General features: G+C 54.4%; 88 protein-coding genes (1 of these 88 running past the window's edge). 47 read left to right on the forward strand and 41 right to left on the reverse strand.

The features are described from left to right. The 8 genes from LUQ43_RS02520 to gyrA form a co-directional block, all read left to right on the forward strand. Positions 1-33: the 3' portion of an energy-coupling factor transporter transmembrane component T gene (locus LUQ43_RS02520; protein ID WP_299963474.1), read on the forward strand. Its footprint begins 795 nt before the window's first position; 33 of the gene's 828 nt are visible here — the last part of the coding sequence; its start codon lies beyond the left edge, outside the window; the stop codon is at positions 31-33. Positions 34-221: 188 nt separating this feature from the next. Beyond that, positions 222-386: a hypothetical protein gene (locus LUQ43_RS02525; RefSeq protein ID WP_299963476.1), complete on the forward strand. Its 165-nt coding sequence runs from the start codon at positions 222-224 to the stop codon at positions 384-386. A 149-nt stretch (positions 387-535) separates the two neighbouring features. Further along, positions 536-1,693, forward strand: a complete 1,158-nt coding sequence (locus LUQ43_RS02530) for a hypothetical protein (protein ID WP_299963477.1) — start codon at positions 536-538, stop codon at positions 1,691-1,693. A 7-nt stretch (positions 1,694-1,700) separates the two neighbouring features. Continuing rightward, on the forward strand, positions 1,701-1,904 hold the full coding sequence (locus tag LUQ43_RS02535; protein ID WP_299963479.1) for a hypothetical protein: 204 nt from the start codon (positions 1,701-1,703) through the stop codon (positions 1,902-1,904). Positions 1,905-1,909: 5 nt separating this feature from the next. Then, a complete protein-coding gene (locus LUQ43_RS02540) occupies positions 1,910-2,221 on the forward strand; it encodes a hypothetical protein (protein WP_299963481.1) in 312 nt (103 codons plus the stop codon). Between the two features lie 41 nt (positions 2,222-2,262). After that, positions 2,263-2,355: a PGF-CTERM sorting domain-containing protein gene (locus LUQ43_RS13380; protein WP_363318474.1), complete on the forward strand. Its 93-nt coding sequence runs from the start codon at positions 2,263-2,265 to the stop codon at positions 2,353-2,355. Between the two features lie 372 nt (positions 2,356-2,727). Next, complete coding sequence (locus LUQ43_RS02545) at positions 2,728-4,812, forward strand: DNA topoisomerase subunit B (RefSeq protein ID WP_299963483.1); 2,085 nt, start codon at positions 2,728-2,730, stop codon at positions 4,810-4,812. Further along, a complete protein-coding gene (gene gyrA, locus LUQ43_RS02550; protein ID WP_299963485.1) occupies positions 4,802-7,297 on the forward strand; it encodes a DNA gyrase subunit A in 2,496 nt (831 codons plus the stop codon). The genes LUQ43_RS02545 and gyrA overlap by 11 nt, the downstream gene beginning before the upstream one ends. A 73-nt stretch (positions 7,298-7,370) precedes the next feature. Here the strand turns inward: gyrA and LUQ43_RS02555 are convergent, their stop codons facing one another. Next, on the reverse strand, positions 7,371-7,994 hold the full coding sequence (locus LUQ43_RS02555) for a 2'-5' RNA ligase family protein (protein WP_299963487.1): 624 nt from the start codon (positions 7,992-7,994) through the stop codon (positions 7,371-7,373). Positions 7,995-8,209: 215 nt separating this feature from the next. On the opposite strand from LUQ43_RS02555, the gene LUQ43_RS02560 reads away from it, so the two are divergent. From LUQ43_RS02560 to LUQ43_RS02580, 5 genes are all read left to right on the forward strand, one after another. Further along, positions 8,210-8,626 carry a secondary thiamine-phosphate synthase enzyme YjbQ gene (locus tag LUQ43_RS02560; RefSeq protein ID WP_299963489.1) on the forward strand — a complete coding sequence of 139 codons (417 nt, stop codon included), beginning with the start codon at positions 8,210-8,212 and terminating at the stop codon, positions 8,624-8,626. A 2-nt stretch (positions 8,627-8,628) separates the two neighbouring features. Next, a complete protein-coding gene (locus tag LUQ43_RS02565) occupies positions 8,629-9,438 on the forward strand; it encodes a 4Fe-4S binding protein (protein ID WP_299963491.1) in 810 nt (269 codons plus the stop codon). Positions 9,439-9,507: 69 nt separating this feature from the next. Next, entirely contained in the window at positions 9,508-10,065 is a 558-nt protein-coding gene (locus LUQ43_RS02570; RefSeq protein WP_299963493.1) for an META domain-containing protein, read from the forward strand. Positions 10,066-10,198: 133 nt separating this feature from the next. Then, a complete protein-coding gene (locus LUQ43_RS02575; protein WP_299963495.1) occupies positions 10,199-12,580 on the forward strand; it encodes a response regulator in 2,382 nt (793 codons plus the stop codon). Beyond that, positions 12,577-13,701 (forward strand): response regulator, encoded by a 1,125-nt coding sequence (locus tag LUQ43_RS02580; RefSeq protein ID WP_299963497.1) that lies wholly within the window; start codon positions 12,577-12,579, stop codon positions 13,699-13,701. Before LUQ43_RS02575 ends, LUQ43_RS02580 begins: the two co-directional genes overlap by 4 nt. A gap of 79 nt (positions 13,702-13,780) precedes the next feature. Here the strand turns inward: LUQ43_RS02580 and LUQ43_RS02585 are convergent, their stop codons facing one another. Continuing rightward, positions 13,781-14,698, reverse strand: coding sequence for a DUF475 domain-containing protein (locus LUQ43_RS02585; protein ID WP_299963499.1), 918 nt, complete (start codon positions 14,696-14,698; stop codon positions 13,781-13,783). Positions 14,699-14,839: 141 nt separating this feature from the next. Between LUQ43_RS02585 and LUQ43_RS02590 the strand changes: the two genes are divergently transcribed. Both LUQ43_RS02590 and LUQ43_RS02595 read left to right on the forward strand, forming a co-directional pair. Then, positions 14,840-15,493 (forward strand): DUF2115 domain-containing protein, encoded by a 654-nt coding sequence (locus tag LUQ43_RS02590; protein WP_299963501.1) that lies wholly within the window; start codon positions 14,840-14,842, stop codon positions 15,491-15,493. 112 nt (positions 15,494-15,605) lie between these two features. Then, positions 15,606-15,947, forward strand: coding sequence for a hypothetical protein (locus LUQ43_RS02595; RefSeq protein ID WP_299963503.1), 342 nt, complete (start codon positions 15,606-15,608; stop codon positions 15,945-15,947). An 84-nt stretch (positions 15,948-16,031) separates the two neighbouring features. Here LUQ43_RS02595 and LUQ43_RS02600 read toward each other — a convergent pair whose 3' ends face one another. After that, the gene (locus tag LUQ43_RS02600) at positions 16,032-16,295 is read right to left on the reverse strand and encodes a UPF0147 family protein (protein ID WP_299963505.1); all 264 of its coding nucleotides are present in this window, start codon (positions 16,293-16,295) and stop codon (positions 16,032-16,034) included. Between the two features lie 78 nt (positions 16,296-16,373). Here LUQ43_RS02600 and LUQ43_RS02605 point away from each other — a divergent pair, with 78 nt between their 5' ends. Both LUQ43_RS02605 and LUQ43_RS02610 read left to right on the forward strand, forming a co-directional pair. Continuing rightward, positions 16,374-16,826 carry an Sjogren's syndrome/scleroderma autoantigen 1 family protein gene (locus tag LUQ43_RS02605; RefSeq protein WP_299963507.1) on the forward strand — a complete coding sequence of 151 codons (453 nt, stop codon included), beginning with the start codon at positions 16,374-16,376 and terminating at the stop codon, positions 16,824-16,826. Positions 16,827-17,005: 179 nt separating this feature from the next. After that, the gene (locus LUQ43_RS02610; protein ID WP_299963509.1) at positions 17,006-18,235 is read left to right on the forward strand and encodes an MFS transporter; all 1,230 of its coding nucleotides are present in this window, start codon (positions 17,006-17,008) and stop codon (positions 18,233-18,235) included. Positions 18,236-18,658: 423 nt separating this feature from the next. Here the strand turns inward: LUQ43_RS02610 and LUQ43_RS02615 are convergent, their stop codons facing one another. The 3 genes from LUQ43_RS02615 to glyS all read right to left on the reverse strand — a co-directional run bounded on the left by LUQ43_RS02615 (position 18,659) and on the right by glyS (position 23,924). Continuing rightward, a complete protein-coding gene (locus LUQ43_RS02615; protein WP_299963511.1) occupies positions 18,659-20,896 on the reverse strand; it encodes a DEAD/DEAH box helicase in 2,238 nt (745 codons plus the stop codon). Positions 20,897-21,125: 229 nt separating this feature from the next. Further along, the gene (locus LUQ43_RS02620) at positions 21,126-21,440 is read right to left on the reverse strand and encodes a hypothetical protein (RefSeq protein ID WP_299963513.1); all 315 of its coding nucleotides are present in this window, start codon (positions 21,438-21,440) and stop codon (positions 21,126-21,128) included. Between the two features lie 762 nt (positions 21,441-22,202). Then, the gene (gene glyS / locus LUQ43_RS02625; RefSeq protein ID WP_299963515.1) at positions 22,203-23,924 is read right to left on the reverse strand and encodes a glycine--tRNA ligase; all 1,722 of its coding nucleotides are present in this window, start codon (positions 23,922-23,924) and stop codon (positions 22,203-22,205) included. A 312-nt stretch (positions 23,925-24,236) separates the two neighbouring features. Here glyS and LUQ43_RS02630 point away from each other — a divergent pair, with 312 nt between their 5' ends. The 4 genes from LUQ43_RS02630 (at position 24,237) to LUQ43_RS02645 (ending at position 26,284) form a co-directional block, all read left to right on the forward strand. Then, positions 24,237-24,845: a response regulator receiver protein gene (locus LUQ43_RS02630; RefSeq protein WP_299963517.1), complete on the forward strand. Its 609-nt coding sequence runs from the start codon at positions 24,237-24,239 to the stop codon at positions 24,843-24,845. 127 nt (positions 24,846-24,972) lie between these two features. Further along, positions 24,973-25,635: a metal-dependent hydrolase gene (locus LUQ43_RS02635; protein WP_299963519.1), complete on the forward strand. Its 663-nt coding sequence runs from the start codon at positions 24,973-24,975 to the stop codon at positions 25,633-25,635. A 102-nt stretch (positions 25,636-25,737) separates the two neighbouring features. Beyond that, positions 25,738-25,863, forward strand: a complete 126-nt coding sequence (locus tag LUQ43_RS02640) for a hypothetical protein (RefSeq protein WP_299963521.1) — start codon at positions 25,738-25,740, stop codon at positions 25,861-25,863. A 73-nt stretch (positions 25,864-25,936) separates the two neighbouring features. Next, positions 25,937-26,284: a hypothetical protein gene (locus LUQ43_RS02645; RefSeq protein ID WP_299963523.1), complete on the forward strand. Its 348-nt coding sequence runs from the start codon at positions 25,937-25,939 to the stop codon at positions 26,282-26,284. 5 nt (positions 26,285-26,289) lie between these two features. Here the strand turns inward: LUQ43_RS02645 and LUQ43_RS02650 are convergent, their stop codons facing one another. Together LUQ43_RS02650 and LUQ43_RS02655 are read right to left on the reverse strand one after the other, a co-directional pair. Continuing rightward, entirely contained in the window at positions 26,290-26,628 is a 339-nt protein-coding gene (locus LUQ43_RS02650; protein WP_299963525.1) for an STAS domain-containing protein, read from the reverse strand. Positions 26,629-26,807: 179 nt separating this feature from the next. Continuing rightward, the gene (locus tag LUQ43_RS02655) at positions 26,808-28,196 is read right to left on the reverse strand and encodes an MFS transporter (RefSeq protein ID WP_299963527.1); all 1,389 of its coding nucleotides are present in this window, start codon (positions 28,194-28,196) and stop codon (positions 26,808-26,810) included. Between the two features lie 244 nt (positions 28,197-28,440). Between LUQ43_RS02655 and LUQ43_RS02660 the strand changes: the two genes are divergently transcribed. From LUQ43_RS02660 to LUQ43_RS02670, 3 genes are all read left to right on the forward strand, one after another. Then, complete coding sequence (locus tag LUQ43_RS02660) at positions 28,441-29,421, forward strand: PEGA domain-containing protein (RefSeq protein ID WP_299963529.1); 981 nt, start codon at positions 28,441-28,443, stop codon at positions 29,419-29,421. A gap of 96 nt (positions 29,422-29,517) precedes the next feature. Next, entirely contained in the window at positions 29,518-29,745 is a 228-nt protein-coding gene (locus LUQ43_RS02665; RefSeq protein WP_299963531.1) for a hypothetical protein, read from the forward strand. A 98-nt stretch (positions 29,746-29,843) separates the two neighbouring features. Then, the gene (locus LUQ43_RS02670) at positions 29,844-30,644 is read left to right on the forward strand and encodes an RsmD family RNA methyltransferase (RefSeq protein WP_299963533.1); all 801 of its coding nucleotides are present in this window, start codon (positions 29,844-29,846) and stop codon (positions 30,642-30,644) included. Between the two features lie 11 nt (positions 30,645-30,655). On the opposite strand, the gene LUQ43_RS02675 is transcribed toward LUQ43_RS02670, so the two are convergent. Then, complete coding sequence (locus LUQ43_RS02675) at positions 30,656-31,723, reverse strand: class I SAM-dependent methyltransferase (protein ID WP_299963535.1); 1,068 nt, start codon at positions 31,721-31,723, stop codon at positions 30,656-30,658. 178 nt (positions 31,724-31,901) lie between these two features. Between LUQ43_RS02675 and LUQ43_RS02680 the strand changes: the two genes are divergently transcribed. Further along, positions 31,902-32,414, forward strand: coding sequence for a GNAT family protein (locus LUQ43_RS02680; protein ID WP_299963537.1), 513 nt, complete (start codon positions 31,902-31,904; stop codon positions 32,412-32,414). A 93-nt stretch (positions 32,415-32,507) separates the two neighbouring features. Here LUQ43_RS02680 and LUQ43_RS02685 read toward each other — a convergent pair whose 3' ends face one another. The 5 genes from LUQ43_RS02685 to LUQ43_RS02705 all read right to left on the reverse strand — a co-directional run bounded on the left by LUQ43_RS02685 (position 32,508) and on the right by LUQ43_RS02705 (position 36,605). Beyond that, positions 32,508-33,719 carry an ABC transporter permease gene (locus LUQ43_RS02685; protein ID WP_299963539.1) on the reverse strand — a complete coding sequence of 404 codons (1,212 nt, stop codon included), beginning with the start codon at positions 33,717-33,719 and terminating at the stop codon, positions 32,508-32,510. Continuing rightward, the gene (locus tag LUQ43_RS02690; protein ID WP_299963540.1) at positions 33,716-34,393 is read right to left on the reverse strand and encodes an ABC transporter ATP-binding protein; all 678 of its coding nucleotides are present in this window, start codon (positions 34,391-34,393) and stop codon (positions 33,716-33,718) included. Before LUQ43_RS02690 ends, LUQ43_RS02685 begins: the two co-directional genes overlap by 4 nt. Before the next feature lie 26 nt (positions 34,394-34,419). Then, positions 34,420-35,721, reverse strand: a complete 1,302-nt coding sequence (locus tag LUQ43_RS02695; protein ID WP_299963543.1) for a hypothetical protein — start codon at positions 35,719-35,721, stop codon at positions 34,420-34,422. 229 nt (positions 35,722-35,950) lie between these two features. Continuing rightward, positions 35,951-36,169: a helix-turn-helix transcriptional regulator gene (locus LUQ43_RS02700; RefSeq protein ID WP_299963545.1), complete on the reverse strand. Its 219-nt coding sequence runs from the start codon at positions 36,167-36,169 to the stop codon at positions 35,951-35,953. Next, positions 36,159-36,605: a DUF2178 domain-containing protein gene (locus tag LUQ43_RS02705; protein WP_299963547.1), complete on the reverse strand. Its 447-nt coding sequence runs from the start codon at positions 36,603-36,605 to the stop codon at positions 36,159-36,161. The genes LUQ43_RS02700 and LUQ43_RS02705 overlap by 11 nt, the downstream gene beginning before the upstream one ends. A 176-nt stretch (positions 36,606-36,781) precedes the next feature. Between LUQ43_RS02705 and LUQ43_RS02710 the strand changes: the two genes are divergently transcribed. Beyond that, entirely contained in the window at positions 36,782-38,707 is a 1,926-nt protein-coding gene (locus LUQ43_RS02710; RefSeq protein ID WP_299963549.1) for an agmatine deiminase family protein, read from the forward strand. Between the two features lie 86 nt (positions 38,708-38,793). On the opposite strand, the gene LUQ43_RS02715 is transcribed toward LUQ43_RS02710, so the two are convergent. Beyond that, positions 38,794-39,759 (reverse strand): cation transporter, encoded by a 966-nt coding sequence (locus tag LUQ43_RS02715; protein ID WP_299963551.1) that lies wholly within the window; start codon positions 39,757-39,759, stop codon positions 38,794-38,796. A 167-nt stretch (positions 39,760-39,926) separates the two neighbouring features. Between LUQ43_RS02715 and LUQ43_RS02720 the strand changes: the two genes are divergently transcribed. Continuing rightward, positions 39,927-40,526, forward strand: coding sequence for a hypothetical protein (locus tag LUQ43_RS02720; RefSeq protein ID WP_299963553.1), 600 nt, complete (start codon positions 39,927-39,929; stop codon positions 40,524-40,526). Positions 40,527-40,588: 62 nt separating this feature from the next. Here LUQ43_RS02720 and LUQ43_RS02725 read toward each other — a convergent pair whose 3' ends face one another. After that, positions 40,589-42,721: a SpoIIE family protein phosphatase gene (locus tag LUQ43_RS02725; RefSeq protein ID WP_299963555.1), complete on the reverse strand. Its 2,133-nt coding sequence runs from the start codon at positions 42,719-42,721 to the stop codon at positions 40,589-40,591. Between the two features lie 186 nt (positions 42,722-42,907). Between LUQ43_RS02725 and LUQ43_RS02730 the strand changes: the two genes are divergently transcribed. Together LUQ43_RS02730 and LUQ43_RS02735 are read left to right on the forward strand one after the other, a co-directional pair. Then, positions 42,908-43,627: a hypothetical protein gene (locus tag LUQ43_RS02730; RefSeq protein ID WP_299963557.1), complete on the forward strand. Its 720-nt coding sequence runs from the start codon at positions 42,908-42,910 to the stop codon at positions 43,625-43,627. 941 nt (positions 43,628-44,568) lie between these two features. Continuing rightward, positions 44,569-45,147, forward strand: coding sequence for a hypothetical protein (locus tag LUQ43_RS02735; RefSeq protein WP_299963559.1), 579 nt, complete (start codon positions 44,569-44,571; stop codon positions 45,145-45,147). Between the two features lie 527 nt (positions 45,148-45,674). Here LUQ43_RS02735 and LUQ43_RS02740 read toward each other — a convergent pair. The 11 genes from LUQ43_RS02740 to LUQ43_RS02790 form a co-directional block, all read right to left on the reverse strand. After that, complete coding sequence (locus LUQ43_RS02740; RefSeq protein ID WP_299963561.1) at positions 45,675-46,745, reverse strand: AI-2E family transporter; 1,071 nt, start codon at positions 46,743-46,745, stop codon at positions 45,675-45,677. Positions 46,746-47,158: 413 nt separating this feature from the next. Beyond that, the gene (locus tag LUQ43_RS02745) at positions 47,159-48,091 is read right to left on the reverse strand and encodes a response regulator (RefSeq protein WP_299963563.1); all 933 of its coding nucleotides are present in this window, start codon (positions 48,089-48,091) and stop codon (positions 47,159-47,161) included. A 104-nt stretch (positions 48,092-48,195) separates the two neighbouring features. Beyond that, positions 48,196-52,836 carry a PAS domain S-box protein gene (locus LUQ43_RS02750; protein WP_299963565.1) on the reverse strand — a complete coding sequence of 1,547 codons (4,641 nt, stop codon included), beginning with the start codon at positions 52,834-52,836 and terminating at the stop codon, positions 48,196-48,198. Positions 52,837-52,889: 53 nt separating this feature from the next. Beyond that, entirely contained in the window at positions 52,890-55,589 is a 2,700-nt protein-coding gene (locus tag LUQ43_RS02755) for a PAS domain S-box protein (RefSeq protein WP_363318475.1), read from the reverse strand. Between the two features lie 57 nt (positions 55,590-55,646). Beyond that, positions 55,647-56,102, reverse strand: a complete 456-nt coding sequence (locus tag LUQ43_RS02760) for a response regulator (protein WP_299963567.1) — start codon at positions 56,100-56,102, stop codon at positions 55,647-55,649. A gap of 17 nt (positions 56,103-56,119) precedes the next feature. Further along, positions 56,120-57,388, reverse strand: coding sequence for an ATP-binding protein (locus LUQ43_RS02765; RefSeq protein WP_299963569.1), 1,269 nt, complete (start codon positions 57,386-57,388; stop codon positions 56,120-56,122). Next, complete coding sequence (locus LUQ43_RS02770; RefSeq protein ID WP_299963571.1) at positions 57,385-57,777, reverse strand: response regulator; 393 nt, start codon at positions 57,775-57,777, stop codon at positions 57,385-57,387. The genes LUQ43_RS02765 and LUQ43_RS02770 overlap by 4 nt, the downstream gene beginning before the upstream one ends. After that, complete coding sequence (locus tag LUQ43_RS02775) at positions 57,774-59,690, reverse strand: hybrid sensor histidine kinase/response regulator (protein ID WP_299963573.1); 1,917 nt, start codon at positions 59,688-59,690, stop codon at positions 57,774-57,776. The genes LUQ43_RS02770 and LUQ43_RS02775 overlap by 4 nt, the downstream gene beginning before the upstream one ends. Positions 59,691-59,772: 82 nt before the next feature. Continuing rightward, positions 59,773-61,317 (reverse strand): PAS domain S-box protein, encoded by a 1,545-nt coding sequence (locus tag LUQ43_RS02780; RefSeq protein ID WP_299963575.1) that lies wholly within the window; start codon positions 61,315-61,317, stop codon positions 59,773-59,775. Positions 61,318-61,883: 566 nt separating this feature from the next. Then, positions 61,884-62,435 carry a hypothetical protein gene (locus LUQ43_RS02785; protein ID WP_299963577.1) on the reverse strand — a complete coding sequence of 184 codons (552 nt, stop codon included), beginning with the start codon at positions 62,433-62,435 and terminating at the stop codon, positions 61,884-61,886. Positions 62,436-62,439: 4 nt separating this feature from the next. Next, on the reverse strand, positions 62,440-63,450 hold the full coding sequence (locus LUQ43_RS02790; RefSeq protein WP_299963579.1) for a PAS domain S-box protein: 1,011 nt from the start codon (positions 63,448-63,450) through the stop codon (positions 62,440-62,442). A gap of 327 nt (positions 63,451-63,777) precedes the next feature. On the opposite strand from LUQ43_RS02790, the gene LUQ43_RS02795 reads away from it, so the two are divergent. Continuing rightward, on the forward strand, positions 63,778-64,152 hold the full coding sequence (locus LUQ43_RS02795; RefSeq protein WP_299963581.1) for a hypothetical protein: 375 nt from the start codon (positions 63,778-63,780) through the stop codon (positions 64,150-64,152). A 508-nt stretch (positions 64,153-64,660) separates the two neighbouring features. Here LUQ43_RS02795 and LUQ43_RS02800 read toward each other — a convergent pair. The 5 genes from LUQ43_RS02800 to LUQ43_RS02820 all read right to left on the reverse strand — a co-directional run bounded on the left by LUQ43_RS02800 (position 64,661) and on the right by LUQ43_RS02820 (position 73,963). Continuing rightward, the gene (locus LUQ43_RS02800) at positions 64,661-66,538 is read right to left on the reverse strand and encodes a PAS domain S-box protein (protein WP_299963583.1); all 1,878 of its coding nucleotides are present in this window, start codon (positions 66,536-66,538) and stop codon (positions 64,661-64,663) included. Between the two features lie 58 nt (positions 66,539-66,596). Further along, positions 66,597-70,163, reverse strand: a complete 3,567-nt coding sequence (locus tag LUQ43_RS02805) for a PAS domain S-box protein (protein ID WP_299963585.1) — start codon at positions 70,161-70,163, stop codon at positions 66,597-66,599. Further along, positions 70,154-70,507 carry a hypothetical protein gene (locus LUQ43_RS02810; protein WP_299963587.1) on the reverse strand — a complete coding sequence of 118 codons (354 nt, stop codon included), beginning with the start codon at positions 70,505-70,507 and terminating at the stop codon, positions 70,154-70,156. Before LUQ43_RS02810 ends, LUQ43_RS02805 begins: the two co-directional genes overlap by 10 nt. Next, positions 70,504-71,604: a histidine kinase dimerization/phosphoacceptor domain -containing protein gene (locus tag LUQ43_RS02815; RefSeq protein ID WP_299963589.1), complete on the reverse strand. Its 1,101-nt coding sequence runs from the start codon at positions 71,602-71,604 to the stop codon at positions 70,504-70,506. Before LUQ43_RS02815 ends, LUQ43_RS02810 begins: the two co-directional genes overlap by 4 nt. Before the next feature lie 202 nt (positions 71,605-71,806). Then, complete coding sequence (locus tag LUQ43_RS02820) at positions 71,807-73,963, reverse strand: PAS domain S-box protein (protein WP_299963591.1); 2,157 nt, start codon at positions 73,961-73,963, stop codon at positions 71,807-71,809. 418 nt (positions 73,964-74,381) lie between these two features. On the opposite strand from LUQ43_RS02820, the gene LUQ43_RS02825 reads away from it, so the two are divergent. Next, complete coding sequence (locus LUQ43_RS02825; RefSeq protein WP_299963593.1) at positions 74,382-74,777, forward strand: YkgJ family cysteine cluster protein; 396 nt, start codon at positions 74,382-74,384, stop codon at positions 74,775-74,777. Between the two features lie 88 nt (positions 74,778-74,865). Continuing rightward, complete coding sequence (locus LUQ43_RS02830; protein WP_299963595.1) at positions 74,866-75,807, forward strand: polyphosphate kinase 2 family protein; 942 nt, start codon at positions 74,866-74,868, stop codon at positions 75,805-75,807. A gap of 39 nt (positions 75,808-75,846) precedes the next feature. On the opposite strand, the gene LUQ43_RS02835 is transcribed toward LUQ43_RS02830, so the two are convergent. Further along, positions 75,847-78,678, reverse strand: a complete 2,832-nt coding sequence (locus LUQ43_RS02835) for a PAS domain S-box protein (protein WP_299963597.1) — start codon at positions 78,676-78,678, stop codon at positions 75,847-75,849. After that, on the reverse strand, positions 78,662-79,825 hold the full coding sequence (gene ercA, locus LUQ43_RS02840; RefSeq protein ID WP_299963599.1) for an alcohol dehydrogenase-like regulatory protein ErcA: 1,164 nt from the start codon (positions 79,823-79,825) through the stop codon (positions 78,662-78,664). The genes LUQ43_RS02835 and ercA overlap by 17 nt, the downstream gene beginning before the upstream one ends. Before the next feature lie 359 nt (positions 79,826-80,184). On the opposite strand from ercA, the gene LUQ43_RS02845 reads away from it, so the two are divergent. Continuing rightward, positions 80,185-81,462, forward strand: coding sequence for a response regulator (locus tag LUQ43_RS02845; protein ID WP_299963600.1), 1,278 nt, complete (start codon positions 80,185-80,187; stop codon positions 81,460-81,462). Between the two features lie 88 nt (positions 81,463-81,550). On the opposite strand, the gene LUQ43_RS02850 is transcribed toward LUQ43_RS02845, so the two are convergent. Next, complete coding sequence (locus LUQ43_RS02850; protein WP_299963602.1) at positions 81,551-82,396, reverse strand: alpha/beta fold hydrolase; 846 nt, start codon at positions 82,394-82,396, stop codon at positions 81,551-81,553. A gap of 153 nt (positions 82,397-82,549) precedes the next feature. On the opposite strand from LUQ43_RS02850, the gene rbcL reads away from it, so the two are divergent. From rbcL to LUQ43_RS02900, 10 genes are all read left to right on the forward strand, one after another. Further along, positions 82,550-83,842 (forward strand): type III ribulose-bisphosphate carboxylase, encoded by a 1,293-nt coding sequence (gene rbcL / locus LUQ43_RS02855; protein WP_299963604.1) that lies wholly within the window; start codon positions 82,550-82,552, stop codon positions 83,840-83,842. A 1,521-nt stretch (positions 83,843-85,363) separates the two neighbouring features. After that, on the forward strand, positions 85,364-85,579 hold the full coding sequence (locus LUQ43_RS02860) for an AbrB/MazE/SpoVT family DNA-binding domain-containing protein (protein WP_299963606.1): 216 nt from the start codon (positions 85,364-85,366) through the stop codon (positions 85,577-85,579). Then, entirely contained in the window at positions 85,572-85,922 is a 351-nt protein-coding gene (locus LUQ43_RS02865; RefSeq protein WP_299963608.1) for a type II toxin-antitoxin system PemK/MazF family toxin, read from the forward strand. The genes LUQ43_RS02860 and LUQ43_RS02865 overlap by 8 nt, the downstream gene beginning before the upstream one ends. Before the next feature lie 160 nt (positions 85,923-86,082). Then, a complete protein-coding gene (locus LUQ43_RS02870) occupies positions 86,083-86,277 on the forward strand; it encodes a hypothetical protein (RefSeq protein ID WP_299963610.1) in 195 nt (64 codons plus the stop codon). Positions 86,278-86,494: 217 nt separating this feature from the next. After that, positions 86,495-87,415 (forward strand): metalloregulator ArsR/SmtB family transcription factor, encoded by a 921-nt coding sequence (locus LUQ43_RS02875; RefSeq protein ID WP_299963612.1) that lies wholly within the window; start codon positions 86,495-86,497, stop codon positions 87,413-87,415. After that, on the forward strand, positions 87,412-87,897 hold the full coding sequence (locus LUQ43_RS02880) for an ArsR family transcriptional regulator (RefSeq protein ID WP_299963614.1): 486 nt from the start codon (positions 87,412-87,414) through the stop codon (positions 87,895-87,897). The genes LUQ43_RS02875 and LUQ43_RS02880 overlap by 4 nt, the downstream gene beginning before the upstream one ends. Beyond that, positions 87,894-88,697, forward strand: a complete 804-nt coding sequence (locus tag LUQ43_RS02885; protein ID WP_299963616.1) for an EFR1 family ferrodoxin — start codon at positions 87,894-87,896, stop codon at positions 88,695-88,697. Before LUQ43_RS02880 ends, LUQ43_RS02885 begins: the two co-directional genes overlap by 4 nt. 60 nt (positions 88,698-88,757) lie before the next feature. Further along, positions 88,758-89,273, forward strand: a complete 516-nt coding sequence (locus LUQ43_RS02890; protein ID WP_299963618.1) for a flavodoxin family protein — start codon at positions 88,758-88,760, stop codon at positions 89,271-89,273. A 12-nt stretch (positions 89,274-89,285) separates the two neighbouring features. After that, positions 89,286-90,047, forward strand: a complete 762-nt coding sequence (locus LUQ43_RS02895) for a 4Fe-4S binding protein (RefSeq protein ID WP_299963620.1) — start codon at positions 89,286-89,288, stop codon at positions 90,045-90,047. Then, the gene (locus tag LUQ43_RS02900; protein WP_299963622.1) at positions 90,047-91,132 is read left to right on the forward strand and encodes a radical SAM protein; all 1,086 of its coding nucleotides are present in this window, start codon (positions 90,047-90,049) and stop codon (positions 91,130-91,132) included. The genes LUQ43_RS02895 and LUQ43_RS02900 overlap by 1 nt, the downstream gene beginning before the upstream one ends. 773 nt (positions 91,133-91,905) lie before the next feature. Here LUQ43_RS02900 and LUQ43_RS02905 read toward each other — a convergent pair. The 3 genes from LUQ43_RS02905 to LUQ43_RS02915 form a co-directional block, all read right to left on the reverse strand. Further along, the gene (locus LUQ43_RS02905) at positions 91,906-93,387 is read right to left on the reverse strand and encodes a hypothetical protein (RefSeq protein WP_299963624.1); all 1,482 of its coding nucleotides are present in this window, start codon (positions 93,385-93,387) and stop codon (positions 91,906-91,908) included. A gap of 83 nt (positions 93,388-93,470) precedes the next feature. Then, on the reverse strand, positions 93,471-93,932 hold the full coding sequence (locus LUQ43_RS02910; protein WP_299963626.1) for a protease inhibitor I42 family protein: 462 nt from the start codon (positions 93,930-93,932) through the stop codon (positions 93,471-93,473). A gap of 150 nt (positions 93,933-94,082) precedes the next feature. Continuing rightward, positions 94,083-94,589 (reverse strand): hypothetical protein, encoded by a 507-nt coding sequence (locus tag LUQ43_RS02915; RefSeq protein WP_299963628.1) that lies wholly within the window; start codon positions 94,587-94,589, stop codon positions 94,083-94,085. Between the two features lie 129 nt (positions 94,590-94,718). Here LUQ43_RS02915 and uvrB point away from each other — a divergent pair, with 129 nt between their 5' ends. Then, positions 94,719-96,656: an excinuclease ABC subunit UvrB gene (uvrB, locus tag LUQ43_RS02920; RefSeq protein WP_299963630.1), complete on the forward strand. Its 1,938-nt coding sequence runs from the start codon at positions 94,719-94,721 to the stop codon at positions 96,654-96,656. Positions 96,657-96,680: 24 nt separating this feature from the next. Here uvrB and LUQ43_RS02925 read toward each other — a convergent pair whose 3' ends face one another. From LUQ43_RS02925 to LUQ43_RS02935, 3 genes are all read right to left on the reverse strand, one after another. Further along, entirely contained in the window at positions 96,681-98,024 is a 1,344-nt protein-coding gene (locus LUQ43_RS02925) for a PAS domain-containing protein (protein WP_299963632.1), read from the reverse strand. Between the two features lie 201 nt (positions 98,025-98,225). Next, positions 98,226-100,664, reverse strand: coding sequence for a DNA-directed DNA polymerase (locus tag LUQ43_RS02930; protein ID WP_299963647.1), 2,439 nt, complete (start codon positions 100,662-100,664; stop codon positions 98,226-98,228). 34 nt (positions 100,665-100,698) lie between these two features. Then, positions 100,699-101,565 carry a lactate dehydrogenase gene (locus LUQ43_RS02935; protein WP_299963634.1) on the reverse strand — a complete coding sequence of 289 codons (867 nt, stop codon included), beginning with the start codon at positions 101,563-101,565 and terminating at the stop codon, positions 100,699-100,701. A 52-nt stretch (positions 101,566-101,617) separates the two neighbouring features. Between LUQ43_RS02935 and LUQ43_RS02940 the strand changes: the two genes are divergently transcribed. The 3 genes from LUQ43_RS02940 to LUQ43_RS02950 all read left to right on the forward strand — a co-directional run bounded on the left by LUQ43_RS02940 (position 101,618) and on the right by LUQ43_RS02950 (position 103,834). Beyond that, positions 101,618-102,505, forward strand: coding sequence for a dihydroorotate dehydrogenase (locus LUQ43_RS02940; protein WP_299963636.1), 888 nt, complete (start codon positions 101,618-101,620; stop codon positions 102,503-102,505). Beyond that, positions 102,498-103,262 (forward strand): dihydroorotate dehydrogenase electron transfer subunit, encoded by a 765-nt coding sequence (locus LUQ43_RS02945; protein ID WP_299963638.1) that lies wholly within the window; start codon positions 102,498-102,500, stop codon positions 103,260-103,262. The genes LUQ43_RS02940 and LUQ43_RS02945 overlap by 8 nt, the downstream gene beginning before the upstream one ends. A 119-nt stretch (positions 103,263-103,381) precedes the next feature. Further along, positions 103,382-103,834: a DUF3800 domain-containing protein gene (locus LUQ43_RS02950; RefSeq protein ID WP_299963640.1), complete on the forward strand. Its 453-nt coding sequence runs from the start codon at positions 103,382-103,384 to the stop codon at positions 103,832-103,834. Positions 103,835-103,947 lie beyond the last annotated feature (113 nt).

The following is a 103,947-nucleotide window of genomic DNA, read 5'->3' on the forward strand; positions in this document are numbered from 1 at the left end:
GCGGTCTGGCTGACTTCGTTCCACATGTTCTGATCCCCGGCCGGAATGTTTTAGGCCTTGTACCCCCATCATCTCTGCATGGAGCACCAGTTCGGATGCGGGTTCGTGACCAGCATCACGCTGATCGCGATGCATTTTGCGCTGCCCCCGCAGCAGGCATGGCACGGTGCCGGAGATCATGTTGCCGGTCTTGTTCTGCGGAGAAGTTCCGGGGAACGGAAGTGGAGGAACTCACCACCCTGCTGCGCAAGAAAGTGATCTGGCACCAGCCGGGAAACATGGATAACGAGGATGCCCGTGAAGTGCTGTCCACGTTACAGCGGCTGGTTGTTGCCATCGATCAGGAACTCGGGATTGCTGACGCGGAGATCGGTGAGTTCCGGTAGGTGTACGATAAAAATAATTTCCTGTCTTACACCTGTTGATTTTAAAAATTTTTCGTATTTTCTTTTGTGTGGTATATAATTAGAATCATTTAATTAGTAAAGTCACAGAACTTTACAATATAATACTATTGCATTTGAGATGAAGAAAAATGATTCCGCGATTAACGCTTGCACTCGTTGCGGTTGCCCTGTTTGCCCTTCTGGCGGTAATGCCGGTATCGGCAGAATCTAACCTGACTCAAGAACAGATCGCCGCCATGGTCGCCGACCGGCCATATATTACGGTCATGGACCGCATTGACCCGAACTACATCCCTCCTGCCGACACGATCGACTCCAATGGTATGTTCGTCATGGTCCATACCCCTGGCGACACGATCGAGCTCCTGGGCGAGAACACCGCGTCCGACATGACCTACCTGTTCATCACCGGGCCCGACCTGCCCGCAAACGGCGCACAGATCAACAACCCGGACCCGGCGCACTCGCCGCTCGAAAACGGCAACCCTGCCACCTTCCAGCAGACAGCGGTCAGGAGTGACCATACATGGTCCTGGAAGTGGGATACCACCAGTCATGTAATTCAAGACGGTACTTACAAGATCTACGTAGTGCCCCGGCCTACGGATTATGACCACCTTGATCCAACAATAGAATACGGCTTCACCGTTGTCGCTTTCAAAAACTCAGCGGGATCAGGAACTGTCACCCCGTCAACTACAACACCACTTGCTACAATCCACGTTACTACAATCCCGTCTGTTGCAGCCAAGCCAGCTACAACCCCCTCTGGAACCGAAGAGACCGTTCTCCCGGGTGTAGTTACTATCGTTGCAACCGGCAACCAGAGTTATCACCCCGGCGATGAAATCCAGTTTTCCGGTACCAACACCGGGTCTTACAAGACCTACCTGTTCATTACGGGTCCGAACCTGAATCCAAAGGGTTCGGATATCAGGAGTACCAACCCCGGCAAGAACGCAGTTGCGGATGGCGTTGAATCAACCTTCAAGGTCATGGACGTCAATGGCGACCATACGTGGTCCTGGACGTGGGGAACCTCGAATAGTGCACTCGATGCCGGGACCTACACCATCTATGCAGCAGCCCGACCCCATGACAAAGACAATCTTGAGAAAACACCCTACGGTACAGTCTCTATCGTCATCAAGAAGCCGCTCGTGTCAGCAACAGCATCCCCTACATCTTCCGTTGCGACCCCGACTCCCACAACGTCGCCCGGCTTCGATGCCCTGATTACGCTGATTGGCCTTGGCGCAATTGCATTCATCGTTATGCGGAGGTGAAGAACAAATGACGAAACGATTGATGCTTGCACTCGTTGCGGTTGCCCTGTTTGTCCTTCTGGCGGTAATGCCGGTATCGGCAGAATCTAACCTGACTCAGGAACAGATCGCCGCCATGGCCGCCGACAGGCCCCATATTACAATCATGGCAACCGACGACACGAACTACTACGTCGGCGAGACGATCGAGTTCTCCGGCGACAATACATAACTGACTTGACCTACCCGTTCATTACCGGACCCGGCCTGCCCGAAGATGGCGCACAGATCAACAACCCGGACCCGGTGCACTCGCTCCTCGAAAACGACAACCCTGCCTCCTACCAGCAGGTAAGTGTCAAGAGTGACCACACCTGGTCCTGGAAGTGGGGGACTGCACACTATACGCTCGATGCAGGCACCTACTCCGTCTACGCAATAAGCCAGCCCTATGACAAGGAAAACCTTGCAGACGCAGCGTACGGTACGGTCTCAATCACCCTTGGGAAGCCCTCGAATCAGCAACTACCACCCCGTCAACTACAATAGCGACAACAATTGCAACAGCCACCCCCAGTCCTTCAGTCCCCATAACGGCCCCGGTCACGTCGCCGGGATATGGTGCACTGATCGCCGTAATCAGTCTCGGTGCAGTTGCATTCATTGCCATACGCAGGCACTAAAACCAGTACCTGAACATCTTTTTTCTGCATGGAAACCGGGCAACTGACAAATTCCGTACAAGTAATACGTCACTATCGCAATAGGGGGATCCCCGGTTACGGGGGCATGCCTTCATGCTCCCGGGAGTGTTGTTTTTAAACAACAGAATTATTATCCAAATACCCGGAACCAGATTTTCCGGGAGGTATTTCCGGTAAATTTTTCAAAATTATATTTTTTAAATAATCATAAAAAAAGGTGGTCTCCCGGATCTGGGCAAATCCCTACTTTTTACGCCTGAAAAAAGAGCACCACGCTTATATGTTCAGCCCCCTAATATAACATGTGAAAATTTCCTTGCAATTGTATTCATTTTTTAACGGAGGTTTTGCTTGACTGATTCATACGATGCATCACACATCACCGTACTTGAAGGACTCACTCCGGTCCGCGAGCGCCCGGCGATGTACATTGGCAGCACCGACACCCGCGGCCTGCACCACCTGGTCTACGAAGTAGTAGATAATTCCATTGACGAGGCGCTGGCCGGATTCTGTTCCCGCATAGCCGTTGTCATCAATAAGGACGGGTCCCTCATGGTCGAGGATAACGGGCGGGGCATCCCGGTCGACCGTATGGAGAAGACCGGCAAGAGTGCCCTTGAGGTGGTTCTCACGGTCCTCCATGCCGGCGGGAAATTCGACAAGGAGTCCTACCAGGTCTCCGGTGGCCTGCATGGGGTGGGAGTTTCCGTTGTCAATGCACTCTCCAACTGGCTCTCTGCCAGGGTATACCGGGATGGCAATATCTATGAGATGCGGTTTGCGCAGGGCAAGATGACCACCGCACTCTCGCAGCGCGAGGAGACCCTTGTAGAACTGATCGCACGATATAAACAGTGGTATGATGCGTCGGCGCAGTTCACTCCCCTTGACAGCCCGGTTGAGGCTCCTGAATCAGGACAGACCGCCCTCTCATCAGCATACCTCATCGATCCCGCCAGAAGTGAAGAAGAGAACCGGCGTGTCTTCCTTTCGCAATACGGTGCAAAGATGACCGGTACCCGGATCCACTTTGTCCCGGATGCCACCATCTTCGAGACCACCGCCTTCGATTACGATATCCTCTCCCACCGCATGCGGGAACTTGCGTTCCTCAATGCGGGTCTTACCATCGTCATCACTGATGAGCGAAACGGAGAGTCGGCCAGTTACTGCTATGCCGGCGGTCTCATCGAGTTCGTCAAGTACCTCAACGATGGTGCCGAATGCCTCCACCCGACACCGATCGATATCACCAAAAAGGACCCCGAGAACAAGCTCGAACTCGAGGTCGCGATGCAGTATACTACCGCGTATGACGAGAAGATCTACAGCTACGTCAACTCGGTCAATACCCGCGAGGGCGGAACGCATCTTGAAGGGTTCCGAAGCGCAATCACCCGGACCATCAATACCGTTGCAAAACGGAACGGCCTCATCAAGGAGAACTCCACGATCGTGCTCCGCGGCGAGGATGTCCGTGAAGGACTCACCTCCGTGGTCTCCGTCAAGATGGCAAACCCCCAGTTCGAGGGGCAGACCAAGATGCGCCTTGGCAACAGCAGTGTTAAGGGAATAGTCGATTCGCTCGTGTATGCGGCACTCAGCGAATATTTTGACGAGAACCCGGTTGTGCTCAAGACCATCATCGAGAAGGCGCTCTCCGCTGCAAAAGCCCGCGAGGCTGCCCGGAACGCACGCGATCTTGCCCGGCGCAAGAGTACCCTTGAGAGTTCCGGCCTGCCCGGCAAACTTGCCGACTGTTCCGAGCGTGACCCGGCCAAATCCGAGATTTACATTGTGGAGGGAGATTCTGCAGGTGGTTCTGCCAAACAGGGCCGGGACAGGAAGTTCCAGGCTATCCTTCCCCTGAGAGGTAAGATTCTCAACGTCGAGAAGGCTGGCGAACACCAGATCTTAAAGAACGCCGAAATCCAGACGCTTCTCTCTGCCATCGGGACCGGAGTCGGGGATAAGTTCGATATCGAGCGGGCACGGTATCATCACATCGTGATCATGACCGATGCCGATGTGGATGGCGCCCATATCCGGACGCTTCTCCTCACGTTCTTCTACCGTTACATGCTCAAACTCATCGAGGCCGGGTACATCTACATCGCCCAGCCACCTCTCTTCCGCATCGCAAAGGGAAAAGAGGAGAAGTACGTGTACAAGGAGGAGGAGATGCAACAGGTCTCCGCTGCCATGGGAGATAAGGGAGTCTCCGTCCAGCGGTACAAGGGTCTTGGTGAAATGAACGCCCAGCAGCTCTGGGACACGACCATGGACCCCGCCCACCGGATCTTCCGGCAGGTGAATATCGAGGATGCTTATGAAGCAAACGAGATCTTCAAGACCCTGATGGGAAGAGATGTGGAGATACGGAAGAATTTCATCATCCGTCATGCCAAGGAGGTGACCAACCTTGACATCTGATAAGAAAACGCCGGCCCCCGAGCCCGTTGTGACCCACCGTACCGAGCCTATCAGTATCGAACACGAGATGAAGACCTCGTTCATCAACTACGCGATGTCGGTCATCATCAGCCGTGCCATCCCAGACGTCCGCGATGGTCTCAAGCCCGTTCACCGCCGCTCGCTCTACGGCATGTGGGACATGGGCAACACGAGTGATAAGCCCACCAGAAAGAGCGCGAGGGTGGTCGGTGACGTGATGGGTAAGTACCACCCGCACGGCGATTCATCCATCTATGATACCATTGTCAAGATGGCCCAGCCGTTCTCGTACCGCCACATGCTGGTGCAGGGGCAGGGTAACTTCGGCTCCATTGACGGTGATTCTGCGGCAGCGAGCAGGTACACCGAAGTGCGGCTCTTCCCGTACGCAGAAGCGCTTCTCGAAGATCTTGACAAGGACACCGTGAAGTTCCAGCCGAACTATGATGAGTCACTGCAGGAGCCCACCGTGCTCCCGGCCAAGATCCCGAACCTGCTCGTCAACGGCACGGACGGTATCGCGGTCGGTATGGCAACGAAGATGCCCCCGCACAACTTAAAAGAGGTCTGCACAGCAGTCTCGGCCTATCTCGACAACCCGGAGGTCCCGGTCGAAGACCTTCTGCGGATCATGCCCGGCCCGGATTTCCCGACCGGTGGTATCCTGATGGGTGTCGAAGGTGTCAAGAACATCTACTCCACCGGCCAGGGCCGCGTGATTGTCCGCGGTGTCGCGGAGATCGAGGAGTCGGAAGGAGGGAACCGGGGCGACCGGATCATCGTTACCGAACTCCCGTACCAGGTAAACAAAGCGCAGTGGATCACCGGAATCGCGGAGATGGTGAAGGACAAGCGGATCGATGGGATCTCCGACATCCGCGACGAGTCCGACAAGGAGGGTATACGTGTCGTCTTCGAACTCCGCAAGGGCACGATGGCGCCGGTCATCCTCAACAATCTCTACAAGAACACGGCACTCGAATCCAGTTTCTGGACATCCAACCTTGCGATTGTCGACGGTCAGCCGAAGATCCTCAACCTGCATGCCCTGCTCGGGCACTTCGTCCAGCACCGGATCGAGGTGATCCGGCGCAGGTCCGAGTTCGACCTGAAGAAAGCACAGGATAAGGTCCACATCTTAAACGGTCTCTTAATCGCCCTTAACCGGATTGACGAGGTCATCAAGGCCATCCGTGCGTCCGATACCGTTGACAATGCCCGGAATGCCCTGATTGCAGGGTTCGGGCTTGATGAGCCCCAGGCCAACGCGATCCTCCAGATGCAGCTGCGCCGTCTCGCAGCGCTCGAACAGCAGAAGATCACGGACGAGAAGACCGGGCTCCAGGCAGAGATCGAACACCTTGAGAAGATCCTTGAGAGCGAGGCAAACATCAAGGACGAGATCCGGCGCGAGACGAATGAGATCGCGAGCAAGTTCGGCGACAAGCGCCGGACCCAGATTGCGCTCGACACAAGCGAGCTCTCCACCGAGGATCTCATCGAGGATAAGCCGGTCCTGGTCTCGATCACCACGGCGAATTACATCAAGCGCATGGACATCGACACCTACCGCAAGCAGCGCCGCGGGGGCCATGGCATCACCGGTATGACCACCAAGGAGGAGGACGTTGTGGACTCGGTTTTCACGGCCAGCATGAAGGATTACCTCCTCTGTTTCACCAATATCGGCCGGATCTACTGGCTCAAGGTGTACCAGATCCCCGAGAGCTCGCGGATTGCCAAGGGAAAACCGCTTGTCAACCTCCTTAACCTCAAGGACGAGATCGTCACGACGGTTCTCCCGATCAGGGAATTCCGGGAAGACCAGTTCCTCCTCTTCGCTACGAAACTCGGCCAGGCGATCAAGGTCCACCTCGACGAATTCAACAATCCCCGTTCCACCGGGACCAACGCGATCAAACTCAAGGAGAACGACCGTCTTGTTGATGTAATCCTGACGAATGGCAACAACGAACTGATCCTGACCACCCGGTTCGGCCAGAGCCTCCGGTTCCACGAGGAGACGGTGAGGACAGTCGGCCGGAACGCTCAAGGTGTCCGGGGTATGAAGCTCAAGGGCGATGACACGATCGTTGCAGTCACGCTCCTGGCAAAAGACCACCTCCTCACCATCTCGGATGTCGGGTTTGGCAAGAGGAGCGAGTTTGACGAGTTCCGCGGGCATGGCCGGGGCACGATGGGTGTCAGAAACATGCTGCTCGAACGCGATGCCGTCGTGATCGAGTCACGGGCGGTCTCCGACACGGACGAGATCATTGCCATGACCGCATCCGGTATCGTCATCCGGACTCCTGTCAGCGAGTTCCGGATCATCGGCCGGGGCACCAAAGGGGTCCGGGTGATGCGGCTCGACGAAAAGGACAAGATCGTGGGTATTGCGATCGTCCCGGAGGAGATGTCCGCGGGAATCGCAAACGGCGAACCGGAAAAACCGGAAGAATAACCCTTTTTTAAATTATACACTGTTTACGTTTACAATAAAAACCCGGGGACTCCCGGAACCGCACGAGATCTCATCATTCCCAGCTCCCGTCATCCCATGACTTGAGAATATCAAAATCCCGCATCTGTGTCGCCTTGCTCATGGCCTGAGCCCGGGTCAGCATCCTCCCTTGGATAAAATCATACTCGCACACAATCCGCGAATTCCGGAGCAGGGTAGCCCGGATCGGGTGGTGCCGGTAGATGACAGGGTCCTGGTTCCGGAAATACCATTTTATCCTCTGGAACGTGAGCCAGTCAAGTTTCATGGCGAGTGTTGCATGGAACCGGAAGTCCTCGGCAGAATCCAGGTCATAGCGCCGTAAGGTGCAATACGGGGCAATTGTCCGGGATACCTGGTACCGGAACTGTTTTAAGGTTTCATCAGGGGTGATGGTGACAAAGACAACTCGCGTATCATTGAAAAACCCGTAATTCCCCACATGGTATTGTGGAATCGTTGTCTGGTTCGTACAAATCCTTGCAAAATCCTCAGCAAGTTTTTCTTCATTCTCTGTTGCGAATGGCCCGGCAAGGGTGATGTGCGGGATCACCAGTTTGCTGCCGAGACTGAATTTTTCCGCCAACCGGTTACTCAATGTGTGAATCTGGCGCTTAACCGATCCCATCAGCCGGATATCAATCAGGTAATGCGTCATCTCTCATACCCATGTACATAATCCAGTCTGACAACCTCAGGATTCCTGTTCAGGTACTATTTCACGAACCGCTACAATAAATTCTCTTTTGCATCCCTGTATCAGATAATCCGGGTTGTTCATGGAAGATTCTATCCCCATTCTCCCGTTCCCCCGCCCCATTCCTTCCCATATCCTTTATCCCTCCGGCGCCCGATATCCCTGACAGGAAGCGTATGTACCGGAAAGAATTGCGGGTGACCACCGCCCGCGAAGGGGATATCATCGATCTGACTGAAGAGGTCAGGAAAGCGGTCAGGGAGAGCGGGATCAGGGACGGTCTTGTCCACCTGTTCGTACAGCACTCGACTGCTGCTCTCACGACCATTGAATTTGAAAAAGGCGTTCTTGCAGACATGCAGCGTGCCCTGTCGGTTCTGGCTCCCGATGATCTCCCGTACGCGCATAATACCCGGTGGGGTGACGGGAACGGGAGATCCCATGTCAAGGCGGCGCTCGTGGGTCCATCCCTCACGGTACCGGTGGGCAACGGAGAACTGCTCTGCGGGACCTGGCAGCAGGTCGTGCTCCTTGAGCTGGACACCAATGCAGGCCGCACGAGAACGGTAACCTGCACGATCACTGGTGAATAACCATGTCCGGTACGAGCCTGAAGCAGGAGATTGTCAGGAAGTGCGCAGAACTCGACATCCCGCTCGTGGGTTGTACTCCGGTGGAGCGGTGGGACCAGCCCCTGTTTGAACCCTGGGTGCCGGAGGAGTTCCGGCCACGTGCGATCTACCCGGAAGCAAAGTCTGCGATTGTCATCGGTATGCCGGTCAGCCTGCCGGTGGTGGATACCGCCCCCTCGATCTGGTACTATGAACTGTACCGCACGGTCAATGCCCTGCTTGACCAGAATGCGTACCGGATTGCGAGCTTCCTCACCGGCCAGGGTTTCCCCTCAGTTGCCGTTCCCCGTGACGGCTATGGCTCGATTGCGATCCTCAGGGAGAAACCAGTGGCCTTCTTCTCCCACCGCCATGCCGCGTATCTCGCCGGCCTTGGTACGTTCGGCATCAACAACACCCTCCTCACCCCGGCCTATGGCCCACGGGTGAGGTTTGCAACGATATTTACCGCAGCAGACCTTCCCCCGGACCCCGTCATCAGCGAACCGCTCTGCATCCGGTGCATGCGGTGCGTGGACTCCTGTCCGGTCCATGCCATTGGCCGGGAGGATTACCCCGCTGGCCTGACCGACAAGAAGGCCTGTGCTACCCGGTCGGAAGCCCTGAGCAAGCGGTTCATCTCCCCGTGTGGTATCTGCATCAAGGTCTGCCCGGTCGGCGATGACCGGGCCGTGTACCTCCGGGAGGATAAGGGGATGTATGATGAAGGGGACGATCGCTTCGCACCCTATACCCATGCAGCGAAACACGTGCGGGCATACGGGAGCCGATGAGAGCCCGGGGCCCTGACAAGGGAAGAGCGGCTCGTGGTGATTAAATACAAACAAGCCACAATTCCGGATATGAAACTGTTCACCTTGGGAATAACTGCTCTTGCTGTTCTTGCGGTCATGGTTGCCGGGTGTACCACCCAGTCCCCTGCATCAACAACACCGGTGGTTACCGCGACCACAGCCGCGCCCGCACCGATAGTGACCTCGACAACCAGCGCCGCACCGGCATTACCCTCAGAACTTGCCGGCGACTGGACGCTGACCACGATGGCAGTCCAGGACGGATCTGCCGTCACGCATCCGACTACCGCAATCACCCTGACGTTCAGCAGTGACGGCAATGTCTATGGCAACGGTGGCTGCAACAATTACAACGGCCCCTACATCCTGACCGGCACAACCACGGCCAAGGGAAGCGGGCTGACCATCGGGCCTCTGACATCTACCAAGATGAGTTGTGCTACTACTTCGCAGCAGGAATCAACCTACCTCGGGATGCTGACACAGACGAGTGCTTATGTCGTGGACGGAACCCAGTTGAGCCTCACGGATAAAAACCAGAACGTGCTGATCTACCAGCGGCCATCTACGATCCCTACGCAGAAAGAGGGCATGCTGCCGGCATAATCTTCTTTTTTACAATCCGGTGGCCATGTCACCCCAGTCAATCCCCGTTCCGGTATCTTCGGTATTTTAGCGCAATAAATAAATTATTTAAGGATATCGGCTGTTTTATTCATATACCTTGGGGGATCGTCTGATGGATAACAATGGCAGGAGAGAGCAAGGATATACTCCCACAACTATAGGCAGTCACCGGTATACTGCCGCAAAGGGAAATGATCGCCCTGCCATTGCTGTCCTGTACGTTGATGACGAACCCGTCCTTCACGAACCTACGAAAATATCTCTTGAGAAACGGGGCCACATTACTGTTGATACAGCCGGAAGCGCAAAGGAGGCGCTGGAAAAACTCAAAAAACGTTCCTATGATATCATTGTCTCCGACTACCAGATGCCGGAAATGGATGGCATCGCCCTTTTAAAGCACCTGCGGGAGAGCGGGAACACCATCCCGTTCATCATCTTTACCGGGAAAGGACGGGAGGATGCGGTGATCGAAGCCTACAATGCCGGTGCCGACTCGTACCTGGCCAAGGGCGGCAACCCGAAAGCCATGCTCCTCGATCTCACCCACAAGATCGAACAAACCGTCACCCGGCACCGGGCCGAGAAGGCGCTCATCGCAAGCGAGGAGAAGTACCGGACCCTTGCGGATTTCCTGCCGGTCATGGTTTTCGAGGCCGATCGCCAGGAAAACGTAAGGTTTGCCAACCGCCTCACTTACCCGACGTTCGGTATTGACCCGTCCGATGTCGAGGCAGGCATCAGCGTGTTTTCATTCGTTGCCCCGGAGGAATGCCTGACTGCAAAGGAGAGCCTGCTGAAACTCTTTGCCGGCGAAGAGCGTGGTCCTCAGGAATACACCCTGATGCGGAAGGACGGGAGCCGTTTTCCGGCAATGATCCGGGCAAGTGCCATCGTTGATGCGAATACCGGCATCTTTTCCGGGTTCCGCGGCGTGATCATCGACCTGACAGAACGAAAACAGAAAGAGGAAGCATTGCGGCAGAGCGAGACCAGTTATCACGGGCTGTTCAACGCGGTCAAGGATGGGATCTGGATTCTTGATGCAAAGGGATTGTTCCTTGACGCAAACCCGGGAGCCGGTGAGATGTTTGGCTATCCCCATGAGTTCTTTTCCGGGGATATCCTTGACCGGATTTCCGCCCCGGGCAAAAACGACCTGGCACATATCAGGGAGATCGTGGACAAGGCGTTCACTGAAGGCCCGCAGCAGTTCGAGTTCTGGGCACAGCGGGAGACCGGGGATATCTTCCTTGCCGATGTGCGGCTGTACAAGGGCACCTATTTCGGCAAGGATGCGGTCATCACTCTCGTGGTCGATATCACGGACCGGAAACGGGCCGAGGACGCTCTCCAGATGGCCTATACCGACATGGAGCAGAAGGTTCAGGACAGGACCCGCGAACTGAGCACGCTCACCGCCAGTCTCCAGACCGAGATCGCGGAACGCAATCGTGTTATGGAGGCACTTACCGCAAGCGAGGAGAAATACCGCTCCCTCGTGGAACAACTGGGAGATATTGTCTTCCATATCGACCAGAACGGCCATCTCACCTATATCAGCCCGCACGTGCTGACAGATATGGGGGTTGACCAGGATAATTTCCAAAAAATCAATGTCTATGACCTGGCGCCACTCCCCTACCTGGAAACGATCAGGAACTATCTTGACCCGATGCTGCCCACCCACGGGCAGGTCTCGGGGTTTGAACTCGAATTACCCATGACTCTACCCGGCAAGGGCACAATCTACGAGATTAACGCCACCCCGACGTACGATAAACACGGGGATTATTCCGGATATTCCGGGATCGCCCGGGACATCACCGAACGCAAGAACCTCCAGAACAAGGTGGACGCCTCCTTAAAAGAGAAAGAGATCCTCTTAAAAGAGATCCATCACCGGGTCAAGAACAACATGCAGGTGATCTCCAGCCTCCTCAACCTCCAGGTCAAGCTGATGAAGGATGAGAAGAGCCGGGATGCGCTTCTGGAGAGCCAGACCCGTGTCATGTCCATTGCCCTTGTCCACGAGAAACTCTACCAGTCCAAGAGTTTTTCCGAGATCGATTATTCCGATTACCTCAAAAAGATCTCGGAGAACCTGCTCCAGTCGTATGGTGTTCCCCGGGGAAAGATCCAGATCGTGATCCATGCGGACAATATTGTCCTGCCCATCAGCAAGGCCATCCCCATCAGCCTGATCATCAACGAGCTCCTCTCAAATTCCCTGAAATATGCGTTTCCGGGAGAGCGGAAAGGGGTGATCACGGTGGAACTGAAAAAGACCCGCCTTGAGTATTCCCTGGTTGTCCGGGATAACGGGGTCGGGCTTCCCGGCGAGATCGACCTTGATAACATCGAGACGCTGGGGCTTCAGCTTGTGAACTCGCTCGTCGGGCAGATCCTTGGCTCGATCGTACTGGATCGGACGGGTGGAACAGAATTCCGGATCGGGTTTTCCACGGAACCCGCCGGGGGGGATCAATTATGAGTGATGCAACTATCCTGATTGTTGAAGACGAGGCCGTTACCAGCATGGATATCCGGAAGAGCCTGATCGAGATGGGCTATTCCGTCTGCGCTATCGCAACCACGGGTGAACTGGCCGTACGCAAGGCCGGGGAACTGCACCCTGACCTTATCCTGATGGATATCATGCTGGCCGGCAAGATGAACGGTATCGAGGCTGCCGAAGAGATAAAAAAACAGTTCCGGATCCCGGTGGTCTATCTTACGGCCTACAGTGACGACAGTTTCCTTGCAAAGGCCAAGCTCACCGAGCCGTTCGGGTATATTCTCAAGCCGTTCCGGGAACTGGAACTGAAGACCACCATCGAGATGGCGCTCTATAAATTCGCCATGGAACACGCGCTGCGCATCAGTGAGGAGACCACCCGCGTGCTGCTCAATGCAACCGAGGATTTCCTGTTCCTGATCGACACAACCGGCAGGTTTCTTGCGGCAAACACCTCGCTGGCAAAACAGGCCAATAAGAGCGTCCACGATTTTATCGGGACGGATATCTCGGATCTGGTGGTGCACGGGGTTCTGTCGCCCCGCATGGCAGCGTGGAACCTGAACCGGACCCAGAGAAAACCGGTCCATTTCCAGGAAGAGTTCAGGAACAACTGGTTCGATACCTCCATCTACCCGGTCACCAATCCCGAGGGGGACGTAGTGCTCTTTGCCGTTTCGATCAGGAACGTGACGGCAAAGAAGAAAAATGAGGAACAGTCGCGGCAGAACGCGGAGTTCTTCCGGTCATTGATTGAGGATACGTCCGACATTATTGCCATCCTGGACAAGGACGGGACGATCCGGCACGAGAGTCCGTCGATCACCAGAACCCTTGGCTTTGGCCCGGAGGCCCTTGCGGGAAAACCGTTCGCGAGCCTGGTCATGGAGAGCGATGTACCGGCACTGGAGAGGATCATTGAAGAGATCCTCGAGAACCCCTGCATGGTAAAACCGATCCGGCTGCATATGAAGAAACCGGATGGAACCTCATCGTGCATGGAAGGGATCATCAGCAACCTGTACGGGAACCCGGTCATTGACGGGATCATCCTCAACGGCTGGATTACCGCAGAATCATCCCCCGGCGTCCGGTGACCCGCTGCAGTGCGGGGAACGGGAATCCTCCTGGGTTCCCTTCTTAAATAAACCGTGCGACCCTTTTTTATGGTCCTTTTCAGGCACTCTTCGGGATTGCCCGTATGGACTTTGCGAAGAAAAATCCGACGATGCCAAAGGTGATGATCGGGGATACCCAGAACGGGATGGCAATGCCGAAACTGTCCATGATCATGATGATCCCGAGGAAGAAGATGGAATACATGGCGCCGTTCTTGAGGTAGAGGTACTTCTTGATGTTCTCGACATTCCTGATGGTCAGTTCCCTGACTACGAACGCTCCCAGGCCGTTTCCGATCAGGATCAGGGGGACTGCCATCGTGAACGCAAATGCCCCGACAACCCCGTCGATGGAGAACGTTGCATCGATCACTTCGAGGTAAAAGATCTTGCTCAAGTCCGTCATGTTGCCATGGAGCATCTTCTTCTCGGCCTGCTCGGCATTCTGCCGGAAGCCGTGGACAATGAAGAAGGCAGTGGACCCGACCACCGCCCCGAATGCAACCATCGTGTTATAGTCAAGGGCAACCCAGACCAGAGCGGCAAGGATGATGGATACAACCGCAAAGAACCAGACACCCTTGGATGAAAAGAACCGCTCACCCTTGAGCCCGAAGTTTTTGTCCTCTAAAAAGAGCCAGTGGAAGAAGAGGAATATGAGGAACGTGCCCCCGCCCATCAGCAGAATGGGTGCGGACTGCTCGATGGCTGCAATCACCAGCGGATCACTGGAGAACGTTGCCGTCAGTGCACCGATGGGGCCAAGGGAGGGAGCCGAGAGCCAGACGATCAGCCATGGGAGAAGACCGCGGACCGCAAAGACCGCAAAGACCAGGCCCCAGAGGAGAAACCAGCGTTTTGCACGCTCGCTCATCGTGGAGAGCACCTCCGCGTTGATGATGGCATTGTCTATGCTGGTGATGGTCTCGAACAGGCACAGGCCGCCTATGATCAGCACGATGGAGAGGATGTCCATGAATCAGGATCATATAGTATGTCCCCGGGCATTAACATTTTCAGTGCTCTTCCAGTCCCTTAAGGGGATACCAGGGCCGTCGTAAAACCCTAAACCTATTTCTGGTGCCCGGGCAAGAGATATACAACGAGGCCGGACCGTATGGGAGGCGAAGAAATAATTGCCGGATATGGAGATGCCGATCCTGCACAGGTCGGCGGAGGGATTCGCCGGATCGCAGAGATGATCCAGTCCGCCCGGACCCGGGGCGAGCTGGGTATCATTCTCTCCCGCGAGGTGCAGGTCTATTCCCTTTTTGATCTCCAGATCATCGGCGGAAGGCTCAATGCCGAGATCGAGAACCTGCCCTCCCCCTACCGGGAAGCCGTTGCCCCCCATTTCCGTAACCAGCTCTTCGGGCAGCATCACCGCCTGCTCTCCCTGTATCACAAAGGGGAATATGACCGTATGACAGATCCCATCCACGATCGGGAACGGTTCGATAAATTCTGCAGTATGCTGCCGGAGGGCAGCCTCGCGTGGGATGATACCAGCGAGCGCAATCCCTATTTCCGGAACCCGAAGAACCGGCTCTTCTATTACCTGATCGCCGCGTTCACCATGTTCGTCCTTGAGGAGCCGGGTCACCCGGTGGGCATGCCGTTCCCCGGCGGGTTCAGGGTGGAGCAGCGGGGCAGTGAGTACTATTGCCTGATCCGGGACAAGGAAAAAGAGATCTTCTATTCCATCTGCAACTTCTGCCCGGCCCGCCAGAGCGAGGAGCCGGGGCAGCCGGCATCGAAAAAACAGAAATGATCGTATATTGCTGCTGCTCTTCACCATCGCTGGAATCGTGGTCGAAAACATGCGAAGCCGAGCTGGTCAATAGCAGAGAAAGCATATCTTGCCCCATTCAAGAGATGTACCTATGACTGAAAAACGCGGGCTCCTTTACACCCTCGCCCTCTTCAAACAGCGCTATGCCCGGGGATCTTCCTGGACCCAGATCGTGCTAAACTTCGGTATCATCACCGCGAACGCGAAACTCTTTGAGGACTTCTTCCTCATCCATTTCGGGTTGAACCTTCCCGAGGTTATCGTCCTCTCGGTGCCCTGCTACATCATCATCTGTTATATCATCGGGCACTTCGATGAGAAGAGCGGGTTCTGGCAGATCGAGAATAACCTGAACTACCGTGTCGCGCCCTACTCCGAAGAGATGCTGACAACGATACGTGAGATCAAGGATACCCTGAAGAAGAACGATTGAGCGATCTCCCCGTACATGCACGCGTCCAGAATCCCCGAACCGGTAATGGAGGAAGATATGCGAAAAAGAGGATACTATTCTTTTTTAGTCCAGCGGGATGGTCTCCAGCTGCGACACGAGCTCCCAGATCCGGGTCCGCGCATGGATGGGCATATTGGGATCATTGGAAATTTCATCGATTTTCGAGATGGCTTCTGCGGCGCGCAGCCCCATTGCCTTGGTGTTGTTTTGGAGCAGCACCCTTGTCTCATCGGCGACCCGCCGGATATTTCTCGGTATTGAACTGTCCTCCTGAATGTGCTGCAGCATCAGGATACAGTTTTCCATTGTTTTTTCTGCATTTGCCATGGTAGTGCCTACCTTGTACCTGTAGTTAATATGCGGAACCGGCATATATAGTTTAAATAACAATCAGACGGTGACCTGATGACTTCACGAAAAGAAGACGAAATTATGGCTGAATGCCTCCTCAAGGGAGGAAAAATGCTCGAAAAGAGCTGCAAGACCTGCGGGTGCCCGCTCTTTGAAGTCAAGGGCAAGACACTCTGTATCGTCTGTGCAGAGAATGAAAATGCAAAGAAAGCGGCGGCGCCCGTTGCGCATGCACATGCCGGCCATGAACACGGCTGCGGGTGCGGGGAAGAGCACGGGACGCATCACCACGAACACGACGATGAGTGTGGATGCGGCGTGGATCACGATGAGGATACCTGCACCTGCGGCGACGAAGAGGGCGGGCTCCTTGCAGAAGAGATCGCAATGACGATCCACGCGCTCTGCGAGCGGATCCACAATGAGAAGGATCCGGAGAATGTCCTTGCCCTTATGCAAGCCGTGAAGGCCGGGACCGAGTCGCTCGAGATTCTGTGCAGGTTATAGGGATATTCCCTGTACCCTTTTGCTTTTTTCCCGTTTCTTTAAAGTTCCCCGTTGTCGGTGATTTCACCCGCAGGATTCCCGGTCCGGGCTACCGCCAGAGCGGGGATGGTTGCGGCAGGGCCCGGATTGCATCCGGTATCGCTGGTTTTTAATCCATGACCCCCGGAACTGACTTGTACATGCCCCTGGATCAGAACGTGACGGATGTGCGATCAAGGCCTGATCGTATCCTGGTGTTCTATCTCTCCCTGATCGGGTTCTTTGCGATCTTCTCGACCACCCTCTCGAAAAATCCCGTGCTCCCCCTCTTTGTCCAGGCACTTGGCGGCGGGGATACGCTTCTTGGTCTCATCGCTGCTGTTTCCCCGCTCGCCGGCATCCTGTTCTCTTTTCCTGTAGGTGTAATATCGGATCGCCTCGGGAGACGGCGCCTGCTGGTCATTGCCGGCCTGGTCTTCCTGACAGCACCCTTGTTGTATCTCCTCATCACCGACCCGCTCTGGCTGATCCCGATCCGGTTTTTCCACGGCACGGCCACTGCAATTCTCGGACCCGTTGTCTCCGCCATCATTGCCGAACGGTTCCCGGCAACAAAGGGCGAGATGCTCGGCAGGTATTCTTCTGCAACTCTCATCGGCCGGACACTCGCCCCTCTTGCGGGAGGTATCATCCTCTCGGTTTTCATGTTCATGCCCGGCCTTTTCCCGTACCGGATGGTATACATTGTCGCGGCTCTTGCTGCGGTTCCCGTAATGTACCTGATCCTCCGGTACCGCGAGGAGAAGCCCGGCTTGCTGGATCTCCCGGGTTTTTCGGTGTTCAAAGAGAGCCTCGTCACATTCGTTGCCAACCGGAGCCTGAGGGCGACCGCGATGGCTGACATGGCGACCTACTTTGCCTTCGGTGCCTTTGAGACCTTCCTGCCGGTCTATCTCTTCTCCCTTCACTTCGAAGCCTGGCAGATCGGCGTCATCTTTGCAGTCCAGGTTTTGATCATCGCCGCAACAAAGCCATTCTTTGGCAGGATCGCGGACCGTGTCGACAAACGTTACCAGATTATTGTCGGTCTCCTCGTTACGGGAGGTTCGGTTGCTGCGGTCCCCGTTGTTACGGGCTTTGTGATGATTCTTGCCGTGAGTGCCGCGTTCGGGCTCGGGATGTCGTTGTCCACCGTGGCGACCAGCGCCTACATTGCCGATGTTGCAAAAAAAGAGGAGATCGGCGCCTCGATGGGAGCCCTCTCGGCCATCATGGATATCGGGCATTCGGCCGGGCCGCTCGTCACCGGTATCATCATTTCGCTTGCCGGTTATTCCTCGGGTTTCTTTGCAGGATTTGTGCTTGCTCTGGCAGCAGCCGGGATCTTTTTGGTGTCAGTGAAGGACCGGAGCGGGAAAATTATCGGTTAAGGTGGGGGGGGTCTGCCGCAGACCCCCCTCTCCAAACGTGGGATGTACGCAGTATTGCACACCAAATTCTGCATCCATTTCAGTATGTTTCCGGTGTGAGTGGGTTGTGGAAGGACTACCCAGAAATGATCAGGGGGATCTGATCCAGCCAAAGGGGGGAGGGGTCTCGCGGATACCCTCCCACCCCCATGCAGGTGGGGGTCTCTTGTGTTTTAAAAAAATATGGAGGGGGGGTATGGTGGAGACCCCCCTCTCCAAAAGTGGGATGTACGCAATATTGCACACCAAATTCCACATCCATTTCAGTATGCTTCCGGTGCGAGAGGGTTGTGGAAGGGCTACCCAGAAATGATCAGGGGAGGTCTCCTGTGTTTTGAAAAAAAGTGGAGGGGGGTATGGTGGAGACCCCCCCTCCATTTTTATTCAGGTGTATTCCTTCCGGCAGATCTCGAATATCTTCTCCGCGGTCTTCTCCCCAATCCCCTTCACCGCAGCAAGTTCCCCCTGCGATGCGTTCACAATCGCCTGCACCGAACCGAAGTGCGAAAGCAGCAGCCGGGCATTCTTCATCCCGATCTCCGGGAAAGCGGAAATGATGTATTCCTGCTCCTCCTTCTGGGAGCGGTAGGACTTGTGCGGGTGGACCTTGCGCTCGCCCCGTTCGCTCTCCTCACGTTTTGCCAGGACGAAGAGCATCTGGGCGGTGTCCTGCTCGTCCTTTGTGTAGATCAGGGAGATTCCCATGTCAACCGTGATCGCGGCAAGCACGCCGCGGATTGCATTCGGGTGGATGTCCCGCTGGGTGAAGAGATCGCCACCTTCGATGATCAGGACCGGTCGCGGCACTGCCTCGGCCATCACCTTGAGCTGCCCGAGGAGGTCGCGTTCGATGAGCGTGTCCACAAAGTCCCGTGCGGTCTTACGCTCGATGAGGATCCGGTCGCCGATAGCATAATCCCCATGGGGGAGGCGTTCGAGCCGGATCATCATGTCCATACCAGAGAGGACCTCGACCACTTTCGACGAGGTCTCGCGGTCGTCGATCACGATCTTCGGCCCCGGCACGGCGAACTCCCCGATACTGGCCTGTTCAGAAGGAAGCGGTTTTGGCACGGATGCAAGCGAATTGCCAATCGTCCGCATGCTCTTGTGCATCATCTTCTCCTTTGTCACGCTGACATGGCTGAAGACCTCATCGGAGGTTCCCCTGGTTACGAGTACGACAACTCTTCCCGCACCCGAGCGTCCCGTCCGGCCCTTGCGCTGGATGGAGCGGATCTCGGAGGGGACCGCTTCGTAAAAGATCACGAGATCGGTTGAGGGGACATCCAGTCCTTCTTCTCCGACAGAGGTTGCGACGAGCACTTTGAACTCCCCTTCGCGGAACCGGGTCAGGGCCGCGATCTGCTTCTTCTGGGAGAGCCCTTTCTCCGCATCCTTCGTCGCCTGCCCGACGAAACGCTCGCTCACGATCCCGTGTTTCGCAAGGAAATCCACGAGGAGCTGCACGGTGTCCCGGTACGTGGCGAAGAGGATGATCCGGCTGTCCGGTGATGCTTCGAGCTGTTCGCGAACAAGGCCGAGAACTACCCCGGGTTTCGGGTGGAGCTCGTGCGTCCACTCAACGGATCGGGCGAAGAGTTCGCGGAACGATGCATCCTGTGCAAGGCGCTGGCTTGCCTTGCTGCCCCCCGGACCCGTGCCTTCGGCAACGAGCTTCGCAAGATATCCTTTGAGCACCTCGCTCCCCTGCGATTCGGCAAGGGTGACCGCGTGCTTCAGTTTCATGCACTCCGCGTATACGGATGCCGCGGAGTATCCCGCAGGATCGCGGTTTGCGATCCGCTGCTGGATCTGGGCATTGATCGCGTTGAGCTCCTTCATGCTGAGTTTCTCGCGTTTCGGCACGGTGAAGTGGAGCGAAGCGAGCAGGGCCAGGCGGTCCTCGATGAGGCTGTTGATGGTCTGGATCGCAGCCTTGAGATCCGGCGGGAGATCGATCGGGATGTAATCGAGATCGCGTTCGAAGACGTACGGCCTGACATCCGGGTCGTTCTCGGTGCGGGTCTCGACATGTTCTATCCCGAGGTTTGCGCAGACCTCCTGCACCTTCTCCTGCACTCCCCCGGGGGATGCGGTCATGGCGAGAAGGAGTGGTTTGTCGGCAGTTGCAAGGTAGCGCTGGGCGAGGAAGACATAGGCATAATTCCCCACGGCCCGGTGGCACTCGTCCACGATGAGCAGGGAGACATCCGCGAGGGTGTAGCGCCCGGCAATGAGATCGTTCTTGATCACCTGGGGGGTGGCGAGGATAACGGAAGCCCGGTTCCAGTCGGCAGTCCGCTCATCCGGAGGGGCCTCGCCGGTGAACATGACAAACGGCGAGGCCTCTGAACCTTCGGGGCTCTTGGCAAGCAGGTAGCGCTCGAAATAGCGTAGGTGCTGCTCCACGAGCGGTTTTGTCGGGGCGAGCATGAGCACCCGGCCTCCTTCGTTGTAGAGCCGGGACGCGGCTACAAGCAGGGCAACGGCGGTCTTGCCAAGCCCGGTCGGGAGAATAACCATCGTGTTCCCGTCGAGCGCCTTCATCGCGACCGAGAGCTGGTACTCCCGCTTCTCAATCGAGTCCGGTTTCACCATGGGGTGGCTGATGAAGGTCATGTAACTGGTGAGAGATTTGGTGTGCTTGGGTAATATAGGAAATTGTGAGCGGGAAAAGAATTCAAGACTTTACGGTTGTCACACTCTGGAATAATGAGGGCTCCCCGCCTCAGGGCCTCTCCGAGGCACAGCGGGGCAATTACCTCTTGGATTAAGGGATAGTTGATGGCGTCACTTTGTCAACGTCTACCAAAGTCCGCGACAAAAAATATTTGAACCCCTTTTTTTGTTACAGAGATTTTGGAAGATGTGATGATAGAAACGCTACCCACTGCTCTATACATTCTTTTGCCAAATCGATCACTTTCATCTGATTTCCATTCTCTAAAGTTATTAATAGTCCCAGTCCGACTTTCTCTCCCGATACTGTCACATATTCACGCATTCTGAAATCTTCACCACTTCTCGGGTTTCGTTTATCATCGATTCCAAAATGCTTCGTACCGTTAGCGATATCGGCGCAAATTGAGAGTGAAGGTGTTTGATTAATAAATGCCTCAATCTCCCGTCTGGGAATATCTGTTTCCTTAATGATGTAGTCCATTAGGTGATAACAGAAGATGAAAAAAACAAGAAATTCATCGACGCTCATTTCAAGAGAAATTGGTCCTTTTTGTTCACCGGAATCCAATTCACATATTCGGTTATACCATCGTTCAACTCGTTCTGTATGAATGTGTAAACCTTCATTCTTCGGAAGATGTCCCATTAACGGCATTTGAATCACTTAGTTCGATTGATTTTTTACGGAATATCGCGGATATCTTCTCGTGCTATCTCTTTGCCATCGGTATTCCTCGTGAGAACGATCACTGCTCTAGAACCCCTCGTCAGAGATGTTGGTAGCGAGTCGAAGACAACCGGATGACCTTTTTTTAGCGTTAAAATTCCTTCTGGAAAAGGTAAAATGTAGTTATCCACTTGACCCGGAAACATTAGTGTCATTGTTACTTCTGAAGCACTAATCGTCTCTCCCTCGTTTGATATTGAAAGAATTAGTTGGCTGAAACCGTGACCGTTAGCTGTCATTGGGTGCCGTATTCTCTCTAATACCACATCGATCTTGAATTCATCTGAACATTGAGGCATATAAGTAGCGCATTTTCATTGTCGTATCATAGCCTTGTCGGATACGTGGTGTGAAAGTATTGTTGATCCGTGAATTGAATGGTGTTTGATCCGCCGCGGGGGCGCCCCTTCGGGGGCGGCGGCGTCCATCGCTAATGGGGGTATGGGGGCATCAGCCCCCATTATCATTCAGAGCATTAGCCTCTGAAAAATCGTATGGGAAAAAAGTATTGAGATATCACTCAAGCGATGCGAACGTAATGCTCCCTTCAACGAGAGCACCGAGCGTCTCCGGCAGCTTATCGATAGCAATCCGCACCTGCTTCATGCTGTCCCGGTCCCGGAGCGTGACGGTATTGTTCTCCTTCGTATCGTAATCCACGGTCACGGCAAAGGGAGTACCGATCTCGTCCTGCCTGCGGTAGCGCCGGCCTATCGCCCCGCTGTCATCGTACTCGGCGAGGATACCCCGCTTGTGGAGCGTGCGGGTGATGGTGTCAGCAATGGTGTCGAGCCCGTCGCGGGTCATCAGCGGAAAGACCGCAACCTGCACCGGTGCAACCTTCGGGGAGAACCGCATCACGGTACGGGCTTCGCCATCTGCGGTGTCCTCGTCATACGCCTGTTCGAGAACCGCGTAGCACATCCGGTCAATACCATACGAGGGTTCAATCACATGCGGGACAATATCCTCGCCCCGCACATCGATGACCTCGTCCCGGACTTCGAACAGGTTTGCCGGAATGTGGATCTTCTCGCCATCGACCACGACATCGGCACCATCGGCGGTAGGTGTCGAGACTGCAAGGGCATCGAAGATCGCTTTTGCCTTGTTCCGGTACTGTTTCCCGAGCACCCCCATGTTGGGGATGATCCGCCGGCGCTGGACCTTCTTCGGCTCTGCGTACTGGATGAAGACCGTCATCGGGGTTCCGCTCGCTTTTGCATGGGCATTGAGATCGTAGTTCGTGCGGTCCGCAAGACCAACGGTTTCGACCCAGCCGAACCGCTCGGAGTGGATCTCGGCATCCCAGCAGTCCGTTGCGTAATGCGCACGCTCATCGGGGAGGTGCTGCCGGAACCGGAGCCGGTCGGGCTTGATCCCGATCGTGACGAGCATCTCGTGGGTCAGGGCCACGTAATACGCGAGGTATTCGTTTGCGATAACCCCCTTGTCAACGGCCTCCCGCATCGAGAGGGTGACCGCTTCTTCGCACTTCTGCTGCTGACCCCAGGTGAGGAGCGGCATCCGGTAATCGGCATACCGGTGGAACCGGGGGTGCTTGTTCTTCTCGTCCGGGTGGACGAAGATCTCTGCTTCCGCCTGCGTGAACTCGCGGAGCCGGATCATGCCCTGGCGGGGAGAGATCTCATTCCGGTAGGACTTGCCGATCTGGACGGCGCCGAACGGGAGCTTGTCGCGGTAGAACCGGAGGAGCCGGGTAAAGTCAACGAACATACCCTGTGCGGTCTCGGGGCGGAGGTAGCCGACCCGTTGCGAGTCCGGGCCAATCGAGGTCTTGAACATCAGGTTGAACCCGAAGACCTCGACATTCCCGAGCACTTCTTCGCAGGCAAGGCACTTGCAGGTAGCAAGGGCAGCTGCGAGTTCCTGGTTCTTCATGGTTGAGGCGTTCTTGACCCCGCCGCCTTCGGCCACATGGTCTGCCCGCAGGAATTCCTTGCAATGCGGGCACTGGCACATCTTGTCAGCGAACCCGGCAACATGGCCGGATGCGATAAAGACGGCTTCCTGCGCGATCGTCGGGCACTCGATCTCATAGTATCCTTCGCGGATAACATAAAAATCCCGCCAGATATCCTCGATCCGCCGCTTCATCATCGCGCCGAGCGGCCCGTAGTCGATAAAACCCGCAACGGCACCGTAACATTCGGACGTTGGCCAGATGAAACCCCGGCGTTTGGCAAGTTCCATCACGTTTTCAAATACATCGCTCATGGTGATCACGCATTCGTTCCCATACTGTTGCACTACTGGCGACAAAAAGACTCTGATGCGTGTGTGACAGGGAAGATGGAAAATATGCGCTCCCGGATCCATTTTCATCATGTTGTGCACGGGCAGCATTGATCGGAAGTGCACCCGTGTGTATACAAAGCGGCGTTTTTTCCGGTGAATGAGTACAAAAGATACTATCTGCCCGGAACAATTTAACACCAATTTATACGTCTTTTGGTCAAACGACGTGTAAAGGAAGCATTAAATAGTTGGTGAAGTATTGTATATCCTAATCCCAATACGGGGTATGCAATGACCGAAGACAAACGCAAGGCACACCTTCTGAAGCTCTTCAGTACCATGTCGGGCAAGACCAAGATCGTCGAGCCCATGAAGAATATCCATGGCACGTTAAGAGACAGTGATGCAATAGAACGCGAGGTCGCTCTCGTCATGAGAGAGATCACGGAACAGGGGATCTTCAAGACCTCTTTACGGCCCATCCAGCTTGCCAAGCTTGTCACGTCATTCTATATGAGCAAGAATGACACCGAGATTGCCCGCGAGCTCGGGGATGAGAAACTGAGTAAGACCGTTGCCCGCGCCCGGGTCCGGCTCAAGCTCTTCCGTGAACTGGACTTCAAGATGCCCTTTGACAAGGCACAGATGGAAGCACTGGTCGAATCCGGCAAGACCATGAAAGAGGTATCCGAGGAACTTGGCGTAAGTCCCTCGACCCTCCGCGAATACCGGCACGTCATCGAGGAGCAGGAAGATCCTACCATCGATCCCTACATCGACCGGATCCGCGATGTTATGGAAGACCGTGACCTCACCGAGCAGATGACCCGCAGTGCCACTGCTGACAGCCTCGGGGACTCTATCGATATCACTGAAGCCGAACTGATCGATGTGACCTAAAAGGGCTATTCCCCGGCAAGGCCAAATATTTTTTAGTGGTGGTGCTCTCGCGTTCCTGCCTCGTTTTTTGTAGTTTTTCATACGGGCAGAGGATAATATTCATTCGGGAGTAATCCGATCTGCATATATGCAACTCACCTGGCTCGGCCATTCCTGCGTACTTCTGTCAGGCTCGAAAAAAGTCCTGATCGATCCCTTCATCGAAGGAGGGAGTGTCGCTGCTACGAATCCCGATCTTGTTGCCATCACCCATGGGCACAGCGACCATATGGGAGAGGCCGTGGCACTGGGGAAGAAGACCATTGCCATCACCGAGATCGCACGGTATCTCAAGGCAAACGGTGTCCCGGCGGAGAGCATGAATATCGGCGGCACCCAGGTTGTCGACGGGGTCTCGTTCACCATGACACCGGCCATGCATTCCACGTCCATTGAAGAGGCGGGGATGGGTTTTTCGGGAGGTGCCCCGGCGGGTTTTGTTATTGGCCTTGACGGGATCAGGGTATACCATGCCGGCGATACCGGGCTCTTCTCCGACATGAAACTGATAGGCGATCTCTACCACCCGGATGTCGCGCTCCTCCCGATCGGGGGACGGTACACGATGGGTGTCACCGAGGCGATGATGGCGGCAAATTTCATCGGGGCAAAGACGGTCATCCCGATCCATTACAATACGTGGGACCGGATCGCTGCCGATACGGATGCCCTGAAAAAAGGAATTGAACGGACAACGGATCTCCGTGTGAGGGTTCTTTTGCCCGGCAAGAGTCTGGACATTACCCCGTAACTGGTCTCCTTCCCGATCTATCCCAACGGGAGTCGGGGGCAGTCAGCAGAATTATCATAATACCGGTGCCTGCATTGTGGCACTCACGGATTCGGAAAAGCCATGTCAAACTGCCCGAAATGCGGATCAAAAAATACGGAATGGACTGACTGCAAGACCGTCAATAACAAGACGATTGTGGTCTGTGTCTGTTCTGACTGCGGTCACACGTGGGAACAGCCGCTCTGATTGTTACGTCATTCAACCGGCATTTTTAGAAACCTTTTCATGTCCTGTATCCCCACCAGTATCGTGATAACGTATGGCTATGATACTGGAATCGCTTTCAATCCCCCTGGTTAACCTGGTATTGTGCATAATAATTGTCATTTTAGGTATCCTCTGTTTCAGGAAGAGCGGCGAGATGCTGCCCGCTTTCATCGGGGCGGCATTCGGGCTGTTCGGGATCTCCCATGCGGCAACGCTTGCAGGGCTGGCTGCTTCCCTTGAACTCCCCCTGATCATTATCCGAACCCTCGCTTACGTCCTGGTGATTGTCGCACTCTGGCAGCATCTGAAGAACAGCCTGATCCAGAAAGAGACCCGGCAGGGATGGGTGGATTACTTCAAGAGTGAGACCGGGCAGGCAGACGGGGAAAAGAGGACCTGACCCGCTCACGTCATTTTCTGTAGTGCATCTTCCCGGGATTTACAAATGGTAAAGATACTCGTGAACCCGGCCATGTCGAAAACCTTGTAAACCGGTGGCCCGACCTCCACAAGCACGACTCGGCCCCCGGATTTCATCATGTCCCGGGTAACCTGAAGCAGTACCTTTAAGCCTGCGCTGGCGATATACCCGGTCCGGGAGAAATCAAAGATAACCTTATTCTGTCCCGTGTTTTTGAGGATCTGTCGGAGTTCCGATTCCACGTCCGGTGCAGTGTTGGTATCAAAGCGTTCCGGAACCGTGACAACACAGGTGTCACTGATGGTTGTTGTTTCCAGGGTCATGGAAATTCCTGTGAGAGAATTGGATCCTGGGATAATTAAAACACATAGGCCTGGTTCGCGAACACGGAAACCTGGAATGATTGAGGATTGCACGTGCTTTGGGGTATCTGCCGTGTGTTGATCGTGGCCGGTATTGTCAGGCACTGTCTTTCACCCCGGCTTGCCACATTACCGGTGCATCACGCGCAGCGGTCTCCGGGGCCTTCGATGACAGTATACCGGACCAGGGAGAAGAAGATCCCCGCAATGCAGAGCACGGCAGAGATGCCAAAACAGATCCGCATGCTGTCCAGGAACTCCGGGTAGAGCAGGGGAGTGATCTGCGCATCTCCGATGAAGATCGCAAGGACCATCATGGCAATACCCATCGAGAGCATCTGGCCTACGATCCGCATGGTCCCCAGCGTTCCTGATGCAACCCCGTATCTTTTCTTATCAACCGATCCCATGATGGCATTGGTGTTTGGCGATGAGAAGAGGCCAAGACCTATGCCGAGGATGATGAGGATGAGGATGAGCTCGGGAATGGTTGTCGCGGTATCGACCAGCAGGAGACAGACAAGCCCGAGGGCGGTCAGCCCCATCCCTGCCGAGGCGATCTTGCCCGGGTCTATCCGGTCGGAGAGCCGGCCTGCAACCGGGGAGAATAATGCCTGGGCAACGGGCTGGACCACGAGGAGCATCCCGGCCTGCTGCGGGGAAAAGTCCTTGATGTACTGGAGGTACAGGCTCAGAAAGAACGTAACCGCAAAGGTTGCGCAGTAATTGATCAGGGCAGCAAGGTTCGAGAAGGCGAAGACCCGGTTGGCGGTGAACAGGCTGACGTCCAGCAGCGGGTACCGGATACGGAGCTCGCGCAGGATGAACCATGCGAGGATCGCGCTGCCGGCGATAAGAAGTATGATCCCGGTGATATCGGGCAGCAGGGAAAAACCGTACATAACGCAGACCAGGGCAAGGCCATACTGGATGGCCCCCTGCGTATCGAACGGCTCTCCCCGGGAATCCGCCCATTCGTCCTTCAGGAAGAGCAGGATCAGTGCAACGGCAAACAGGCCTACCGGGATATTGACGAGAAAGATGCTCCTCCAGCCGAAATACTCCGTCAGGATCCCGCCAAAGAAGGGCCCCGTTGAGAGACCCAGGTACACGGCGGTGGTGTAAATCCCCAGGACCTTGCCCCGTTCGCATGGCGGCGTTACCGATGAAAGGATGGCGACTGCGGTCCCGAAGATCATCGCCCCCCCGAATCCCTGGAGTACCCGCACCAGGATGATCATCAGGGATGAAACCGAGAAGATCATCAGGATGGAGGCAAGCGAGAAGATGAAAAGGCCGGTGGTGAAGATTTTTTTTCTGCCGTAAATATCGGCGAGCCGTCCGAACGGGAGGAGAAACACTCCTGACGCGAGCAGGTACGCGGTGGCAATCCAGCTCATCTCGATGGCATCCATCGCATATTCCCCGCCAATGCTCGGGAGGGCAATATTGACTGCTGAAAGGTCGAATGGTGTCAGGAATCCGGCAAGGAGTGCGATGAAGAGTGCGATATCCCGTGTCCTGATCATGGTTGTTATCTCTCCGTTGGTGCCAGAGGGTATTAAGAAATGCTGGACCCGTTCAGGCCCCCTCTACCGGAAAAAACCTGTATATCCTTTGGCCCTGCTGCGAGGGGGTGATTTTCCGATAACATCCCTGAATCCTTTCTGGAACTGATGAGTCTGATATTCCGGGGAAATGCCAGCCGTATTGGTTTTATTGTACGGGTATTGTAAAGATTAATGCGACAGGAAGTAAAATACAAGTAATATTATGGCTCACATCCGCAGATTTCCCGCAGGACTCCTGGTTCTGGCTGCCTGCCTGTTCCTTGCCGGAACTTCCGCAGCAGGAGTGGGTATCCAGGCATATTCCGGGGATACCGTCCCGCTCTCGGGATATTCCCCGACAAGCAATACCGTGTATCTCTTCCTCACCGGCCCCAACCTCCCGGTGAACGGTGTTGCCCTCAACGACATCACCAAGCGTGCTGATCAGGGAGGTTTTACCACGGTCTCGGTGACTGGCGAGGATGACAGCTGGAGTTACAAATGGCACACGAACAGTCTCAACGGGCACCTCGATGACGGGACGTACACGATCTGGGTTGTGAACAGCCCGAGTGACCGGTCAAACCTGCAGAATGCCGAGTATGCCACCATCTCGGTCACGCTGGGATCGCCAACCATTTCCGTGAATTCCGGGGTTACCATAACCCCGGTAACGCCGGCTTCTTTTGCCATCAGTTCTGAGCCGAATGAGTCTTCTGTCTCCATCAACGGCCAGTACCGGGGGAAAACCCCGCTCGTTGTAGATAACCTGAAACCGGGAACGTATGAGGTGGCGGTCTCGAAATTCGGATATACGCCCTATTCGGACTCGATCAATCTTGGATCCGGTGAACAAGGAGTGGTCCGTGCCACGCTCCCCGCAGAGCGCGGGACGATCATCGTCAACTCAACCCCGGCCGGCGCACGGGTATCGCTCGATGGTGCCGATGCCGGTATATCCCCGGTCACCCTCCCGAACGTGCTGCCGGGCAACCATACGGTCGCCCTTGCTCTTGACGGGTATGTCCCCTTCGAGCAGCAGGTTGCGGTTACTGCCGGCACGACCAGCCCGCTGGAGATCCAATTCACCCCTGTCTCGATCATCCCCACCCTGCCGGTGAAGGCCCCGGGCCTTCTGGCAGGAACACTTGTCGGGCTTATGATGGCTGCAGTCCTGCTCTCTATCAGGCCCCGGTCCCGATAACCCGGTCTCATCATCAGCACCCGGTTATACCCTCCTGCGTGGACCGGGTGCGACAGGGATTTATATCCGAGAACAGGCAACCGGTTAGGAGAGAGTATGAACACGTTCGATCTCCTTATGATCCTCGCGCTGGGTATCCTTGCCGGAACGATTGCCGGCCTCACCATCGGATATGCAGCAAAACGCCAGAAGCCTCAATGGTCGCAGATGACCCCCAGGGAGAAGACAACCAATATCGCCCTTGTTCTCTTCTTTTCAGCGGTCTGTTGTGCAGCTCTTGCAGGGTACGAGCTTTTCTGGACTGCCGGCGTCATTACCCCATGAATAGCCCGAAGGACTGATGATCCTGTCCCCCGGGTAACGTCCTAATCCCGGGCCAGTGTTTTTTTTATAGGGTATCCTGCCGTATATTTCTCCGGACCATGCGCCTCAAAGATCTTCTGAAAGGATCCGTTCCGGATGATGCCCTCAGCCGTTTCTCCGGCCACTTCGATGTGATCGGGGATATTGCCATCGTCACGATTCCTCCTGAACTTACGGCTTACAAGAAGATCATCGCCGAAACGATCCTGGCCGGCAGGAAGAATATCTACACGGTGCTCAACAAGGTGCAGAAGGTCAGATCGGATGCCCGGACCGCCAGTTACGAGGTCCTGGTAGGCGACACCACGATCACCCGGTACCGGGAGTTCGGATTCCAGTACCGCTTTGACGTCACGAAGGTGTTCTTCAACAGCCATCTTGCCTACGAGCGGATGCGGGTGACCGAACAGGTCGAGCCGGGCGAACGGGTCCTTGTCCCCTTCTGCGGGATCGGACCCTTTGCCATCCCGGCCGCCGCAAGGGGCGCCCGGGTTGTTGCGATTGAACAGAACCCCGAGGCATATGCATGGTTAAGGGAGAACATCGCGCTGAACCATGTCCGGGATGCGATCACTCCCATCAACGGGGATGCACGCGATACATCACACCTTGCGCAGCAGCGCTTTGACCGGATCATCATCCCCACTCCCTATGGCATGGACGGGATTCTCGATACCCTCGCACCCTATGCCGGCAGGGACGGGATGATCCATTTTTACACGTTCAGGGCAGCCAATGAGATCCCTGCGCTGGTGGATGAGTTCACAACGAGAGGATTTGAGATAACCTTCCAGAATACCTGCGGCAACGTGGCGCCGGGCATCAAACGCTGGGCATTCGATCTGGTCAAAAAAGGGTGATTATCGATCGCTCATTGGTTTCTTGCATAGTGCATGGTGAAGAGCGTCACGTATTCGTCGGCATAACAGGATGAATCCGAGCGGAGGGAGAACTCCGGTGCAAGACTGGACTCGAACAGATCGTGCCACTGGGTCCGGAGCATGTGGTATTCCGTGCGTTCTCCTCTCGGCTGGGTCAGGAGCGAGGCAACTTCGGTCATGAGAAAGGAGTCGATGCAGTCCGTGACGATCTCGACCGGTGCATCGTGGGCATAGACAAAGTCCATGATCCTGCCATAGGACTGGTATACGGAGAGCGCAAGTTCCGGTGAATGGATATCCGGCGTATCGTTGTTCGCATCCATCTCGAAGAGGAGGAAGTGGTCGATCCACGGTTTGAGCCGTGCGAGGTGGACGCGTTTGTCCTCGACCGGCATGTGGTGGTAGGCCAGCGAACTCATCGCAATATCGTAATGGTGGCTGATGGATGCGGAGCAGTCCTGGATCCGTGCATTCTCCGCGGTTATGGTGATTCCCGGGTGGGCCCCGGAGATTGTCTTTTTCGCCAGTTCGATCATGGCCGGGGAGGAATCAACGAGAAGGACCTCGTCGATACTGTCTGCCTTGCCCGTTTCGATAACCTGGGAGAGGACTTTCGCGGTCAGGGATCCGTCGCCGCACCCGATGTCCATGAACCGGAGGGGGTGGTCGAACGATGGCAGGGAGTGGGCAAACTGGCGGACCAGGTGGCTGCGGGCCTCTTTCATTATCGGGACCCCGGCGAAGTGGATGTACGGGCGGGGGTCTTCGAACGCCACCGCCGGTTTTACCAGTGTCCCGTTGTGCCGCTGGAGGAAACTCATGAGGAATGCCGCCGAGAAGAGCCCGTCTTCCTCGCACATTGTCGCGGCCTCCAGCCACTCTGTAGCACGCCGGTTCTGTCCCTCTGCCGCGAGCCGGACTCCGATGAAATACTCGAATGCCGGGATCAGGTTCGGGCGTATCCTGTCCTCGTACTGTGCCGGCGTGGCGTTACTATGAGTGATTTTGTGGGCATATTCTGCCCATGCAGTTTTTTCATCGTCTGACAGGAACAGCATGGTTGCTCTCTTTTTGGTATCGTTTCTTTTTCATGATGTTTATGCGTGATGATTAAAAAAGGGGAATTACCTGAATTGACTCGGGGGTCTGCTGGTACCGCTGAGGAACGCGATTCCATCCGTCGCGAACATTAATCCTCCGGCGGGAGAGACATCTCTGTACGAGTTGTTCAGGATTATGCAGATCATCACCCCGACATCTGTTCTCCGCGACTGGACAGAACATGACGCCCCTGCGCTTGTACGTCATGCAGACAATCCCCGGATTGCGGCAACCATGCGGGATGGCTTCCCCTCCCCCTATACTATCAGCGATGCACACCGGTTCATCGCCATGGCAACAGCACCCGGCCGGCAGCTCTTCCTTGCCATTGAAGTGGATGGCGAGGCCTGCGGGGGTATCGGCATCAACCCGCTGGAGGATGTTCACCGGGGTTCTGCCGAGATCGGGTACTGGCTCTCTGGATCATTCTGGGGCCGGGGAATAATCACCGATGCGGTACGGGCGCTTGTGCCGGTTGCGTTCCGGCAGTATGATATTGTCCGGCTCCAGGCGTGTATCTTCTCAAACAATCCTGCATCCATACGGGTTCTTGAGAAATGCGGATTTGTCCGCGAAGCTGTCCACAGGAATGCCATCACGAAGAACGGCGTGATTATGGACGAAATTGTGTATGCAGTATTGCGATAAAAAAGGGGGGTTATGCCGGATGGTTGTCATTCCGGCGATCCGGTTGATAACCGGCCCTGCCCCGGGAGAGTCGGGCCGAGGATATGTGTTCTTCTAATCACTCCGCAGTGCCTCGATGGGGTCGAGATTTGCTGCCCTCCATGCGGGGTAAACACCCGAGACAATGCAGATGACAATCCCGATAGCCATCGATACCGGGACATAGATCAGGCTCGCGAAGGTAAAGAAATACTTCGTTGTCCCAACCATGGCAAGTACGACGAGCCAGCCTAAAATAACGCTCATGATCGCCCCGATGATGGCGCCGACCAGGCCGAGGATCACCGCTTCATAGATGAACATCCGGAGCACCTCGCTCTTCCGCGTACCGATGCTGCGCAGGATGCCGATCTCACGGATCCGCTCGGTAACTGACATCATCATCACGTTGAAGATCGAAGTTGCAGCCACAAGCAGGGATATGCCGGCAATTGCCATGACAAACGTCGTAAGGGTGCTGACCGTTGACGTGATGCTCTCCATCATACGGCTGCTGTCCTGCACCTGGACCTCGTCCTCCTTGCGGTTCAGCTGGTCCTCAATGGCCTCGGTTGCCGTGTCTGCATCATCAATGTCGTAGAGGATAACGTTGACCTGATCGTACTCGCCTTCCCCGCCATAGAGGCCGGTATATGCCTTCTCTGTCATGATGATCGCATTATCGCTGTTGAGATCCATGGACATACCCTTCTCCTCAAGGATGCCAACGACCCGGACCTTCTGGATGATTGCCTCTTCATCGTCCTCGTCACCGATGGTGATACGGCTCCCAATTGTGAGGTCATTGTTCTCGGCAAAGGTCGGGCCGACAACAACCGCATTTGATGTCTGGGGGAGTGTTCCGTTAGCAACAGTCAGGATAGTTGCCATGTCTTCATCCCGCATGCCGTAGATAGTTGCTCTGCGCTCCTCGTCCCCGATCTTGATGGTATCGGACTCCTGGTAGAGCGGGTAGACATTCCCATACTTCCCGGCAGCCCGTTCAATATCATCAAACTGATCCTTGTCGATATAATCGTCATCACTGGAGCTTCCGCCGCCCCCCATCATTCCCCCCCCGCCGCCCCCGCTGTCTGGTTTCACGACTAGTACGTTGGCCATTGCGGAGAGTTCCTCGGTAACCGACATGGTCATGTTTGCCCCCATCATCCCCATGGACGAGATGGCGACAACACCAATGACGATGCCGATGGCTGCGAGCAGCGAACGGAGAAAATTAAGCCGGATACTCCTCACCGAGATCTGGAGGATGATATCTTTCTTCATGATTCCACCTTCCCGTCCTTGATCCGTATCGTCCGTTCCGCCTGTGCACCGATGGACGGGTCGTGGGTGACGATGATGACCGTCCTGCCCTGATCGTGAAGGGCAGTGAGCATCGCCATGATCTGTGCGCCGGTCTTCGTGTCCAGGTTGCCGGTAGGTTCGTCGCAGAGGAGAATATCGGGGTCGTTGATGAGGGCACGCGCTATGGCGACCCGCTGCTGCTGTCCCCCGGAGAGTTCGGCAGGCTTGTGTTTGGCCATGCGTTTATTGATCCCCACATCGGCGAGCAGCTTGCTGACCCGGCCGGTGGTATCGTTGCACCGGTGCTTGAGGATATAGGGATACTCCACGTTTTCATACGCGGAGAGGAGCGGGATTAAATTGAACTTCTGGAAGATATAGCCGATGGTATTGAGCCGGAGGTCGGTGAGTGAATCATCAGACATCTTCCTGATGTTCCTGCCGGTAATGCGCAGGATCCCCGAAGTAGGGACATCCAGCCCCCCGATCTGGTTGAGGAGGGTAGACTTGCCGGAGCCTGAGGGCCCCATGATGGCGACAAACTCGCCTCGCTCGATCCTGATCGAGAGGTGGTCGAGCGCCAGCACATCCCCTGAAGGGAGCGGATAGATCTTGCTCACATCGGCCATTTCAATGACCGGTACTGTCGTCATGGTTCTGCCATCGGAAGACCGGTTCATTACTCCTGCTGTTCGCTGTCGTCATCCTCGTCAGGCAGGGGGTCCTTGCGGAACTTGTTTGTCAGGCGTCTGAAGAGGCCCTTTCTCCATGCATACAGGAGGATGATAATTACCACGAGAATGATAACGATCTCAGTCACCGGGATCTGGCTGAAGCCGGATCCGAACGACCCGAACATTCCCCGTCGCTGGCTGCCGGCTGCACCCGCTGATGCACCGTTCCCCCCTGATGAGCCGGGTAAGGCCAGACTGTTATCCGCAGCGATGCTGGTTGTTTCGGTGAACGTGTTTCCATTCTCATCCTTATACTCAACAATAAGGGGGACTGCGCCATTACCCGTTGTGGTGTAGGTCACTTCGAAACTGGAGAAATCGTCCGGTTCAAGGTTGCCAATTGCGTACACGGGGTTCGGATCGACAGGTGTTGCCGGGCTCCCCACCGTGACAAGGACCGACTTGGCATCGACAAGCCCGTTATTGGTCACATCCCCTTTCAGGGTCCGTGTCATCCCGGAACTGGAACTCTCGATGTTGTTGACAACAATCTCTGCTTTGGTCTTATCTGTCCCGATATCCAGAGGAAGGACAAGGCTGGTACTGTGCTTGTTATCCCCGTTCTCGTACGTGATATTGAACACAGCATCGGTCTTTTGGTACGGAGTTATCTGGAATGGTACTTCGACAGAACCGCCGGCAGGAATGGTGCCGACATATTTTTCCTCCGGGGAGATGTCAATGTTGGATCCCGATGCCCTGACCCGTACCCTGGAGATCTCTCCATCTCGTGGATTGACAATACTTACATTGACGGTATCTTTTTTGGAGAGGGCGAAGGTATCCGGCTCCTTTGAGATGCTGGCCTGCACGTCGTCGGAATCAACCTTCAGAGTCAGTGTCGAATGGATGCTGTTTCCATAAACCTGGGGGGAGATCGTGAACAAGGGGAAATAGGTGCCATCAGGAGGGTCGACGGTGACAACAAACGAAAAGTCCGTCGTTGCTCCGGGTCCGATTGTTGTCCGCGTATTGAATACATTCGTGTTAACAACATGGACATTGGGATCGATCAGATCCGGTGTCGCGACAACCACGGACGCATTTGCCCCGTTGGTGACGTGAACCGTAATGGTTCCGGTCTCGTACGGATAGAACACTTCGGGAGTTATTTCATACCCTGATACATAAACGAGGGCGGCGGCATCCTGTGCGTTTGTTGCAGTAACGGTATTTCCCGCTGCATATACAGAAGTAATTCCTATGAGCACCAGGAAGATGCCCAGCATGACTGATAATCGCTTCATAAATACTCCATGAATGAGGTATAAGATTCCTGAATCCGTGGTATCGGATGACTGCGGTTCAGGACTATCTTTTACGTGCTCACAAATTGTAAAATATGTTTAACATTTTGTTATATTATATCTTTGCCAGACCCGTTCCGAGGGGAAACCATGGATAAGATGGAATACAGAGCACCCTCGCATGTATGCATGAACGCGCAAACAGGTATGATAAAAGAGGTGAAGGGTATTATCTGTCGTCAACCGTTTTTGTCTCGCTGTCGTAGGTGAACACCTCTTCGATATTCACCTTGAAGAACTGTGATATCCGGAAGGCAAGATCCAGGGACGGGACGTACTTGCCCTTCTCGATGGCAAGGATCGTCTGTCGCGTGACCCCGATGGCCTGCGCCAGATCCTCCTGTGTCATGTCGTACATTGCACGGAATACCTTGATCTTATTCTTCATCGGTCTCCCAATCCCCATATTTTCGGGCATAGTATATCCTGAATCCAACGTACAGGAAGATCATAAGACAGAGGAGCCCGAGCTGGAAGTACCCCATCATCTTCGGGGTGAACCCTTCCGGGGCGTGCGAGAGATCCACATCCTTTGGGAATTGTGGCACATAGAGGATCTTCATGACTGCCCCGACTGAGAATGCACACACCACAACCAGGAAAACCTGAAATGTCCGCAGGACTGCCTGCTCGGTGATCTTTGCGCTCCGTTCATCGTCAATGAGGTCGGTCACGCGTCTTCGGGCAAGATATGCAACCGCAATGCCAATGATAAAGGTGATCTCGACGAAAAAAGGCCGGTGGATCTCAACAGAATACCAGAAGATCGCCAGAAGGATAACGGCGATACAGCCGCACAAGAGATAAAAGGTATTTTTTTTCATGCCGCCTCTTGTTATTGCAATTATCCATTGACGGTAATAAAGGTGACTGCACCTGCAATACAGGGATGTGTACCCGTTTTTCCCGCAATCGGACGCGACCGGTGGTTGCATCCCGACAGGATGGTGAACAGATATCCTGATATCTGATCAGGAAAAATCCATACAGCACGAGGTGTATGGATCTGGGAGACGTAGCGGTAGGGCTTATCCAGATGGCGATGGGTCCCGATCCAGACGAGAATATCAAAAAGGCATGCCGTAATGCAGAGGCCGCTGCCCGCGATGGTGCGCAGATCATCTGCCTTCCTGAACTCTATTATACCCGGTATTTTCCGCAGCATCCGGGAACGGATGCATCGCCGCTTGCCGAGAGTATCCCGGGACGGTCGACCGGTATCTTCTCTGCCTTTGCCCGTGAACACCAGGTTGTCATCATCGTTCCGGTCTTTGAACGGGCAGCCGACGGGAAGTATTACAACGCGGCGGTGGTCATTGACGCGGATGGAAGCATATCAGAGCCGTACCGGAAAGTCCATATCCCGCAGGATCCGGGTTTCTTTGAGAAGGGCTATTTCTATCCGGGAAATGGTTACAGGGTCTTTTCCACACGCTACGGGCGCATCGCGGTCCTGATCTGCTTTGACCAGTGGTTCCCAGAGGCCGCACGGTGCGTAGCCCTTGACGGCGCAGAGATCCTCTTCTACCCTACGGCCATCGGACACCCGGGACCAGTCGAACCGGAAGAAGGCAACTGGCAGGATGCATGGGAACTGATCCAGCGGAGCCATGCCATTGCAAACAGTGTCCATGTCGCAGCGGTGAACCGGGCGGGAACCGAGGGAACTACCCGTTTCTTCGGGGGATCGTTTGTTGCGGATGCGTTCGGCAAGGTGCTGGCACGGGCCGGTGATGGCGAGGAGACCCTGATTGTCAAGGTTGACCTGTCCATGAACGCTGACGTGCAGGACTTCTGGGGATTCTTCCGGAACCGTCGCCCGGAAACCTATTCCCGTATTGGCGTTCCGTTCCCGGGCAACAATGGGATCTTTCCGGATCTCCGCCAGGGTGACACCCCCCGCAACCGGGGATTCCACATGCCGGCGGAATGGGAGCCGCACGAGGCCGTCTGGATCTCATGGCCCAATAATGCCCGGACCTTCCCGGATATTCCCGGGGTTGAGCAGGCATATTACGCGTTCATAGAGCACATTCACACCTCCGAACACGTGGAGGTCTTTGTCCCCAGTGCGGTCATCCACCGCAAGGTGCGATCAAAACTGCGGGAGATGGGCGTTGATCTCGAACGGGTGACGCTTCACACCAATGAGTATTCCGATGTCTGGATCAGGGACTATGGCCCGACGTTCGTAGTCAGTCGTGCCCTCAAGAAGATTGCCATGGTGCGCTGGAATTTCAATGCATGGGGCAACAAGTATGAAGACCAGCTCCGTGATGGGAAGATCCCCGCAATGATGAACCGCCGGCTCAATATGCCGATGTTCGAGCCGGGGATTGTCCTGGAAGGCGGATCGATCGATACCAATGGCAGGGGAACGGTGCTGACGACCCGGGCCTGCCTCCTCAATCCCAACCGCAACCCCGACCTGTCCGCTGACGAGATTGAGGAACGGCTTCGTGAATATCTCGGGATTGAAAAGGTCATATGGCTGAATGACGGGGTGGTAGGTGATGATACCGACGGGCATGTCGATGACATTGCCCGTTTTGTCGGCCCCTCGACGGTTGTATGTGGCTACGAGAGCGATATTACGGATGCCAATTACTCCGCCCTTCATGACAATTACGAGATCCTCCGCCAGTCAGCCGATCAGGAGGGGAAGCCCCTTACGGTGGTGAAGCTGCCGATGCCCGGGAAAGTCGTGGATAATGACGGGGAACGCTACCCGGCCAGTTACACGAACTTCTATATCGGCAATACTATTGTCATCGTCCCGGTCTTTTCCGATCCCAACGATAGTGTTGCCCTGGAGATCCTGGAGGGGCTCTTCCCCGGTCGTACGGTTGTCGGCATCAATGCCCGGGCACTGGTCGAGGGATATGGCACCTTCCACTGCGCCACCCAGCAGCAGCCTCGCCTGTAATCTGTGTCGTGCCTGCCGAGAAAATTCTTGTTTTATTGAGATCACTGCTGTGCTGACATTGCGACACAGCCCCTGAAAAGAGGATCTCAATTCCCTTTTGCGGGTGATGCAGGGGTGTGGGGAGTTTCCCCCCTTACAGGATGATCTGTCGGGACAATACTGACAGAACTTTTGGGAATTGTCTGCTCAAGGGATGCCTTGATCCGGTTGATGCTCTCCTGGACTTCAGACATCTTCCGGTTCCCCTCGAATTCGAGGAAGATCTCGATGTACACGTTGGCGCCGGACCTGCGTGAACGCACACCGTAGAGGGCAGTATAATCATCAAAGAACTCAGCAAGATGGCAGACGATCACCATCTGGAGTTCCTCGTCGAGTGTTTTATCGAGAAGATCCGGGAGGGATGTGGTGATGACCCGGTATCCCGACGTGAGCAGGAAACCGGCGATGACAAAGGATGCGAGCGGATCGATATACAGGGACCAGGCATAGTGGGAGAAGGCAAGCGTTGCTATCAGGGAAAGAAGGACCGAGAGATCGGAGAATGCCTTGGTCCGGAAGAGCCGCCACTGGGAGTCGATGATCGGTGATGGCGATTTCTGGAACAACCGGTAATTCTTCCTCCACAGCCAGCTGTTCATGCAGACCCCGATCGTCATGAGCACGACACCGAGGTATGCCCCCTCCAGAACCAGTTCCTCCGGAGTGACGAGCTTGTTGATCGCAACAAAAAAGACCAGTGCCAGGGAGATGAACATCACGCCACCTGTGACGATGGACGTGATGGTCTCGAATTTTCCCAGACCGTAATCATAGGCCCCGCACCCTCCTTTTGCCATTTTGCGCAGCGTGAGGTATGCAAAGAAGGTTGCCAGAATCTCGTTGGCACATTTCAGTGCATCTGCGAAAAGAACAATGGACCCTGAGAGCATTGCCGCAGCGATATCGGGAATCCAGAGAACAAAATCGACGATCAGGCTGGTGAGGACCGTCTGCTGCTTTGTGGCAATGGATACTCCGCAACTATCGTCTGCCGGACCTGCATGAGACATTGAGTGGTATATTCTCGGCATTTTCAGATAAAAACCGCTGTTTTGTATCTGCCGTATCAGTCCTGCCAGGGTGCGGTGAAATGCATTTATGGAAAAACCACCAAAATGTATTACTTCAGCCGGTTTTCCCGTATCCGGCTACCCCGACGACACATAAGGGATCTATTATGGATTGCTCATCTGCTGACAATTTACCGCACCTCCTTGAGGTGTTTGAACAGTCGATCGAGATTACTGCCCGGCATATGAACAATGCTGATACCTCCGGCACCTGGTGCGCCAGCGCTCCGTATTACGAGAAGTGTCGTGTCCAGAAATCCCTTGCCTCATCCCGCGGAACGGATTCCGATCAGGAATACTTCCTGCGGGAATATGACCGGATTGTCGGGAATCTCGGGTCATTTACCAGCCATGCCGGGAGGGAGTACCGCGATCGCCTGTTCTCGGAGCTCAGGCAGTGTGTGCATGCATACCATGCATCAGTCTGTCTCGGGCACTTCGGCCACACCGGGCCGGGTTCCTCCGGAGATCCCCTGTGGCGCGATCTCATCGGGGAATTATGCGGGGTACTGCAGGATCAGTACGATCTCACCGACATCAATGCGCTTATCGCCCTGGTGGATGAGAACAATCCCGACGTTCTCGTTTCCGCACCGGAAGATCTTCCGGAACCCACGCCGGAATGGAGAACCTGTCACTGCCACGCTCACCCTGGCGGGAACGGTCACCCGACACGAAGAAAAAGCGGATCCATTGGTCCGGAATAGTCCCGTACCATGAACCAGGAATAACGAAATTTTTCAGCTACCTACACAACGATCCGTGTCGATCAGCGAACCCTGATCACGATGAACGTGATGTCGTCGGACTGCGGTGCGGTGCCGCAGAACTGTCGTATATCCTCAAGGAGCAGGTCCCTGATCTCCTGTATGGGGCGGGACTGGTTCCTGTACATCGAGGCAATCAGCCGCTCTTCTCCGAAATATTCATCGTGCTCGTTGAACGCTTCGGTCACGCCGTCCGTATACATAATGATGAGATCACCCTGTTCAACCGTGATGGTGGTGACAGGAATGTTGACATCCTCGACAACGCCAAGGGCAATACCCTTCTTCCCCTCAAGCAGAGTTGTTTCTGGCGGGTTGCCCCGGATCAGCAGGGGGGGATTGTGGCCGGCGTTCACGTACGTGAGCAGCATCTTTTCCGGGTCAAGGACTGCATAGAATGTCGTGATGAACATGCTTGACCTGCCATCCTCGTAGATCTGCCGGTTGGCCTGTCGGATGGCAGCCTGCGGACTCTCCTGCCCGCCGCCGCTCGCATGGAGCAGGGTCCGGCAGAGTGCCATGTACAGCGCAGCACTTACCCCTTTGCCGGACACGTCGGCGATAACAAAACCCCACTTCCCTCCGGTTACCGGTATGAAATCATAGAGATCGCCTCCGATCTCCATGGCCGGGAGGGTGATGGCACTGATCTCGAACCCGGGGATGACCGGCATGGATTCCGGCAGGAATGTCACCTGGATCTCCTTGGCGATCTCCATCTCCTTGGTATACCGCTCCTTCTCGGCCGTCGTGCGTTTGAGGTCATCGATATTCTTTTGCAGGTCTGCGGCCATATGGTTGAAGGAGTTTCCCAGATCCTCGAATTCATCGCCGGTATGGAGGGAAACCCGGTGCGAGAGATCCCCCTCGCCGAGTGCAAGGGTCGCGCTCTTGAGGGTGTCCACCGGACGGGTGATGATCCGTGACAGGTACGTGGCAAGGGCAATGACTGTCAGGATAAGGATGCAGAAGAGTGCCGAGAAGATGATAAGGATACGGTCAGTCCGCTGGTTGATGCTGGTCTCGGCATCCCTGGTTGATACCAGGATCTTTTTCTGGGTCTTTTCAACCGGTGCCGTGATCTCGTCCACGGGCATAGATACGGCAAAACTCCAGTTCAGAGATTTGACCGGGGCATATGCGACAAACGATTCCCTGTTGCCAAACGTTATCCTCTCAACCCCGGTCTTGCCGGCGGTCATGTTGTATCCCAGGGCCTGAAGGGCAGGATCCGTGCTTTCAAAGACATTTTCATTGGGGAATGGCTGATCCCATGAAATGTTCCCTGCTGATAATCCCGGGCGACTGATGATATTCCCTTTACTATCGAGAAGAACCGCATATCCTTTGCCGCTTAACGATCTGTTCAGGAACGCGGAATTGATCTCATCGACAGTCACATCGGTTGCGATAACCCATGTGCCCGAGGGAGTTGTCACGGCTTTCGATGAAGTCACGACAAGACCGTTGTCCGTGACATCCACATAGGGATCGGACCAGTACACCCCATCGGTTTTCTTGGCTCCGGTAAACCAGGCTCGTTCGCGAGGATCAAAACTGGTATTTGTCAGGGGTTGCCAGGGATAGGTGCGCAGAATACCGGAGTCCGTGGCAATGTACAGGGAACTCAGGTTACCGTCAGCGTCAAAGGTACCTTTGAGGAGATCGTCCATGCCGGCAGGTCTCCTGAACTCTTCAGAATCCGGGGAGATCGTGATCCCGGGAGCCAGGTAATACAGGGTAGCCGCAAACGGATCGCCAGGGGGATTGTTGCTGTCATAAGCATGTATGATCGGGCGGACGGGTGGATTTGCCTGCAGGGTGGATGCCTGTACTGCAAGAATCTCAAGTTCAGTGTCCGTATCTTCGAACAGGACATTGGTGATCTCAGCCTGGTCCGATGCAATCCGGAGGAGGTTATCCTGAGCGGATTCCACGAGAGCTGCCGTGGACTCATCAAGGGCTTCCGTCCCCAGAACAAGGCTGCTGGTCTCTGCTGATCGCGAAATATCGCCAATCGTCCAGAATGCGACATACCCGGTGATAATCAGGGAGACAAGGGCAAGGGCAAGGAACAGGATGAGAATCTTAGCCCTGACATTGAGATTGGGCAGCGGGGAAAACCGAAGGCTCATGGGAAATCACGGATGGGATAAGTACCTGCAACCGGGTGGGGTATCGACAGGTGTCGGACTGGAGCAGGGTCAGGTACCTTCCATTTCATCCCCGGACTTATTAAACCATCAGCAAGGGATTACCGTCTCCCCGGGATGGAATCCGGATCGTTACGTTTATTGGTTTCCTGATCGATGAAACAGGTAATGACCGTTCCCCGGGCTTTTTCAAAACTATGTCTCCTCGTGCTGGCAGCAGTGATCATTATTCCGTGCGTATCGGCATGGACGTTCGGAAGCTGGACGGATAGTACCCGCCAGTCTGCCCTTACGCCCGGGACGGCTGTTGATATCAATTACGTTCTCAGTTTCAGCTCGTATGATACCGGCAAAACATTCGATTCGGACAACTCCCTGGTGATGTACACGGATCTATCAAATCCTCTCTGGACGGTGACCATGAGTGAGACGGCTGACGAGGACGCCCCGCGCACTTCAACGCTGGCATCAAAGAGCAGTGCACAGGTCCGGCTGGATGGCTGGGATCTCAGTTTCTCGCGTAAACAGTTCACCGTCAATGTCCGGTTGACCGGGGAAGCACCTGCCCTGAACCAGTCCCGTGAAATCACACTTCTCCGCTTGCAGGAGATGGATCCGAATGCCAAGACCGTATCCGGGACACTGACCAAGAAAGTGGCACAGGTAACGGTCCCGACCCCCGAACCTACTGCCGCACCCGCTGTTGAGGAGACCGTAGAAACCATGGAAGAAGTTCCTGTTGAAATCACCCTTGAGCCGCTGACAACGGTTACAACATCAGCCCCGATAAAAAAGCAGACCTATTCCCCGGGCCCCGACCCTGTGTTGATCTGCGGGCTCCTGGCAGGGCTTCTCCTGTTGTCGGGATGGATGCGGCGCAGGAATTAACTTTTTTTGCCGGGTTCTGGCACGGGTATCAGGATCCTGCATCACCGGCGATCCCGATCGGATCCGGGCTGTTCGTTTGGCGAGCTGATGGGTTCCGTTATAATACAGGCCTGGTATCCGGGACCGGTCCGATAAATGCACTAGTGTCCGGACCTGCAGGAGATTCCGGCAGGATGATAAAAAAAGTGATACCGACGACAAGGGGCTCATAGACATTGCAGGAATTATTTTTGCCTGCATGACTACAGCCGGGATACCGGCAGCGGGATTTCTCTTCCGGTTTCTTTCACCTGCTTTTCCTTGTATGAGGGAGAATTAATAATTACTCTGGAAAAACAAGTTTGTAAAGTAATTCTCTCACTATTTTAAATTAAACCTGTAAAAATCAGTCGAATAAGAAAAAGATATGTTTATATATTTGATTAGAGGAATAGAATATATCCAGAGAAAGGAGCGTGAGGTTGCATAATTGGAGGAGCAGGTTCGGTTGAATAATCTGTTGTGATGTCTGTCATCAGATGGCTGACAATCCCCCGGAGATTGATGTACTCCCCGTTAATGGTTGCAGAGATTCAGTAAACGATCATCCGCATAACCACGAGAACACTATGAAAAGAAATCCCTTCGTTACATTCGGACTCATCATTGCCTGTGTCATCAGCATGTCAATGCCGGCGGAATCGGCAGTGAAGTATGCAGAGATCCGGGAAAATACCCCCTCGGCAGCAGAGGGAGAGGCCCCATATTCCAGAGAACCATCATCGTCAGGACCGGGCAACCACTAATCCTGTCACAGGTGACAGGATACGCCTGGTACTGTTCTTCTTTTACTCACGGCTCTGTATCCCTGGTAATATCGCCCATCTGACACCATCATCCATCTGACCCTCATTGTATCAGAATTCGCCGGGTTTATTATCGCCGGAAGCGATGGTTATGTTATGACATTCAGATACGCCCTGATTGCGATCTGTATAGCGGCACTGGTCACGGCAGGGTGTACTGCCCCGGCCTCCGTTACTCCGGTATCCCGGACGATTCCGACAGAATCTGCTGTGGTTACCACCGTACCGGCGGCAGACGGAACCACCTCCGGATGTGCACCCGATGTCTGCACCTTTGTCCCGTCCCTGATTTCAAATGACCGTAACACGTCCCTGCGGCTCGAAGCATCGCCACAGCGCTACTCTCCGCTGATGTCCTCAACACCCGGAATCCTGCTCGTTCCTCATGCCACTGGCTTCAATGTATCATTGGCAGCGATTACGTGGAATACCAGTTACGGAAAGTTCCTGTCATGGAATCCTCCGGATTATACCGTGAACCAGCGTGAGTCTACGGTTACCGGATACAGTGGGACGCTCTACTGGACCTTCATCGATAAACCCGCATCCCCTGTGGAACCGGTTGTCATTACTGCCAGGGCAGAAGATCCGGCAACGGGTGCCCTGCTGGGATCATCAATAGTCACCCTCGCATGGGATGGCGATTATGCCGTGACCGTGCAGGATATCCGGTAACTCTTCTTTCAAATCAAAGCGATGGGGGGTATGCCGGATACCCCCCACCCCCCAATCAACAGGAAACACGGGTATTTACTACGGCACTCTCTCCTATCTCCGACCGCATATTCGCTCAATGGCCGGCCATTTTCAGCTTTTCGGCATCATCCGTCCCAGCATGATGGGGGTCTGATCTGACCAAAAACAAAATGGGAGGGGGGGTCATCCCCATCTAAAAAAAATCTGGTTGGGGGGGTTCCGGCATACCCCCCTCCTCAAAAATGGGATGTACGCAGTATTGCACACGTGATCCATCACGATTTTACCTGGACTCTCTGACGAGAGGTCCTGTATAGCAGCCCACTCAAATCTGATCGGGGGAGGTCTGATCCGGCCGGAGGGGGGGAGGGGTATGCCGGATACCTCCCCCCCATGGGGGTGGGGGGGTCTGATCGATTTGAAAATAAAATGGAGGGGGGGTATGCGGGATACCCCCCTCGATCTGGCATAATAATCGTACCTGAAAAACCTGACCTGAAAAAAAATCAGGGGATGGGTTTAGTATCGCTTTTATGCTCTTTTCCTGTTTCGAACAGGTGACTGACCCCCATCATCGCATTGATCCAGCGGAGCTCTTCGCAGGATTCGAAGATGAGCAGGAGGAACAGTGTTAACGGGATCGCAAAGAACATACCCACAATGCCCAGCAGCCAGCCCCAGATAATCACCGAGAGGATCACGATGAGAGCCGGCATCTCGAATTTTTTTGCGGCAAGGAACGAGTACACCGGGTTTTCTACAATGATATTGAGTACACAGACCGCAGCAATGACCGCGAGAGCCCCGGGTATCCCGAACTGGAGCCACGCAAAGAAGATCGCAGGTATTGCGGCGAGGATGAGCCCGAAGTACGGGATATACCCGAGAAGGAATGTCAGGACTCCCCACAGGATCGCCCCATGGACTCCCATGATCCCGAGAAAACCCCCAAACAGGAACCCGTGGATGGCGTTGGTCTCGGTTCTCACCACAATGAAATCAATGACATAGCCGGTCATGCGGCCGAACTTCTCCACGGCATTTGTATCTTTACCATATGAGCGCTCAATCCGGCTGATAATCTTCGGAGTCTCCAGCAGCAGGAAGAACGTTGTAACGGCCACGAAGAAGAGATACATGATCCCTTCGGCAAAACTCCGAACGCCGGAGACCGCGAAGTTCATGAGATCGCCGATATCGATCGAAGGGAAACTGGTTGCGCTGCTGGAAAGTCCCAGCGAGAAGAGGATTCCGGATATATCCGCCAGGCGGGTATTGAGCTCTTTCTGGTATAACGGGATGTCCATGGCAAGTGAGTGAAACGACATCACAGCCAGGAAAACGATTACCAGGATCACCAGACATGCCGTAATGGTAACAACGATCACTGCGAGAAAATCTGATAGCCCTTTGGACTTCAGCCAGTTTACCGCGGGAAGGGTGAGCATGGTGAGGATGATTGCCATCAGGATGAGACTGATGATATAGGTCGTTTCCTTCACCGCGAGGACGATGATAAAGACGAGCGCGATGATCAGCAGGGCGCGCTCGATCCGGTACGGTTCGGAGGTATTCATGGTTACTCTTCTATTAGCGGATAACCATACATACCTTATCATAACTGAATTCTTAAGGATACCCGGCTCCGTGAGAACAATCACACCTTCGCGTATATCCGGACACTGGTCACCGGGGATATTCCGAATGAATCCACGAGGTTAAAAAAGAATATTGTGTCTCCTCCCATGGAGGGATCAGAGGCATGATGAGTGCGGGTGTGCATCCCGCAGTGGACATTTACAGGTGTTCTTGCTGATTGTGTTCCTGGTGTTCTCACATCGTTACTGCAATACCCGTGCGACTTCGCACTGGTATATGTTATCTAAGTTTAACATTTTGTTTTATATGCTTTCTGCTCGAAGCAGAACCTCACTTCACGGCCCTGTGGCCGGAGGAGAGGATTACCCCCGGTTACCGGCATATTGGGAAACTATCCGTATCCCAGGGCGGCACCAAGCAGGTTTGCCGTGATGCGCAGTGCTTCGATCTCGTCAGGAGATCGTGTCCGTTCTGTCAGATCAAAGAACCCGATGAAGCCAAAGAGGTTGTCATGGATAAAGATAGGAAGAATGACCCCGGACTTCACACCAAGCAGGTCCAGAAGGGGACGTTCCTCGTTGGGAATGGTTGACATGAGAGCCGAGATATCTTCTCCTTTTACCAGCAGGTTTTCCCACCGGGACAGTCCCATCGCAGCCCAGGTAAACCGGCTGAGTTCCGGTTTATAACGTGCGGTGTGGTATTCCGGACAGCCCCATTCATAGACCATACTGACGGTATTCGATCCCGTGGTCCCCGGCTGGATCCGGAATATCCCGATGGCCCCGGCATCAAGCGCAAGCCCGACCGGCTCAAGGATGTCCCGGATGTCATTGGCATTGAAATCCCGGATTTGTTCCGGGGACTCTTTCCGGGACACCCGGAGCAGCCATTCCACTGCGGAACTCACGGCAAAGAGGATTGCATCCCGTTTTTTGATCTCACGCTCGATATGGTGCTTATACAACGCCATCTCGATCACGGAATGGAGTTCACGCTCGTCGTAGGGCTTGACCACGTACCCGTATGGCTCGGTCACCTTGGCCCGTTCGAGGAGGGTCTTGTCGGCATAGGCCGTGAGATAAATGACCGGTATATCATAGAGGGCGTGGACCTTCCCCGCGACATCGACCCCGTCCATCTGCCCGGCAAGATGAATATCCATGAGCACGAGATCCGGTTGCGCAGTTTTGATTTTTTCGAGGGCAATTTCTCCGGATTTTGCAGTGCCTGCAGCGGTATACCCCAGGCTGATCAGGGTCTCCCTGATATCGTTTGCAACGATTGCTTCATCTTCAACGATAAATATTGCAGGTCCGGTCATGGGGCATCCTCTCCAGTAGGTTTTCGGTGGAGTGGGATGATAAACATTGTTCCTGCCACGTCTTCGTGATTTTTCAAAAATTCCCCATTTGTCATGTCCAGACCTTATTCCGCCTTCAACGGGATAGTAATCTGGAATTCAGTACCGGATCCCGTTTTACGTTCAATAGTCCCACCCAGTTGATCGACAAGGCTGGTGATAAGGCGCAGTCCGAGCGATTCCGTGTTCTTCCAGTCAAAATCCGGGGGCAGTCCTGTACCGTTATCCCTGACACTGAGGGTAAACGTGTCTCCGTCAGAACGACCTGTGATACGGAGGGTGCCGCTCATGTTGTCGGGGAAAGCATGTTTGAGCGAGTTGGAAATCAGCTCGTTCATGATGAGTCCCAGCGGGATGGCGATATTGATGTCCAGCGGGATTTTCCCGATATCCGTCTCCAGCGATACTCTCCGGTGATCGATCCCGTAAAAGGAGAAGAGCTGGGTGGCGAGGAATCGCGTATACTCGGCGAGATCGATTGAGGAGATATCCTCGGACTGGTAGAGTTTTTCGTGGACCAGCGACATTGCCCGGACCCGGTTCCTGGTCTCTGCCATGGCCTGTTTCATCTTGGGATCGTCCATGGTGCGCATCTGGAGATTGGTCAGGCTGATGATGATCTGGAGATTGTTCTTCACCCGGTGGTGGATCTCCCGCAGGAGGAGCACTTTCTCATCCAGCGATGCCTGGATCGCAGCCTCATCCTGCTTCTGGCGGGTGATATCGTGAGCGGAGACGATGATCCGGTCCGGTGTCGTGCCGGTTCCCTTAATCATCGTGGCATGTACGGATAACGGCGTGGTGTGGCCGTCGGTTCTCCGGATCCGGATAACCTTCTCGGTCCATCCGGTCTCCAGATGTTGGGAGAACGCAGTATAGAGCGTACCGTCATCGACAAGATACCTGAAATACGGCGTCCCTATGAGCTGATCCTTTGGTATTCCGGTCAGCGTTTCACCGGCAGTATTGATGTCAAGGATCTTCCCTTCAAAGTCAAGGATCACCATGAGGTCGGGATTTGCTTCTATTACGGATCGCGTGTAGTCGAGTGCTGCCTGCACGTCTTTCTCTGCCCGCTGGCGCTGGACAACCTCTTCCTGCAGGGCCCGGGTCCGTTCAAGGATGATACTCTCAAGGTTTTCATTGAGCCGGGCAAGTTCCGCTTCGGTCTCCTTAATCCGGGTGATGTCCCGCATGGATTCAATGGCACCGGTAATGGATCCTTTAGCGTCATAAAGTGGCGATGCTACCAGGGACAGCACAGCACTTTTTCCTGACGGCAGGGTCACCTGCGTCTCGGCCATCACCGATGATCCCTCGTGGCGGATATTGCGATAATTCATCCGGGCTGCATCCTGATCCGGATCCTGGACGAGATTGATGAGCGTGGGGCGCCGATTCCCATATTGCCACAGACTGTACTCGAAATCACCCTTTCCCAGCATATCCTCTGCCGGAATCCCACTGATCTGTTCGAGCGCCCGGTTCCATGCCAATACGTTTCCCCGGTGATCGATGACCCACGTGGGGTCTGGCAGGAAACTGATGATATCCGAGAAGAGCTGCCGGGACTCCCGGAGAGATTCTTCCATCCGTTTGCGCTCAGTAATATCCCGGGCCACTCCGAGAACCGCGTAGATATGGCCTGCTGCATCCTTGAGCGGCACGAGGGTTGTATCAATCCACTCTTCCCGTTCGCCGAAATGGATTCTTGCTTCCTGGCGGAGAGAATCTCCCGTATCGAACACGTTTTCAAAGGCAGCATTCTGATCCCCGATTATTTCCGGCGGGAAGAATTCTCCTCTCTGCTTTCCGATAACCTGATCGTACGGAAGGCCCAGTAATTTCAGCGCCGTTGTATTGGCGTACAATATAGTTCCGTTCCTGTCGTTGATGAAGATCTGATCGGGTGATGCTTCGGCAAGCGTGCGATACCGCTCTTCGCTTTGGGTAAGTGCCTCCTTTGCCCGTTTCCGTTCCGTGATGTCCCTGGCGCTTGCCATGGCAACCCGTGTCCCTGCAAGGGAAAAAATGACCGTGCTGACCTCAACCGGAATTATACTGCCATCTTTCCTGCGGTGCTCCGTTTCGAACGTGGCGTGTCCTTTTCCTGCCATCTCTTCTGCAATTGCCGGCATTTTTGCCCTGCCCGCATCCGAAACAATGTCCTGCGGGGCACGCTGGAGGAGTTCATCGCGGGTATACCCCAGCCGATTGCACATTACATCGTTGACCTCGATGAATTTCCCGGGCAATCCCTGTTCTCCAAGGGCATGGAGGTACAGCGCATCGTTGATGTTGTTGAAGAACTGTCTGAACCGCTCCTCACTCTCCTGTAACGCTGCCTCCGCCTGCCTGCGGACCACAATCTGCCACCAGCCCTGCATCAGGAGCTGCAGCTGGCGGACATCCCCTTCGTTATAATCCGCTCCTTTGTTGCCCACGCCGGCAATGGCAACGATATGATCGCCTTCAAAGACCGGTATGTTCATATGCCGGACTAGGGAAACATGACCCTCCGGAGTGCCCCGCTTGAACGGGCTTTCAGCTGCATAATCGTTGGTGACGATCGGTTTTCGCTGACGGACGGCTTCCCCCCACAGTCCGGTCTTTTCCAAGGGATACTCGATAGGTTGATTGATGATCCGGCAGGACTCGTAGGTAGTTTTTGACCAGTACTGCATGGTCATGACAGATTCATCATCATTCATGGTGGCTAAGTACCCGATGGTACTTCCGGTTAGTCGTATCGCATCCTCAACCACGGTGGATATTATCTCCTTTTCTGCCCGCTGGCCCCTCTGGGAGAGCGAGAGCAGGGACTCCATGCGTTGTTTCTCAAGAGTAAGGTCTTCCTCCGCCCGCTTACGCTCGGTGACGTCGGTGAGCAGGTTAAGGGTTGCCGGCCTCCCCTGCCAGAGGATCTGTGCAGCCGAAATGAATACCCATTTCATCCTGCCCCCGGCACCGATGACCCGGAAATCATAGGTCTCGGGGATATCCACACCTGCCATCCGCTTCCGGTAGCGGGTTGTCACAAGATCCCGGTCATCAGGCCAGATAAAATCAACAAACGGTTTTCCTGTCAGTTCATCAGCCGGCACTCCCAGCAGTCTGGACATACTCGGATTGGCAAAGGCAAAGTTCCCGTCCTGCGCAATGATAACCGCTTCATTTGCTTTTTCGATTAAGGTGCGGTACTTTTCCTCGCTCTCCCGCAGGGCAGCATCAGCCATTTTCCGATCATGGATATCGTAGCAGGAGCCGATATAGCCGGAAAATGTTCCATCCTTTGTAAAGAGAGGTTTCCCAAAGTCGAGCAGCCAGTGATAAGTGCCGTCATGGTACCGGAGGCGGTACTCCATCTCGAACGGGGTTCGTGCATTGAAATGATCGAGATAGATCTTCAGAGAACGATCGAGATCATCCGGGTGAACTCCCTCTGCCCACCCGTCCCCAAGCTCCTGGCCGATGGTGCGCCCGGTAAATGCGAGCCAGTTTTTATTGAAGTAATCGCATTTCCCGCTTACATCCGCCCGCCAGACCGGGTTCGGAAAATCATTGAGGATCAGGAGATAAAAATCCCGGGCGTCCCTTACTGTATCCTCAGTATGTTTGTGTTCGGTAATATCATCAAAGACCGCAACGAAATACCCCTTCTCCGGGGAGAATGCCGATATCTTCATCCATGTGTTGAGCGGCTTGAAGTATATCTCGAACGTCTCGGGAATTCCCGTTGCTGCTACCCGCCCGTACGTATCAAAGAGTTCGGGATTCAGTGTACGGATGTCCGGTATCACTTCAAGAACGCGTTTCCCCTCGACATCGTTCAACCCGGTCAACCGTTCAAATGAGCGGTTCACGGTGAGATACATCCAGTCCACCGGCCTGCCATGGTCGTCATAGATCATACGGCAATAAGCCAGTCCCTCAAGCAGATTCTCAAAGAGCGTACGGTATTTTGCCTCACTCTCTTTTAACGCCGTTTCTGCATCCGTGCGTTCCGTGATATCGACACCGATTGCGATATACCGGGGCGACTCTCCAGGGTTCCCGGGCAGATCCCGGGTGTTCCACAGGATAGTCTTATGAGTTCCGTCGTTACGGGTAATGGTAGTCCTGAGGTTCACCAGGTAATTGCGCTGCGCAATGATCTCTGCAATCTTTCCGGTGATCTCTTTTCGGTATTTCTCCTCCGGGTAGAGGAGTTTCCAGATCGTGTTTTTCCCCATTACCGTATCAGCGGGATAACCGCTGATCGTTTCTGCCGCATGGTTCCATTCGCGGATCCTGCCATCCTTATCAAGCACCATCAGCCAGACATTGGCATTCTGGACAATGCCCTGCTGGATGTCTGCAACAGACTTCAGGTTGTCCCCTGTTGTAACAATGTTTTGTGCAAGATATGCGACAAGAACCGCGATGGCGATGAAGACGATAACCTGGATGAGCGCACCTTCTCTGGTGACAGGATTGGCCGGATCATGCATAATGACAAGAGCAAGATACGCCAGGCCCAGCAGGATACAGGGAAGCATACCCTTTTTCCGGTAATGGTATGCGATGAGAACAATGGGGATATAATACAGGTACATGAAAACCGTTGTAATGCCCTGAGAAAGACACCCTGCGGTCAGGGCTATGACGATAACGGCAGATGAAACAATAGCAGCATTCCACCAGGCCTCGGTCACCGGTATCTTCATCGTCATTCCCCTGTCACCGATCCATCGGGATCATCTCCGGGAGGGCCACCGGCTCATTGTTTCTCATGCAACACCAGGATAAACGTTGTCCCGGCCGTCCGGTCGAGTTCGATCGTCCCGTCCATCTGGTCGGTGAGGGTATTGACCAGCTGGAGCCCCAGTGAATGGGTGTTTTTCCAGTCCAGACTATCAGGAATCCCGATTCCATCGTCATGGAAATTGACGGTCAGGATGTGCTCCTCCTTTTTGATGCTGATAGAGACTTCCCCTTCCCGCCCACCGGGGAATGCATACTTGAGTGAATTCGAGATCAGTTCGTTGATGATCAGGCCGAGCGGGATAGCGGTATTGATGTCCACATCCACATCGTGCATATCCAGCCTGAACCGGATGCCCCGGCCCTTTGCACCGTAAAACTGGAAGAGGCCGGTCCCGAGGAACGTGATATATTCGTTGAGATCGATATGGGCGAGATCTTCTGACCGGTACAGTTTTTCGTGGACAAGGGCCATTGCCCTGACCCGGTTCTGGCTCTCCCGGAGCGCGGCGAGCGTGGGTTCATCCCTGATATACCGGGACTGGAGATTGAGGAGACTTGCAATGATCTGGAGGTTGTTTTTCACCCGGTGGTGGATCTCCTTGAGGAGCAGGGTCTTCTCATCAAGCGATGAACGGAGTTTGTCTTCAACCGTGAGCCTCTGGGCGTTCTCTTCCTCGAGCGCTTGGTTTGCCTTTGAAAGCGCTTCGGTCCGGTCAGCGATCCGTTGTTCGAGAACGGCGTTCAGCGATCGGATCTCCGATTCCATCAGACGGCGGTTGGTAATATCGAGGTTTACTCCCGTCAGCCGGACGGGAACTCCCTGGCTATCGAACTCAACGATCTTTCCCCGGCCAAGTACCCACATCCAGCCCCCCTCTTTTGTCCTCATCCTGAACTCGATCTCGCAGAGTGGACGTTTTCTCTTGATCTGTTCATCAAGATCCGCAAGGATATGACTCCGTTCATCCGGGTGCATGAGCGCAGCCCACCTTTCAAAAGTGGCAGGAAATTCACCGGGAGTGTACCCGAGCATGGTATAAAACCGGTCGCTGAACACCGCTTTTCCCGTAGGAAGATACCATTCCCAGAAGGCTGCACCGGCACCTTCAAGAGCCAGCCGGAGCCGTTCCTCGCTCTCCTGCAGGGCAGCCTCAGCCTCTTTCCTCTGCTGGATTGGGCGGGTTGTCACCACGATCCCGTTGATCCCGGGCTCATCGAGCAGGTTGGCCGCCAGGGCATCGACCCAGATGTAATCGCCATCAGCCTTCCGGATCCGGAATTCCGTTGGTATCCCTGGATTGGTCTTGTCAAAGACCTCCCTCAAATCATGGTTCACATGTTCGAGATCATCAGGATGGATATCATCCATGGGATTCCGGCCAATCAGATAGCCCGCCGGATAGCCGAGTATCCTCTCTGCTGACGGGGACTCATAGACAATCCGGCCATCCTTATCGAGGATCCGTATGATATCCGATGAGTTCTGGATGAGGGCCCGGAACCGTATCTCGCTCTCGCGGAGTGCTTCATCAGCCCGTTTGCGGTCGGTAATATCAGTCAGCACATTCAGGGATGCAGGAGCACCATCAAATTCAATTCCGCACCCCCGGATCATGACCGTAAGTCGCCCACCGGATTTTGTCAGGATCTCAATCTCGTACGGTGCGACCGGTTCGCCAAGCGAACGTTTCCTGATGGCAGATGATACCGGGTCCTGGTATTCCGTCGCAATGAACCTGCTTATAGGCTGGTTAAGAATCTCGTGCAGGGTATATCCGGTGATGTTCTGGGCAACCTGGTTCACGTAAAGGATAATGCCGCCACGATGAACGAGGATGAGATCGGGAACGCTCTCCAGCAGCGTACGGAATTTTATTTCATTCTCCTGAAGCGCCAACTCGGCATTTTTCCTGTCGGTGATATCCCGGATCACTTCGATGGCACCGGAAAGGTTCCCGGCAGCATCAACGAGGGGTGATGCCGTCCCCCAGAGGTGGGCACCCCGGCCCCCGTTCAGCATCGGACTGAATACCTCGGCTATAATTTTCTGGCCATCCCTGTTCACGTACACATAGTCTTCCCTGACATCCTGATCGTCTTTAAAGATGAGATCGACAAGGATCGGCCTCTGTATCCCGTAAAACGGGAGGCTGTACTCATGATCACCTTTTCCCAGCATATCGGCAGCGGCGACACCGGTCAGCCCTTCCATCGCGTTGTTCCACGCGATCACCGTCCCGTTCTTATCAATGGCAAGTACCGGGTCCGGCAGGAATGCAAGAATGTCGGCAAGACGTTTTTGGGAGTCCCGCACCGCTGTTTCAGCCCGCATCCTCTCCTGGAGATTCTCCCAGAAACGGAGTGCCTTGCGGGAGATATTCGGCAGATCCTCAAACACGGTCGCAGACTTGACAATGTAATCAACGGCCCCGGACTTCATGATCTCAACAGCGAGGCGTTCATCACCGTACCCGGTCATGACAATCAGGGGAATCGTCACTGCATCGTTCACGCGGGAAAGGATGTCGATACCTTTGCCATCCGGAAGATTCCAGTCGGAGATGATAAGGTCCGGAGGATCGTGCCCGGTGATCTCCCGTGCCTGCGCTATCGATCCCGCGATCGAGATCCGGAACTTTTCCCGATCGTCCCTGAATGCCCGGAGAATGAGATCCCGGTGATCCTGATCATCCTCAATGATCAGGATATGAATGGGTGTTGCCCGTGTTCCGGATGGTTCTGGAGATGCCGTACCCGCATGCCCCCAAAACTAATCCTTTATCGGTTTTGCATTCCAGCCCAGCCAGTAGAACCCGAGATCCTTCATCAACCGGGTGAATGTCTTGAAATCCAGAGGTTTTACAACGTAACTGTTTGCATGATAATCATAAGACTGGGCAATGTCGCTTTCAGCATCGGAACTGGTGAGGATGACTACCGGGATCCGGAGGAGATCCGGGGCAGTCTTGATGGTTTTTAAGACTTCAAGCCCGTCAACACGGGGGAGCCGGAGATCCAGGAGCACGAGGTTCGGAGGGGGATTTTTCCCTGTATCCGCATATGCTCCCCGGTTGAAAAGATAGTCAAGGGCCTTCTCACCATCAGATACATGGTGGATCGTGTTCGCCACCTGCTGGTCCCGCATACCACGGATGACCAGTTCGGCATGATCTTCATTGTCCTCAACGAGCAGGATATGGAGAGGCTCCCCGGTCAGTTCAGCCATAGAAGTCTCTCTTATATTTAACGGGTATTATTGTTATCGGTTCCCGTGACCCCGACAACCGGCAGGGTGAACCGGAACGTGGTGCCGTTCCCGATCCCATCGGATTCCGCCCAGATCTTCCCGCCATGCACTTCAATGATACGCCGGACAATGGCCAGGCCGACCCCGGTGCCTGGCGTGCTGGCATCCAGTTTCTCAAAGAGGTTGAAGATCCGCTCGAGATACTGCGGTTCGATCCCCATGCCATTGTCCTGCACGAAGAAGACCGGGTCTCCCCCCTGCATATTCACCCCGATCCGGATGACCGGATCGGGCTGGTCGCCCCGGAACCTGATAGCATTCTCCATCAGGTTGAGGAGGACTTCCCTCATGCGGGTATGATCAACGTTCACGACCGGAAGATCCGGTGCAATCTCCACACGAATGCTTTGATCGTCAAGAGGCCTGGCAAGATAATCCATTACCTCGTGAGCAATAATCCCAAACCCGATGCGTTCCGGTTTGCCCACATTCTGTCCGGCACGGGAGAGTTTCAGCAGGTCGGACAGGAGTTCATCGAGTCTGTCCACTGCGGTGGATATGCGATGCGCATGGTTAAGGAGTCCGGCAGTGTCACTGCTCCCTTGAGAGATCTCATCCTCGATCATACCGGAAAAACCCTGGATGGTAACAAGCGGGCTCCGGAGTTCATGGGACACCGTGTAGGTGAACCGGGCAAGTTCAGCGTTCTTCTGTTCAAGTTCCCGGATCACGGTCTCCCGCTGTTTCTCTGCGGTTTTCCGCTCGGCAATTTCCGCTTCGAGTTGCAGTACTTTTTTCTCGAGTTTGCGGAACAATACCTCGTTATACTGGCGCAGTACTTCCATCTCGTCCCCGAGCGGATGTATCGGGAAGATCGGTTTGTCACGTGCACGGGATGATGCCTCAAGAACGTTACGCACCTCTTTAATAAGGATCTCCGGCTTCTGCGGTTTGATGATGAACCGCTCTGCCCCGAGACTGTAGGCAAACTGCTCATCTTTGACATCGATGTAGGTTGCGGTATAAAAGATGAACGGGATCTGTTTCAGATGCTCATCTGCTTTCCACTGACGGCAGAGTTCAAACCCGTCCATTACCGGCATCAAGATGTCGGTGATGAGAAGGTCCGGAGGTGTTTTTCCCGCAACTGCGAGGGCGTCAGCCCCGTTGACTGCAGATATCACGTCATACCCGTTTCCTTTCAGGATCGATTCCAGGAGGTAGAGGTTGGGCGGGTGATCATCCACGATGAGGATCCGGGTCATCCATCAGCACCCCGTGGACTATCCGCAGGAATGAACTGACTGATCTCTTCCGTAAACGTTTTAGGGTTGATGGGCTTCTCGATATACCCGTTGCACCCGGCGGCAAGTGCCTTCTCCCGGTCACCGGCCATCGCGTAGGAAGTGAGGGCGACAATGGGTATTGATCGCACCTTTGCGATCTTCCTCAACTCCTGTGCGGTCGTGTACCCGTCCATGACCGGGAGCTGGATATCGAGAAGGATAAGGTCGGGCATCTCCCGCGCTGCCAGATCAATTCCTTCCCTGCCGTCATGCGCCCGGACCGTTGAATATCCTTTTGCACTCATGATATAATTGACCAGGTAGAAGTTCTGGTCATTGTCCTCGATATAAAGCACTTTTATTGTCATGATGTCTTCTTCTCCTCCGTTAAGGTGAACCAGAACGTGCTGCCCCGGCCCGGCTCGCTCTCCACGCCAACAGTCCCGCCCATAAGGGTGACGAGCTTCTTGGAGATGGAGAGACCAAGGCCGGTACCTTCATACTGCCGGGTCAAGCCGGACTGTATCTGCGTGAACGGCCGGAACAGGTTGTCCAGATCTTCCTTTCGCAACCCGATACCGGTGTCCGTGACGCTGATCCGGATTTCACCCCCGGAAACAACGCATGCGATCCTGATCTTCCCTTCATTGGTGAATTTGATGGCATTGCTCAGAAGATTGAGGAGGACCTGCTCCACTCTGCGGCTGTCCGCCCGGACCGACCCGACATCCGGTGCGATCTCCAGTTCCAGCGCGAGATGTTTTGCCTCGGCCATCGGTCGGACTGATCGCGAAACCTTCTCGATCACCGGTCGGAGTTCAAACGTTTCGCTGGCGATCTTCAGTTGCCCGGCCTCGATCTTGGAGATGTCCAGGACATCGTTGATGAGGGCAAGAAGGTGTTCGGAACTGTCGGATACCATGCCCAGCTGCTTCTTCTGTTCCTCGTTTAATGGCCCGGCCATCTCCTGAAGCAGGATGCCCGAGAACCCGATGATCGAGTTGAGTGGCGTGCGAAGCTCATGCGACATGGTAGCAAGGAATGCGGATTTGAGCCGGTCTGCCGATTCGGCAGCTTCTTTTGCCTGGGCGAGTTCACGGGTGCGCTCGGCGACGATCTCCTCCAGGTGGTCCCGGTAGGCTTCCAGTTCGACCATGGCCTGTTTCCGGCCCTGCTCTTCCGTGTGGATCTTTTCAACCATCGCCTTGAACGAACAGGCAAGGCTCCCGATCTCCCCGGCGCCCCGGGTCTCTATCGCCTGGTCCAGATCGCCGGTCTCGGCAATCTTCCGGCTCACGTCCGTCAGGTTTGAGAGCGGGCGGATGACGGTGTAGTTGAGGGCGATCAGGGTAATTATGCTGAGCAGTACGAGGGCCAGGATGACGAAGAGAAGGATCCGCAGGATAGAGTTGTTGATCTCCTTTTCGATGGTACTGAACGGGACAAAGGTTCCGATCTTCCACCCCAGCTCAGGCGAGGTATAATACATCAGGTAGGTCCCGTTGAGGACCAGTACACCCTCTTTCGTGGTGAGAAACGCAGGCGCCTGGTCCCCGAGGATAATGCTGATATCTTTGAAGTGAAGGGAAGAATTACGGCATGCAAGAATCGTGCCCTTCTGGTCGACAAGGATCATCTCCCCGCCATCCACGCTGCCAACCGAGGTGATATAACCGGTCAGATTGACAAGGGTAATATCCGCACCAACTACCCCGATCATGGTGCCGTTCCGGTCAAGGACTGGGGTTACAATCCCGATGTTCACATCGTCTGTAGTGACTGCCTGGTAGGGATCGGTAACGGAGACCTGTCCGGGGTGTTCCTTTGCCAGGATATACCAGGGGCGGTCGCGGGGGTCATACTGCGTTGGGCGAGCCCGGGGATATGACCTGACAGATGCCCCGTTCTCCCGGCCCATATAGACCGAGCTGACATAGGGATGCGTGGTCTGATAATCCCGGAAGGTATCGATGATCTCCTGTTCCTGGGGCGTGTAAGCATACCGGAAAGTCTCCTGGGATGCGTTCAGGAAACTGGTAAACCGGGAATCGTCCCGTGTCTGGACATTATCGTTCAGTGACAGGGCAAGGACATCGTATTTTGCTTCCCCGATAAAATTGGAGAGGGCAAAATCAATATGTCTGAGCTGGGTGATGGAATCTCCGGAAATGGATTCAAGGTTCTGTTTCTGGAGGGTTGAAGGGAGAACTCCGCCAATCAGCACCAGTACCAGTACCGCAATGCACGAGTACAGGATCATGACCCGGGACTGGAGTTTCATAAGTATTGCTGAATTCTTTTAAACCGATATAAGTGTATCTGCCCTCTGGCCGCGGGAATTATCCGGAAGGATCGCTCTTCTTTTAAAAACGGTATGTCCCTGACGGTATCGTAATCTCAAACCGTGCACCGTTGCCAGGAGTACCCGTCTCTTGAATGGTCATGCCGGATAAGGTGAGAAATTCCCGGACAAAGAACAATCCGAATTTACCCTCACCCGCTACGTACCGGTCAAAAATACGGGATTTCTGGTCGAAGGGAATGCCGATACCATCATCCTCACAGAATACTACGATTCCATCCGGTGTTTCCCGGCAGCCAAAGAAAATGCGGGTGATCTTCCCGCCATGGTTTATGGCATTGTGAATGAGATTGTAAAAAACCCGTTCAATAAGGGGATCGGTATAGATCTCCAGTCCGTTTAAATCACTTACCAGGGATACATCATGCTTCTGGCTTATGCGGGACAACTGCATCCGGATTACCGGTTCCAGGGGGATCCAGCAGGACTGATCCACTCCCATCTGCTGGTATTCCTTCGTGTTTTTAATCAGGTCATGGATCGACTTCAGAAGCAAGCGTTCTTTTTCAATAACCTGCAGCTGGTCTGGTTCATGTACATAGTTTTTAGTCAGTTCGACATATCCCCGGAGTCCGGTCACTTTATTCTGGATATCCTGGTAGGTCACATCATTCATAAGGGTGAGTTTGCGGTTCGTGAGCTGGATCTTCTCTTCAGCCCGTTTACGTTCCGTAATGTCCCGTACGATTGCCCACATTCCTGATGGCTGTCCGGTCTCATCCCGGATCAGGGATACCCGTAACTCTATGGGGAAGACCGTTCCGTCTTTTTTCCGGTGCTCTTTCTCGTACACGGAAGAATAGCCCTGTGGCAGGATTTGCGTTTCAATGATGGACTGGTCAGATGCATGCCATTTTTCCGGGGTCAGATCCCTGTAGGTCAACCGGGCCAGTTCCTCATCGGAATATCCGAGCATCTCCCTGAATGAATGATTATATTCCTGGATCTGCCCGGCCATATTGACCCGTATGAACGCATCCATCATGCTCTCGTACAGTTTCCGGTACCGGGTCTCGGACCGGAGCAGATCCTCTTCGGTCTGACGGTGCCCGGTAATTTCAGCCTCCAGCTGCAATACTTTCTTTTCCAGCTTCCGGAACAATACTTCGTTATATTCCTGCAGGATCTCACGGTCATTTCCGAAAGGCCGGGCCGGATGTGTTACAGCCCTTTGGCTCACTTCCTCAAGCACCTCGCTAATCTCGTTGATAAAAACATCGGGTTTCTGGGGTTTGACCATGAACCGGTCTGCCCCGAGGCTCATGGCGAACCGCTCGTCTTTCGGATCGGTGTAGGTTGCGGTATAAAAGATAAAGGGGATCTGCTTCAGCTGCTTATCCGCTTTCCACTGCCGGCAGAGTGCAAAACCGTCCATGACCGGCATCAGGATGTCGGTTATGATCAGGTCCGGCGGATTTTTTCGTGCCGCATCCAGTGCTTCAACACCATTATGAGCGGAGACCACTTCGAAATGGCGGCCCTTGAGGATCGATTCCAGCAGGTACAGGTTCTGCGGGTTGTCATCGGCAATGAGGATGCGGGTCATGTATAGCCGGTCCCTGAGATCAATCGGTGATCCGTACTTATTCCATGAACATGTTAACGTTTCTGATAGTATGGCGATCTCACCAGCGATGTTCGATTCACATACCCGGGTCCAGAGTCCGGCACGTCCAAAGGATCGATCGTTATCAGCATCGCCATGAGCGGCCGGCAGCGTGAACCGTATGGGGGTTTCCTTCCCCGCCCCTCCGATACCGGTCCCGGACCGAGACGATAGGCATCTACCCGCAGGTTTCCGCGTTGCTGCGGATACTTGGATGGGGCTCGTCACTGATGAACTTGACTGCGGTCTCGATCAGGTTGATCATGACCTCGCGGATCCGGACACGGTCAACGTTTACTACCGGAAGATCCGGTATTTCTCCCGATGGCGGTACTGTCTTCCCTTATCACGGACGGGGTATATACATTGCCGAAAATAAACAGGAGTTTTTTAAAAAGAATACAACAAAGTGGTGAAGATCGTTGGCTCATTGCTATAATCTGCATTCCGTACAGAAAATACGGATCGATTGTAACTGACCGGGCTGTATCCGGCACCGTCACAGCCTACCCGGTATCGATCACCGTATCCACGAACGTGGTCAGCTGGTTCATCAGCATCGGGTCGAGCCCCTTCTCCGTGGCAAGAAATATGCCGGAGATATCCATGAGCCGGAGCTTGTTCGTCACAAAGTGGATGAACTTTGAGATGTTCGGAGACGAGAGGTAGATGAGCAGGGTACTGATGGAATCAAAGAGGATACAGACCTTCTCTTCGGACCGCTCCTTTAAGATTTCCGTCACCGCAATGCCCAGGTCCGTAAGATTGGCAGGATTATTGATGAACCTGACAATCCCGGGAATCTCCTTCGCGGAACCGATCGAATTGCGTGTCACGGCATCGATGAACGAGACTTTTGACAGGTTGACACCCTGCTCGCCGTACAACTTCGTGAGGATACTGTAGGGGAAGTTGGTGGTGATGACGACCGTATGATACCCGAGATCAGATACCTCCTTGATCAGGTCGATGTTGCGCTGCCGGATATTCCCCGGGGTTGCAAGGATGAGGAAGATCCGTTTCCGGGCAAGCTCATCAGGGTTGACGATCAATGGCACCTGATCACCCCTCGAGGAATTTCCGGTACGCCTCGGGAATCTCACTATTCTTTTCGAGAATTGCTTTCTGGAACTCCTGGACATTGGTTGCGATCTGTGCGGCATTGCGAACCTGGGCATCGAGAAGCATGGCGATCTCATCCAGGGATAACTTCCGGTCGTGGATCAGATGGGTAATATCCAGGAGGTTGTCCCGGATGATCCCCACCGGTTGCTTGATCCGCATCGCCATCTCCGTCATGTAGGCGAGCAGTGCCTCCTCGGCCTTCTTCTGTTCCGTGATGTCGCGGCCGATGGCGATCGCGAACTGCTGACTGTCCTCCCCGATCTGCCGGGTGTTCCACGATATGACGCGGGATTCCCCGGTTTTTGTCCGGATCCGTGTCTCAAAGTTCGCGAAATAACTCTTTGTCGAGATGATCCCGGTAATCTGGCGAGTCAGGGTTCTGCGGTATTCAGGGTCGGGATACAGATTTTTCCAGATATCGCGGCTGCCGATAACCTCAGCACGGGAATAACCGGTAATCTCCTCTGCGGCTTTGTTCCACACGGCAATCGTTCCTCCGGATTCCATCACCGTGATCAGGACATTGGCATTCTCAATGACACTGTCGCGGAATGCATCGAGTTCCCGGAGTCTTGTGATGTCCTGCCCTGCTGTAACGATTATGGGTCCGGACTTATGGGTCGACTCCTTGGTGTTCCAGAGGATGATACGGGAAGCTCCCGAACGGGTCGTGATGATCGTCTCAAAATTCTCGAAATATTTTTTTCCGGTAAGGATGGTGGCAATCTGCTGCGTCACCGTGTCACGGTACTCTTTTTTGGGATAGAGTTTCTTCCAGATCGTTGTCTTCCCGATCACCTCTTCTTTGGAATACCCGGTGATATTCTCTGCTGCCTGGTTCCAGACAAGGATCTTCCCGGACTTTTCCATCACCGTGATCATCACCAGCGCATTCTCTAGGATGCCTGCCTCGATGCATCCCGGTTCCTCCCTGTTCGTCGTGGTCATCGTCTTCCCCTGTCATCCATGGTGGCATCACCGGATAGTGGGGATATATCCCGGGAGATTATATAATCATGTGAGCGGGGGAAACGCGGACTCCTGCCGGGAGAGCCGGATCACTCTCCCGTTTTTTATCGTTCAGGGATCCTATGCGCATAACCTGAAGGTTACAGGATTGATCTGCCGGTATCAACAGAATATATTATAAAACACGATCGATTTTTATTCACACATGATTCCCGATTGTTGTCTGCACATGACCTTTCCGTTCCCTGGCCCGTTTCCTGCTTTGGATAAGTCCGGGCCGGTATCCGATCCGTGGAGGTTTGCAACGTGAGCCATGGACCCCTTCCCTACCAGGCAATCGATGAAGCGATAGCCATCGGCCAGTTCCGCGGCAGGGTCCAGGTGAATGGGACATTACACGAACGTTTGTTTGATATCACCATTGCCACATCAGTCCCGGTTGCATTAGTAAGCGTAAAGACGGCCCCGCGGATCCTTGCCCCGGTCCGGGAGATTGCCGCGGATTTCCATGAAGATATTCTCCGGTTCCGGACCATGATCCGGGACACCGCAGTCTCGTGCGAGCTCTGGCTCCGCTCCCGGCACGGGACATGGCGGTTCTTCCGCATTGTATCTGACCAGCTCATCGAGCTGGACCGGAACGGAACTCCGCTTGCCGGGAAGAGCGCGTCGGGCTGCTGAAGATTGAAGGAAGAGAATATTTTTTTATTTTTCCGGAGATTTTTTGCCGAATGTTTTCTCCGGGAATTGAAGTATGATCTCCGGAAAAATACCGGATTGATCCGGTCAGCAGTAGTGTGCAGGGAAATTATCAGTTCTCGGGTCCGGCACGATCCGTATCTCCCGCGGATTCCATGAGTTCATCCCGATCCCACTTCCCCGTCGGAGACTCCCTTTGTTTTGGGGATAAGGAAATCCGGGCCCTTTACGGGCTCCGATTGGCATCATTTCCCGTACCAGAGACAGGGTTCCTTAAAAAAGAGGTAGGGTTATGAGCGGATCTGCCCTTTTTTACTCCTGAAGAGAGAGACATAGTATGGCAGAGATACAGCGGCCGATCGGCTCTGAAAACGAGGTACAGACCGGACCGGCAGGGTCCGGATCGGGGATTTTTGAGGAATAGTGGTGGGTAGCAGGGAGATCCTTTGGATCTCATCAGAAGGATCCCCGGTACCGGTGGTTTTACTGTTCAGGTCTGTCCTGCATGACGCCACGCACCAATCGGCACGGTAATTTCGAACCGTGCACCTCTCCCCGGCTCACCGTTCTCGGTGATCGTGATTTCGGTGATCGCAAGGATCTCCCGCGAGAGGAAGAGACCGAGACCGGTGTGCTTGCCGAAACCTTTCTGGAAGAGTCTCGTCTTGTCCGCGTCAGAGATCCCCACACCATTGTCGCAGAAGGTAAGGACAAGTCCGTTCTCTGACTCCCGGGAAGAAAAATCCATCCTCGTCACCCGTTCACCATGACGCAGGGAATTTTCCATGAGATTGTAGAAGACTTTCTCGATGAGGGGATCGGCAAAGAGTTCGACATCAGAAACATTGACGTTGATATCTGTCCCCGGGGGATTCAGCTGCCGGATCGCGGAACTGATTATACCGGATACGATCTGCCATTTCGGTGCCTGTGCCCCGATATCCTGGTAGTTCCGGGCAAACTCGATCTGCCATTGGATCGCTTTGGCAGCTTGTTCTTCCTTCTCGATGTAGGTCAGGATTACCGGATCTGTCACACCTTCTTTTGAGAGTTCAAGGTAGGTCTGTAATCCCATGAGCTGGTTGAGGATATCGTGGCGGGTAATACTGTTGAGCATGGTGAGTTTCCTGTTCACCTGGAGCAGCGCTTCTTCGGCCGATTTTCGTGCGGTGATATCCCGGATATTGCACTGGATGATCTTCTTATTCTCCACCGTGTAGATGTTACTGACGAACTCAACGGCAATATTCCGTCCATCAGAGGTTTCGAGCGGCAGATTTTCGTACCGTATATGTTCCTGCCGTTGTAGTTCTTTGAAGTTGTCCTTGTTGGCAACAATGTCCCTGAAAACACCGATTTCCCATATTTTCTTTCCCAAAAACTGTTCGTGCGAGAACCCGAGCATATCGATTAAAAATGGATTTACCTCGACAATCTGCCCGGTGTCGGCATCAAGGATGAGAATTCCATCATGCGTCGTCTCAAAAAGCCGCCGGTACCGGGTTTCGGAGGCTTCCAATGCATCCCGGATCCGCCTGCGTTCGCTGATGTCCCGCATGACATAAAAGACATAGTTGTGGCCGTCGAGTTCGAGAAGGCCGGCCTGGAAATCCAGAGGAAACTCTGACCCGTCTTTTCTCATGTGGTTGATCTCACCACCAATCCATTTGCCGCGAAGAATATCCTCAAAGCGGGCTGGTGTGACAGGGAGATCTTCTGCAACATCAAGATCCGTGATCTTCAGATTCAGCAGTTCTTCCGGAAGATAGCCATGCATTGCAGCGCCGGTATTGTTCACCTCGATAATTCTCCCCCGGTCCTCCCCTTCGGCTTCAAAGATAAAAATTCCTTCTCCGGATCGTTCGAAGAGAAGACGGTAGCGTGTTTCACTTTTTTGTAAGGCCGCATTCATCTGTGTGAGATCTTCTGTCCGCTCTATCACCCGCTGCTCAAGGTTCTCGTACTCCCGCAGGAGGTTCCTGTCCCACTCGGATTTATAGAGCGCAATCTCGATCCTGGTCCGGATCTCCCGCTCATCATAGGGCTTGATGATGTAACCATATGGTTTTGTCAGTTTAGCCCGGTTTACCAGTCCGGGATCTGCATACGCAGTAACATAAATGACCGGAACAGAATGGCGGACGAGGATCTGCTCTGCAGCTTCGATCCCGGAAAGCCTGCCGGCCAGATGGATATCCATCAGGATCAGGTCGGGGGTCTCCTCATCCGCCATCTCAATTGCCCGTTCACCGGATGATGCAATTCCGGTGACCCGGTACCCGAGCGAGATGAGGGTGGTTTTCAGATTCATTGCTGAGATTGCCTCATCTTCAACAATCAGGATTGACTTCCTTTTCTGCACACTCATCATACCATTTTCCCCTTTTTTTAATTGAGAAACCGGGTGAGGATCCTGATCGTTCCGGTCATCTTTCGTTCACTCCGGATTTATCCCGCTCTGCATCCCGCGGAACCCTGATCGTAAATGTCGTCCCGTTTCTGCTGCTCGTATAGTCCGCTGTACCGCCGACCTGCCCTAAAAGGAGGTTGACGAGAGTGAACCCGATTGTGTCGGATTCAGCCGGTTTGATCCCTTCGTCAAGCCCCTGACCGTTATCGCTTACCGTCAGGATAATCCATCCGTTTCCGTCTTCTGTACCCGTGATGGTCACCGTCCCGTCCCGTCTTTCCGGGAACGCATGCCGTAATGCGTTATTCACCAGTTCGTTGGTGATGAGGGCAAGTGGTAGGGCAAGGTCGACACCCAGTTCCGGGAGATCCATGTGAATGTCGATCTGGAGGGGGTGTTCCCCCGATTCATAGGCAGATTGAAGTGAACTGACAATGGATCTGATCACATTCTGGAAGTTCACCAGGCTCATGTTATCTGAAAGGTAGAGCGTGCCGAACGTGGATGCAATTGCATCAAGCCGGGACCGGATAACAAGGATCAGGTCCCTGACCCGTTTGTCGTTTTCACGCCGGGCTTCCATCTTCATCATGCTTACTGCCATCTGCATGATGTTTCCCACCCGGTGATGGATTTCGCGCAGGAGGATCTCTTTCTCCCGAAGCAGGAGGTGGAGCTGTTCATCAGCCTGTTTTAATGCGGTGATGTCGCGGATGGATTCAATTGCGCCTGTAAGATTCCTGTCTGCATCATAGAGCGGGGTGGCCGCAAACCAGAGGTGTGCTCCCCTGCCCTTATTGAGGTGCGGGATAAAGATCTCGGAGAACCGGGTGTTGCCATCCTTTTTCATGACCGGGTATTTCGCAGCAACTGCCGGGTCATCGTGAAGGACGAGATCAATGGTGATCGGACGTCGTTCGTGGTATAACGGGAGAGCATATTCATAATTCCCTTTGCCGATCATCTGTTCTGCAGGAACCCCCGTCATCTCCTCCATTGCGTGGTTCCATGCAAGGACCACCCCGGTTTTGTCAATGACGAGGGTTGCATCCGGCAGGAAACTGATGATGTCCTTCATTGTGCGCTCGGATACCTTCAGTGCATCCTCCGCCCGTTTGCGTTCAGAGATGTCGCGGAAAATTCCTTCAACTCCCAGGGGGTTACCCGATGCATCAAAATAATAATGACTGTCTGTGGATACGGATACTACAGAGCCATCTTTACGTTTGAGACCTACCTCATAATCTTCCACAAACCCGTTTTTTTCCATCATGTCGAGCAATTGTGTCCGTTCACCGGGGTTTGCGTAGATTTGTTCCGCAATGTTCAATCCCAGCAATTCATCAGCAGAGATAACACCCAGCAACTTTGCTCCGGAGGGGCTCATCATGATGAGGTTCCCGTCCCGGTCCGAACGATAGAAGACATCCTGGATATTATCCAGGATGGTGCGGTATTTCACCTCGCTTTCACGAAGATCTTTCTCTGCCTGCTTGCGTTCGGTGATATCCATTAAAGAGGCAACCACCTGTTTCGTGCCCGGAATTTTTTCAACGGTCAGGAATATAGTGCGGATCTCTCCGGTTTTTGTAATGAACCCGAACTCGTAATGCTTCAGAGCGGCGTCCTTATTCATCTGCATCAGGAGATCCTGGGCAAGCATCCGCTCCAGATCCTCCTTGACAATAAATTCCGTCCAGTTCTTTTTTCCCTCGATCTCCTCTTTTGAATATCCTGACAGTCGCGTAAATTCGGCATTGGCAACGGATATTCTGGTATCTTCCTCGATGAGGTTGATCGCGGTCCCGGTGTTTTCCAGTATGGTCCGGTACCTGTTCTCCGATGCCCTGACAGCCTCCTCCACCCGTTTACGCTCGGTGATGTCCCGGACATGGGCAAGTACCAGACCCTGACCATGGAGGTTGAAGGTGTGTGCACTGATCTCGACATGGATCCTTTCACCATCTTTGGTAACATGAACCCCTTCAAATGTCGCATGCCCTTTTTCCATCAGGTTCTTCATATTGATGTGTATTTTCTCCCAGGTCTCCGGGGCATCAATTTCCCTTAACAACAACCGGAGGAATTCCTCACGGGTATACTTCATCCTGCGGCATGCCGTTTCGTTCACTTCGACAATTTTTTCTGGTAGTCCGTTGGGGGATATTGCTATGAGGAGGATTGAATCATTTGCGTTCTCAAACACAACCCGGAATTTCTCTTCGCTCTCTTTGAGTGCCTCCTCTGCCTGCCTTCGTTCGGTGATGTCGGTGTGCAGGCCAACGAGTCCGATGACACGGCCGTCCTGGTTCCTGATGGTGTAGGCTCTCAGGAAGATGTCCAGGATTGTCTGGTCTTTCCCAAACATCTTCACTTCGCCCTGCCAGATCCCTCCGCCTATGATCGTGTCGAACACTTCTTTTCCGATCGCTTTGTCTGCGTACACACTATCAGGCGGATTATCCCCTATATCGCCAAACAGGCGATTGAAAGATTCATTCTGATAATAATGTCTCCCTTCGGGGGTTGACATGCCGATAGCGTCAGAGGAATGCTCAACCAGGTCCTTGAATAAATGCAGTGATTCCTCCGCCATCTTGCGTCCGGTGATGTCCTGGATAGCACCGACCAAAAACCGCTGACCGGATGCATCCGTATACAAGGTAGAAGTGGAGATGATGGTGCATTTCTGCCCGTCAGGTTTGGTAATCGTTACTTCGTCTTCCCGGGTTGTCTGATTTCGGAAGACCCTTCCGGTCATATTCCCGTGGAACGCCGAATCGTCATCAGGGAAAAAATCGCGGGGGGTCCTTTCCAGAATCTCTTCCCGCGAACGTCCGATAAAAGAGCACATGCTGTCGTTCACAATGTTGAAACGGTTGTCGCGGTCAAGGACATAGACCGGGTAGGAGAGGGTATTGATGATGGCAAAAAGGTTCCTTTTGGATTCAACTTCGCGTTCGAGTACCTGTATCTTCTTTATGGCCTTCCTTTCGTCAAGGGTATGGTGGATAACGGTAGCAAAAATGAACATACCGATGACGTTAAAGACCACCATGGGGATCGCAACCGTTGTGACGACCGTGAAAAACTCTGACGGTTTTGTTACGAGAATGAGGGTGTAACAGGAGATAAGCGTCTCAGAAAGACCGATCAGGAGCACCGCAACCCACGTAGGGACGAACTGCCTTTTGTTGGCAAGATATATAATGCCGCCAAGAACGCCCGATAGGAGGGGGGCGGATAACCCGGTCCACATATAAGGTCCCCCCTGAAAAAACCTGAACAATCCCCCGATGATCCCGGCGCCAATCCCGATGTACGGTCCACAAACCATGCCCGCGGCCATGGGGCCGAGATCCCGGACATTCACGACAGCGCCATATATCGAGAGCCCGCTGATTGTCCCGAAGATCGACAATATGCCGAAAAAAACCACAAGGAGTATCTGTGTGGTCCATGCCGGGTGGTGTTCGATAACCTCATTGAAAAAACGGCTTCTCATGAAGATGGATGCAAAGACGATGATCACGCAGATGATCTCAAAGAGTGTGACCGAATACTGGATGATCGTCAGTTCCATGTCCCCTCTGGCTTCCGGATTATTATTCCGGCATGGGGAAAGACAGCCCCGGCATTCTTCTCATCCCAGTAACCGACGGTCCCCTCAACCATGCTCTCTCTAAATGTTTTCTCTATTGTATGATGTCCGGTCAGGCAATGATATTCCCGGTTGGTATAGGGCACTCTGCCATCCGTATCGATACTATTATCGCCGGTCCCGGTTGTCCCGGCCAGCATCCTGCCCGGCCCCCACTCCCCGGAACCCCGTGCATAGAACTGGAAGAGAACACCGGGAATCGTATCCGCTATCGTTCTCAGCTGCTGTCCGTTCATTGGTACATCATCTAGGGGTTTTACGGTCATGGATCTGCCTTCTCCGTTGGCTTCTGTTCCACCGGTTTGGGGAACCTGAACGTGAACTTCGTGCCTCCCGTCCTGTCGATCGCCACCGTGCCATTGAGCTGATTGGTCAGTGTGCTTACCAGCTGGAGCCCGAGCGTTGTCTGGTTCTCAAGCGTGATTTCTGGCGCCATTCCTATACCATTGTCTGCCACTACAAATGTCAGGGCAGCGGGATCTTCGGCAGCAGTGATGGAAAGTTTCCCGTCTTTCTTCTCCCCGAATGCATATTTTAAACTGTTCGTGATCAGTTCATTGCTGATGAGCCCGAGGGGAATGGCGGTGTTGGTGTCCACATAAATATCATGGATGTCGAGATCGAACCGGACACCCCGGTTTCCCTCTTCATACGAACTGAAAATCACTGTTCCCAGAGAATGGATATAATTTCCCAGGTCGATATGGGCCGAATCTTTGCCCTTATAGAGGTGTTCATGGACGAGCGCCATGGATCGCACCCGGTTCTGACTGTCTTTTAAGGCTTCAATCGTTTTGGTATCAGTTGTCTTCCGGATCTGCATGTTGAGGAGGCTTGTGATGATCTGGAGGTTGTTCTTGACCCGGTGATGGACTTCCTTGAGCAGGGTCTCTTTTTCTGCAAGAGTGGCTTTGATCTGCTCGGCCATCTTCTTACGCTCGGTGATGTCCCGGATATTGCACTGGATGACCTTCTTGTTGTCCACCAGATAGACATTACTCACGAACTCAACGGCGATGTTCCGTCTATCGGCGGTTTCAAGCGGCAGATCTTCGTACCGGATATATTCTTTCCGTTGCAGTTCTCCGAAGTTGTCTTTGTTGGCAACGATATCCTTGAAAATCCCGATCTCCCATATTTTCTTTCCCAGGAACTGTTCGTGCGAGAACCCGAGCAGGTCGATTAAAAAGGGATTTGCATCGACGATCTGCCCGGTCCCGGCATCAAGGATGAGAATGCCGTCCTGTGCCGTCTCGAAGAGCCGGCGGTACCGGGTCTCAGATGCCAGTAATAAATCCTGGGCTTTTTTCCAGTTTTTAAAGTCCCGGTCAAGAGTATCCGGTGACGTGGTTGTTGTGTCCATACTTCATCCTTCTGGCAATCTCCCGGTACCGTTTGCAGAGTTCAAGCGAGGCTGATTCATCATCAACACAAAGAACTGAGATCCAACGAACCAACTTCAGGGAATCTTGGTTTTATGATGAGTGTATGTTGCTGGCAATAAATATGTCGCCTATAATAAAAATGTGCAGAGAACCGGGATGTGCGATATACTCTCTGTTTTTTTAGGAAGAGGTATCGGTGAAGCGGTACATCCCATTCGGTACCACGATCTCGAACCGTGCCCCTTTCCCCGGTTCACCGTTCTCGGCGATGGTGATCCCGGTGATCGCGAGGATCTCGCGGGACAGGAAGAGTCCGAGGCCGGTGTGATGACCAAAACCTTTCGAGAAGAGGCGTCCCTTATCGTCTGTGGCAATGCCGGCCCCGTCATCCTCGACGACAATCAGCAATCCCTTCCCGGAATCCTGCGAGAAGATCCGGATCATGGTCATACTCTCCCCGCCATACCGGAGGGCATTATCGATCAGGTTGTAGAACACCTTCTCAAAGAGGGGGTCGGCATACACCTCGAGATCCGGTAAATGGATCCCGGTTTGCACATCCCGCATGGGCAGGGAGGCAGTTGCCCGGGTCACACAGGCCGCAACCGGCTGCCAGACCGGCGCCGTGACGCCAAGATCCTGGTACTCCTTGGTGAAGGCAATCTGGTGTTCGATCGCGTTTGCAGCCCGCTCGATCTTGAGGAGATACCCGGAGGTCTGTTCGGCATCTCCCGGGGACTCTTTTAAGAGTTCAAGGAATGCCTGTATGGAGAAGAGCTGGTTGTTGATGTCATGGCGGGTGATACTTGAGAGCAGGTTCAGCTTCTTGTTGACCTGTTTCAGTGCCTCTTCCGACCGCCGGCGTTCGGTTACGTCCTGGACGATCGAGTGAAGAAGTTTCTGTCCCCCTGACGTTATCGGCGCACTGAATACCTCGACATCCCGGACCTCCCCGCTCTTTTTCCGGTGCCGGAAGTTAAATACCAGCCCCTGGTCTTCTGCAGCCCGGGACATATTCTGCCTGATGGTGACCGGATCCGCGGTATTGATCTCCGAGATCAGCAGCCGGGAGAATTCCTCATGCGAATATCCATAGTAGCGGCTGGCTGCGGAGTTTGCATCCACGATCCTGCCGGTTGCCGGATTGACAATGAGCATGACCGCATTGTTGAGTTCGAACATGTCACGGTACCGCTTCTCGCTCTCAAAAAGCGCCACCTCTCCCCGTTTGCGATGGGTGATGTCATGGGTGATGGTCGATGCCCCGGTGATCTGGCCCTCTTCATTCTTTATCGGGGAGATTGTCAGGGATACATCAATAATCCGGCCATCTTTTGCCCTCCGTTTCGTCTCCAGGTAGTTGATGTGATCCCCGGCCCGGATCTTCTCCAGTACCCCGGGGGTTTCGTCACGTTCTCCCTCGGGAATAAGGAGGGAGATCGGTTTACCGATCATTTCTCCGGCAGTGTACCCGTAGAGTTTCTCCGCACCGGAATTCCATGAGGTGATGATCCCGTCAAGGGTCTTTCCGATGATCGCATCATTGGAGAACTCCACGATGGCTGCAAGCCGGAGGTGTTCTTCGGCCGCCCGTTTTTGCCCGGTGATATCCTCAAAGACCGCAACGAAATAATCTTTCTCCGGGGAAAAGACCGAGACCTTCAGCAACATCTTCAGCGGTAAAAAATCGATCTCGAAGGTTTCCGGCCTGCCGGTCGTTGCCACATGCCCGTACGTGTCAAAGAGGTTTGGTGTGAGTGTGCCGATATCGGGGATGACCTCCAGCACCCGCTTCCCCTTGATCCCGGAGAGGCCGGTGAGCCGTTCGAACGCGGCATTCACATCCAGGTACACCCAGTCCGCGGGCCTGCCATCCTTATCGTAGATCATCCGGCAGTAGGCAAACCCCTCCAGCATATTCTCAAAGAGCGTGCGGTATTTCCTCTCGCTCTCCTGAAGGGCAACTTTGTCTGCCGACAGGTGCTCTGAAAGGTATGCGACCACGGCTGCGACCCCGGCAAAGACAAAGAACCTGAGCCATGCCCCGATGACGACATCCGCCTCGCCACCTGAAAAAAGGTACACCAGCCAGACATAGGCAAGGGAAAGGAGCATTGCGAAAAGGAACCCGTTGTAGCGGTAGTGGTACGCGATGAGGACGATCGGGAAGTAAAACAGGTGCATGAAGATGATCGTGATGCCGTGTGACAGGCAGTAGACCGAACATATGAGAACTGCTGCAGTACTGGCGATAATGAGTGTCATCCACATGCGTTCAGAGAACGTCACGTGAGACAGGCTGCCGTATCTGTCCGGACCGGAACGGTTGTCATACATGCGGGTCATTCTCCCTCATATGATCAGATTCAGCCATGTCACTCCTTGATTTGTGTGAATCCCTCATGTGGGTTCCCGTTACGGGGACGAATCACTCAGGTTCCTTTCCAGGAGTATGTGGATACTGACATACAACACACGATCGTTTCCCGGCATCTTTTTGTTGGGTTTCAAGGGTATAATATTATTTTGCGATAGGGAAAAACCGGAACCGGGTTATGACGTACGGCCGGAATTTTCTGCGGATACCAGCGAGCCCTGCGGAATTTTTCAGGTCACGGGTGACGGGCAGATCCCGGTTTCTCCGGTATCCCGGTTATGAGCCCCCTCGCTGTTCTATACTCCAGGTTCCCGGTTCCATTCTTCCAAAACCCAATACCTAAAAATATCCGCAGTCGTATACGTATCCGGATTGTCAATGCCGGAAGAACAGGACTGTTTGCAGTGCGGGAAGTGCTGCGAGAAATGGGGGTGGGACCAGAAAGGGATACCGGAGGATCTCGTCCCATGGATCAACGGTCATCGTACGGATATCCTTCAGCACGTTTCGATAACCTTCCGGGATGGCCGACGCACGACCGGCAAAAACCTCGCTGCTGCCGATCTCCCCCGGGTCACCCGAATATATTACTGGGTCGATCCGCGAGGGAAAAAACTCACGTACTGCCCGTTCTTCTTCCGGGCAGATGACGGCAAGGTATACTGCCGGATCCACCGGGTCAAGCCGGCCGTCTGCATCGGGTTTACCCCGTGGAACGAGGGGATCCGCGACTATGCCCTGGATTGCCCGGCGTGCCGGAACAGTATGCCCTGATCCAGGACCGATCTCCGCATCATGTCTTCAGGACGGGAAAGCAAAGGTTTGATTCCGTTCAGCGTACAACACACTCCCTGAGCAGTGCATGACAACCACAATGAACCAGCTTCTGGATTCTGTCAGGGTCCCCCCGGGAAAGAAGATCGATCTCCGGAACGATTACGATCCCGGCTCGGTCGGCCAGTTCATGTCAAAGCAGGATGCCCAGGACGCCCTGTCAGCCGGCATCCAGCTCCTCGCACAGCAGCAGGACAAACTCTACGCCCAGAACACGTATGCTTTGCTCGTGATCCTGCAGGCCATGGATGCCGCTGGCAAGGACAGCACCATCAAGCACGTCATGTCGGGGGTGAACCCGCAGGGCGTACAGGTGACCAGTTTCAAGGTGCCGAGCATCGAGGAACTCGATCACGACTATCTCTGGCGGTGCAGCGCTGTCCTTCCCAAGCGCGGCAATATCGGGATCTTCAACCGCTCCTATTACGAGGAAGTCCTCGTACCCCGCGTGCACCCGGAATACCTGGAGCGCCAGCAGCTGCCCCCTGTCCTGAATGACCGGGACATCTGGGACCGGCGGTTCCGGGAGATCAACAACTTCGAGCGCTACCTTTTTGACAATGGCATCGTTGTCCTGAAATTGTTCCTGAACATCTCAAAAGAGGAACAGAAGCGCCGGTTCATCGGCCGGGTGGACGAGCCGGACAAGAACTGGAAGTTCTCGGCAGCCGACATCCGCGAGCGGGCCTGCTGGGACCAGTACATGGATGCATACGAGGAGATGTTCAACCATACCAGCACCCCGTATGCCCCGTGGTATATCATCCCTGCTGATCACAAGTGGTTCACCCGGCTGGCAGTCATCTCCGCCATCTACGAAACCCTCGACCGTCTCCATCTTGCGTACCCGAAGGTCACAAAAGAGCAGAAAGAGGCATTGCTCGTGGCAAAAGCTGAGATGGAGAAGGAGAACGGGGATGCGGCAGGCGAAAAAAAGAAAGCCGGAAAGAGACGCGGGAAAAATACCTGATTTTTTCCCCGTGTCCGGCAGTGCCGGTATCAAGCCCGACTATTTCTCTTCGACAAACCGGTAAGCGCCTTTTGGCACAACCATCTCGAACCGGGCACCTTTCCCGGGTTCGCCGGTCTCGCGTATCGTAATATCGGTAATGGACAGGATCTCCCGTGCCAGGAAGAGGCCAAGGCCGGTATTCTTCCCGTACCCCCGTTCGAAGATCTTCAGTTTCTCATCAGACGGGATGCCGATCCCGTTATCCTCCAGGGAAAGGATGAGTCCTTCGCCGGTTACTTCATACTCCATCGCGATTGCCGATACATGCTGGCCGTGGAGGAAGACATTCTCGACCATGTTGAAGAAAACTTTTTCCAGGAGCGGGTCGGCATAGATCTCCAGGCCGCCGACCTGAATGTTCCGCGCTACTTTCAGCGAGTCCAGGTGAGAGATGGCATAGAGGAACACCTGGTTGACTCCCTGCCAGCGTGAGGGGTTGATCCCCATGTCCTGGTAGTTCCTGGCAAAGTTCAGCGAACTGACGATCTTATGGATGAGGAATGCCTCTTTCTCGGCGTACGTACGGGATTTTTCATCCATAATCGTGTTGTTTGCCAGCTGCAGGTATGCAGAGAGGGCAAAGATGGTGCTCTGGATATCCTGGAATATTACCGTGTTCAGGAGCCCCAGTTTTTTCCGGGCCTGCTCCAGTGCCTTCTCTGCCATCCTGCGTTCGGTGATATCACGGGCAATGGCAAGGATGCGGGGTTCCATCTCCCCGCGTTCATTGACCGCTTCAATCCTGCGGAGCCGGATATTAACCGGGAACTCCCCGCCATTCTTCCTCCGGCACTCCCAGTCGAATTCAGCCTGTCCCGTCTCCAGTGCAGATTTCAGGTAAGCGCTCGCCATCTCAAGCGTATATCCCGTGCCACTCGTGACCGTGGGGTTCACGACAATCGCCTCTTCCCGGGTCAGGCCAAACGCGGTGAGGACATTCTCGTTCACATCGATGATGTGACCATCCGCCGCGTGGACAAAGATGAGATCCGGCGATCCCCTGTATACCGCTTCAAGGTGGTTTTTGGCGCTCCGGAGTTCTTCATCGGCCCGTTTCCGTTCGGTAATGTCCTCAAAGATAACACAGATCCGATCCGGTGTCTCCTGCGGGCGGTACGCGTTGCAGTGGTAGAATCCTTTCGTGGGGTCGTGGTACATCTCGAAGGTTCGTGGTACCCCGGTCAGGGCAACCTCCCGGAATACGTCCAGCCAGCTCTTCTCCGTTGTCGGCCAGACTTCGAAGACATCCCTGCCCTGCACGTCCTCCAGGTTCACTCCCGCTATATGTGCATAGCTGTCATTGAAGTACCCGAACCGGAAACTGACATAATTCCCCTGTTCGTCAAACACCGATTCCCAGATGATGAACGCGTTGATCATGCTTTTTAGGATCAGCTGGAGTTCGGTCGAGACCTTCCGGAGCGATTCCTCCCGGTTGCTGAGTTCCGCGTAATTATCCTGTAGTTCCCGGTTCTTCTTCTCCAGTTCGCGCTCCACAGCAACCCGCTCGGATATATCGACAAGTGAGGCAATGCTCTGCGTTGTGCCGGGGAACATCGCAACATAGTTGAGGCAGTGTTTTTTTGTCCCGAACCGGTCAATGAACCGGAACTCGTACTCCTGAGGGGCAGGTTTCTGACTCTCCCGTCGGTCATCATGGTATTTCTTCATGCGTTCAAGATCTTCCGGTACAACAAACTCGGTCCAGCGGTGTTTTCCTTCGAGTTCCCCGACTGAAAATCCTGACAGCCGGGCAAAACCCTCGTTTGCCCGGATGATGGTCGTATCTTTCCCGAGAATGACGGATCCTGACCCGGTGGTATCGAACACCGTCCGGTAAAATATCTCGGATTCCCTCAGTGCCTGTTCTGTCTTCCGCCGCTCCGAGATGTCACGGCACAGGGTGAGTATCCGTACGGCACTCCCGTACTGCACGACCGTGGCATTGATCTCAACGGGGGTTATGGCGCCCAGGGAGTTTATGTAATCGATCTCAAAATTCCGGAGGACCCCCTCGCGGATGCATTGCTCCAGAGCCAGGGCATTCTTCTCCCGCTCGTATTCCGCAGTCCATTCCAGGACGCTCCTTCCGATGATCTCCGCAGGTTCGGTATGTCCCGAGATCTGGACATATTTCTGGTTGGCATCCACGACCCTGCCGTTTGTGTCCCCAATGACAAAACCGGTGTCCGTGGTCTCAACCAGGGTCCGGTACCGCTCTTCGCTCTCGTGCAGGGCAGTCTCTGCGGTCTTTTGTGCGGTGATGTCCCGGAAGGAGATCTGGACTGCAGGTGCCCCGTTCCATGTTGCCGGCGATGCAACAATATCCACATCGAAAGCAGTCCCGTCCTCGTGAAGGAAGATCTCGTGGCGGGGAAGCTGGATTGAGGTGAGTGCATGGGAAGATCGTTCCGTCACGATCTGCCGGAAATCCGGGTGAGTCACCTGAAGAATGGATCTCCCCAGCAGGCTGCCGGGATCGGCACAACCGATCAGCTTTGCAGCGGTCCGGTTCGCAAAGACAATCACCTTGTCCTGGTGGATCATAACTCCGTCGAACGTATTCTCGACAAGGTTCCGGTACTTCTCCTCGCTCTCCCTCAGCTCCTGTTCCTGGCGGCTGAGGGTATCGTAATTCTCCCTCAGTTCCTCTTCACTGGAAGCCAGTTGTTCGTAGGCAGCGTGGAGTTCGTCGTTCTTCTTCTCCAGTTCGGCAACCATCTCCCGCAGTTCGGGATAGTAACTCTTGCGGAGCGAGGACTCTCCAAGACCGATGATCTTGTTCCGCTGCTCCTGCCAGTCCGGCATGTCATCAGAGTGCTTCTTCATAGATCCGTTCGATGTCTTTCTGGCTTGGCTGTCGCGGGTTGGTTGCCATACAGGGATCGCGCAGGGCATTCTGTGCAAGGGTCGGGATATCCTCCCGGGTTACTCCCAGGTTCCCGAGCGAATCCGTTATGCCCAGGGTTTCCCGCAGGGTCCTGATGCCGTCAATGATCTTTTCCTTTTTCTCCGTATGGCCAAGAGCGGAGAGGTCAGTTCCCAGGGCCTGCCCGATTGCCTCGTACCGGCCCGGGCATGCCGGGAAATTAAAGGCCATGACATGTTCGAGCAGCAGGGCGTTGCATTCCCCGTGCGGAAGATCCGAGAACCCGCCAAGGCTGTGCGCCATGGCATGGACGGCTCCGAGGCTGGCATTGGAGAAGGCAAGACCGGCACAGAGGCTGCCGAGCATGGTCTGGTACCGGAGCTCAATGTTTTTGGGTGTCCGGTATGCCGAAAGAAGACTCGACTGTATCAGCCGGATGGATTCGATGGCGTGGATATCCGTTACCGGGGAACTGGCATTGGAGACATATGCTTCCACGCTGTGCGTGAGGGCATCCATGCCGGTATGGGCGGTCAGTTCCGGTGTGAGGGTGGTGAGGGGCAGGGGATCGATCAGGGCAATGTCCGGCACGATCTTCTTACTGATGATGGTGATTTTCACGTTCCGATCCGTGTTGTTGATGATGGCGAACTGCGAGACCTCGGCGCCCGTTCCCGCGGTGGTCGGGATACAGATAAGGGGAGGGGAGGGGACGGTAATCCTGTCTACGCCTTCGTAATCAGAGATATGTTTCCCGTTTGAGGAGACGATCCCGATCCCCTTGGCGCAGTCAATTGCACTGCCCCCGCCAATGGCAACGATCGCATCGCAGGCCGCCTCTGCGTAGATGTTTGCCCCCTCCATGACTTCTGTATCCCGCGGGTTTGGCGTGACCGAAGAAAAGATCGTGGATGCTATCCCCGCGTCGCCAAGGCTGCCGGTTACGTCACTGAACCAGCTGTTCCGGGCGATATTGGGGTCGGTTACTACAAGGACATGCTGTGAGCTGAAATTTTTCGCATACCTGCCGGCAAGGAGGCGTGCATCGGCGCCGATGATAAATTCCGGTGCAACGAATTTCCGCAGCTCAAGATTGTCCCTGTTCATACACTATTCCCGCACTACAAGTAAGTCTATAGACGGTATGATCATATTTTAAGATTTGGAATGATCCCCTAACGGCGGTGAAGCGTTTCTCTGTCGTGAAACGATACTAACATGGGGCACCCGCGAATGGTCCGGTAACCGGAAACGGAGGATCGCCCCGGAAAACAGGTTTGTCCATGCAGGTTTTCCCGGGCTTTGATTCCTTCACCAGGATCCCCGGTCATAATACCCTTAATCACCTTTTGCACAATAATACTGTAGGAGCAATATTATCGGGAAATACATCATACACAGAGTATTCCACCCGGGGCACTCCACAATTTCGGGTCGAGTCCGGATAATCAGGTGTGTGTGGGTACGTGACAGCAACAATTCTTATCGTTGATGACAGTACGTTCATTGTCGAAGGGCTTACTGCTCTCTTCAGGAAGAGCTACCGCGTTCTCCCGTGCTCCGGCGGCGATGAGTGTATTTCTCTCCTCAGGACCGAGAAACCCGATGTCATCGTCCTCGACATCCTGATGGAGCCCATGGACGGCTGGGAGACCCTTGCACGGATCAAGGAGAATCCTGCAACACAGTATATCCCCGTCATCATGTTCTCAGCGAAAAAGATCAGTCCCGAAGAGGCCGAGGCCCACCGGGACTGGATCGATGATTTTCTCATAAAACCTGTCAATCCCCGCGAACTGCTCGCTGCTATTGAGAAGATCCTCAGACACGAGCTGCAGAATAAATCCGTTCTTTACCACTGGTCAAAGGCCGGGGTCCCCCGTGAGAAGATCGATGAATACCTGATGTTGTCATCGAATCTTGAGGTTGATGTGAGCCTGCTGGCGCTTATGAAAAAGCAGGTGGATCACTTCGTTGTTCCGCCAGCACGGTATGAGGACCTGACCTCATCTGTTGCACTACTCGGCGGCCGGGTGGATGCCGGGCGTGCTGCGATCGATGCATTCTTCCGCGAGACCGGGCTCGTCCTTCCTCCGGAGACGATGGTTCCCGAAACCGGTGAACCTGCACCTGGAGACCCTGCCTTGCATGATGTACCGGATTCTGTTGCGGTACCCGCAGGGACGCCTGAAGTGATAAAGTCGGTTTCCCCCCTCCCGGTAACACCCCCCGCATCTCAAAGCACGGGAACTGCGGATGATATTCCAACGCCCCTTCCGAACCAACCGTGTGCCGGTTCCGATGCTCCGGATCGGAAAGCGGAAGAACCGGTGGATCAACCAGACGTGCGTACGGGTGACCTGCCAAGAGCCGTTGATGCACCGGCATGCTCTGGCGGTATACCTGACGCCAGTACGATTGTCCCCCCGGCCATGGTTCAGGAATCACTTGAGCTGCCGCCCGATGAACATGGCAGTATGGGTTGTATCTCTATTCCCTCCTATGCAGGTCCCATGACCCTGCAAAACTCTTCCGGGCTCGATCACCTCTTTGAACCGGAGTCCGTCCCGGAAACACCCGTTGCGGTAAATCCGGTTCATCGCTCTCATCAACCGGCAGCTCATTCCGGATCCCTGGATCCTGTCTGTGAAAATGCACCTGTGCAGGCAGCCCCCCGTACCGGAGGTTTTTTCTCACGGATTATTACCGTTATTATGTCCCTTTTCGGCCGGGTAAGCAAATAATCCGGCGCCGTCTGCCCGGGACCTGACCGGTATGACGGGTGGAACATCCCGGGATTTTTTTCCCCTGTCATTGCCGAAGGGGTATTGTTCAGGACTGATGGGAACCGGGTGATGATTCCCGGGCCGGCTGGGTGAGGTAGCGGAGGACGCGATCCATGATCACGGGGTTCCGGGGCAGGTTGATGTGGCAGTACTGTCCCGGCAACGGGAACCCTTCCCCCTGTTCTTCAGCCCTGATGCGGTCAAGGGTGATTCCGGGAAGGGCTGATTCCCCGTGCGGCACGAGCCCGTCGCCATCGAATGTTGTCCGGTACTTCCCGTCCGTTGTCTGCTCCCAGGTCCGGCCCCCGAAACGGGGGAAGAAATCCGGGATCTCGCCGGGATTTCCGGTGACAATGATGCGATAGGTGATATCCGGCCGGATACCTGCGGTGCGGAGATCGTGCATGACCTGGCTCTTTGGCCGCACGTCCTGCACGATCCGGTCGTTTGCGGGATCAAATCCCTGCGGGACAAAGACGCCGGTCAACCGGTTGATGATCTCTTCGCCACGGACCGGATCGCAGAAGAGATCCGCCATCGCCGACCCGTTGTTGGGCGGGCCAAGCCCGATGAGCTGCCGCACTTTTTCCCGGCGGGATTCCTTGTCCATGACCTCAAGATAGTAGCGTGCAACGCAGGTGCCGATCGAATGGCAGACAATGTCAACGGTGCCGGAATATCCTTCCCGGTCCCGCATGGTAGCGATATACTCCCCGAATGCTTCGGCAATGGCAGGGATTGACTCCGCGGCCATGCCGGTATGATCGAATTTCCAGACCGGTATCGATGCGTTCTCCAGCAGGGGAGTGAGTTTGTTCCAGATACCGGGATGGCTGTGCCACCCGTGCACGAGAACTGCCGGGATCCTGTCGTTGGTAGTGTTTTCTGTCATGATCCGTACGTGACTGACGGCCGCGCATCGTCACGGCATACCCGGTGTTCTCCGTGCGTTCTGCTGTACAGGGCACGGGAATGATGCCGTTCGCGGGTACCTATTGTACACCTTTTTTACCCAAGATAACATTTACTCATTACAGGAACAGCTATGGCAATTGACTGGTACAAAGAATTTGTCGACCTGAAGTACGAGCCGGCAAAGGACGAACTCATCTGTCTTTATTATTTCGAACCCGCCGCCGGCGTCAGCGGGAAGGAAGCCGCAGGACGGATCGCGTCCGAGAGTTCTACGGGTACCTGGACAACCCTGCACACGATGCCCCCGCGGATGAAGGCACTCCAGGCAACCGCGTTCGATATCGAAGGCAACGTGGTGAAGATCGCGTATCCGCTCGATCTCTGGGAGGAAGGCAATGCCGTCCAGCTGATGAGCGGGATCGCCGGTAATATTTTCGGTATGAAAGCCGTGAAGAACCTGCGGCTGATCGATGCAACCCTGCCTCAGGCATACCTGAAACACTTCAAAGGCCCGCACTTTGGCAACGAGGGGATCCGGAAGATGATGAATGTCCGGGGCCGGCCGCTGACCGGTGCCGTGCCCAAGCCCAAGATAGGGTTCTCGGCAAAGGAGCATGCGGAGGTCGGGTACGAGACCTGGATGGGCGGCTTTGATTTCGTCAAGGACGACGAGAACCTGACCTCTGTCTCGTTCAACCGGTTCGAGGACCGGGTGAAGTACATGACTAAGTTCCGCGACAAGGCGGAGCAGGAGACCGGCGAGAAGAAGTCCGCGTTCCTGAACATCACGGCCGATGTCGAGACCATGAAGAAGCGGGCCGACATCCTGGCGGCAAACAACTGGACCTACGCAATGATCGATGTGGTTGTCGCGGGAACTGCAAGCGTCATGACCATGCGGGACTACTGTTCGGATCTCGGCCTCGCTATCCACGCTCACCGGGCCATGCACGCGGCGTTCGACCGGAACAAGAAGCACGGCGTGAGCATGCAGTTCCTCGCCAAACTGATGCGTCTTGTCGGCGTCTCGCAGATCCATACCGGTACTGCGGTCGGGAAGCTGACCGGTTCCCGGCGGGAATCCATTGCGCTGGCGAACCTGCTGCGCGAAAAGACGACTGCACCGCTCGAGGGCATGCTGCTGGAGCAGGACTGGGGGAAGATCAAGACCGCCTTCCCGGTTTCGTCCGGTGGCCTGCACCCCGGCCTTGTGCCGGACGTGATGGACATCTATGGCACCGAGATGATCCTGCTCGTATCGGGGGGTATCCACGGCCACCCGAAGGGCACCCGCGCCGGCGCTCAGGCAACCATGCAGGCCCTCGAGGCATGGCAGGAAGGCGTCACGCTTGAAGAGAAGGCGAAGACGGCGGTGGCGCTGAAGGAAGCGCTCGGGAAGTGGGGGCACTATAAGCCGGTGTGAGGGTTACAGGGCGTTACTTTCTTTTCTCTTTTTTCAGCCACACTTTTTGAGCGGAACCGGCTCGTAAATCCATCATGATTCACTCCTCCCTTTCGGCAGGGAGTTGGTGCGACGCATCATCGGGTTGTGCTGGGGCAGGTTCCTGTACGGTTGTGCCGGTCCCCCGCCGTGTCTCGGAGTGGCCCTGATGCGGGCGTTGCCTGTTTATGGGGGTATGGGTGCATTTGCCCCCATCGTGTTTTATGCGATAAAAAGATTCAATCGATTGTGTATATCGTGCACATGAGAACCAAATCAGATCCGTTTACCATTTCACGACCAGACCCTGCATAAAAAATTTTGAACAGGGTCTGGTTGATCCGCTCAGTCAGATCATACAGGGTCCGTGGGGGTGCCCGGAAAATTTCAAGCAAGGTCCGGCAAAAAAATTTCATGCAGGGTCTGCTGAAAATTTTTCAATCAAGGTCTGCTCAAAGAATTTTGAGCAGGGTCTGGTTGTTTTTAAAAAAATTCTTCGGCGGAGACAATTATTTCATTTTTTGTTCAGGCAGATCTGTTTATCTTTTTGTAGCCAGGGTCTGCTAAAAATTTTTCATGCAAAGTCCGGTTGAAAAATTTCATGCAGGGTCCGGTTGATCGGCTCGCGGGTTTTGAGCAGGGTTTGGATGTTGCCTGAAAATTTTCACGCAGGGTCCGCTAAAAAAATTTTTGTGTGAGTCCTGAGTGCCGCCAGGAAAATTTCATGCAAGGCCCGTTAACATTTGAGGGAACTGGCGCCGGACCGTCCATCCCAACGCCCTGTCATTCACCGGATATCCACTCCGGGATCGGTATCATCCCCTCATGCCAGACCCTGACCTGAAACCCCGAAAAACCCGTAAAATGCCCGGTTTTCCAATCCGGGCCTGTATCCAAAAAGCCCGAAATGGGTCCGGATGCCATCAGGGCACAATTTGGGTCTTGAATCAAAGATAAAGGTAATTTTGGCGTTTTTAAGATCTGGGCGAGTTTTCGCATAAATTTTTTCGCTGGGTAAAAGGGTGGGGGGTCGGAAAAAAAGTCCAGCCAAACGCTGCTATGAGGCTCCGGGGGGCATTATATGCACCTCAGATTTTACCCGGTTTGGCAATCGGGGGATGTATTATAGGTATTTTCACGTCGGAGAACAGGTTTTACGACGGTGCCACCGGATACGTGAATAATGGAGGGTACTGGGGAGAAGCGGAAGGATTCATCCGGGTGTCATACACGTTTTTCTGGATTTTTTGCAGGTCGATTCGATCGGACCCGGTTATCGCACATTTTTTTGCGGTCTTTTTTAAATTTTTTTACATTCCCGAAAAATATTCCTCAGTCGCGGAAGATCAGGTCCGTGCCCCGGCACCTGCGGAGACGGCCGTGCAGCAGATCTCTTGATGTTCCTGCTGCGGGTTCTTCTCTTCCCGCCATACTTTTCCATCCGGCCTGTGCTCTCCCGCAATGCTGATTATCTAAGAATCTTATATTCTAAGTTGAGAGCATATGTCCGACACGACCCTGATCAAGGTATCTTCAAAAGGGTTGATCACCCTCCCGAAAAAGATCCGCACACGCCTAGATATTCATGACGGCGATTACTTGACCATTTCATCGGATAACGACCAGATCATCTTCCGGAAGGCAAAGATCGAGATCGATTATGAAAATCAGGATGATGCATGGAAGGAGTATGCGAAGAGAAGGTTAGCGCATGAATGAACCGGCACAGGGATCGGTTGTCCTTGTGGATTTCACCTATTCGAACCAGGTGCAGTCCAAGGTACGCCCGGCACTTGTCATGAGCAATTCCCGGTATAATACGAGCTCCCGGGATGTGATCGTCATGAAGATCACGTCACGGAAACCAAAGATCATGGCGGTGGGCCTGACAAACGATGACCTTCTGGCAGGATCACTGGATCATCCGAGTTTTATACAGGTGGATGGGATCTATGCCCTTGAGAAAACATTGATCTGCAACACCATCGGTGTCGTACGGCCGGAAAAGATGATCGAGATCCGGACTCTGGTTTCAGATCTGTTTGCCCCTGATTCCGGGTAAAATCGTATGACCGGGACGAAACGCCGGAGAGGGCCTCGTCCGGCGCTGGTGGATCCGCAGGCAGAATGGTGCTGTTCCAAGTGTATGATTGATCTCCCTTTTTCCAGAAGGCGATTGGTAGTAACAGAACGTTCATAATCTCCCCGTTCCATCGCATTGTATGTACGACATCAAAGCCAGCAAGAAGATGGGTGACGGCATTCTTCTCTCCTATGATGAGAATGGAAAGACACTGTTCGAATCATTCAGCTTCCAGGAACTCATTGACATGAAGATCAATGTGCTCGACCTGATCGACCGGCCCATGAAATACAAAATTGACCGGAACGCACACCTGATCGTCTCACAAAAATAACCGGCACGCCCCGGAGTACAATCCTGTCGGTGCGATAACGGTACTTCAGGCACTCGAAGTTCGATCCTTCACATCCAGTCAATGATTTACCGGTCGATATCATGATGCCCGCACGATCGTCTTAAATTTTTTTCCTGTTCTTCCCTGCTGGAAATCCTTTGGAAGGTATTCAGCGAAATTCATATAAGTGTATAAGCAAACACTTATACGGATTATTATGGGGCCCTGCCACAAGTGCGAAGAGTGCAACCATCTCTGCGAGATCGTCCCCTCAATGGCCGGGACGTTCAAGGCTCTCGGTGATCTCACCCGGCTCCAGATCATTTACATCCTCTCAACCGACACGAGCGGGACGCTCGGTGTCTCCGAACTTGCGGCCCGGCTGAAAATTTCCCAGCCTGCGGTCTCCCAGCACTTAAAGACGCTGAAGACTGACGGGCTCGTTGAGTCGCGCCGGGACGGGTTCTATGTCTATTACACGATCAACCGCGAGCGGATGGTGGAGTTCCGGGAACATTTCGAGCTGATGTACGCAAGCGTCATGAAGCAGTGCAGCCGCGAGATGATCCGGAAGGCAAACACCGGCCACAGCGTACGGGCATGCGTCATCTACTACTCGTATTCCGGGATCACGCGGGGCATTGCCGAAGGGATCCGGAACGCGAGCGGGTGCGACATCATCGAGATCCGGACAAAGACCCCGTACTCCTCGTTTACTGTGTACACGACCGGCGTCCTCCGCTCACGCAAAGGAGACTGCGATCCCATCGTTCCGGATGAGATCGATGTCTCGCAGTATGACATCCTGATCATCGGCACCCCGGTCTGGGCATGGAAGCCCTCGCCTGCCATCAACGCGGCGGTCCAGGCGCTCCAAGGTTGCGAAGGCAAGATGGCCGTGATCTTCACGACCTGTTCCAACCATCCCGGGGAGGCCCTGCCGATCCTGAGTAAAGCGCTGGAGGAACGCGGGGTCACGGTCATGGCAGAGATCAGCCTGGATGCGGAGGATACGAAGAACCCGGATGCGGGCGGGGAAATTCTCCGGCAGATCATTGCGGCAAACCCGTTGCGGATAGCGGACGACGGGATTGCCGGGGAAGAGACAATGGGTGAGATCAAGGAGGGAAAACAATGAAAACGAGTATTGTAGTTGCTTCGTATTCCGGGACAACCCGGGGAATCGCGGAACAGATCCAGAAGACCTGCGGAGGAGAGATCATCGATGTGAAGTCACGCGATCTCCTGTCCCGGTTTGTTACCTTCATGGCCCGGCATTCTCCCGGCATGAACGTAACGGATGGTGGCACCGTGCCGGAAAGGATCGATGTGACCGGTTCGAGCCTCGTGGTCATCGGGACCCCGGTCTGGGGCGGAAAACCCGTCCCGGCCATCCGGAAAGCCATAGCCGGACTCCACGGGTGCGAGGGAAAACCGGTCGTGATCTTTGCTACCTGCGGGGAAAAACCGGGCAGCACCCTTGAGGTACTGGTAAAAGACCTGGCGGCAAAGGGGATGACGGTTGCCGGGCAGTTCTCCCTGAACAAGAAGGCGATCGACGATGGCACTCAGGTGACAGCGCTCATCGCGAAAATTCAGGAGACGGGGAACAGTCCATGAAGACGATCGTCTACTACTTTACCGGCACCGGCAACTCGCTTGCCGCAGCAAAAAAGATCGCCGCAGCTCTCGGCGACTGTGATCTGGTACCGATTGCATTGCTCGAGAAGAACTGTGGGGACATCGTTCCGCCGGCCGACCGGGTGGGCATCGTGTGCCCGGTCTATTTTACCGGCCTGCCGCTCATCGTGGCATCATTTGTGGGGCGCCTGGATCCTGCAGCAGCAAAGTATGTGTTCGCAGTTGTCACCCACGGCGGGGGCGGAGAGTCCGCCGCACTCCGGCAGCTTGACCGTATCCTCCGGAAGCGGCAGGGACGGGGAATCGATGCAGGATTTGGTGTAGCCATGCCCGGCAATTATATCCTGATGTATGACTCGCCCGCAGGAAAAGATCAAGAAGAGATCCTGACAAAGGCAGACAACGAGATCGCAAGGATAACCGGGCCGGTATCCCGGTGTGAGAAATGCGATCTGCCCACCTCGTTTGTCCCGCGCTTACTGCATACCCTGATCTACCCATGGTTCACGTCCCACGTCCATACGGATGACCGGAAATTTACCGTCACCGGCAAATGTACGTCCTGCGGGACCTGCGTTGCCCTATGCCCGGCAAAAAATATCGAACTGGTGCAGGGAAAACCGGTCTGGAGACACCACTGCGAACTTTGCTGTGGCTGTATCCATCTCTGCCCGGTACAGGCCATCCAGGCAGGATCGAATACGGAGAAACGGTTACGGTACCGGAACCCGGACATAACGATCGCCGACATGAAAGCCCAGCGGGGAGATGAATCCTAGGGTATGAAAAATCCGGAACAGGGAAACGCCGGACAGAATGAAAAGGAGGCCGGGACCCGGATGCCTGTGAAATCTCTCGTGATCGTGTTCTCCTACCATCACAGGAATACGGAAAAGATCGCTAACGCGATCGCACAGGTTCTTGATGCACCGGTGAAAACCCCTCGACAGGTGAGTCCCGAAGGACTTGCGGAGTATGACCTGGTTGGTTTTGGCTCCGGGATATATGGAGCAAAAAATCACGGGTCTCTTCTTGACCTGGCCGGTAACCTGCCGTTCGCGGATGACAGGAATGCCTTCATCTTCTCGACCTATGGTGCCCCGGCCGGCTTGTATACGGGGGAACGACTCAGGGAATTTGTCAAAGACAACCATGCGGCCCTCCGGGAAAAACTACAGTCCCGGGGGTACCATGTTGTCGATGAATTTGCCTGTGCAGGTCTCAACACGAACAGTTTCCTCAGGTTCTTCGGCGGACTGAACAAGGGCAGGCCCGATGAAAAAGACCTCCGGCATGCGGAAGAGTTTGCTGAGAATCTGAAACGGCACGATAATAGTGAGAATGAAATTATTTAAAAGGGAATTACCATGACAGAACCAGAAAAAAGCAAAACCGTATCGTCCAGGCAGAACCTCCGGAAATGGCTTCTCGTCATCTCCTTTGTCCTGCTCCCGGTAACGCTCATGCTCATCTCGCCCCTCGTCATCATGATGGGGGCAGCCCAGGGCATTGCCACCGGCAGTATGCTCCTCTTCATCGCGAACTTCATCCTCTCGCTCGTTGTCGCCCGGCTCTGGTGCGGCTGGCTCTGTCCGATGGGGGCATGGCAGGAGATTTGTTCGCCGGTCTTTAAGCACACCGTGCAGGAAGGGTGGCGCAACTACGTCAAGTACGGCGTCACCGTGCTCTGGCTTGCCGTGCTCGCGTATTTCTTCTTCTCCGCCGGGGGAATCCGGGCCGTGGACCCCTTCTTCGGCATGGAGAATGGCCTCTCGATTACGTCCAGTGCAACCCTCATGGTGGTCGTGGTCATCTTTGCGATCATGTTCATCGTAGCCTACCTCATGGGCCGGCGCGGATTCTGCCATGTCTTCTGCCCGGTTGCCGCTCTCATGATCACCGGCCGGAAGATCCGGAACCTTGCCGGCTGGCCGGCGCTGCAGCTCAGGCCCGATGCCTCCTGCTGCATTGACTGCAAAAAATGTTCGAGGGAATGCCCGATGGGTCTTGACGTGAACGGCATGGTCCGTAAGGGAGATATGGAGAACGCCGACTGCATCCTCTGCGCGAGCTGCGCCGATGCCTGCCCGAAGGGCGCAATAACGTATGGATGGATGAAAAAAGAGTGATGGAATCAAGAGGCACGGAATACCGGAATATCTTCGACCGCGTTATCGCAGAGACCCTTTCGCAGGCAGTCCGGATCATCGCGGCCAACCCGGCGCTCGTCATTCCCGCAACCGTCATCCTCCACCACCAGCGGAAAGCCGCAGCGGTCCGGAAGAAACATGAGCAGGATGGTCTCCTAGTCCCGCCCGTGATGATCGTGAGCATCACCTCGCGCTGCAATCTTGCCTGTGCCGGCTGCTACATGGCCGGGCGAAAAGAGATGCATGTGGCCGAGATGACACCGGAGACGCTGACGTCGATAGTCGACCAGGCTGCCGGTTTCGGGGTCTCGGTCATTGTGATCGCTGGTGGGGAACCGCTTGTCCGGAAGGATGAGATCCTCCGTATCGCGCACGCCCATCCCGCGATCCTCTTCCCGGTCTTCACCAACGGACTCCTGATTGATGCGGAGATTGCCGGAGCGATTGCGCATTGCCGGAACATCGTCCCCATCATCAGCTTCGAGGGATTCCGGCAGGACACCGATACGCGGCGGGGGAGCGGGGTCTATGATCGGCTGCTCGCAACCTGCGCCCTTCTGGAAACCCGGGACATATTCTTCGGCTGCTCGCTGACAACAACGCAGGCGAATTTTGCCCATGTCACGGACGAGGCGTTCATCCGCCGGATGCTCGAGGCCGGTGCCCGGGTCTTCACCTTCGTCGAGTACGTGCCCATGGAGCCGGAAACGGAGAATCTTGTCCTGACTCACGAGCAGAAGAAGATGCTCCAGGCAGTCATGTCAGCGTTCAATGAAAAATTCCCGGCCCTCTTCATCGGGTTTCCCGGCGATGAGGATGCGTATGGGGGGTGCCTTGCGGCGGGCCGGGGTTTCGTGCACATCAGCCCGTCCGGGGATCTCGAACCCTGCCCCGCGGCCCCGGTCTCGGATGCGAACCTTGCGGCCGTGCCGCTCAGGGAAGCGCTCCGCTCCCGGGTGCTCTCGCGGATCCGGGACGAGCACGGCCTGCTTACGGAGTCACACGGGGGCTGTGCACTCAGGGCGAACCGGGAGTGGGTACGGGAACTGTTGCGATTGCATTAATTTTATCTCTATTGGATACGGTTGTTTGACCTGGACCAAACAGAAGCCATTTCCGCCCCGGATTGCCCCTCTAAAAGACCCGACCGGCAGTATTTCGCGGAAAAACGACAGTATTGTTTTGGGATTCGCTCAAAATCCCCTCTGATTGGCGTAAATCCGGGTAAACTGCGCCCGGACAATGACAGTATTTAGCAGTGTTCCAGTGGCCAATCGCCCCCAAACCCGGGCATCCCCCGTTTTGCACGTGCACATATGAAAATCACCCAGTAAAAAGACGCACGTATTCGCATTCTGTTGGCAAATCGGGGGGTGCCATCGGGTGCCGGAAGTGGCGATTGGCTGCCGGAACTGATCCGGATCACTAGTTTCACGTCGGAGAATCAGGCATATGAAGTTTGTCAGACATCTGGCGAAGGGGGGTCTCCGAAGGAGAGTGAGATGCATGGGGAGCAGTACTTATGGGGAGAGTGTCCGGGTCGGTGGGTATCCGGGGAGAAACAGCAGAGATGGGGGTTTTCTCTGGAGATGGTGAAAATCTCCCCCTCCCTTTGCAATAGCGGTGAGGTGGCCCTCATGTGCGATCCTGACTAATGCTTGGGGCCGGAAAAGTTTGGCGGAATGTGCGGGATTTTTTTTGGGACGGACTTCTGAAGAAAAAAATTTATACACGATGTCGGAGAAATTTCCGGAAATTTTTTTTGAAGAAACTCAAAGGATAAGTAGCTACACTCTGTCTCTTTGTGTTCACGTCAGAAGAAGCGCAATATATGCTTTCATTCACCTATTGATGACTTGGAAATTTTTCCAATGAACATTTTTTCTAGAATAGTTCTCATTTTAGACAATTCCCCATCAGTGATTGAAATGTCCCTTATTCCGTGAATAATGTCTGTTCGTTTACGTCTCATTTTTTGCAATGCACTTATTTCATCAGTTGAAAAAGAAATTTCCAGATTTTGAATTAATTGAGAAAATCTTTCCATTAATGGACTATCATTGAGCATATTGATTTTAGATACGATTGCACTCTTTTGCCTCTCACTAAATTCATCAGATAGAACAATTTTTTTTAATTTTTCTCTCTCATCGTCCGTGAATATACTATCATCGAGCATATTGATTTTAGATACGATTGTACTCTTTTGCTTCTCATTAAATTCATCAAACCGAATAATTTTTTTCAATTTTTCTTTTTCATCGTCCGTGAAAAGTGTTTCAGCAGATTCGCCAGAAATTAAAAAATCAAATGCAATCCATAGATCAAGAAATTTGTCTTTCCTATCTCCTTCTTGCATTGCTTTCCTGAGCCAATGTAAAACTTGAAGTAAATTTTCTTCTTCTTGAGTCGGTTCTTTTTTCACTATCAGATCATTACATAATAAAATCAAATCATCGAAAAATTTTATGGGTTTTTCATCCAGAGACAATCTCTTTTCACTTATTGATTCCACATCATAGAAAAGAGCGGCGTGAGAACTAATTTCACGACAATAAATTGTTGTAGGAATCTTAACTTTCGACAATAAATGGTAATAGTTAAATGGAAAATTTTGATAATGTGAATTAATTGTCATTGAAGGAAATGAAAGATCGGTCCGTAAGGCAATAATATCAATCGCTTGTGAAATTTTTTCATATCCTTTTGAAATAGCCTCAAAAAAATTTATAGCCTTTATCTTTATTTTAGCCCTGACAGAACAATCAATCCAAAAAAGATTTTTCTTTCCAGTATTGCTATCCTTGATTATCGAATCATCCAAATCGTCAAATTTTTGATAAAACTTTACATTTCCTATTCTAAAACAATCTTTAGTCTCAAAATTTAGAATTGGAATAATTATAAAAAAATTTCTCTCAGCATCAATTTGACATCGCGAATTTGGATTGAGAATAAAACCCGAAGATTGAGCGATAACATCCATTCTTTCAACGGGTTTCATATCAAGAAATTCAGCCGAAAAGGTTTCATTTTCCAATCTTAATGTCTCATCTTCAAAATTTATTATTCCAATTTTGTCATTAAATTGATAATTTTTGACAATTCCAATATAACGCGTTTTCTCATTAAAATAAATTTCAATATGATCTTTAAAATCAACATTCCGGAATTCCGGATTAATATTTAAGTCAATTCGTACGGTACCTTCTGTTTTAGAAAAAATTGCTTCGTGAGTTTTGAATTCTATGCCCTCTGAAAATGACCTCCCACTAATTTTTATAAAAGGATATTGTTTGGCAGGTTGATTTGAGGGCATACTATCAATTTAGTTATTATCATCGGTACATCTCTAATGTTTCCTCTACCGAATCTTGGATATGTTGAAAAATAAAAAATATCTCACTCAACAACAACCGTCATCGAGAACCCGGTCTCGTTGCCGGTGACCGGCTCCCATGATCGGCCATACACCGCATTGATCTTCTGTACTCCCGTTGCAATGGCCGTGATATCCCAGGTCCGCGTCCCTCCGGCGCCCATCAGTTTCCCGGTCTTGTCCGACGACTCGTAGGTGTCGTTGGTCACGAGAAGCCCGGGCGTTGTGGTAAGATTCCACTGGTAGCCTGTGGTGGGATTCTCCTGCAGCGTAACGATGATATAATTGCCCTGCTTCACGTACACGGTGCCGTTGTCCTGTGCCTCGGTCACGACAATGTGGCTTACCTGGACCGCTGTCCCGGTGGGTGTGGGCGGCGTGGTCTTGCTTACGGAATTCCCTGTCCCGGTACAGCCGGCGAATACGACTGCTGCGGCAAGCAGGAAGACGATACAGATCGTGATGACTGGAGGTGTGTTGAGCATGATGCAACTCCCGAATCTTTTCTCTGTCCGTAGATTTGTTGCCGGGATATTTATGGTTATATTTGACCGCGAAAAAACCGGGAGTTACCGGTGGAGCCGGGAATGTGACATGGGTGCAGGAGGTACGTTCAGGCCCCATTGCAAGGACAATCATTCATCAGGGTGCGGTGCAGGCCGGAGCTGGAGCAGGACAATTTCGCCGTCTTTACGGGTGGAGACGAGCATACTGATCTTCTCTTCGGTTCCTTTGTCCCTGCGGCAGAGGGTTGCCGGGCGGTTGGTAATCGGCTGCCCGGTTACAAATGTCTCGTTGACCGATGCCCTGAAGACACAATCGGAACAGAAATGTGTTGTACCGCAACCGCCATCGATGAAGGCATTGATGCAGTCCAGCACCTCTCCCCCGAGTTTTCCCCTCACCATCTTGAGGGGTTTTTGCGCAAGCGACAGGGCAAGATGGTTTGCCGCAATGACGTTGACATCGTCATCCACCAGGAGGACCGGCGCATCAAACAGGTCGAGGAATTTTTTGGCATTGAATCCGTGATCGGTCATGATCTGCGTAAAACAGGATTTGCAGACCCCATGGTTCACCAGGTCATCCGGTGAAGTGCCGGGAATAATAACCGTAGTGCAGAACGAGCAGACCGTCTTCATAATAAAAACAAATTAGCATGCGTGGTGGTTGAATATAACAATTCGTCTGCCATGCGATCGTGCGGGTGATTCACCTTCATGCCGCATCCCCATTCCTTATTATATCCGGATGAAAAACACCTCAGCACCGTGTCAGAATTCCAGCTCGTCTCCACCTTCGAACCTGCCGGCTCGCAGCCGGACGCGATCAAACAACTGATCGAAGGCCTCGAAAGGAACGAGCAGTACCAGACCCTCCTTGGCGTCACCGGTTCCGGCAAGACGTTCACGATGGCAAACGTGATCGCAGCCGGGGACCGGCCAACGCTCGTGCTCGCCCACAACAAGACGCTCGCCGCCCAGCTCTACTCTGAGTTCTGCGACTTCTTCCCCAAGAACCGGGTCGAGTACTTCGTCTCCTATTACGATTACTACCAGCCCGAGTCCTACATCCCGTCAAAGGACCAGTACATCGAGAAGGACTCCGCGATCAACCCCAAGATCGAGATGCTCCGGCTCTCCGCCACCGCATCGCTCTCGTTCCGGAAAGACGTGATCGTGGTCGCCTCGGTCTCCTGCATCTACGGCCTCGGCAACCCGGAGAACTTCCGGAACATGGGGTTCGAGCTCGCGGTCGGCCAGAAGATCGGGCGGAACGAGATCATGAGCCGGCTCCTGGACATCCTCTTCCAGCGAAACGATCTCGAACTGATGCCGGGCCGGTTCCGGGTCAAGGGCGACACCATCGACTTCATCCCCGGGTATTTCAACAACATCATCCGGGTCGAGTTGTTCGGCGACGAGATCGACCGCATCAGCGAAGTGGACAAGAACACCGGTGCAAAGAAAGAGGCGCTGAAATATTTCTACGTGTACCCGGCCCGGCACTTCGTCACGCCCGAGAGTTCGCGCAAGGCAGCGATCGCGTCTATTCTCAAAGAGCTCGACGAAGTCCTCCCCTCACTTGGCCTGATCGAAGCCCACCGGCTCGAACAGCGGACCCGGTACGACATCGAGATGATCGAGGAGACCGGCTCCTGCAAGGGCATCGAGAACTATTCCCGGCACTTCGACGGTCGGAGTGCCGGCGAGAAACCCTACTGCCTGCTCGACTATTTTCCCGATGATTTCCTGATGATCATTGATGAGAGCCACCAGATGATCCCGCAGCTCCACGGCATGTACAACGGCGATCGGTCCCGCAAGAAGTCGCTCATCGACTACGGCTTCCGGCTGCCGAGCGCGTACGACAACCGGCCCCTGAAGTTCCACGAGTTCGAGCAGTACATGGCAAACGTGATCTTCGTCTCCGCAACGCCCGGCGATTACGAGCGGAAGATCTCGGCCCAGCTGGTCGAGCAGATTATCCGCCCGACCGGCCTTGTGGATCCCCATGTCGAGGTCCGGCCCATCGCGGGCCAGACCGATGACGTGATCATCGAAGTGCAGAAGACGATCGCCCGGGGCGACCGCGTGCTCATCACGACCCTGACCAAGAAACTCGCCGAGGAGCTCTCCGAATATTTATCCGACCAGGGCATCCGGACGCGGTACCTCCACTCCGAGATCCAGACACTGGAGCGGAGCGAGATCATCCGCGAACTCCGGCTCGGCAAGTTCGATGTCCTGGTCGGCATCAACCTCCTCAGAGAAGGCCTCGACATTCCTGAGGTCGGGTTCATCGGCATCCTCGATGCAGACAAGGAAGGTTTCCTCCGCGATGCAAAGAGCCTGATCCAGATCATCGGGCGGGCCGCACGGAACGTGAACTCGACGGTCGTACTCTATGCCGATGCCATGACCGACTCCATGAAGCACGCGATTGCCGAGACGAAACGCCGGCGCGATCTCCAGCTGGCGTACAATAAAAAACACCATATCACCCCCATGACGATCATCAAGCCGGTCAAGGAGAAGGAAGTCGAGGTCACGGACACAAAGCACGTGCCGAAGAACGAGATCCCCAATGTCGTGATCGAGCTGGAGACGCAGATGCACGACGCGGCAGAGAATCTTGACTTCGAGCGTGCAATTGCCCTGCGCGACCAGATCAGAAAATTCAACGAGCGGCTGGCAGAGAAGTCCTGACACCTCCCCCGCCCGGCTCATCCTTCAGCGGCGTGACGGGTCAATACCCTTTTTTGGATCAGGTTTCCCGCTGGTCCCGACATTGTAGTATTTCCGGATGAAGTTCCGGACATTCTCGGACTCGATCCAGCCCTTGTCCAGCCGGGTGACGATCAGGTCGATCTCTTTTGCCTGCATGAGGATCCTGTCGCTGACATCACCGTCGTACAGGCTTGCGAGCCCGACAATGACCGCGAGGGGATTCCTGATGTTGTCGCCAAGGATCGCGAACTGCTCGATGTTCTTCTCGATCTGCTGGAGTGCCTGGCGCTTGTCGGCTTCCATCTGCTTACGGTCGGTGATATCGATGAAGAATGCCATGATGCAGATCGGCTCGCCCTTGTCGTTTTGGACCTGGTTTATCCAGAGGAGGGCATAAAAAGGTGTCCGGTCGTATTTCAGCATCCCGATCTCGCCAAACCAGCTGCCCCGGGTCATGACTGCGCTCCTGATCTTCTCAAAGTGCTGGTTGCTCATGAGCGTTTGGTTCATGCCTTTGCCAATAAGATCCGTGTCATCCCTGCACCCCATGAGGGCGATGAATGCCTTGTTCACGTACGTGGTATTGAAATCGAGGTCAAGGATCCCGATTGCGTTGATGGATGTGCTGATTGCATGATCCTTGATGCGGAGGGCGATCTCCGTATTTTTCCGGTCGGTGATATCGATGATGGTGGCAACGAACCGGCTGTCCGCGAGCATCCCGGCGGAGATCAGGATCCACCGGTACCCGCCGTTTTTGGACCGGAACCGTGCCTCGAAATTTTCAACACTGCGGTTCTGCTTCAACTGGCAGAAGAAGAGATCTTTTTTATCGGGATCGGCAAACAGGGCGCTGAACGGGATATTGAGGATCTCGTCTTCTGAATACCCCAGCATGGCGGAGGCGTGCTGGTTCACTTCAACGATCTTCTGTGTTGCTGGATCGACCACGCCGACACCGGCCTGGGAATGATTGAAGAGGCCCCGGTATTTCGTCTCGTTTGTCCGCATATGGGTAGCGATGCTCGATACCACGATCGAGACGCCGATGAGGACGAAACAGGCAATGGTCGCTGTAATCATGACCTGGACAACGGCACCCATGAAAGAGACCATGCCCAGGTAGGCACCCGAGATGAGAACGGAGAGCAGGGGACCGCGATCCGGGTACCAGTAGGCAGCGATGACGACCGGAAGATAGAAGAGATCGGGAGCAATCGTGTTGTAGGTATTCTGGAGGGAAAGGATGTTGATCAGGAGCGCCAGGAGGGTTGTGATGAGGATCATACCCAGCCAGAAGCTGGCGTTGCCTGTCTGCCGTTTAAGGAACAAAGGTATACTGATCATTAACGTACTGCCCGGATAGTGTATGCCGTCTGCCCGTAAAGAACCGGATCATACCGTATATCATGCTTTTAATGGAATGATCTGCTATTAACATTTTTTATTTGAGCCTGACGGCAGAAACGGGAATGATGGTGTACGGTCATCCCGGCTGCAATCAGCGGCAGGGAACCCGGTCTCTGCTCCCTCCGTGAAGCCGCGGGACTAGCCGAGCCCCCACTGGGCGAGCGTTGTCCGCGACGGGTCGACATCGTCCCAGTTCCAGCCGAGCGCTTCGATGATCCGGGAGATCGGCTGCTTGATGGTCTTGTCGAGCATCAGCTCCCGGTCAACCACGAACTCCGGTGGCACCTGGTCGGCATACTCAAAACAGAGCACATCCGTCTTGGGATATTTCGACGTCACCTGCTTGATGTAGACCCGCTTGGGTTTGCTGCCCTTCCCGAACTCCGTGTGCAGGTACTCGTTGGCGTATTTCGCCCCTCTCACCTGTGCGTCATCCGTATCATATGCATCAAGCGCCTTGCCGATCCCGCCGGGGATGCCGATCTCGTCCAGCGTATACTTCCCGGCCCGGTATTTCGTGATCACGCCCGACAGGAATGCCTTGATCTCCGGGTATTCCTTGCCGTCAAGGATCTGTTCCATCACGGTCTTCTGCACGATCTTCGTGATCTGCGGCGTGTCGCTGCGCTTGATCTCGAAGCCCACGATGTCGGTCTCGTGCACGTCCTTCCCCTCTTTCCAGACGAGCGATCCCGCATACCGCTTCTTCTTGCCGGCCTGGAAGAACCGGGCATAGATCTTCTCGAACTTAATGGAGAAGAAATTGACATCGGCGCCCAGTTCGTTCTTTGCAAAGGTGGCATAACTCCCGTTGAGCGCCTTCTCGATCGTCCGGGCAATCGTGATGGTAGCCTCGCGATCGATGACCCCGGGGAGATGCACCATGCAGGAATCCGTGTCCCCGTAGATGACCTTGTAGCCCATCCTCTCGATCTCGCGCCGGGTGTGTTCGATGATCGCCCGGCCCACGGAGGTGACGGCCGACCCGATCTCCCGGTCGAAGAGGCGGAACCGGGTGTAGCCCGAGACACCGTAGTACGTGTTCATGATCACTTTCATCACGTTCTGCTGCATGTCGTACATCAGGTACTGCGGGGAGCCGAACTCGAAGGTGTTGCGCAGGCGTTTCTTATCGTCCCGCTCCTTGAGAAGATCGGATATGATGCTCCGTGTCAGCCCGTCCGGCTCTTTCCGGAACCGGATCCCGTTGGGAGCCCGGAGTTCCCCGTCCGGGTCCTTGGTCTCCATCGAGGCGTTGATGGTCATCATCGCCATCGGGTAGAGCGACTTTAAGTCGAGCACCACCACGTTCTCCCGCACGCCCCTGCTCGGCTCGAAGACCGTTGCGCCTTCGAACTCTTCGGCATTGGCGAATCCCTTGGAGGGCAGCACGTACTTCCCGAACGCTTTCTTGAGCACGTAGACATCGATCACGCTCGATGAGTTCAGGGTCTTGTCGAGCGGGCAGCCAACGTACCGGGCGATCTCGCGGTAGAACCCGATGATATTGTCCTTCCTGTTGATTCCGACGCAGAGCTCCACGTCCTTGAAGTTGTACTCTACGAAAAGTGCCGGCTGCTTCTTCCAGAGATCGGAGACGGTCCCGGTGTACCTCACTTTCTGCTCGCCCAGTTCCTCCATGGCGATCGCGTCGAGCCGGTACGATTCCTTCAGGCTTAAGTGCATCTTCTTGTACGCGGTGAGGAGATCGAAGAGCGCCCGGCCCCGGAGGGCATTTCTCTCGGTCTGGCCGGGGATCCGGGCAAGGGTGTCGGAACGGAGGCCGAGCCGCTCCATCCTGCCGGTGATGTACGGCATATCGAAGTCAACGAAGTTCCAGCCCGAGAGCACGTCCGGGTCGCGGGCGATAATGTAGGCCGCAAATGCCCTGAGCATCTCGGTCTCGTCCGCGTACGGGCAGATCGTGTGGTTCTCTTTCCGGAAGCAGCCGTTCTTCAGACCTCCTTCGCTCACCTTGCCGGCAATTTCAGCCGGCAGCCCGTCGGACAACAGGAACGTGGTATAGTCCTCGTCAAAGGAATCATAGCAGCAGATGCAGGTGATCTTGTCCCGCTGGGGATCGGGGAACCCCCGCTCGTCCTCGCACTCGATATCGATGATGCAGGTGCGGGCCGGTGCATCGACTTCAACGGCTGCGATCTCGCGGTAGTCCACGTTTTCCGAAGGGGCAGAGACTCCCCCGGTGAGGCCGGTATCGATCATGAACCGGGTAGCAAACGGGATGTCCGCCTCGAAGTGGCGGTAGCGCTCACGGACATCGCGCACATCGCCCGGCCGCTGGGTGTAGAGCCGGCGGAGGGGCTCGTTGCGGATCGAGCGGTAACTGGTCCCGGTCTCGAGCGTTGCCTGTGGGGGGAGCGCAACCGTCTCTGCCTGGTCGGCAGGGACATAAAAATACGGTTTGAACCCGGTAACATCCAGCCGGATCGCCTTTCCCTGCGTATCCCGCCCGAAGATGTGGATGACCGGGCCGTCAGGGGAGTTGCTGTACTCTACCTGGTTGATCGCGATACGTACGCCGGAGGCGAATGAATCAAGGGTGCAGGGTGCATTCATGCAGGTCTCGGTCCGGGCGGACTGCGAGGCCATGTTACCGCACCGCCTTTTTGCAGAGGCCGGAAACGAAAGCTCCCGCCGCGTTCATCTTCTCCGCTTCCCAGGGATCCAGGTTCCATTCTGTTATCTCCAGGATCCCCTCTCGCCCGATCCGGACCGGTACACCAAGCGAGCAGCCGGTAAGGCCGTACTCGCCGTCAAGCACCGATGAGCAGACGGCCGGTTCCCGCGTGTTCGAAAGGACCATACGGGCGAGCCGTGCAAGGTGGAGCGCCGGCCCGAAGACCGTGCCGCCCTTGCCTTTGATGACTTCCATGCTGGCGCCCCGGAGTTCGCTGAGGATCTCTTCCCGGAGGGGCGTTGCGATCGGTGCATCCAGCCGGGAAAAGAGCGGTACCTGGTGCTCCCCGTGCTCGCCAAGAACGGACGGGAACCCCCCGATCTCTCTCTCGCGGAGGGCGAGGCCGAATCGTGCGCTGTCGAGCTGGCCGCCAAACCCGATGCATCGTTCCCTGGGAAGACCGGTTGTTTTGCAGAGGTAATAGTTGTTGACGTCCATCGGGTTCGTGACCGTGATCAGGACGCCGGAAAAATGCTTCAGCAGCCCGGCGCTGTCGCGGGTCGCCGGCATGTTGGCATCGAGCAGGTCGGCGCGGGTCTTCACCGAGGGGTTCCGTGGCAGCCCGGCAGAGAAGACGCAGAGATCCGCATTCCGGATCTCCCTCACGTCGGTCCTGATCGTGATATCAAGACCGGTGTGCTTAAGGTCGAGCACCTGCGCCCGGAGGAGTGCGGGGACATTGTCATAGAGAATAAGTTCGTCGGCGATCCCAAGCGATGCAGCAAGGTACGCAACCTCGCCGCCGATCCTCCCGACTCCGACAACTGCAAGGCACGCCATCTGGTACCAATATGGGTTATGCTAATAATAAATAACGACCATTTCCTGATGGATGGTTACGATCAGACCGGACCCGGTGCATGTGGGCGGAGTTGCGCTGGAGAATCATCTCCTGCTCGCAGCCGGGGTTCTCGGCACAACCGGCGCATCGCTCTTGCGGATGCTGAATCTCGGCGCAGGGGGAGTTGTCACCAAGTCTATCGGCCCGCACCCGAAAGAAGGTCACAGCGGGCCCTGCCTTGTCGTCCTCGAGGACGGGCTCCTGAACGCGATGGGACTTCCCAACCCGTCAAAAGAGTTCGTGGATGAGATCGCAACGCTGGCGAAAAAACCGGTGATTGTCAGCATCTTTGGCGGGAACCCGGAGGAGTTTGCTGAAGTGGCCGGCTGGTTTGCCGGCAGGGTTGCGGGAATTGAACTCAATCTCTCCTGCCCGCATGCCGAAGGCTACGGCTCGGCGATCGGCACCGACCCGGCGCTGGTCGAGGCCTGCACCCGGGCCGTGAGTAAAAGCGGTATCCCCACCTGGGTGAAGCTGACCCCGAACGTGACGGACATCACCGCGATCGGGAAGGCCGCAGAGAAGGGCGGGGCGAGCGCGATTGTCGCGATCAATACGGTGAAGGCGATGCGGATCTCCACCGGCATCCGCCGCCCCATGCTCGGCAACCGGTACGGCGGCCTCTCGGGAAGCGCTGTCTTTCCCATCGCGGTCCGGTGCGTGTACGAGCTCTACGATGCCGTGAAGATCCCGATCATCGGGTGCGGCGGTGTCTCGACTGCCGACAACGTGGTCGAGATGATGATGTCGGGAGCGCAGGCCGTGGAGATCGGCAGCGCGGTTTTCGACGATGTGAAGGTCTTTGGGACTATCCGTGACAGCCTGTACGCAAAGGACGGGATTCCCGCAAAGGACATCGTGGGGTGCGCCCATGGCTGAAGGAACGCCGATCACGGCTACGATCACCCGGATCAAAAACGAGACCCCGAATATCCAGACGTTCTTCTTTGAGCCTCCCGTGGTATTCTCCCCCGGCCAGTTTGTCATGGTCTGGGTGCCCGGGGTAGACGAGATCCCGATGGCCTTGTCATCGTTAAACAGCATCACCGTCCAGAAGGTGGGCGATGCAACCTCCGCGCTCTTCTCGCTGAAGATCGGGGACAGGATCGGGATCCGGGGGCCGCTTGGCAATGGTTTCTCCAAAGCCGAGAAGATCCTCGCGATCGCCGGCGGCGTGGGTGCTGCCCCGCTCCTCCCGCTCGTCAGGGCCGACTGTGTCATGACCATGCTCCTTGGGGCGCGGACCGAGGCCGAACTGCTCTTCATCGACCAGCTCGATGAATGCACCGATGTCCTGATCGCTACCGATGACGGGACCTGCGGCCATCACGGCTTTGTGCCGGCGCTGATGGACGACCTCAACCTCGGGGCATACGACCGGATCGTTGTCTGCGGGCCGGAAGTGATGATGCGGGCCGTGCTTGCCAAGGTGGTGGAGAAGGGCCTTGAGCCAAAGACCGAGTTCTCGCTCCACCGGTATATGAAATGCGGGGTGGGGGTCTGCGGATCGTGCTGCATCGACCCGTCCGGTCTCCGCGTCTGCCGTGACGGCCCGGTCTTTTCCGGGGATGTCCTGTTGAAGAGCGAGTTCGGCCATTACATGCGGGACGCGAGCGGCAGGAAGAAGAAGATCTGATTTTTTCTGGGAATTGAGAGAATTTACTACGTTCATCTCAGTATAGGTAACTATCTGTCCCATCTCGAATCATTTATCAACTATTTATAAATAATAAAAGATTATACTAACTGGATTTCATGGCATCACTACAGCATCGCCATACGGTATCTGATAAACATCCAATTCCATCGCCGTTAGGTGTGAACATATACATTGACGAATCGGGAGATCTGGGATACCCGAACGGATCGAAATTTTTTGTGTTCGGTGCAGTGATTGTGAAAAACCATAATGACGAAAAATGCTGTAAAAAACACGTAATGAGGGCAAAACGAAAGATCTGGGGATCGTATAAATTCGATGAACTTAAAAGTTCGAATCTTCACGACGAATGTCGGGAGATTGTTATCAAAGAAATCTTAAAAGGGGATTATGATTTTGCTTATTCATTATTACGAAAAGATGAGGTGAAACCCGATCTCAGAAATACATCCGGATTGTACAACTGGCTGGCAGCATTGCTTGTTGAAGAAATTATCATTAAATATGGTTTTAAAAGTGATGTTAATGTAATAATTGATGCTCTGTAGAAAACCTAAACTAAAACAGATTGTATCGACGACCGCAAGATCTAAAGTACAGCGTCTCCTTACTTTGATGTGTCGTCATGTAAGGAGACAATTAAGAGATCGGCAAGCCGGAA

Origin of the sequence: Methanoregula sp. (assembly GCF_028679125.1) — an archaeon.
GTDB lineage: Archaea > Halobacteriota > Methanomicrobia > Methanomicrobiales > Methanospirillaceae > Methanoregula.

Excerpts from the sequence above, each read along its gene's own strand:
- LUQ43_RS02530 (WP_299963477.1), top strand. The coding sequence starts at position 536 with ATGATTCCGCGATTAACGCTTGCACTCGTTGCGGTTGCCCTGTTTGCC.
- LUQ43_RS02535 (WP_299963479.1), top strand. The coding sequence starts at position 1,701 with ATGACGAAACGATTGATGCTTGCACTCGTTGCGGTTGCCCTGTTTGTC.
- LUQ43_RS02555 (WP_299963487.1), bottom strand. The coding sequence starts at position 7,994 with ATGACGCATTACCTGATTGATATCCGGCTGATGGGATCGGTTAAGCGC.
- LUQ43_RS02560 (WP_299963489.1), top strand. The coding sequence starts at position 8,210 with ATGTACCGGAAAGAATTGCGGGTGACCACCGCCCGCGAAGGGGATATC.
- LUQ43_RS02565 (WP_299963491.1), top strand. The coding sequence starts at position 8,629 with ATGTCCGGTACGAGCCTGAAGCAGGAGATTGTCAGGAAGTGCGCAGAA.
- LUQ43_RS02570 (WP_299963493.1), top strand. The coding sequence starts at position 9,508 with ATGAAACTGTTCACCTTGGGAATAACTGCTCTTGCTGTTCTTGCGGTC.
- LUQ43_RS02575 (WP_299963495.1), top strand. The coding sequence starts at position 10,199 with ATGGATAACAATGGCAGGAGAGAGCAAGGATATACTCCCACAACTATA.
- LUQ43_RS02580 (WP_299963497.1), top strand. The coding sequence starts at position 12,577 with ATGAGTGATGCAACTATCCTGATTGTTGAAGACGAGGCCGTTACCAGC.
- LUQ43_RS02585 (WP_299963499.1), bottom strand. The coding sequence starts at position 14,698 with ATGGACATCCTCTCCATCGTGCTGATCATAGGCGGCCTGTGCCTGTTC.
- LUQ43_RS02590 (WP_299963501.1), top strand. The coding sequence starts at position 14,840 with ATGGGAGGCGAAGAAATAATTGCCGGATATGGAGATGCCGATCCTGCA.
- LUQ43_RS02595 (WP_299963503.1), top strand. The coding sequence starts at position 15,606 with ATGACTGAAAAACGCGGGCTCCTTTACACCCTCGCCCTCTTCAAACAG.
- LUQ43_RS02600 (WP_299963505.1), bottom strand. The coding sequence starts at position 16,295 with ATGGCAAATGCAGAAAAAACAATGGAAAACTGTATCCTGATGCTGCAG.
- LUQ43_RS02605 (WP_299963507.1), top strand. The coding sequence starts at position 16,374 with ATGACTTCACGAAAAGAAGACGAAATTATGGCTGAATGCCTCCTCAAG.
- LUQ43_RS02610 (WP_299963509.1), top strand. The coding sequence starts at position 17,006 with ATGCCCCTGGATCAGAACGTGACGGATGTGCGATCAAGGCCTGATCGT.
- LUQ43_RS02615 (WP_299963511.1), bottom strand. The coding sequence starts at position 20,896 with ATGACCTTCATCAGCCACCCCATGGTGAAACCGGACTCGATTGAGAAG.
- LUQ43_RS02620 (WP_299963513.1), bottom strand. The coding sequence starts at position 21,440 with ATGGACTACATCATTAAGGAAACAGATATTCCCAGACGGGAGATTGAG.
- glyS (WP_299963515.1), bottom strand. The coding sequence starts at position 23,924 with ATGAGCGATGTATTTGAAAACGTGATGGAACTTGCCAAACGCCGGGGT.
- LUQ43_RS02630 (WP_299963517.1), top strand. The coding sequence starts at position 24,237 with ATGACCGAAGACAAACGCAAGGCACACCTTCTGAAGCTCTTCAGTACC.
- LUQ43_RS02635 (WP_299963519.1), top strand. The coding sequence starts at position 24,973 with ATGCAACTCACCTGGCTCGGCCATTCCTGCGTACTTCTGTCAGGCTCG.
- LUQ43_RS02640 (WP_299963521.1), top strand. The coding sequence starts at position 25,738 with ATGTCAAACTGCCCGAAATGCGGATCAAAAAATACGGAATGGACTGAC.
- LUQ43_RS02645 (WP_299963523.1), top strand. The coding sequence starts at position 25,937 with ATGGCTATGATACTGGAATCGCTTTCAATCCCCCTGGTTAACCTGGTA.
- LUQ43_RS02650 (WP_299963525.1), bottom strand. The coding sequence starts at position 26,628 with ATGACCCTGGAAACAACAACCATCAGTGACACCTGTGTTGTCACGGTT.
- LUQ43_RS02655 (WP_299963527.1), bottom strand. The coding sequence starts at position 28,196 with ATGATCAGGACACGGGATATCGCACTCTTCATCGCACTCCTTGCCGGA.
- LUQ43_RS02660 (WP_299963529.1), top strand. The coding sequence starts at position 28,441 with ATGGCTCACATCCGCAGATTTCCCGCAGGACTCCTGGTTCTGGCTGCC.
- LUQ43_RS02665 (WP_299963531.1), top strand. The coding sequence starts at position 29,518 with ATGAACACGTTCGATCTCCTTATGATCCTCGCGCTGGGTATCCTTGCC.
- LUQ43_RS02670 (WP_299963533.1), top strand. The coding sequence starts at position 29,844 with ATGCGCCTCAAAGATCTTCTGAAAGGATCCGTTCCGGATGATGCCCTC.
- LUQ43_RS02675 (WP_299963535.1), bottom strand. The coding sequence starts at position 31,723 with ATGCTGTTCCTGTCAGACGATGAAAAAACTGCATGGGCAGAATATGCC.
- LUQ43_RS02680 (WP_299963537.1), top strand. The coding sequence starts at position 31,902 with ATGCAGATCATCACCCCGACATCTGTTCTCCGCGACTGGACAGAACAT.
- LUQ43_RS02685 (WP_299963539.1), bottom strand. The coding sequence starts at position 33,719 with ATGAAGAAAGATATCATCCTCCAGATCTCGGTGAGGAGTATCCGGCTT.
- LUQ43_RS02690 (WP_299963540.1), bottom strand. The coding sequence starts at position 34,393 with ATGACGACAGTACCGGTCATTGAAATGGCCGATGTGAGCAAGATCTAT.
- LUQ43_RS02695 (WP_299963543.1), bottom strand. The coding sequence starts at position 35,721 with ATGAAGCGATTATCAGTCATGCTGGGCATCTTCCTGGTGCTCATAGGA.
- LUQ43_RS02700 (WP_299963545.1), bottom strand. The coding sequence starts at position 36,169 with ATGAAGAATAAGATCAAGGTATTCCGTGCAATGTACGACATGACACAG.
- LUQ43_RS02705 (WP_299963547.1), bottom strand. The coding sequence starts at position 36,605 with ATGAAAAAAAATACCTTTTATCTCTTGTGCGGCTGTATCGCCGTTATC.
- LUQ43_RS02710 (WP_299963549.1), top strand. The coding sequence starts at position 36,782 with ATGGATCTGGGAGACGTAGCGGTAGGGCTTATCCAGATGGCGATGGGT.
- LUQ43_RS02715 (WP_299963551.1), bottom strand. The coding sequence starts at position 39,759 with ATGTCTCATGCAGGTCCGGCAGACGATAGTTGCGGAGTATCCATTGCC.
- LUQ43_RS02720 (WP_299963553.1), top strand. The coding sequence starts at position 39,927 with ATGGATTGCTCATCTGCTGACAATTTACCGCACCTCCTTGAGGTGTTT.
- LUQ43_RS02725 (WP_299963555.1), bottom strand. The coding sequence starts at position 42,721 with ATGAGCCTTCGGTTTTCCCCGCTGCCCAATCTCAATGTCAGGGCTAAG.
- LUQ43_RS02730 (WP_299963557.1), top strand. The coding sequence starts at position 42,908 with ATGACCGTTCCCCGGGCTTTTTCAAAACTATGTCTCCTCGTGCTGGCA.
- LUQ43_RS02735 (WP_299963559.1), top strand. The coding sequence starts at position 44,569 with ATGACATTCAGATACGCCCTGATTGCGATCTGTATAGCGGCACTGGTC.
- LUQ43_RS02740 (WP_299963561.1), bottom strand. The coding sequence starts at position 46,745 with ATGAATACCTCCGAACCGTACCGGATCGAGCGCGCCCTGCTGATCATC.
- LUQ43_RS02745 (WP_299963563.1), bottom strand. The coding sequence starts at position 48,091 with ATGACCGGACCTGCAATATTTATCGTTGAAGATGAAGCAATCGTTGCA.
- LUQ43_RS02750 (WP_299963565.1), bottom strand. The coding sequence starts at position 52,836 with ATGAAGATACCGGTGACCGAGGCCTGGTGGAATGCTGCTATTGTTTCA.
- LUQ43_RS02760 (WP_299963567.1), bottom strand. The coding sequence starts at position 56,102 with ATGGCTGAACTGACCGGGGAGCCTCTCCATATCCTGCTCGTTGAGGAC.
- LUQ43_RS02765 (WP_299963569.1), bottom strand. The coding sequence starts at position 57,388 with ATGACCCGGATCCTCATCGTGGATGATCACCCGCCCAACCTCTACCTC.
- LUQ43_RS02770 (WP_299963571.1), bottom strand. The coding sequence starts at position 57,777 with ATGACAATAAAAGTGCTTTATATCGAGGACAATGACCAGAACTTCTAC.
- LUQ43_RS02775 (WP_299963573.1), bottom strand. The coding sequence starts at position 59,690 with ATGAAACTCCAGTCCCGGGTCATGATCCTGTACTCGTGCATTGCGGTA.
- LUQ43_RS02780 (WP_299963575.1), bottom strand. The coding sequence starts at position 61,317 with ATGACCCGCATCCTCATTGCCGATGACAACCCGCAGAACCTGTACCTG.
- LUQ43_RS02790 (WP_299963579.1), bottom strand. The coding sequence starts at position 63,450 with ATGACCACGACGAACAGGGAGGAACCGGGATGCATCGAGGCAGGCATC.
- LUQ43_RS02800 (WP_299963583.1), bottom strand. The coding sequence starts at position 66,538 with ATGAGTGTGCAGAAAAGGAAGTCAATCCTGATTGTTGAAGATGAGGCA.
- LUQ43_RS02805 (WP_299963585.1), bottom strand. The coding sequence starts at position 70,163 with ATGGAACTGACGATCATCCAGTATTCGGTCACACTCTTTGAGATCATC.
- LUQ43_RS02810 (WP_299963587.1), bottom strand. The coding sequence starts at position 70,507 with ATGACCGTAAAACCCCTAGATGATGTACCAATGAACGGACAGCAGCTG.
- LUQ43_RS02815 (WP_299963589.1), bottom strand. The coding sequence starts at position 71,604 with ATGGACACAACAACCACGTCACCGGATACTCTTGACCGGGACTTTAAA.
- LUQ43_RS02820 (WP_299963591.1), bottom strand. The coding sequence starts at position 73,963 with ATGTATGACAACCGTTCCGGTCCGGACAGATACGGCAGCCTGTCTCAC.
- LUQ43_RS02825 (WP_299963593.1), top strand. The coding sequence starts at position 74,382 with ATGCCGGAAGAACAGGACTGTTTGCAGTGCGGGAAGTGCTGCGAGAAA.
- LUQ43_RS02830 (WP_299963595.1), top strand. The coding sequence starts at position 74,866 with ATGACAACCACAATGAACCAGCTTCTGGATTCTGTCAGGGTCCCCCCG.
- LUQ43_RS02835 (WP_299963597.1), bottom strand. The coding sequence starts at position 78,678 with ATGAAGAAGCACTCTGATGACATGCCGGACTGGCAGGAGCAGCGGAAC.
- ercA (WP_299963599.1), bottom strand. The coding sequence starts at position 79,825 with ATGAACAGGGACAATCTTGAGCTGCGGAAATTCGTTGCACCGGAATTT.
- LUQ43_RS02850 (WP_299963602.1), bottom strand. The coding sequence starts at position 82,396 with ATGACAGAAAACACTACCAACGACAGGATCCCGGCAGTTCTCGTGCAC.
- rbcL (WP_299963604.1), top strand. The coding sequence starts at position 82,550 with ATGGCAATTGACTGGTACAAAGAATTTGTCGACCTGAAGTACGAGCCG.
- LUQ43_RS02860 (WP_299963606.1), top strand. The coding sequence starts at position 85,364 with ATGTCCGACACGACCCTGATCAAGGTATCTTCAAAAGGGTTGATCACC.
- LUQ43_RS02865 (WP_299963608.1), top strand. The coding sequence starts at position 85,572 with ATGAATGAACCGGCACAGGGATCGGTTGTCCTTGTGGATTTCACCTAT.
- LUQ43_RS02870 (WP_299963610.1), top strand. The coding sequence starts at position 86,083 with ATGTACGACATCAAAGCCAGCAAGAAGATGGGTGACGGCATTCTTCTC.
- LUQ43_RS02875 (WP_299963612.1), top strand. The coding sequence starts at position 86,495 with ATGGGGCCCTGCCACAAGTGCGAAGAGTGCAACCATCTCTGCGAGATC.
- LUQ43_RS02880 (WP_299963614.1), top strand. The coding sequence starts at position 87,412 with ATGAAAACGAGTATTGTAGTTGCTTCGTATTCCGGGACAACCCGGGGA.
- LUQ43_RS02885 (WP_299963616.1), top strand. The coding sequence starts at position 87,894 with ATGAAGACGATCGTCTACTACTTTACCGGCACCGGCAACTCGCTTGCC.
- LUQ43_RS02890 (WP_299963618.1), top strand. The coding sequence starts at position 88,758 with ATGCCTGTGAAATCTCTCGTGATCGTGTTCTCCTACCATCACAGGAAT.
- LUQ43_RS02895 (WP_299963620.1), top strand. The coding sequence starts at position 89,286 with ATGACAGAACCAGAAAAAAGCAAAACCGTATCGTCCAGGCAGAACCTC.
- LUQ43_RS02900 (WP_299963622.1), top strand. The coding sequence starts at position 90,047 with ATGGAATCAAGAGGCACGGAATACCGGAATATCTTCGACCGCGTTATC.
- LUQ43_RS02905 (WP_299963624.1), bottom strand. The coding sequence starts at position 93,387 with ATGCCCTCAAATCAACCTGCCAAACAATATCCTTTTATAAAAATTAGT.
- LUQ43_RS02910 (WP_299963626.1), bottom strand. The coding sequence starts at position 93,932 with ATGCTCAACACACCTCCAGTCATCACGATCTGTATCGTCTTCCTGCTT.
- LUQ43_RS02915 (WP_299963628.1), bottom strand. The coding sequence starts at position 94,589 with ATGAAGACGGTCTGCTCGTTCTGCACTACGGTTATTATTCCCGGCACT.
- LUQ43_RS02925 (WP_299963632.1), bottom strand. The coding sequence starts at position 98,024 with ATGATCAGTATACCTTTGTTCCTTAAACGGCAGACAGGCAACGCCAGC.
- LUQ43_RS02930 (WP_299963647.1), bottom strand. The coding sequence starts at position 100,664 with ATGAATGCACCCTGCACCCTTGATTCATTCGCCTCCGGCGTACGTATC.
- LUQ43_RS02935 (WP_299963634.1), bottom strand. The coding sequence starts at position 101,565 with ATGGCGTGCCTTGCAGTTGTCGGAGTCGGGAGGATCGGCGGCGAGGTT.
- LUQ43_RS02940 (WP_299963636.1), top strand. The coding sequence starts at position 101,618 with ATGGTTACGATCAGACCGGACCCGGTGCATGTGGGCGGAGTTGCGCTG.
- LUQ43_RS02945 (WP_299963638.1), top strand. The coding sequence starts at position 102,498 with ATGGCTGAAGGAACGCCGATCACGGCTACGATCACCCGGATCAAAAAC.
- LUQ43_RS02950 (WP_299963640.1), top strand. The coding sequence starts at position 103,382 with ATGGCATCACTACAGCATCGCCATACGGTATCTGATAAACATCCAATT.